The following is a 115,343-nucleotide window of genomic DNA, read 5'->3' as shown; positions in this document are numbered from 1 at the left end:
CAAAAAAATTGACCTGTTTGATGATAATGAAGTATATAAAAATCACAACATACAAGAATTTTATGTTGAATCTTTAAGGTCAAGACAACTTATAGAAAGTGAAGCTACAAGATTGGCAATTTTAAATGCTACTACTAAAGAACTTCAAAAAATAAGACATGCCTATTTGAAGTCAGTAGAAGAACTAGATAAGGTTTCTCAAGGTTTTATAGAAGAATGTTATGATGCTGACTTACAATTTCATAAGGAAATAATATTGGCCTCTCATAATCCAATTTTTATAAAATATTATGAGTTAATACCTAAAACAGTGTCTTCTAACCAATACTTTGGGTTTAAATATAGAAACTCTTTACAGGATATGATTAGCCATCATAATAATATAATAATAGGCTTCGACAATAAAGATTCTGACTTAGGTTACACATCAATGTACAATCATTTGGAAGATGTTATTCAGTTATTTCAACATGATTAAGCTTATACTTTATTTTAAATCTATTTTATAGAAAATCTCAATTTTAAATAAATTGGGATTTTCTTATAAAATACATAAAAAGGCGTCGCCCTATTTTTAGTGCGACACCCACGATTAATTTAAGTCTATTAAAATTTCACTTACTATAGATTTTGCATCTTCTATTATATATTTTGGATCAACTTCATAAAATTCTCTATCTACGAATCTGTCAATCTTATCTATACTTTCTATAGAATCGCTTGTAACAAATAATACAATAGATGCATCTTCTATATCATAAATTGAAAGTTCATTTTTTATATTATCATTCTCTTGAATTTCATAAACTAAATCAAATCCTAAATCATTTGCAGCTTCCTTAAGAGAATTTAAACTTCTTTCACTTTCACAAACTGCTACTATCTTTTTATTCATATTTCAAATACCTCACTAATTCTACTCCGGTACAATCATTACTATGCACTTTGCTTGTTTAACTACACTCGCTGTTACTGAACCTATAATTCTTGTAAGACCTTTTTTAGTAGATTTTGTCATAACTATAAAATCTACATTATCTTCTTTTGCTTTTCTAATTATTTCATCTCCTGGATATCCAAAAGTAAAGTGTACTTTAACATCATACTCACCCATTATCTCTGCTGCTTTATCCAGGATTCTTCTTCCTAAGTTCTCAGAATTCTTTATTTCTTCAGCCAGGGATATGCCATCAATAAATACTAGTTCTTTTACATTCATTATTTCTACTTCGACTTCATCTTTTTTGAATATTCCTTGTATAAATTCCAAAGAATGCATACTTCTCTCTGTCCCATCAATTGGTACTAATATTTTCTTTTTATTCATGTCACATCTTCCTTTCTTACTTTAGAATAATTAAGTAAAATATATATTCTAAGTTATAAAAATATATAATAAATCTTTACTTTAGGAATTAATATTAATAATATGTATAATAATTTTAATATTTGTTATTGTGTTAATTTTATAATATATAACTGACAGTGTCAATGAACAAAATTGTAATTAAAAAAATAAAGGATATTAGTCTACAAGTGCGTTTCCTCTCAATAGATTTTTCAAAATATCTTCTGGAACTGGCTTAGAAAAATAATAACCTTGTAAATATTCACACTCCATAGTTGCCAAGTCTTCAGCACATTCAGCAGTCTCAACACCCTCTGCTACAGCTTTCATGTTCAATTTATTTATAAGAGCTATAATAGTTTCAACTGTAAGTTTGTGCCTGTCATCTTCATTCATAGACCAAATCAAACTCTTATCTAACTTAATTATTGAGAATGGCAAAGAAAGCATATTAGTAACTCCAGAATAAGCAATTCCAAAGTCATCAAGTGAAAACTTAGCTCCTAAATCAATCAATCTTTCCATCGTTTCTTTAATTATATTAAAAGAACCTAATGCCACAGTTTCTGTAATTTCAAGTTTAAACTTAGTTGGTGATACATTGTATTTATCCATAAGATAAAGTAAATCATCAGCCAAGTTTTTTTGCATGCACTGCACTACAGAAAGATTAACAGCTATATTATCTAATTTCAAATCTTTAAAATCATCACTAGCTACAAATTTACATACTTTCTCAAAAACTACTAACCCAATTGAGTTAATCAACCCTGTTTGTTCTGCAATTGTTATAAATTCATCAGGAGGTATAAATCCCAAGTCTTTATGTTCCATCCTAAGTAATGCTTCAGCTGAAGTAAACCTACCTTTACTATTAGAGAATATTGGTTGATAGTACACTTCAAATCCATCATTTTCTAATGCCTCTTTTAAACAATTTTTAATCACATGTTTCTTCTTTATCTTCTCACTTATAGATGCATCTGCATAAATAACATGCTTTGACTCAGAACGCTTTGCCTCATGTATAGAAAAATCTATAGCAACTATGACATCTTCTGTTGTTTCAGCATTTTCGGGATAATAAACAACAGCAATACTAGTTGCCAAATTAAAATTTATCTCTTCTACTAACCAAGGTTTTTTGAATCTTTCTTCTATTTTTTTAATAATCTCCTCTGGTTGTATACCTAGTTGACTATTTACAACAATAGAAAATATATCTCCACCTATTCGGTATACATGATTTACATCATGTATGTGAATCAAATATTTTCCGACTTCTTTTAATGCAATATCTCCATTTTTAGTCCCAAAAGTTTCATTCATAAATTTAAAGTCATCAAGTGCAATTGTAATAATAAATCCTGATTGTTCAGTATTGATATTTAAATCTAACTCTTGAATAAAAGATTGTCTATTGAGTACACCAGTAAGGTCATCAATAATAAGACCTCGATTCTGCATAGAAAGATATGTCAAAAGTAAACTACATGCACATGCAGCTCCTGTAAGAAGATACTGTAAAAATATTGCCTGTAATATAATTGCTACAACTGAAACTATAAGAAAACCTCTAATAGCCCATATTTTTGATTCATGCATCGCTTTTCTATATTTAAAAGACAAAAATGCTGAATATATTGCATAAAAGAAAAACGATGCAAAAGTTGCAACATATCCATAACCTCGTATATAACCTGTTTCTTTTGACAATCCAAATAGAATATGTGTAAAAGGATTTGTGATAGATAAGATTATACAAATTATGAGTGGTATAGATAAAAATAATAATCTTTTTTTCATATACCTTATATCTTGATAAATAATAGCCATAACATAAAACGATACAAGTGCTGCTGGTATTGGCAATAATAATAAATATACTTGATTCAATAAAACAGTAATAAAAATTGGAATTTCATCTACATTATTTAGACAAAATGAGCCTAAAATATTTGAAACTATAAATAAAAATGAGAATACTAAAAGTGCACAATATATTTTGTTTTGTAACGTAGGTATAAATTTACTTCTAAAAAAATATACCATTAAAAAAATAACTATAATTGCAGAAAAAATTTCATATTCTATATGCCATACCATAAACTTCCCTCACTATTAATGTTTAATTTTAATTATTTTAATAATATAATTGATTTATAATTATATCATAATTTATCTTGAGTAATTTTATGGAAAAATTTTTATTTTATAACTTTTACACCAAATCCCCACTAAAAATTTAAATTTATTATAATTCTTACTATGCATATAGAAATTAAGCAAATAGTTCTTTTGCTTTAGTAGCAATTCTTTCGCCAAATATTATGGCCTTCTCATTTTGTACTTCTGGTCCTTCAACTGAATGTACATGTCCCAAATGTATGAATGGTTTCCCTAAAGAGCCTCCTCCAGAGTACACAAGCATACCTTTTACCATCAAGTGACCTACTATAGTAAGTATCGCAACATCTGGACCTCCACATACATAGTCACATGTAGCAAAAACTGCCCCCAATTTTCCAGCTAAGTTGACTTTTCTTGAATCTTCATCAAACCATTTTTTTACTTCCCAAGTTGTATTTGCTAAATAAGTTGGTGTTCCAAATATCACTGCCTTACTTTCACTTAAATAATCTGAGTCAATATTGTCAAATCTCATGAGTTTAACTTCTACACCATCTACTTTTTTAGCTCCATCTTCTATCATCTTAGCTACCTTTTCTGTGTTTCCACTTCTTGTTTGATATAATATGGTAATCTTCAACTTTAATTCCCCCTTATTCAATAAAAATAATTTATTATATGTCAAATTATAGCACTAATTTTACTATACTACAAAGAACTAGTTGATTATTTTTTTATTAACTATTCAATTAAAAAAATACCTAAATTTATTGCTTTAAAAGATACCTAAACTCACTTTTAATTTGCTTATTTCAATCTCTACAATGTCTGATATATCTTGAAATGACATTCCTCTATCGTAAAGTTTTCCTGCAATTTTGATTTTTGCATTTTCTTCTCCCTTTTTAATCAATGCTCTGTTTTCTTTTTCTATTACATTTCTAACATAGCGTTTTGCAAATGGCTCATTATTATCACATAAAGCTTTATATTTTTCTTTATTTTCTTTTACAAAACTAAGTGCTCTTTTATCTTGTTTTATAGCTTCTGTACAAATTTCTTCTGTTTGCTCTTTTACAAATTTTAATGCCATTCCGTATTGTCTCACTGCCTTTAAACATATACCAATAGTTTGTTCCTTTACAAATTCTAGCGCCATTCCATTTTGTCTTACTGCTCTTAAACAGATTGTTTCTGTTTGCTCTTTTACAAATTTCAAGTCAAGCCCATTCTGTCTCACTGCTTCCATACATATTTCTTCTGTTTGATTTTCTACCCATTTTAGATTGTAACTGCAATGCTTAACTGCTTCCATACATATTTTTTCTGTTTGTTTTTTTACCCTAGCTAACCCAAATTCACTATTTCTTACTGCTTCTATACATATTTCTTCTGTTTGTTCTTTTACATATTCCAATGCAGCACCATTTTTTTCAACAGCCCTTAAGCACAATTCCTCTGTTTGGTTTTCTATGTATTTTAATGCTGTTCCATCTTGATTAATGGCTAACATACAAATTTCTTCTGTTGGTTCTTCCACAAATTCTAACATTCTCCAATCTTGTTTAACTGCTTCTAAACATATTTTTTCTGTTTGATTCTGAACACATTTTATTGCATTACAATTTTGTCTAACAGCCTCTAAACATATCTCTTCTGTTTGATTTTTTATGTATATTAAATTCAATCCATTTTTTCTTACTATTTCTAAATATTCATCTTCTGTCTTATTATCAAAATCATCATTATCTATTGATTCAAATATATCATTTTTATTTTCTTGCATATCCCAAACTCACCCCTTATAAATTTTATAAAATTCAATAAATTTACTCTTATTTTTATTCTATCAAAGAATATAAAAATTTTTGAGTCTTGTTTTTTTTTACACAATCATTTGTATGTTAAAAAATAAATTAATTACCTTAATTCCAGTATACAATACCCAAAATATGTGGTATATTTTAACTATAATATATTTTTATATATTATTGTCAGAATATTTAAAGTTAAATTTATATAGAATATTTTTATTTATATATCACTTATGTTTGGATATATTTTTCTTTTTTCTTTTTTAGTTTTCGGGTTAGTAAGGGGTTAGTAATTTAGGTTTTCATAGGATATTATTTTTACAATTAGTTTTATTTTATCTAATTTATATATCTTATCATTAATAAAACTAAATATGATTTAAATAATTCCTTGAGATAAATTTAATAAAACTTAGAATCCTTGTCTAAGCTTAAAACACTAAAATTATTGGGAGGATATAAATGATGGACCAAATTAAACGCTTACAGGAATTGCAACAAAAATCATACTTGACTAAAGAAGAATTTGAGGAATTAAAAAACAGCACATATATTGAAAAATTTGAATTAAGAGATGAATGTGATAACTCTTACATTTATACATTTTATACTAATGACAAATGTAATGATATAAAATTTATAAAGTCACAATTTATTGTTACACTTATAAAAATCGGTTTCTTATGTGAGTGTGGCGGTGTATTTAGACAAAAGAAAATAGTTGATGAATATGATTACGGATATAATGCTATATATAAATGTGATTCTTGTGGAAAAGAACTTGATAAAGAAGTAGAAAATTATGATTAAATAACAACCTATTCAAAACAGCTTTTGTAAAGACTAGATAAAATTCACTTTGAATTTGGACTATAACCCTCTTAGAAGACAGTTAAAATATGTAAATCTGTCTAAAACTAGGAGGGTTTTGTTATGCCCAAAACAATTAAATCATATTTAAATGCTGAAATTACTTTAATTCAATTTCGTACTTTTTTATTTTCTTATATAAAAGACTTTTATGTATTCCCATAACTTCTGCTGCCTTGGAACATTTCCAATTATACTTCGTTAACACATCAATAATTAAACTCTTTTCATAATTTTCCACCATTTCATGAATTGAGCAATTACTGTCCACATTACATTGAGCCACTCTACTGATATTATCCATTTTAGATGGAAGGTCACACATCATAATGACCATATCATCACTTACAGCATAAGCACTTTTTATTACATTCTGTAGTTCTCTTATATTTCCTGGCCAAATATAGTTAATAAAACAATTTTTAACCTTATCACTTAAAACCTTCAATTCCTTATATTCAGAATTTAATTTGTTTAATATATAATTTGCTAACAACAAAATATCATCTTGTCTGTCCTTTAATTCCAGCATATGAATATTTATTACATTTAACCTATAGTATAAATCTTCTCTAAATAATCCCTCTTCAACCATTTTACTTAAATTCTTTCTTGTAGCGGAGATTACTCTTACATCTATCTTTATCGTTTTAAGACCTCCAACTGGTTCTATCTCATTTTCCTGAAGAACTCTTAAAAGTTTTGCTTGCATCGTCAAAGGCATATCACCTATTTCATCTAAGAAGATGGTGCCATTGTTTGCAACTAAAAACTTCCCTTTTTTGCCTCCCTTTTTTGCTCCTGTAAAAGCTCCTTCGTCATATCCAAATAGCTCCGATTCTAATAGTTCTTCTGGTATTGCAGCACAGTTTATACTAACCATAGGTTTGTCTGCTCTACTGCTATTATTATGAATTGCTCTAGCAAATACTTCTTTACCTGTACCTGTTTCCCCTGTCAAAAGTACTGAGAAGTTCGTTTTAGAAGCTTTCATACCTGTTTTCTTAAGCTCTATGAAATCTTTATTTTCACCTATGAGCTTATCAAAACTACATTTATCCTTAAACTGTTCTTTATAATATTGGAGTTCCATATATTCTGACATTAACTTTTTAGCTACATCAAATGATTGTAATCTAAATTTAACTTGAGCTACACCTGCAACCACTTCTCCACTGTCATTTTCCACATAAGATCTACTTACTATTACACTTTTTTCTTTTGTTTCTCCACCTGAGTAATGGTGTATAGCTCCTTCTTCACAATATTTATCTCTCATAACATCTAACATTTTTGTATTTGGTATAATAATTTGTATATTATGTCCTATTATATCTTCTTTTGCTTTCCCTAAGAAATCACAATATTTATCATTAATATCTATGATTACTCCATCTTTATCTACAACAATAAAACCATCATCAGTCATGGATAATACTCTTGCAAATATATCCTTATACCAGTGCTCTTTCATTGTTTCATCCCTCCACTATAACCTTCAGCAAAAATAATAAGTCTTACAATACAATATTATAAGACTTACCATTCTATATATTCAATGTTTTCTAAAAGTTACCTGTTTAATGACTCTATCATTTCAGGTAGGATTTCATATAAATCCCCTACAATTCCATAGTCACATATGTTGAAAATGGGTGCTTTTGAATCTTTATTTATAGCAACTATATACTTAGAATCACTCATACCTGCTAAATGTTGTATTGCCCCAGATATACCACATGCAATATATAACTCTGGTCTAACAGTAGTTCCTGTTTGTCCAACTTGATGGGAATGCTCTATCCATCCTGAATCTACTGCGGCTCTTGAAGCACCAATCTCTGCCCCTAATTTATCAGCCAATTCCTTTATTAATTCAAATCCTTCTGCCCTCTTTAATCCTCTTCCTGCAGAAACTATTATTCTAGCATCAGTTAGATTTATAGATTTCTTTTCTTGTGGAAGCATTTCTACTAATCTAGTTCTAATCATTTTCTCAGTAAGTCCTGGATTAACAACCTCTAAAACTCCATTCTCTGATTCAGTTCTTATAGCTTTTGCCATAACTCCTGGACGAACAGTTGACATCTGTGGTCTATTTTTAGGACAAACGATAGTAGCCATTAAATTTCCACCAAAGGCTGGTCTCGTTTGTAATAATTTATTGTCTGTTAAATCTATTTCAAGTTTTGTACAGTCAGCAGTTAGACCTGTTCCAATTTTACCTGCAATTCTAGGTGCAATATCTCTTCCTATAGAAGTAGCTCCAACTAGTACCACCTCTGGCTTTTTCACTTCAATTAAATCTGCAATTGAAATTGCATATCCATCAGTTGTGAAATCTTTAAGAAGAGGGTCATTGATATAATATGCTTTATCGACACTATAGTGAAGTAATTCCTTCACTTCTTTATCTACTTCATATCCAGCTATTACAACTGAAAGCTCTTTTCCTAATTGGTCAGCAAGCTTTCTTCCCTCACCAATAAGTTCTATAGTAACTGGATTAATTTTTCCTTCCCTTTGCTCTCCTATTACCCAAACTCCATTATAGTCATTTAAATTTATACTTTGATTAACTTTTGCTCTCATCATCTTAACACTCCTATACTAGTTTCAAATCGAATAGTATTTCTATTAACTTTTCAGCTTTTTCTTTCTTATTTATACCTTCGATTATTTCATTATGTTTGTCTTTAACTGGTACAAACGACTTGTAAACATTTGTAGGTGAACCCTTTAATCCAATTTGAGTTGTATCAACATCTAAGTCTGAAAGTGTTAACACAGTAATTTTTGCATCTCCATTATTGTAAGCTTCTAAGATTCCTTTAACACTTGGATATCTTGGATTATTTAACTCTTTTATAGCAGTTAATAAAACTGGCATCTTTGCTTCTATTAAGTAATCTCCAGTTTCTGTATAACGAGTTACTAGTAGTTTATCACCTTGAACCTTTACTTCTTTTGCATAGGTAACCTGTGGAACTCCCAAAAATTCTGCAACCTCTGGTCCAACCTGAGCTGTATCTCCATCTATAGCTTGTCTTCCACAGAATATTACATCATACTTTCCGACCTTCTCTATAGCAGCAGCAATAATTGTAGATGTAGCCCAAGTATCTGAGCCACCAAAAGCTCTATCTGAAATTAAATATGCCTCATCAGCACCCATCGCCAAAGCTTCTTTTAAAGCGTTTTTAGCTTGAGGAGGTCCCATGCTTATAACCTTAATCACTGCTCCCAGTTCATCTTTTATTTTTAAAGCTTCTTCTAAAGCATTTCTATCATCTGGATTGATTATACTTGGTACACCATCTCTTATTAGGGTACCTGTCTCTTTATTTATTTTAACTTCGTTAGTGTCTGGAACTTGCTTTAAGCAAACAACTATATTCATAATCTTCCTCCTATCCTAGTACTGCTCTTGAAATAACAACCTTGTGTATTTCTGAAGTACCTTCATAAATTTCTGTTATCTTAGCATCTCTGTACATTCTCTCTAATGGATAATCTTTCATATATCCATATCCTCCATGGATTTGGAGAGCTAGATTTGTAACTTCTCTTGCAGTACGTGATGCATTGTATTTTGCCATGGCAGCTTCTTTAGTGTGTTTTTCGCCTCTAGCTTTCAAGTCCGCAGCATAATATACTAACAATTTTGCTGATTCCACCATAGTAGCCATATCTGCAATATACCATTGAATACCTTGCAAAGCTGAAATTGGCTTGCCAAATTGAACTCTTTCTTTAGAATATTTGATACTTTCTTCTAAGGCCCCTTCAGCAATTCCTACAGCTTGAGCTCCAACTCCAATTCTTGCACCATCTAGACAAGTCATAGCTATGTTGAAGCCTTTTCCTTCTTTTCCTAATAGGTTACACTTTGGAACTCTACAGTTATCAAATATTAATTCTGCAGTTTCTGAACCATGTATACCCATTTTTTCTTCAATTTTTCCTATTGAGAAACCTGGAGTACCTTTGTCAACTATAATAGCAGACATCCCCTTTATTCCCTTTGATGGTTCTGTCAATGCAAATATTATTAATGATTCTGCTTGACCTCCACCAGAAATAAAACACTTAGTTCCATTTAAAACATATTCATCAGTTGTTTCATCAATAATTGCAGTTGTTGCAGCTCTTGCAGCATCTGAACCAGCATTAGGTTCAGTTAAAGCAAAAGCTCCTACACACCCACCTTCAGCCATCATCGGAAGGTATTTCTTCTTTTGTTCGTCAGTACCAAATTTCAAAATAGCTTGAGCATATATTGTGTGTATTGATAGTATTGCTGCAGATGCTGCACATTTCTTGGCAACCTCATTAACAACAATTACCTTTTCTATATCTGCTCCACCAGAGCCTCCATATTCAACAGGTGTCCCAATACCATTAAATCCTATCTTAGCCATTTTGCTAAAAAGTTCTCTTGGGAAAATACCAGTTTTATCTGTTTCTGCAGCTATTGGTGCTATTTCATTCTCTGCAAATTCTCTTGCTACTCTTTGAAGCATTACTTGGGCTTCTGTTAATCTAAAATCCATAAAATTTCCTCCTATTTATTAACATAGTTCACATGTTTCTTTATTCATTGATACAATTCCAGATTCAATTAGAGCTTCTATATCAGAATCACTGTATCCAAGTTCTCTCAATATCTCATCTGAATGTTCTCCTATAAGTGGGGCATCACAAGTCATATTAACTTCAATATTTCCAAACTTAACTGGAGTGGATGCAAGCATTGTCTTATTTCCATTTTTGCTTGTATGTTCATATATATAGTTATTAGCAATAGCCTGTTCATCAGTTACTACATCATTAACATGCTGAATTCTTTCATGGGCTATATCCGCAGTAGTAAGCTTTTCAACCATCTCATTTTGAGTAAATTTTGCAAACTCACCATCTAAAATATTAATAAGCTCTGTAGCATTTTTCTTACTTTCTACTGAAGATGCAAATTTCTCTTCTTTTATCAAATCTTCTCTTCCAAATAGTCTGCAAAGTGCCTCAAAATATCTTTCATGCTCTAGGATACTTAAGAATATCCACTTTCCATCCTTACAACGATAAGAATTTATTACTGGAGAAATGGCATTCTTTCTAGTTTTTGGATACTCATCACTAAACTGTGTAGATGCCAATAAAGATGATGCATTCCATATTGCTTGTCCAAACAAAGATGCCATTACCTTTTGACCTTTTCCAGTCTTAGCTTGTTGGTATAAAGCTGCACATATACCTCCAGATAAGCTACAAGAAGTTGTCGCATCTCCAAAGGCTATAGGTGGGTTTATTGGACTTGTATCCTTCTCTGCTATATCAAGCATAGCTCCACTTCTTGCCCAAAAGGCAACTGTATCAAATCCTGCATTGTCCTTAGCAGGTCCAAAATCACCAAAACCATTTATTTGTCCCCAGATAAGATGTGGGTGTTTTTTACTTAATGATTCATAGTCAAGACCTAGCCTTTTTAATGCTCCTGTTCTATAGCTTGAAACAAACACGTTTGCTTCACTTAAAAGCTTATCCATAATTTCAATTCCAGCTTCACTCTTAAGATTTATAGACAAGCCTCTTTTATTTGAATTATATGTACTGTAAAAAGGATTATTATAATCATCTATTGGCATTGTCATTGTTGCCCCTGTCTTTCTTCCGGGGTCTCCAAAGCTTGGCTCTACTTTAATTACATCAGCACCCCAGTCAGCTAATATTTTAGAAGTTCCTGGACCTGCTACAAAATATGTTAAGTCAATTACCTTAACACCTTCTAATGGTTTATTTAACACTTTTAATTCCTCCTTATACTGTCGATTTGGTATTTTAAATATTTTATTTATAGTATTAAATCATAAAATTTATTGTACATATTTTGAAAATTAGTTTTACAATATCAAAATATAATGTATATTTTTCATCTTTTCTTTTATGGTAATCCTGGGAACATCGTAAACATAAGAACTGCTACTACGGTTCCAATAATTGGGGTCAAAACAGTCACCCAAAATATTGGCATATAAGCATCTTTATGTGATTCTTTACATAGACCATTTGTTACAGTAACTATATATCCGTTATGAGGAAGTGAATCTAATGCTGCTGATGAAATTGCCATAGTTCTAGTTAATGCCGCTGCAGAGACACCCTTAGCTAAAAATACTGGTCCAAGAAGTGGAGCTGCGATTCCAAGTCCACCTGAAGCTGACCCACATATACCTGCAATAACTGTAGTTCCAACGGCAGCTCCTGCAATAGGAGGTCCAGGAATATTAGTCATAGCATTAACTATAAAGTCAAAACCAACTGCTGATTTTACAACTGAGCCAAATGCAACTACAGCACAAGTATTACATATTGCTACTACTGTAGTTTTACATGCATCACCAACATGTCCAACTATTTTGGAATTATCTTGATATTTATTTAACAATAAATACACTAATAACGCTCCAATAAACACTCCTACCTCAATTGGTACTATTGCTTGTCCATTAATTTTTACATTAATTATTAATATTGATACTATTAATGGAATTAACGCAATTAGACCATTAGGACCATTTCCTCTCTTAGAATTAGTTGCTGCTACTTCATCAAATATATCTGATTCATGTGCTATAAAATGCCCACCATTGGCTTTTTCTTTTGAAACCATTCTATATAAAATGATGCTTCCAACAACAAACATTACTGCACATGATATAAATCCATTTACTGCACCAGCCATAATGTCTGTCCCTAATGTTGAAGCTGGAACAATATTATGAATCTGTGGTGCTCCTGGTGCAACCATTGCAAAAGTTGAACATCCAAAAGTCAAGGCTGCTGGTATAAATCGACGTGGCAAATCAGCTTCTTTAAAGATTTCCAAAGCTATCGGAAACACTGCAAAACTTACAACGAAAACACTTACTCCTCCATAGGCTAATATTCCACATGCTATTGGAATAGAAAGTAATGCTTTATCCTTACCAATCCATCTTACAATCATCTTAGCAATAGATTTCGCTCCACCAGTAATCTCCATTATTTTTCCCATTAAAGTACCTGTTAGGAAAATAAAGAAATTCGCCTGGAGAAATCCAACAAAACCTGCCATATAATCCACCTTGAGTGCATTATATACATTTAGATTTCCTGTTATAGCAACTAGTAGTGAACATACAATTGCTATTATAAAAATATTTACTCCCTTCATAACCATTACAACTAGAAGGGATAGGGCTATAATAATCCCTACTAAACTTATAATTACTCCCGCATTCATAAATTAACTCCTTTTAAAATTAAACTCTGTGTGTTTCTTCACGAAATTTAGATTTTGAATATTTTCTATATTTATTCCAATTTGGTTATAATAGCTACTTATTCTCAAAAACTGGCTTTCTCTTCTCTATAAATGCATCCATACCCTCTTGTTTATCTCTTGTAGCAAAAGTTAAACCTGCAATATCTTTCTCTAGTTCAAGAGCATTTTTTAAATCCATATCTATTCCTTTATTAATAACTACTTTTGCATATCTTATTGCTATTGGCGCTTTTTCAACTATTTGATTCATCATCTTCATTGCCTCTTCTAAAAGCACATCATTTGGAACTACTTTATTAATAAGACCAATAGATTTAGCTTCTTCTGCATTTACTTGCCTTCCTGTAAAAATTAATTCTTTGGCTATCCCAGTTCCAACAAGTCTTGATAATCTTTGAGTTCCACCAAAACACGGAATTACTCCTAAATTAACTTCAGGCTGTCCAAATATAGCCTTTTCTGATGCAATTCTAATGTCACAACTCATAGCAAGTTCACATCCACCACCTAGTGCATATCCATTAACTGCTGCTATTACTGTTTTCTCAAGAGCTTCAATTTTGTCAAAAATCCCTTGTGCATAACCTGCATATCTTCTGCCTTCTTCACTTTTATAGTTTTGCATCTGACGTATGTCAGCTCCAGCTACAAAAACTTTACCTTCTCCAGTAATAATAACTCCTAATATTTCCTCGTTTTCTGATATTACATCAATAACTTGAGATAACTCTCTAAGAGTGTCATTATTAAGAGCATTTAAAGCCTTAGGTCTATTTATAGTAATAACACAGACTTTATCCTTAAGTTCTACCTTAAGATTTTTCAAATTTTCCATTTCAAATCCCATCATATTCCCCCCATTATACATTGTTATTTTTTCTACATTTCTTGTTGATATATATTAGCAAGTTCTACGCCAACTTCTATTAAATTCCATTATTTTTGTTAAAAAATTGTTTTTTTTAATGAAATAAACAAAATATACATAAATTTCACTAAATTTTTAATAGGTTTTACCTTTAAAACTGATTAAATCATAATTTATTAAAGAATTTTTCTGCAATAAAATCCATAAAATCATATTTTTGTCTCATTTTCGAGAAAATACTAAAAAAATCCAGTCTCATTTTTGAGAATATAGTCTCATTTTTGATACTTTACTACGTATTTGTCCAAATAGTATAGATTTCTTAACGCTGTTATAATATTATTGTTTTATAAAATATATTTTTATAGAGCAATTTTTATAAATATAAAAACACCTCTGAACCATATTTACATATTATTATGCAAACATGGTTTAGAGGTGTATACATTTCTAAGATATTAGAACATTTATTCTTCTATTTCCCAGTTATGATATATATCTTGAACATCATCATCTTCTTCAAGCATATCAACTAATTTATTCATCATTTTTAAATGAGCTTCTTCAGTTAATACAGTTGTAGTTTGAGGTATCATCTTTACATCAGCAGATATAAACTCATACCCTTTAGCTTTTAACTCATCGCGTACAGCAGAAAAATCTTCTGGTGTAGTTATTATTTCATAACCGTCTTCTTCTGTTATAAAATCCTCAGCTCCTGCTTCTAATGCAATATCCATCAATTCTTCTTCTGAAATTCCATCTCCTGAACCAACTAATATCTGTCCTTTTTTATCAAACATAAAAGACACACATCCACTAGTTCCTAAGTTTCCTCCATTTTTATCGAAGTAATATCTAACATTACCAGCAGTTCTGTTTTTGTTGTCAGTTAAAGTTTCTACTATAACTGCAACTCCACCAGGACCATAACCTTCATAAACTATAGTTTCATAGTCATCACCAGCACCTGCTCCGGCACCTTTAGCGATAGCTCTATCTATATTATCATTTGGCATATTATCTGCCTTAGCTTTTTCTATAGCTGTCTTTAAAGCTGCATTATACTCTGGGTCTGCTCCACCTTCTTTAGCAGCAACTGCTATTGCTCTAGCATGTTTAGTAAATATTTTTGCTCTTTGAGCATCTTGTTTACCTTTTCTATTAATTATATTACCTATACGTCCCATATTTCCACTCCTTAATACGTACAATTAGTTATTCTAATTTTTATCACCTGTAAATTTTATCACAAATCTTTAAAATAGTAAATTAGAACTTAGGAGGTTGTGCAGGCGTTTTTCTCTTATGTTCACTTATTCTATGAAGTCTTTCAATTATCTCTTGGTCTCTTTGAGGAACTTCATCTAATCTACCTTGCAACACAGCATCTATCATATTGTAAGTAGTTCCCATTTCATTTTCATCTGTTTGACCTTCCCAAAGACCTGCAGAAGGAGCTTTATTTATTAAATCTTCATGAACACCAAGTTCTTTTGCCCATTCATACACTTCGCCTTTAGTTAAATTTGCAATTGGTAAAATATCAACTCCACCATCACCAAATTTAGTAAAATATCCTGTGTGTATTTCTGCAGCATTATCTGTACCAACAACTAGATATCCTAGATTGTTAGCAATTGTATAAATAGTACTCATTCTTACTCTTGCTCTTAAATTTGCATCTGTCATTTTTAAATATTCTTCTCTATATAAATGTTTCTCTTTTAAATTTCCTACTACCATGTCTAATATAGCACTTTGTGGTTCTATAAGGTCTAAATCAAGGTATTCTATATCACAACCTTCTATAACCTTAAGTGCATCTTCTCTATCTTGAGGATTACTTTTTATGCTCATTATAACTCCCATAGAGTTTTCTGGAAATGCCTTTTTAATTAAATTAGCAACTACTGCTGAATCAATTCCCCCAGATACACCGACAATTAATCCTTTTGCATTTGCCTCATTAACCTTATTTATAAGCCATTCTACAGTTTTGTCTATTTGTATTTTTATATTTGACATTGTTATCTCCTCTCAAATTTGCTACTTTGTTTTAATATATTATACCATATATTAATATGTTGTTTTAATATGTTTTTTTTTATGCAAAATTACGTAAATATGAAATATTATATTTAATCTTACTTTTATATAAATATAATTTGCCTATTTTGGTAAAACTATTTCAGAAGGTGATTTTTATGAAAAAAACTGATGATTTAAAGAAAAAATATCTTGATTTTAATTTGAAAAATACGATAATTGGAGTTTTTACAGGGTTTATAAATGGAGTTTTTGGGTCTGGAGGAGGTACTCTTTTAGTTCCAATATTAAATGACATCGTTAAGGTAGAAGAACATAAATCTCATGCAACTGCTCTTTCTATAATAATTTTCTTAACGACAGCAAGTTCTGTTTTATATGTATCTAAGGGTACTTACGACGTTAATTTGACAATAAAGGTTGCTGTTGGAAGTATTCTTGGTGGTATCATAGGAGCAAAACTACTAAATAAAGTTACTGGAAAGTTTCTTAGGATTTCTTTTGGAATAATCATGATAATTGCAGCATTAAGGATGGTGTTCTAATGTTATTTGCTTTAATTGGATTTTTTGCAGGGATTATCGGAGGAATGGGAATGGGCGGAGGAACCATCCTTATACCTGCACTAGTTTTACTTGCTGGTATAGATACTAAAATAGCTCAAAGTGTAAATTTACTTTCATCTATCCCTATGACACTTATAGCATTGGCTATACATATAAAAAATAAAAATGTAGTTTTTAAATTGGTTATACCCATAGCTGTATTTGGGGTCTTAGGTGCTATATTTGGTTCACTATTAGCTAATTATCTATCTTCAGATATACTAAAGAGAATATTTGGTATATTTCTGCTTCTAGTTGGCTTATTTGAAGTAAAAAAAGGATTCTGTGCAAAATCTAATAAAAAGCCATTAAATTGATTTAGATTAAAACAATTTAATGGCTTTTCATTTTAAGATTTCATTTTAAGATAAAAATTGAATGTTTAATATAATTAATTCTTTTAATATTTTTAGATTACATTAATATTTCTCCATTTTGTTCAGATAAATAAAATTCTTCTCCTAAAACTATTTTTCCTGTTCCATTTGTTATATCAACCATTTTTTCTGATAAATTTTCCACATCTTCTAATTTCGAATATACTATTATCTCAACATTATCTTCATATATTGTATCTTTTATAAAATACCCCAAATTCATTAATTCATTTTGTACTTTTCCAAGTTGAGTATAATCTATTTTAATCTTAACTTCTTGATACATTACCTTATAAATTATCTTTCCTGCTTCTAACCCCAACTTAGCACCTTTTGTATAAGCTCTAACTAGACCACCTGCACCTAATTTTGTTCCTCCAAAATACCTAGTAACAACAACTGCTACATCTCTTAAATCTTCTTTCTTTATAACTTCTAATGTAGGTATACCTGCTGTTCCTTGTGGCTCGCCATCATCACTGTATCTTTGTATATTCATATTTTGCCCAACTGTATAAGCCCATACATTATGAGTTGCATCTTTATGCTTTTTCTTTATTTCATTTATAAATTCTAGTGCTTCCTCTTCACTCTTTATAGGCTTAGCATATCCAATAAAAACAGACTTTTCAATTGTTATTTCATCAGTTCCAAATTCATGTAATGTCCTGTAATTGCTCATTATAATTCCTCCTATTTTAATCATTTTCTAAGATATACATCAAATATGTATTTATATATAAAATTATTCTACTAAAAATATATAGATTTTTATCACTTCTTTAATCAATGTTATAAAACAATTATATAATAAAATTGTATACTTTTTAATTTTTATTTCAAATATAGGTCACTAATTTTAGATATAAATTACTAAAAATTTAGATTTCCAAATTATAATCTAAGCAAACTATCTAATTTATGTTTAAAATATTTTCAATTAAAAAAGGAAGGGGCTAACCCTTCCTCAGAATTCTCTAAATTCACTATTAATTTGCTGGAACATCATCGCCCTCTGAAACTAATTTTTTTAATTCTTTAAACTTTTTATAAGATACTTCTACTAAAGCTTGCTCTTTGTGATGTGACAACATTTCTAAAGCATCTTTTACTTTATAAAATCCACCTTCTTGGAATTCAGGAGCAAGTACACAATCAGTGTTACAAGCTTCCATAACATACCACATTATTGCATTACAAACTTCTTGTTGTCTACTTCTTGAGAAAAATTCATACATAGTATCGCCAGCTACATCTATCATTTTAGCATCTATGCCAGTTTCTACTTTAACTCTTTGAACAGCACTCTCATATGGAAGTCCTCCTCCAAGTATCTTTCCTTTTGGAAGTGTCCATTCACCTCTATCATTTTTTACAATAAGTACTTTATTAGCATAAAAAACTACTCCACCTGCACAACGTCTTACTATCATTTGAAACCCCTCCCATTAATTTATTTATTACCTTGTTAAACTCTAGAAATACATCGTTAAGTAAACAAATTGCTTTAATAAAAAATTACTTTTTCAAATTTTTCGCATCTTCCAATGCTTTAATGGCTTCGTCATAAGCTCTAAGCACATACTCTTTTTCAAAATTCTTATTCTTGTCTTTCAACTGCTGTAAAATCTTTAGACTGTTTTCATCTCCTAATTTTGAAAGAGCTTTTGCACAATACTGCCTAGTTTGTGCATTTTTATCATAGAGACCTTTTTGTAATACTTCTCTACTAATTGGTGATTCAATCTTTCTGATGGCTGAATAAGTTATCCTTCTAATATCTGAGTGTCTGTGGTTTGTGAGCTGATGAAGTAATTTTAAGAATCTATCATCTTTTAGCTCACCTGTCGCCCAGATTAAAACAATTAAATCTTCAGCATTTTTTTCCACAAGGATTCTTTTGAAAACCTTTCTCTTAAAGTATACCATTTTTTTGTCATCTAAGCTATCCATAAAATCAAGTCTCTTGATTTTATCTAATTCTAAAAATTTATCCAAAATATCTTTAGATGCCTCAAAATCCTCTTTTTGCAATTCTTTTATTTTCAATTTTGCTTGTATAAGTTGCTCGCTTGCTTCAGTATTTGAAATATTTCTAATCTTACTAATTTGAGATACTGTTTTAGATTCTTTATAAAGAAGATAGGTTATAAAATAATCTTCGAGATTATCTATGTTTTCCCAATTAATATCCATATTCAACCTATTTTTCTAATATGTACTCTCTATAGATATTAAAATCTTCTTCATCCAAGTTTACATCTAATGCTATACCATTTTCCCCATACTCAAAATTCTCCACATTATATTTATCTTTTATTCTACTAAATATATCACCTCTCTCATAAGGTAACATTAAGCTTACTGAATAAGTATTTTCCATTAAAGCACTTTCTATCAGATTTAATAGCTTATCCATATTTATGCCTTGTTTAGCAGAAATATACACAATATCTTCTTGACTTTTAGGATATATATCCAATTCTAGCTTATCGACCTTATTATATACAAGTATATGTTTTTTATCATTTACACCAAGTTCTTTTAATACACCTTCAGTTGTACTTTTTTGCAATTCATAACTAGTATTTGTTGCATCAATTACATGCAGAATTAAATCTGCATACTGTACTTCTTCCAGTGTTGCTTTAAATGCCTCTACTAAATCATGGGGAAGCTTACTCACAAATCCAACAGTATCTACTACTAAAAATTCTTTCTTATTTGGTAAAAGTGCCTTTCTTAAAGTTACATCTAGAGTTGCAAAAAGCATATCTTTTACAAAAACTTCTTTTTCTTGTTCATAATCCTTGTGTGTCTTTATTAATTCGTTTAATAGGGTAGATTTTCCTGCATTTGTATACCCAACAAGCGCTACAATTGGTATATTTGATTTTAAACGTTTAACTCTCTGTGTCTCTCTATTCTTCTTTACTTCTCTAAGTTCACGTCTTATATCTGCTGCTTTATTAAGTATATGTCTTTTATCTATTTCTAGTTTTTGTTCTCCAGGACCTCTAGTTCCAATCCCTGCACCTGTCCTACTCATCTCACCACCCATTCCATAAAGTCGTGGTAATCTGTATTTTAGTTGAGCTAATTCAACCTGCAATTTACCTTCTTTACTAAGCGCCCTTTGAGCAAATATATCCAGAATCAAGGTAGTTCTATCTATTACTTTTCTTCCAACAACATTCTCTATATTTCTGATTTGAGCACCAGATAATTCATCATTGAAAATTACTAAAGTAGCATCTAGTGAATCACTATATGCTCTTATTTCTTCTACCTTACCTTTTCCTATATAATAAGCTGCATCTATGGAGTGCTTGTTTTGAATTAAGCTACCTACAACTTCTGCACCAGCAGCTTTTGTTAATTCCTTTAATTCTTCCATGGATTCACTAGTGTCTATATCATCACTTTTTTTCACTATTGTCGTCAAATTAAGACCTACAAGAAGTGCTCTCTCTTGAATTTCTTTCACTTAATCACCTCATTTTTTGTTATAAAACATATTATAATTGCAAAATATATTTACATTATTTTTCTGTTGACTAATTATACCATTAATACTATGATTAATAGTACTATATTATCAACTATTAATAAAAATATTTAGTATAATTATATTATCACCAAAATCTTATATAGTTATAAAAGATTTAAATTTTATTTAATTTAGGAGGAAAATATGGGCGAAAATTATAAGTTTTTTAATCACAAAGATTGTGAATTTTTCCCTTGTCATAAAACTAATAAACCAGAAGAATTTAATTGTTTATTTTGCTATTGTCCTTTGTATGCTTTAGGAGAAAATTGTGGTGGAAACTTCAAGTATACAGATAAAGGTATCAAAGATTGCAGTAGTTGCATGCTCCCTCATAAAAAAGATAATTATAATTATATTATGGGGAAATTTCAAGATTTAGTTAAAATTACTAGTAAAAAATAATTTCTCATTAGAAATAGCTATGCACAAATATTTATTAACTACTCTTAGTCTAAATATTATTACATAGCTATTTTTATTGTATAACTTTAGTCTATCTCATTTTTAATTTAGTTGATTTGCATAACTTATATATTACAAAAAGTAATATACTTACTAATAAAATCAACATTAAAATCATCACACCAGCATGAAAAAAGAATTCTTCTGGCAATATATTTATAACTGGGTCTAAATCTGGACTAAATATCCAGTAATCATTTCTAAATAATAATTTATGAAAAATAATAAATGATTTTTCAAAATTCAATAAAACTGGAACTGCCAATAATAATGGCATAATTATAAGCGTTATTGATGTAGTTTTTAAAATTTTTATATTTTTATTTTTTGCATTAAATATAATTCCTATTAAAGATACTATCATTAGTACTTTAGCTAGTTTATTGATGTTTTGAAATATATTTCTCACTTCTTCAAAATGCATCTTTCCCTGTGGAGAAGATTTTAATGTGGGTAACTTAAACTCAGACACATTCTTATTTAGATTATAATCAATCAGATAATCGTAGTTTAATTTTATATCATCCTTAGATAGACCAGATAACTCTGATATATTTAGATAATCAACATCAAAATAATATAGTTGTTTAAACCCAACAGTAAAATTAATAACTCCTACTATTATAACTATACTTATACATATTGAAAAAAGTATATTTAGAAATTTTTTCATGAAATCCCCCCAGTAATAAATTAAAGCACTACACTATTTTAGTTGTAAAATCTTCTATATTCCATACATCATCAACAATGTCTGAATAAAATTCTGGTTCATGACATACCAAAAGAACTGTTCCCTTAAATTCTTTTATGGCTTTCTTCAATTCATCTTTCGCTTCAACATCTAAGTGATTCGTAGGCTCATCTAGTACTAAGAAATTTATATTTTTTAGCATTACTTTACAAAGTCTAACCTTTGCAGCTTCTCCTCCACTTAGTACTCTCATCTGACTAGTTATATGCTCATTTGTAAGTCCACATTTTGCAAGAGCTTGTCTAACTTCAAAGTTTGTAAGTCCTGGGAATTCACTCCAAATTTCATCCATAGGTGTATTACTATTTTCTTTTGAACTCTCTTGTTCAAAATATCCAACTTCTAGATAATCACCTAACTTAACACTTCCTTCAAATGGTTTTATTATTCCAAGTAAAGTCTTTAACAAAGTAGATTTTCCAATACCATTCATTCCTTTTAAAGCTATCTTCTTTCCTCTTTCTAAATGGAAATTAAGTGGCTTTGTCAATGCTTCATCATATCCTAAAATTAAACTTTCTGTTTCAAAAATTATCTTACTTGCTGCTCTAGCATCTTTGAAAGAAAAAGTAGGCTTTATCTTTTCTTTTGGTCTTTCCAATATTTCCATCTTATCAAGTTGCTTTTGTCTACTGTTAGCCATTCCTCTAGTTGCTACTCTAGCCTTATTTCTAGCTACAAAGTCCTCTAATCTTTTTCTTTCTTCAACTTGTTTATCATAAGCTTGTTCTTCTTGACGTTTCTTTATGTCATTAAGTCTTACAAATTCATCATAGTTTCCTTTATATCTATTTAGTTCTCCATTTTCCATATGGTATATTACGTTACAAGTATTATTTATAAATTCAATATCATGAGAAACTAGGACAAAACTATTTTCATACTCTTGAAGATATCTAGTAAGCCATGTTATATGTTCTTCATCTAAATAATTTGTAGGCTCATCTAATATAAGAATAGTAGGATTTTCAAGTAGAAGTTTAGTAAGAAGTACTTTCGTTCTCTGTCCTCCACTTAGATCAGTTACATCTTTGTCAAGACCAATCTCTCCAAGACCAAGACCATTTGCAACCTCTTGTATCTTAGCATCTATCATATAAAAACCACTATTTTCAAGTATAGTTTGTATTTCTGCTGTTTCTTCAAGAAGCTTACTCATCTCATCATCATTAGCTTCTCCCATTTTGTCGTACATAGCAATCATTTCTTGCTCTAAATCAAACATATGCTTAAAAGCTTCTCTAAGCACTTCTCTTATTGTTTTACCTTTACTTAGAACTGTATGTTGGTCTAAGTAACCTACTGTAGCTCTTGAAGACCATTTTATATTTCCAGCATCTGGCATAAGCTTTTTTGTTATTATATTTAAAAAACTTGATTTTCCTTCTCCATTAGCGCCAACTAGTGCAATATGTTCACCTTTTCTAAGTCTAAAAGATACATTTTCTAATATTGTTCTAGCACCAAATCCATGACTCACGTTTTCTACTACTAGCATTCTAACACCTCTCAAAAAAATTTTACACATTCTATACTATAATATATTCTTTTTAAACTTAAATCAAGTATTACCAATATTTTTAGTTATATTTACAACAATTTAACCTAGAATAATCTTTATCTTTATATTATGTACAATAAAAAATAGAGATAAAAATTAGGAAAATAATACCAACCCAACTTTTTCTCTATTTATACTCTATTTAAAATACTCATCTAATCCATCTGCAACACATTGCATCATTTTTCTTTGATATTCTGGATTTGACATCATTTGGTCTTCATTGTAGTTACTCATAAATCCCATTTCTACTAATACAGCTGGAACTTTTGACCAGTTGAATCCAGTCAAATCTCCTCTTTGAACGATTCCATTAATTTGTATTCCAGCTTGTTCCATATTTTGTTTAATAAATTCAGCACATTTATTACTATCTTCATATATAGGTGCTGTATATTTTCCATCCTTTTCAGGAATTAATATGGATGCACCAGTTTTTGAAGAATTATTTAAACTATCTGCATGTATTCTTACAACCATATCTGCTTTTTTATCATTAGCAAGTATCGCTCTTTCTGAATTACTTATATTTATATCATGAGTCTCTCTAGTCATTATTACATTATAACCTTTAGATTCTAATATATTTTTTAAAACAAGAGATGCTTCCAAGTTTAAAACATATTCTGGTTTTTTTGTAGCAATACCCTCTGTTCCTGAAGATACTCTCGCTTTTTGAGAGGAAGAACCTGGAGCTACTGGTTCTAAATTGCCATCTCCTTTTCCCTGATGTCCTGGGTCTATACAAATTAAAAACTTTTTATTTTTTTGAGTTTCATTTTTATTATCTGATGATTTATTTTCTGATGACTTTTCCTTATTGCTTTTTGAATTTGATTTGTCTTTATCTTTTGTATTTTCATTTGAGTTTTTATCTTTATCTGCTTTTTCATTTGTAGTAGTTCCTGAACTAATTAAATTTGTAGTCTTGTAAAAATTACTAACAGGATTTGATGTTCCTATAATTATAATTCCCATGGCAATTATACAAGTAACTAACAATCTATATTTTTTCATGTTTTGCTCCTTTCTAATGATAGACAGTTATTATTTATTTTAATTTATATGAATATGTATCTATTTTATCATATACACTCTTTATTTTATTTATTTTTATGAAAACTAAGGTGTTATTGAGTCAGTTTTCCAAGCATTAAAAACTAATTCTTGCACAACATAATACAGAAGCAGCAAGAAAACTTCAATTCTATTATTAAAATAATTTAATAAGAAAGAGGTGTTTTATGCAACTTAAAAATTTTTATTTTAAAGATAAAGCTTTAAATAAAAGAACTAACTTAGCTAAGTCTAAATTTACAATTGTTTTAACTTTTTTATTTTTATTATATTTTTTCTCAAATAATTTAATTTATGCACAAAATTTACAAAAAAGTGAACCTGAATATTTAATACCAATTGGAAATGTACTTCAAATTGATGCAGAACTAAAAAATATTATTGTTAGAAATCCTGGTGAAGCATCTCCACTTAGATTAGGTGATGCAATAGTAAAAGTAAATAATGCTGAGATTGATGGATATAGTGACTTTGTAAATACCCTAAATGCTTTACCAGAAGAAAAACCAGTATCTATTTTATTAAATAGAGGTGGTCAACTTATAACAATGAAAACGACTAAGCACATATTAGAAAAAATTAGTTTTAATAATTTACTTTCTGGGTTTGCCACTTTAACATATATTAATCCAGAAACATCAGAATTTGGTGCTGTAGGTCATCCAATAAGTGTTGGCAGTGCAAGAAAGATACCTATTAAATCTGGTTCAATTTCTACAACTAAACATCTTAATATAGAAAAATCTTATAAAGGTAGTGTTGGATGTATAAATGCAAAAAGAGAAAATATTATTGGTAGTTTTACAGAAAATACTGATTTTGGAATAAGAGGTCAAATTAACAACTTTGATATTGCTAATTTAACAAAATATAAAGTAGCTTCTTTAGATGAAGTTAAAACAGGAAAAGCTCAAATAATTTTACAAGATAATTTTAATGAATGTAAAAAATATAATATTGAAATTATAGATATAGAAAACCAAAAACATCCAGAAAGTAAAAGTTTTAAAATTAAAATCACAGATAAAAAACTTTTATCTCAGACTGGTGGTATTGTACAAGGGATGAGTGGTACTCCAATAATTCAGGGTGATAAAATAATCGGAGCAGTCTCTCATGCAATTGAAAATGACCCAGCTGTAGGTTATGGTGTATTTATTAAGTGGATGTTGTAAATAATATAGATAAATAGTAATTTAAATATTAAATATATGATTAATAATATATTTGGTCTAAATGTAATCTATTTACACCATAGACCAAATATATTAAATATTTTACATAGTATAAAATATAATTTTTTATTGAAATTATATTAATATTATTTACAAAATTTTTATTTATAAACTACTTTTTCAAATTTATTTAAAAATATGGAAATTTATATTACTTATTAGCATTCTTTCCAGTGTTAGGTAAAACATTACCTAGATTTTTTTCTGGTATATTTACATAACTTTCTGGAACATCACCTACTATTATAGTTTCACAAATAGGTATTTGTGCTTTGATTTGTTTTGTTGAAGTTATAAGTGGTATTACTACTTTAACTTGTGTCTGAGCTTCTAAATATATTCTATGTCTTGTTTGATTGATACCTGACGATTCAAATTCCGTTTTAAAGTTTACTGATACCGTTCCTATAGGTTCAATAGAAACTTCAAGCCTAGGACCGTATTTGGCTAATATAGGACTTCCTAATGCTGTTCCTATAGGTATGTAAGAACTTGCTGTCTTAGCTTTTTTTAATTCATCCTGTATTTCTAAAGCTATTGCAGAGGCAATCTCATTCATCATTATAGTATTTGCTTGTATCATAGTTATTTTGCCATTGTTATCAAGCTGTATATCCATTAAATCTTCATAGTTTATTTTTCCTTCTACCATTTCAGCAACAGCTTTATTTATGGACCTATTTGCTAATTCAAGAGCTTTAGTTTCTGCCAACACTGTTATTGTTGGTCTTAAAGTTTTATCTATATATATAAAACTGCCTATAAATACAGACAAGAAAAGAATTAACAAAAAAATAGCTACAATTTTTCTAAATTCATTTTTCTTTTTTCTATCTACTATTCTATTCAAAATTATCCCCTCCTATTTATTTATATGTAGCTTTAGCATAATTTTTATAATATTTGTCAAAAATAAATAAAATAAAAATATAGACTTTTTAATACATTATGTTTATACATATTTACAATGTACAGAATATTATAGCAAATTCATTTTTTCTATTAATTACAAAACTACTCCTATTTGTGTTATAATATTGCATTAAGTAAGGAGGTTAAAATCTTATGAATAACGATAATGATAAAAATGGAAATAAAATTAGAAGAAAAAAAGTTAGCTCCTCTAGTAATACAAACAAACCAATTAATAGAAGTTCAGCTAACAAAACTCGTTCAACAAAAAACAAGAAAAAATCTAAAAAAAGCGATAAATTTAGAAAACTGAGAGTATTTGGTATAGTATTTTTAGTTTTACTAGTTGTTGGTACTGCTGGTACTGCTGGTTTAGTATTTGCATCACTAAGAGATGTCTCTCCAGTTACAGAGGCTGTCTTGGATAAACAGACAAACCAAACAACTACAATTAAATACGCTAATGGAAAAACATTATCTACAGCTCCAAGTGTAAATAAAAAGACACCTGTTCCATTAGATAAGATTTCAAAACATCTTCAACATGCTGTAATTGCAATAGAAGATGAACGTTTTTATGAACATAAAGGTGTCGACATTAAAGGTTTATTTAGGTCAGTATTAAAGACTCTTACAGGTACTAAACAAGGTGGTAGTACTATTCCTATGCAGGTATCCAAAATGTTGTTAACAACTGAACAACAAACTCTACCTCGTAAAATAAAGGATATCTACTATGCATATGAGATGAGTAAAACAGTAAGTAAAGATAAAATACTAGAAACTTATTTAAATAACTTTTTCGTTGGTAGAGGTCTGGCAGGTGCTGAGGCTGGTGCACGTGGTTATTTTGATAAGTCTGCATCTGACCTTACTATAGCTGAGTCAGCACTTCTTGCTGGTTCAACTAAAAATCCATCAAAATTTTCAGCTTATAAAACTTCTAAATTAGATGGAAGTGAAACTAAGGGTGATTTAGAAAATAAATTATTATTTTTTGTTAACACAACTGATGATGATTTAGATGACCCTACAAAAGTAGACTTTGATATGATTGAGAAAATAAATTCTTGGGAACTTATATCTAATGATACTTATAGACAATTAAAAGCAGGTACATTAGTTGTAAGAAAAGCTGTAAGTAATCCAGAAGCTAAGAAAAGACAAGAAGTTGTTCTAAAGAAAATGTTAGAATTAGGATATATAAAGCAAAGCGAATATGATGAAGCAATCAAAGCTAAAATAGAAATAAAATTACCTAAATCATCTGACAAAGTTTCTTCATCTGTAGAAGACCTTATTGAAAGTGAAGTTATAAATGCTCTAATGGAACAAGGACATACAAATGATGAAGCTCAAAACCTATTCTACAATGGAGGTCTAATTGTAAATACAACTATAGACCCTAAAATGCAAGATGCTTTAGAAGAAGAATATGATAAAAATAGCAATTTCCCAGGACATATGGTCGGTCCTGATGGAGTTAGTCAACCGCAATCTGCAATGGTAATCTTAGATTATAAAAATGGTGAAATAAGAGCACTAGCTGGAGGAAGAAATATAAGTGGTAGAAAAACTTTAAACCGTGCTACTAACCCTCATCAACCAGGTTCTGCTATAAAACCTCTGGCAATTTATACACCAGCTATTGATACTTTAAAAATTACACAAGCAACTTCTCTAAGTGATGCTAGAGGAGGATATAAATTTGAAGAGAATACTAAATGGAACCCAAGAACTACTACTGCTGGTCATGGTTCTATGAGTTTACGTAGAGCTCTTGCTAAATCTTCAAATACAATAGCTGTAAAAACTGCTGAGATGCTTGGAGATTCTTATGATGAATGTATAGATATAATGATGGACTACTTAAAGAACTTTGGTATAACAACTGTGAAGAATAGTCAGTCAGGAGCAACTGATAGGCAATTCCCATCATTAACACTAGGTGGTATGGCAAATGGTATTACTCCACTTCAGATGGCTGCTGCTTATGGTACATTAGCAAATCAAGGAGTTTATGTAGAACCATCAATTTTCACTACTATAACTACTTTTGATGGTCAATTATTAGTTAAAAATGCTCCTGAAGAACATAAAGTTGTAGAACCTGAAGTAGCTTATGTTGTTACAGATATGTTAGAAAGCGTAATTACTGAAGGTACTGGTGGTATAGCAGCACTTCCAAATGGAATGCCTGTAGCAGGTAAAACAGGTACTACAAATAGTGCATATGATGCTTGGTTTGTTGGTTATACACCTTATTATGTTGGAGCAACTTATATCGGAGATGACGCTGGAAGAAAAGATGATTCTGGTAACACTATAAAACGTAGAGAAGTTCCTCGTGGAAGTACTAGTACTGCGAAATTATGGGAAAAAATTATGTCAAAGATACATGCTAACTTAACAGTAACTGAATTTGAAGTTCCTAAAAATGTATATTTCACAAAAATTAATTTAGATGATGGAGGAAAGCAGTCTTCTGGCTCTAAAGCAGCATTTATTGAAGGTACTGCTCCTACTAGAGTAAGTTCTCAACCATCATCTGAAGATACAAAGAAACCAGATAACAATCAACAAGAAGAAGATAATAACAATAACAATAATTCAGGTAATAATGGTGGTGGCTCTACTCCTCCTGATAATGGTGGAAACAATAATGGTGGTGGCTCTACTCCTCCTGATAATGGTGGAAATAATAATGGTGGTGGCTCTACTCCTCCTGATAATGGTGGAAATAATAATGGTGGTGGCTCTACCCCTCCTGATAATGGCGGGAATAATAATGGTGGTGGCTCTACCAATACACCTGATGGTGGTGGTACCCCTGCAACTTAAGTTAACAAAAACTAAGATTTAAATAAAAATATAAGGAGTGTCTCATAGATAATTTTTTAAATTATCTATGAGACACTCCTTTTTTATGATTACATCATATAATTTATTCCTAGTTGTTAAAATATTCCATACAGTTTTATCACAAATTTATAGACCTGATTTTAATTACTGTATACCAAATGTCTGAAATCTATTTAATTTACCGTATCTTTTAATAAGCATTTCCCATTCTTCTTTATCATAGAAATCACACTTATTTCTACCAAATAGCTTAGCAACTTCTATTGCAAATCTGCCTGCTGAATCTAAATCACTAAAATTAGTTGCACCTGTAGCACATCCAGCAACAGGCACCTCTGTAGTAATCGCTACTCCTACTACGGGTGCGTCTATAGCTACAGCTGGTTGTAAAATACTATTTAAATGATATAGATTGTTTCCATATGGTGTTATATCTTGAATTGATAGTGGAAATACAAATGGAGCTTTCCCAGTCACAGTCTGCATGATATCCAAAAGATTGTCACTAGTTTTTAATATGTAACCTTCTTTAACAGTTGGTGATATTGCAAATCCTCTATTATTGATTATTCTATTTCCTTTAGTAGTATCTATTGAAAGTATTGCATCGCAACTATTATCAACTTCATTTTCATTCATAGTCATCATATCGATTGGTGAATCCATAAAAGGTGTAGGATGATGTTCTCTAGTTGGTGCATCTGGGCAAATATGAGTTGAGATTATAACATCTCCATCTAACATATCTCCCTTTCGTTGCATATCCAAAAGTCTTGCAGCAACTGCAATCGCTACTAATGCTCCATCACCATCTGATACAAAGCCTGTTACCTCTGGTCTTGCTCCAATCCCACCTAATCTACCTAAAATTCCAAGAGTAGGTGCATCTCCACCATTTGATTTACCATTCTTACCAGGTATTGTAAGTTTGACTAAATCTGTTGAACCTTTACTTGAAGACAATTCTTTAACTGTTACATCTACTTCACCATAAGATTGTAAATAAGACTTAACTTCTTCTCCATTAGCGGTTGCTTTATCTAAAATGTCATAAACCTCTATCACTTGTTTTAATATCATGTCTAATCTAATTTCCTTTCTTATATATATTTTAAAATTATATATTATTTACTTATATAAAACATCTACTCCACACATTGCTAACACCTTAATTGCTTTTATAAGCGCTACTCTGCCTTCTTCACCACCAGCTGCAACAGCAAATTCATCTGTATGAGTTGCAGTATCTTCCTTTAATTTAATATATGCTTGTATTGCAGGTATCTCATGAGTTAAATTTCCAGTATCAGTTGAACCAATACCTTGACTTAAATCTCTTTCAACATAATCCTCACCTAACACTTCGAAATTACTTCTAACTATATTCACTAATTCTGAATCATTTTTAATTTCTTTGTATACTTCATCTAATTGAACTATATCTACATTAGTTCCTGTAGAAATTGCTGCTCCTTTGGCACAATTTTTAAGCATATCACAAATCTCATTTAAGTACTCTATACTTAAAGCTCTTACATTAAATATAGCTGTAGATTTTTCAGGAATTATATTATGTATGCTACCTCCATCAGTTATAATACCATGTACTCTTGCATAATCTTTAAGATGTAATCTCATGCTATTTACACTGTTAAACAATGCGATTACTCCACTTAAAGCACTTTTTCCTTCCCAAGGATAAGCAGCAGCATGAGATGCCTTTCCACTAAAATCAAATTTTAAATTAACTTGAGCAAATGATATATCATCAGGCATTGAAGCATCACTTGGGTGTAAAATTAATGCAGCATCTACGTCTTTGAATACACCTTCTTTAATCATAGTTATTTTTCCACCCACTCTTTCTTCTGCAGGTGTTCCAAACACTTTTACAGTTCCTTCTATATTGTGTTTTTTCATTATTTCTTTTAATATGATGCCAGCACCAACAGAACTTGTACCTATAATATTATGCCCACATGCATGTCCCATCCCTGGAAGTGCATCATACTCAGCTAAAAAAGCTACTGTTTTTCCATTACCATTTGAATAAACAGCCTCAAAAGATGTCTCTAATCCTCCTACACCTTTAGTTACATCAAATCCATTCTCTTCTAATAAATCACATAATGCTTTTTGTGACTTATGTTCTTCAAATGCCAATTCTGGATTTGCAAATAAATAATCAGATACATTTTCAAATGATGTCTTCTTTTCTTCAGATAACACTTTTATTTCTTCTTTGATTTTTAATTTTAATTCATTCATGTTTACCTACCTCCTTAAAGCATTCCATTTAATCTTAAAACTGTTTGAGATATAAAGGCAGAACCAAAGTAAGTAGATGTCATAACTATAAATGATATAACTACTAACTTCCAGCTCAAAGTCTTTAATATATCCAATTGGTTACCTACAGAAATTCCTGCAAAGGCTAACAATGGTGTTACTGTAGACATAAAATTGATTTTACCTACATTAGTTGCTATAATATCTCCCACTGGTGATATTGGAAGTGATAAAACGAATGCAACTAAAGTAGCCCATGCAAAACCTGGTAAATTAGGTTTTTTAACGAAGTTCTTAATTATAATAGCAACTATAACTAACAAAAAACCAAATACACTTCCAATTAATAAATCCTTAGCCTGAGTCTTAAGTGCTATCATTTGTCCAAAGCAAATAATAATATATATAAACAGTACTATTTTTACCTGTTCTATAATAGTCTTAAAAGTCTTTTCCATACATACACCCTCCTTTATAAGTCATTACTTGTTTTTGTTTTTCTTCCTCTGAATCTTTCAATAATTGGAGCTACTTTACTATAATAATAATTGGCTACTGGTAAAGATAAAAATAACTCTATATATATTCCAGTAACAGCTGTAATCAAACCACTAGTTGCTGAATATGCTAAAATCTGTTCTGACATCTGTGGAACCGTATTCATTAATGATGCTGTTGCAGCTCCCATCATCGAACCACTTCCCATTCCTGATGCCATTGCTAAAGCATATGGATGAAATCCTAAAAGTACACCTACTGGTGCCAAAAATGAGAATAATAATGTCCCAAATATACTACCACTTATGTAAGTTCCTAATGTTCCTATACCTTCTGGTGAATTTAACCCATACTTATCTCCAATAATTCCTAGTGCTGTGTCACGACATAATGAAAAAGTACCTCCTAATGCACTTCTCCCAAGACCTAATGCAACTCCAACAGGTAATGCAATCAACATTGTACCCATATGACCAAATTCTTGTAATAAAAGTGCTGGTCCTGCTTGAAGTAATATACCTACTTTAGGACCTGCATTGATTCCAAACATTATTCCTAATGGATATAGTGTTAAAGACAACAAATATGGAGATACATTTATTTCATTATCCCCTATAAATTTTTTTAGAGCTGGTATAACTCGTCCTAATAAGTGAGGCGAAACAGCCATCCCTATAAAGATAGCCCATAGTATACTAAGTAAAGTTATATTAATACCCATAACTTTAAATGAAATAGGACCGATTAATTCCGCCAATATTGTGATTATAAAGGCTGCTATTATGGCATTTCTAATCCCTGCTTTTTCTTTCATTTCTATACCTCCTTGTAATTTTTATAATTTTCTTATAATATAATTGTTAGTGATTTTATTATATAACCTATCATTGATAATGTATAATATATATTATTCATCATTTTTATATACTTTTAGTTATGAATCAAAATAAGACATTGAAGATTCATGATATAAAACACAAATAATTTATTGAACTATATTATCTAAATAGTAAATTATTAACTAATCTAATAAAATTATTTACTGATTTTATGAAAACGTTCTAAATAAATAAAGGAGTACAATGTACTGATATACACTTACTCCTTTTAATTTCAATTCATATTATTTTTTAGATTAATTTATACAAACTATAATAATTCTAGTACATTTATGATATTTAAAAATTTACTATTTTATTCTTTTAACACTGTTTCGTATTATTAACCTTGGATATAGTTTTCTTGGAATATGTTCTGTTCCTTTTTTATTTATTATATTTACTAAACTATCTACTCCATTTTTTATAACTTGTTCTCTTGGGTCATCTATCGTTGATAAATGAGACCTAAAATATGATATTAATTCAATATTATTATATCCTATTATGGAAATATCTTCTGGTACATTTATACCATAAGTATTTTTTAATTCTTGTATTATAGAAATTGCTGGTACATCTTGTTGTACAAATATGGCTGATGCTTTTTTTATTTTATCAATATGCTTTTCTAATAGCTCAACTTGAGATTCAAAGTCCATTTTAGATTCAATAACCTCAGTCTTTAAATTTGCCTCTTCCATAGCATTCAAATATCCCTTTGTTCTATCTTCATGCATTTTTGAGCTTTTATCATCTGAAGTTACTGTTATTATATCCTTATGACCATGGTCAATTAAATGCTTAGTGGCTATATAACCACCATATACATTATCATCCCAAAAGAAATTGTCTACTTCTCCTACAAAAGATGGTTTAAAATATATAAATACATGTGGAAAATTATTATCTTTTAAAAATTCATACTCTTCTTTTTTTATTGATTGAGATACAATTACTAATCCATCTACCATTTGTCCATTAACCATTTTATATACATTACTGTCACCACTAATGTTATTATTAGGTTGTATTATAAAATCGTATTTATTAGTCTCAATAGAATTTATAGAACTGTCCATTATATCACTAAAAAACTTTCTAGTATCTTGGTGATTAAAATTATTTGAAAAGATTACCCCAATTCTGTTTGTTTCTTTTTTTGCCAGATTTCTTGCATTTACATTAAAATGGAACCCTAGTCTATTAGCCTCTTCTACTACCTTCTTTTTTGTTTTTTCAGATACATTAGGATTATTATTTAAGCACCTAGAAACGGTTGAATAACTGATACCTAGATTCCTTGCAATATCTTTAATAGTTACCATCTTTATCCCCTACTTCACTTCATTTTATTTTGATAATATAATACTACACTATGTTGTAAATAATTGTCAACTTCAATTATGTAAACGTTTCTTTATATGAAAAATAGGCAGAATCTGAAAGATATCTACCTATTTTATAAAAAGCTACTATTTTAAATTTTATTATTCTTTTAAGTAATATTTATGGCTTTGCTTTCGGTGTAAATACTACTGACATAATATATCCAAAGAATATAGCCGCTGCTATCCCACCAGCTGTAGCAGTTGTACCACCTAAGAAAATACCTAAAAAGCCATCACTTTGAATTGACTTTATTACTCCTGTAGCAAGTGAATATCCAAATCCTATTATAGGAACTGTTGCACCTGCTGCTGCAAACTTAACTAATGGTTCGTAAAGACCTAGAAAAGTTAAAACCACACCAGTTGTTACATATGTTACCATAACATATGGAGTTTGCATTTTAAAGTAATCCATCATTACTTGGGCTATTAAACATATAATTCCACCTACAATAAACACTCTTACATAGTCCATTAACATATATATCACTTCCTACTCATTTACTATTACTACTGCATGTGCAACACATGGTATTGTCTGCTTTTGTAGTGTACTTGTTGGTGACAGTAATGCTCCAGTTGATACAAGCATTACTTTATTAAATTCTTTTTTTCTCAACTTATCATATATATATCCTGCAAACACTGTAGCTGAGCATCCACATCCACTTCCACCACAGTGGACATCTTGCTCTTTAAGATTAAACATCTCTATACCACAATCAGTATAACATTTTGATATATCTAAACCTTTTTCTTTCAAAAAGTCCTCTGTTATCTGTTTTCCAAGAGTACCCAAATCTCCAGTAGCAATTATATCAAAGCTATTTGGGTCATCATTAGTATCTTCAAAATAAGAATATATTGTATCTATTGCTGCTGGAGCCATGGCTGGTCCCATATTATTACCATCATCAATACCTTCATCTATTACTTTACCAACTGTAACATATTTTATCTTAGGACCATCTCCATTAGGAGCTAATAATACACTTCCTGCTCCTGTAACCGTCCATTGTGCTGTCATTGGTTTTTGATTTCCAAGTTCTAGAGGAAACCTAAACTGTCTTTCTGCTGTACAATAATGGCTTGATGTACCTGATAGTACTAAATCTGCAAAACCACCATCTATAAGCATAGAGCCTATACAAAGACCTTCTGCCATTGTAGAACAGGCTCCATATATACCTAAAAATGGAATTGCCAATTCCCTTGCTGCAAATGATGCTGGTACTATTTGATTTATTAAATCTCCACCTAACATGTAATTTACATCTGTTAGTTTTTTTCCTGCCTTTTGTATAGCTTTTTGAGATGCAGTCTCTACCATCTTACTTTCAGCTAATTCCCAAGTTTTTTCACCATATAAATCATCAGTCATAATCATATCAAAATAGTCCTTTAATGGCCCTTCACCTTCTTTAGAGCCTACTATAGTTCCAGTTGATATTATTGTTGGTTTATTTTCTAACTTTACTGTTCTTTTTCCAATTCTTTTATTTTTCATATTTTCACACCTTTTTAATTTTACATTTTAATATTTAATTTTTTAATATCAATTGAAATCTTCATAACTATTTTCTAACTAACAAGCTTCATAGTTAATTTTCAACTTTTATAGCTATTTTGCAATTAATAGAGTTTAAATTAAATAAAAACCATCTAAAACATCTTAAAAATATAATAAATAATCCCACATAAAATAGAAGAACCTATTCCATAAACTAAAACGGGTCCTGCAATTTTAAATAAGTTTGCACCTACACCTAATACATAACCTTCTCTTTTATACTCCATAGCTGGAGATACTATTGAGTTTGCAAAACCTGTTATTGGAATTATAGAACCAGCTCCAGCTCTTTTTCCGATTAAGTCGTAAACTCCTAGTCCAGTTAAAAATGCCCCTATAAATATTAGTGTTATTGATGTTGCAGAACTAGCACCTAATTTATCAAGACCTCCAACTTTCATGTATAAATCATTTATTGCTTGCCCTATCATACAAATAATTCCACCTACAATAAATGCAAGTGTATAGTTTTTTAAATATGTAGGTTTTGGGCTTATTTGGTCTACATATTTTTTATAATTTTTATCCATACTAAACACCTCTCTAAAGTATTATTTGTTAATTTTAAAAAAATAAACCTATTATTTATTTTGACAGTTTAAAGTTTTATCAAAAAATAAAAAAGATGTCTCATAAAGAAAATAATTTATTTTCTTTTATAGAGACACCTTAATTTTTAATATTTTTTATTCTAATTGAGAAATTTTTAATCATAGTTTAAAAATCTAATATCAAAAGCTATTACAGTTTATTTAAGTAATATTTTTATTATCTTTTGTTATTTTATATATCATAAGTATTCTCACGATATATATTCTTTTAATTTAGATAACACCTTTTTCTCTATCCTAGATACTTGAACCTGTGATATATTGAGCATTTCTCCTATTTCACTTTGAGTCATATCTTCAAAATATCTGAGAACTATTATTTGACGTTCTCTCTTATCTAGTTTTCCAAGTATATCTTTTAATAGTATATTATCTACTACTTTTTCTTCCTCACTTTCTCCTTTCATGCTTATTTTATCAATAAGACATATTGGAGAACCTTCCTCTTCATGAATAACACCTTGTAAATACTCAACGTTGAAATTAGCTTCCATAGCCATTACTAAATCTTCTTTTTCTACATCAATTGCTTTAGCCAATTCTTCTATACTTGGTTCTCTACCTAACTTTTTGGTTAATGACTCACTTTCCATCTTGGCCTTTACAGCTATTTGCTTTAATGACCTTGATACTTTTATCATACCATCATCTCTTAAGTACCTCTTTATTTCACCTAAAATCATAGGTACTGCATAAGTAGAGAATTTTACATTAAATTTTGGGTCAAATTTATATATTGATTTTATTAAGCCTATAGAACCTAACTGAAATAAATCCTCTCTATCATATCCTATATTTAAAAATCTAGATACAACGCTCCTAACTAGACCTAAATTGCTTGATATTAATATTTCTTTTGCCTCTTCATCTCCATTTTGAACTTTGTCAATAAGTTCTAGAGTCTCCTCATGACTAAGAAGAGGTTTTTTTTCTTCTCTGGCAACAGTTACTTCCATAATAAAACCTCACTTTTGGACTTTATTTAGGCACATTTATTTTTTTAGACATTTCAATTCTAGTACCATTATCTTTTACAGAACTTACCTCTACATCGTCCATAAAGCTTTTCATTACTGTGAATCCCATTCCTGATCTATCAAGTTCTGGTTTTGATGTATAAAGTGGTTCCATTGCCTTCTCCACATTTTCTATTCCATACCCTTCATCTTCAACTATAATTTTTATAGTATTTCCCTCTATCTCACATCTTAAAAAAACAAATTTAGAACTATCTTCTTCATATCCATGTATTATAGCATTTGTAACAGCCTCAGAGACAGCAGTTTTTATATCCACTAATTCATCTACTGTTGGGTCTAATTTAGCTGCAAAGGATGCTACTATAACTCTTGCTAAACTTTCATTTTCAGATATTGCCGAAAATTTAACTTCCATAATATTATTCATCACATACTCCTCCCTACAAAGAACTTAGAGCTTCTTCATACGTATCATAAATGCCAATAATTTTATTTAACCCAGATAAATCAAAAATCTTCTTAACTCGTGAACTTATATTAATTACTGAAACTCGTCCCCCTTCATTAGAAATCTTTTTATATCTACCTATGATGACACCTATACCTGAAGAATCCATAAAATTAATATTTTCAAAATTAAATACAACATTTCTAACTTGATTTACACTTAATAAGTTATCTATTTCTTCCCTTATTTCATTGGCTACATGGTGGTCTAGTTCTGAGCACATAAATTCTATGTATAGATTCTTATGTTCTAAGGAATAATTTACCATCAAAATCCCTCCTTCAATAGTTTTGTAAAAATAGTAACTTTTAATCAATTCTATAATTGTATTTTTATTCCTTCAATGAAATTTAACTAGTTTTGTCGTATTATTTCTACCATGCTTTCATTGTATGTTACCTGACCACCAAAGTCTGATATGCCAGAGTCTGTCAAACTGTTTGGATTCCCATGTTTCTTCCACCAACCAACATACATTTTTACTATATAATCACCCACTCCATCGTCTATATTTATTTGTACATCTATTTTTGCTTTTTTTGAGTTTAAAGTCACAATGTCTTTATCCTTAATGCCTAATTGTTTAGCCATACTTTTATTTATATATGCTTGTGATATAGAAGTCTTGTCCATAAAGTGTTGACTAAACAAAGTATCTGCATGATGGTTAGTCAATAATCTAAAATAAGTATTTTCATTTTTCTCTTTTGTATTTTTAGATTTATGATTCTTATACACAGGTATTGGGCTTATTCCTAAGCTTTTTATTCGTTCTGAATAAAGCTCATACTTTCCAGATGGAGTCTCAAATTTCTTATCTTCCCAAGCAACAGGATTATGTATAGTGAAGTAGCTATTTTTAAGTTTTTCTATATTTAGATTTTTATCAAATTTTCTAAGTGGTTCAATTACTTTTTCTAGATATTCACTTTTTCTAACAAATGGATAATCTTTAATCCCCATCTTTTTAGCTAACTCCATAAAGAAATAGTATTCATCCATCAATTTATGTTTTGGTTTTACTGCTATTTCATTATAAGTTATATATGGATTAGTCATTGAACTATAGATTATATCTTCACTTTCTAGTGTATTTGTACAAGGTATAAACAAGTCGCATAGCGTGGCTGTATCAGTCATAAACATATCAAAACACACTTTAAATTCAATCTTTGAAAATACTTTCTCTAGCTTTACTAAATCTGGCAATTGATTCATCAGATTACTTTTGGTTATAACAACCATCTTTATAGGAACATTAGTTTTTATTGATTTATTTGATAAGTTATTTAATTCACTTGATACAAGATTTGTTTTACTATCTTTATCATCAGACCCATTTAATGTATCTTTTAAAGATTTCTCTATAAATTCACTAATATTACTTACATAAAACTCCCTATCTTCTCCATATGACTGGCTATTATAAGGGTCAGAGTTTAGAATATTTGGATAAACCTTATTGGCATAGTTTATACCTCCACCACTAAAACCGATTTGACCTGTTATAGCTCCTAAAGCATCTATAGCTCTTATTGTATTTCCTCCATTTTTATACTTCTGAAGTCCATACCCAAGATTTATAGTTGAATATTTGTTGGTATATAAATCAACTAGTTCTCTTATATCTTTCTCTTTAACTCCACATTCATTAATTAAAAAACTTAATTCCAATGAATGCAAATATTCTTTGTACTCCTCAAAACCAATAACATATGAATTTATATATTCTTCATCATATAATTTATCTTCTACTATAACTTTTGCCATAGCTATAGCTAAAGCTCCATCTGTTCCAGGATTTACTTTTATGTACTTATCTGCTATTTTAGCTGTTTTTGTATATATGGGGTCAATTACTACTATCTGTATTCCTTTATCTTTAGCCTTTTTAATTATTTGCATAGTATGAATTGTAGTATATGCTGGATTTTTTCCCCATACAAATATGCTTTTACTATTTAACATGTCTTCTATGGCATTACTTTTAGCTTCTCCAAAATCATACTTTTGAGCATGCATTCCTGCACTCCAACATGGACCACCCTTGTGCCTACTAACTCCTCCATAAAAGTTAAAAAATATATCTCCTATGTATTTTAATACAGACCCACTTCCATATTGGTCATAATGCATAACAGACTTTGATGTGTACTTTTCTTTATAGTCTATAAGCTTTTCTGCCATTATCTCTATAGCTTCATCAAAAGAGATTTTCTTCCATACTCCATCAACTTTAAGCATTGGAGTCTCTATCCTCTCTCTATGATTTAGTCTATCTAAATGAGCCAATCCTTTTTTACATATAAAGCCTTTTGTGTAAGGATGGTTTTTATCTCCTTCAATTTTTATTATGTTATTTCCTTTAATATAAACATTAAATTTGCAACAATCATGGCAATCTAGTGTACAGCCATGACTCAATTTTTTTATTGTATCCATAAAGTATCCTTCTTTCCTTATTAAGAACTATCATATTTCCTGTAATTTATTAAATTTTATATACTCAAAACTACTTTATATAAAACATAAATATATTTTATCAAATTAAATTTAAAAATACTTCATAAATATAATATTATTGAAAAATTCACTTCTAAAAACTAACTGACTTCTAATTTTGCTTGAATACTATAGTTGTTAATAATAAAAATAACCTTTCAATTAATATATCTCTGATATACATAAATTGAAAGGTTATAAAAATTTTACATAACTTGTCCACCAGTAATATTTATAGATTGACCTGTACAATATTCAGCTTCCTTAGAAGCGTAAAATGTAAGCATATTTGCAACATCTATAAATCTACAACCTCTTTTTAGAGGTACTTTATCTATATAAACTTGCTTAACTTCTGATTCAGGTATCCCCAATTTTACTGCATATTGAGGAATTAAACTTTCAAACATGTCAGAATCAAGTAAATTTCCAAGCATCAACGCATTTACAGTTATCTTATGCTCTGCTAAATCTAATGCCAAACTTTGAGTAAGACCCACTCCAGCAAATTTACCTGCTGAATATCCTGAATTATGCTTGCTACCTACTCTACCTGATTTTGAATTTATCTGTATTATTCTACCTTCAATGCCTTTTGATATCATAACCTTAGATACTTCTCTTGCAAATAGAAAATACCCATTTAAATTTACATCTACAATAAATTTAAAATCTCTATATCCAAAATCAGTTATTTTTTTACTTACAGCCACTCCTGCATTGTATACCAATAAATCAATCCTATCAAAATCACTTTCAATCTTTTCAACAGTACTTATAACCTGTTCTTCATCAGTGGCATTACAGCCATATCCTATGGATTTACAATCAAACTCTTTTTCTATTTCTTCAGCTACTTTTTTTGCATTATCTTCATTTAAGTCCGCAATAGCAACATCATAACCTACTTTAGCTAGATGTTTAGATAAAAATTCACCTAAACTTCTTCCTCCTCCAACTACTAAAGCTACTTTTCTCATTTTCATTTCCCCTTTTATATCACATTAGAAGCTAACTTGATTAGTTAAATTGACTTTTATCTATAATTTACTTATAATATGATTAGATTAGTTTTAAATTTTATTTTCTAATTATTTTTAGTATAGTACCTACGCCAATAGGTGCTATTTCTTTTTTTTCAAGATATAAGGTCCCTCCAATTGCTCCATCTTTTTCACCTGTAAACTTAAATGTTATATGACCTAATTCTGAAAGATTTTGATTTACTAACTCACCAACAGAGGTAATTTTATAATCAACATTATTTATTGATAACACATCATTCGTAAGTATTTCTTTTACTAAATTATTTTCAGAATGTATATAACAGTAATTTTCTAATTCTTGAGGAGCATTATCCTTGAAAGTCACAAACATGTTATGTTCTAAAAATTCATTTGCATTATCTCCTATTTTATTTATTTGGGTACTGTATATTAATTCCATATCAACTGAACCTTTCTCTAATTATTTATAAAGTATTCTTTTATTTATATAATCCAAAGCTTGCTAACCATGCTAGTAGAACAGTTGGTGCACCTGTTAAAAATCTAGAATATAAAACTGATGGAACTCCTACTTGAACTGTATCAGGTTCAGCTTCTGCAAGACCAAGCCCTACTGGTATAAAGTCACATGCTGCTTGTGAATTTATTGCAAACAGTGCTGGCAATGCTAAACTTGGTGGAATATTTCCTTTTCCTATTTCTGTCCCAACTAATACCCCTACTATCTGAGCTATAACGGCTCCTGGTCCAAGAAATGGAGACAACAATGGAAATGAACATATTATTGATAAAACAACCAGCCCTCCAACATTTCCTATTAATGGAGTAAGCAAGTTGGCTACCCAATTTCCTACACCTGATTGATTTATTATACCTATTAGGACTGCAACGAAAGCCATAAAAGGCAATATAGTGTGTATTAATGTATCTATAGTATCTCTACCAGCTTGAAAAAGAGTACTTGTCACATTACCTAGTGCTATACCTATTTTTGCGACAATTCCTTGACTCTGTTCACTTATCTTCTTTTTAGTATCATAAGCCATATTTTTTTCCTCCTACATCCACAATTATAATTGCTCTACATTGTTTGGTTTTACCCCTGAAACATATATATCTTCTTTTATAAACATTGCTAATGGTCCACTTTTACCTGTCTTCATTATATTTATAGTTGGTATTTTCTTTTGAGGATATATACCACATCTTAATGTACCACCACAATTTATTATTACACATGCTATTTCATCATCTTTAACACCTTGCGAAAATCCATCTATTAATTCACATCCTGTAAGTTCAGCTATTCTTACTGCAGTTTCTGGTTTTGCTCCTCCAGTTACATATACTACCTTATTTTTCTTTTCTGTTGGCTCTATTATCAATGGTCCTCCCCATCCTCCAGAACCTTTTACTATTTTAACTTTATTAAATGACATACAAATGCTCCTCCTATATACACTATTTTTTTATTTAAGTTATTCTCTTAATCCTAATTCTATCTATGTCTTTCTTAGTTATCTTATTTTAAATCCTTTAATACTATTATTTATTTTCTTACATCTCATGTTAACTTTCTGCTATCTTATATGTAACTTTCTTATATTAATTTATTTAATTACTATTCAAAACAATCTACTTATTATATAAAACAATTTACTTCCACTTAGAATAAATTTAATTACATCTTAAAATAATTATCCAATATTTATATCTGAATTTAATGATATTCCTTGTTGCTTCTCTACAAATTTTGTCGTATAGTCAGTAACCACACCTTTAATAAAGTTTGCAATTATACCAACTAGTAAATATCTAACTGCTAAATCTGCTGTTGAAAATCCTAAAGTTGTTATACCATTTGCAATTCCTAGATATATAAATAGCTCTCCTGGATTAATGTGTGGAAATAATCCATTCATTGTATGGCATGAAAAACTTGCTGCTGCAAAATAACTAGGTTTAAATTTTTCTGGCAAAAATCTTCCAAGTGATAATGTCATTGGATTTGCAAATACGAATGTACCAAGTACTGGTAATATTAAATATCTAGTAAATATATTTGCAGAACATTTTTTTGCAAGCCTCTCGACTCTATCTGTACCTATAAAATTGATAATTGCATTCATTGTAACCAATAAAGCTACTAAAAGTGGAACTATATCTGTTACAAACCCTACAAATTGTTGACCTCCTGCCCTAAATAAATTCATAAAACTGTCTGCACCACTTGCTAATACTTGAAAAAATTGCGTCATATTAACTCCTCCTTATAAATATATATTTTTAAACTACTTCTGCATTGCATTCTTCATCAGTACTAGTACTATTTGTACTCTCACATCTATTTTTTTCAAATGTTATGTACTGTTTGACTGCATCTAGTATTGCTTTTTTTAGTAGTTTATTATACTCAGCTAAATCTGATTTTGTTATGTCCCCTAAGTCTTTTCCTACTAGCCCTTCAAACACTTTTACTCTTGCTAATACTGTAACACCTTGTATTTTCCTAGTTTCAACAATTGCACCATCCTCATCTATGAGTATTAGCACAATTGTACCTGATGATATTCTTCCTTTTTTTCTGCCTATTGCAACTCTACCTTTTCTTTTTAATTCAATATAATTTTTATTAAAATCTTTAAGTTGTAAGTATCCAAGAAAAATATTTAATAAATAAACTGCAATAAGTGATACTATAATAAAAATTACTGGGTCCATATTATTACCTCCTCTTGGTAATTATTTTATAAAATTCATCAAATGATTTTACTTTAGCAAGTGCTTCTACCATTTTTTTATCTCTTCCTATTTCAAGTACCTCTTCATAGCTTTTTATTATCAAATCTGTACTTTCTACATTCTTATCTGGAATTATCATTAATATTATTATTCTAATTTCTTTTGTATCCCAAATTACTGGATTTTCTAATATACCAAATGCCAGATAAAGATTTTCTCCTTTAGAGCTAACTGAATGGGGTAATGCTATGTAATTATCTAGTGCTGTAGAAGATTTCTGTTCCCTTTTTAATACATTTTCCTTAAACTCCAAATCAATAATTCCTTTATGTACTAGCTTTACTAACATTTCTTCTAAATTTTCCATGAATGTGTCATTATTCAGTATAAAAAACTTATCTTCCTCAACTAATTTACCTATAAAAGGAATATTCTTTTCAATATGCTTTATAGATTTAAGATTTATACTATTTTTCAATAGTATGGCATTTTCTATTTCTTTTTTTATACTTTCTTCATTAAATAAGGCATTTACTCTAAATATTGGAACATCTAAGTCTGTCTTAAAGTCTACTGTTGTAAACACTAGGTCATAGTACTTTAATAACTCCAAATTAGCCTTGGCTTCTATATCAGAAAAAGTATTTACTTCAACACTTTCTCCAAGAATTTTTCCTATTTTTATCCTGATGAGTTGTGCAGTCCCAAGACCAGTTCCACAAACAACTGCCACTCTGTTTACATTTAGAATCTTTCTTGAGCTTTTTTCGAAATAACTTCCAAAATGTAATGCTATATATCCTATTTCATGTTCACATATCTTTAAGTCAAACTTTTCTTCAATTATCATTGCAGCTATCTTTGCTACACTGTATGGAAATGTATATCTCTCCTTTATTTCTTGCAATAATGGATTTTTTACCCTTATGTTAAACCTCATTCTATTAAGTGCAAAATACAAATGATATTCTAGGTTTTCTATGAGCTTCTTATCTTCTTTAAAATCAATCCCAGATGTCTCCAATAGAAAACTAGTTACTTCATCTACAACTTCTTTTACACTATCATTTATCTTTATGCTACTAAGTGCTAACTTTGTACTAGGAGCTTTTCTGCCTATTAATGGCATTGTCAAAAATATGGTTTCTTTTTCATTTAAAACTATATTAAATATCTTTTCCAATAAAGATTTAAGTTTTAATCCTAAAATATATTCATCTGAACATCTTATGACTTCAAATCTCTTATCTATCTTTTCAAATTTATATCCATTTAGATTTCTTAAAACAGATATTATTATATATCTTTCAACATCCATTAAGACCTGCTCTGTTATATAGAGTTCTTCTTGATTAAATAACTTCTTTAATTCGTCTCTAAGACATTCAATATCACCCTTTTTAATAACTCTTATGTGATTAACGTTTTCCAGTATATCAATATAATTTTCATATAACCTATCAAGGACTAATAACCTTATATCCATTTCTTCGCCAACTAAAATCATACCTATATTTGGTTTTCTTTTTAACTCCAAGTCGTAATCTGCTAAAATCTTATCTGCCTTTTTTAAATCTTTTATTAACGTTGTTCTTCCTATACATATCTCTTCAGCCAAATCATCTATAGTAATTGGATTGTTAGTCATAGTTAAAATATCAAGAACATAATTTACCCTTTCATCAGGTGAATTTAAATTTATAAAATTTGATGCTTTTCCTCTATTGAAATTTACAATTTCAATTAATTTACTTTCATCTTCAATTCTTATACTATATGTACCTTTTTCATTCTTAACTATTTTAGCAATACCATCTTCTAATTCTCGATTAATCTGGTTTATATAATTTCTGATAGTCCTAGTACTGACACCTAGAACACTTGAAAACTGTTCTAGAGTGTTTGTATCTTCTTTTAACACCATTTCTAAAATCAAAAAAACCCTAGGGTCCATATAAGTCATTGACATCTTTTTCTCCCCTTTGTTATCTTACATTTTTTATTATAATCCAAACTGTATATATAATTAATATTCTCTTTTTCAAATAAGATTTGAAAAAGAGGAACTAATATACATTTTTTCACAACACACTGGAAAAATGTATATTAACATATTAAATCGTATTCTCAAATGAAAATCATATATTAATTTTTATTTTGTTATAGATTTTAATTTTTTTTACATCTACTAAGTCAAATTATAAATTATTTTTAAAATGCTCCTCATAATAATATTATATAAAACAATAAAAGCCTTATGTTGTTAACTATTACAGACTCTACACATCTGTTTTGAAAACACATTAGGCTTTTTAAATATTCAATATATTATTTTATATATTTTCTAATTATATTTTTACATGCTATAAATTATTTTTTCTTTTTATTCGCTTTTTCTATATTAATCTTATTACCTTTTATCTTAATATCTTTCATTTTTTCAATTACTGTCTTAGCATCTTTTTTAGGTATTTCAACAAAAGTATACTTATCATATATATCTATAGTTCCTACTACTTTACCTGGTATTCCAACCTCTCCAGCTATAGCACCAACTATATCCTTAGCTTGTACTCTTTGATTTCTACCAATATTGATAAATAATCTAATCATACCATCTTTAGCTCCAGTACTACCTTTTCTATCTCCGCGTTCTCCACGCTCTCTTCTAGGTTTTTCTTCTATTATTTCTTCTTTCATTTCTTCACCTAGAGATAACTTCACAAGTGCAGCAGCTATATCAACCATTGCATAGTCTTCATCATTACAGAAGCTTTCTAACCATTGTAATTGTTTAGTTAAGTGTCCTTCTTCAATAGTTTGCTTAACTTGTGCGAAGAAAGTACCTACTTTTTTCTCTTCAACATCAGTTATTGTTGGTATGTTATGTTTTATCAACTTAGATTTAGTATATCTTTCTATATCTTTCATCTTTCTCATTTCTTTTCCAAATACAAAAGTAAATGACATACCTTCTCTACCAGCACGACCAGTTCTACCAATTCTGTGAACATAATACTCTTCATCTTGTGGTAAATCATAATTGAATACACATTCAACATCATCAACATCTATACCTCTAGCTGCAACATCAGTAGCAACAAGTATATCTATTGTACCATTTCTAAACTTATCCATTACTATATCCCTTTGAGTCTGCTTTAAATCACCATGTAAAGCATCTGCAAAGTATCCTCTTGCTTGTAAATCTCCTACTAATTCATCTGCTTTTCTTTTAGTGTTACAGAAAACAACAGATAACTTAGGGTCATATACATCAACTAATCTACATAATACTTCTAATTTATTTGATGACCTAGTTTCTATATAGTATTGCTTTGTATTTGAAACTGTAAGTTCTTTTCTAACAACTTTTATATGTTCTGGGTCTTTTTGATATCTCTTAGTTAATTCCAAAATTCCTTTTGGCATAGTAGCTGAAAAGAAAGTTGTTTGTCTTTCCTCAGGAATCTTGCTTAAAATCATTTCTATATCTTCTCTAAATCCCATATCTAGCATTTCGTCTGCTTCATCTAATATAATCATTTTTACATTATCCATTTTTAATGTTTTACGATTGATATGGTCTATTGTACGTCCTGGTGTACCTATTACAACTTGTACTCCACTCTTTAGAGATTTTATTTGTCTATCTATTGGTTGACCACCATATATAGGTAATGTCTTTATTCCGTGCGAATATTTAGCTAGCTTTCTTATTTCTGTTGATACTTGTATTGCAAGCTCTCTTGTTGGACAAAGTACTACAGCTTGTAAACTTCTATTATTTGGGTCTATTGTTTCTAGTATAGGTATACTAAAAGCTGCTGTTTTCCCCGTACCAGTTTGTGCTTGTCCTATAACGTCTTTACCTGACAAAATCGCAGGTATAGACTGTGCTTGTATAGGAGATGGCTCTTCAAACCCCATTTCAGCTATAGCTTTTTTTATTCCTTCACTTATTGGTAAATCTTCAAACTTTGTTATATTCATATATTATTCCTCTCCGTTATCAATTAATCTTAACCTATCCATTATATACTTTTTTAGGATATTCTGCAATTAATATTTTTAACAGTATAGTTAAATAATATACATGAAATACAAAATTGATATGTATAGAAAATATGTAAATAACATCAATATCCCTTGTATTCTGCTAAGTCTGTTTGATTTAAGCGTTGGTACTATGACTATTAATAATAATAATATCATAAATGGTATATCCAATTGCCTATTTTGGGATAATATTGGTATGTTATTTGGTATTGCTGATACGGCTATTACTGATACTATATTCAATATGTTTGCACCTAAAATATTTCCTACTGATATTTCATGATGATTTTTTCTTATAGCAGTAATCGATGAAACTATCTCTGGCAGAGAAGTTCCAAGTGCTATTATAGTTAAACTTACTATACCTTGAGGTATATTTAAAAAACTAGCTATTCTTACTCCACTCTCTATAAGAATTTGTGAACCAATTATCATCATTATCAAACCTGTAGCAAAAAGTGCTAGTATTTTTAAAATTTCTACTACAGAAAAACCTCTAAAATTCTTACTCTTTTTAGTAGATATATCTTTAATAGTACTATTTTTAATATTTCTATTTTTAGTAGATTTTCCAACTACACTTCTATAATTATTAACCATATAAAAGATTAATATTATTATAAGTAATAACGAATCCCCTCTTGTTATAACTCCATCTAAACCCAATAAAATTAAAACTATAACAGATACTATTAATAGTAAAGACTTAGAAAAAAACATTTTTTTATCTACATTATATGGACTTATAAAAACAACTAATCCTAATGCTAACCCTGTATTACATATTATAGAACCAACTGCATTTCCTAAACTCATTGTAGTATGACCATCAATAGAAGCAAGTAAAGACACTGTAAATTCAGGTAATGTTGTCGCAAAACTAACGATAGTTGCTCCAAGTATGATTTCTGATATGTTTGTTTTTCTACCTATCTCTACAGTACAATTTATAAAGATATCTGCGCCTTTAGTAATTAATAGGAAACCTACTAAAAATAATATCACTGTGATAAACAATATATCACCTCCCCCTATTAAATAAATATTCAATTTATGAAGATGTATGCTTTTCTTTTTTTCATAATAAAATTTATTTATTTCAAGTTTAGGATTTAAAAAATATATTATTGTTAATTAATCATTTATCTGTTTCATTTTATTTATATATGGGTATAATTTCATCACATTAATAACATATAATTTGTTTTATACTTTAAAACGACAATTTTTTATTTTTTTGTGTATACAGGATACTGATAATATGTTATTATTATATTAGAAAATATATTTTTTAAAAAATATATAAAACAAATTAAGTATATAAAAATTAATTTTAATAGTATTATTTATCATTTAAATCTAAGGAGGAAATACTTAATGAATGCATGGCAAGGATTTAAAACAGGAAGATGGACTAAAGAAGTAAATGTTAGAGAGTTTATACAATTAAACTATTCTCCATATGAAGGAAATGACTCTTTCTTAGCTGGTGCTACTGAAAACACTAAAAAGCTATGGGACAAAGCTATGGTCTTATTTAAAGAAGAAAGAGAAAATGGTGGTACTTTAGATGTTGATACAAAAACTGTTTCTGGAATAGCTGCATATGCTCCAGGATATTTAGATAAAGGATTAGAAACAATAGTTGGGTTACAAACGGATGCCCCTTTAAAAAGAGCTGTTATGCCATATGGTGGTATAAAAATGGTTGAAAACTCATGTGATGCTTTTGGATATGAATTAGACTCAGAAATAAAAGATATATTCACTAAATACAGAAAAACACACAACCAAGGAGTTTTTGATGTTTACACTCCAGAAATGAGAGCAGCTAGAAAATCTGGTATAATAACAGGTCTTCCAGATGCTTATGGTAGAGGTAGAATAATTGGTGACTATAGAAGAGTTGCTTTATACGGTGTTGATGCCTTAATAGAAGATAAAAATAAGCAAAAGGAATCATTAGAAGTTTCTTGCATGGATGAGGAAGTTATCAGACTAAGAGAAGAAATAGCTGAGCAAATATCAGCTTTAAATGAACTTAAAAAGATGGCTCAGTCTTATGGGTTTGATATATCAAAACCAGCGACTAACTCAAAAGAAGCTGTACAGTGGTTATACTTTGGTTATTTAGGTGCTGTTAAAGACCAAAATGGTGCTGCGATGTCTTTAGGTAGAACATCTACTTTCTTAGACATATATTTTGAAAGAGACTTAAAAGCAGGAATAGTAACAGAAGAAGAATTACAAGAATATATGGACCATTTTGTTATGAAATTAAGAATGGTTAAATTCCTAAGAACTCCTGATTACAATAACCTATTCTCTGGAGACCCAACTTGGGTAACTGAGTGTATAGGAGGTATGGGAATAGATGGTAGAACATTAGTTACTAAAAACTCATTTAGAATGTTAAATACTCTATATACATTAGGACCTTCTCCAGAACCAAACTTAACAGTTCTATGGTCAACTAAATTACCTCAAGGATTCAAAGATTTCTGTTCTAAAGTATCTATAGATACAAGTTCAGTACAGTATGAAAATGATGATTTAATGAGAGCATACTGGGGAGATGACTATGGTATAGCTTGTTGTGTATCTGCAATGAAAATTGGTAAGCAAATGCAGTTCTTTGGAGCTAGAGTTAACTTAGCAAAAACTTTATTATATGCTATAAATGGTGGTATAGATGAGAAATCTGGCGTTCAAGTTGGGCCAAGATTTGAGCCTATAACTTCTGAGTACTTAGATTATGATGAAGTTATAAGTAAATTTGAACCATTCACTGATTGGTTAGCAACATTATATGTAAATACTTTAAATGTAATACATTACATGCATGATAAATATTCTTATGAAGCATTAGAAATGGCATTACATGATAGAGATATATTCAGAACTATGGCTTGTGGTATGGCTGGATTATCAGTTTGTGCAGACTCATTATCTGCTATAAAACATGCCAAAGTTAAAACTATTAGAAATGAACAAGGAATAGCTGTTGATTTTGAAATAGAAGGAGACTATCCAAAATACGGAAACAATGATGACAGAGTTGATAGTATAGCTGTAGAGTTAGTTGAGAGCTTTATGAATAAAATAAGAAAAAATAAAACTTATAGAAATTCTTATCCAACTCAATCTATACTTACAATAACTTCAAATGTTGTTTATGGTAAGAAAACTGGTAATACACCAGATGGTAGAAGAGCTGGTGCTCCATTTGCTCCTGGTGCTAACCCAATGCATGGTAGAGATACTAATGGTGCCTTAGCTTCATTATCTTCAGTTGCTAAATTACCATATGAGCATGCTCAAGATGGTATATCTAATACTTTCTCTATAGTACCAGCTGCTTTAGGAAAAGATATGAATGAAAGAATAAACAATCTTTCTGCAATGATGGATGGATACTTCTCTCAAAATGCTCATCACTTAAATGTAAATGTATTTGATAGAGCTACTTTAGAAGATGCTATGGAACATCCAGAAGAATATCCACAATTAACTATAAGAGTATCTGGATATGCTGTTAACTTCATAAAATTAACAAAAGAACAACAATTAGATGTTATAAACAGAACATTCCACGGTAAAATGGCTTAGTCTTTAAATTTTTATACTTTAGCTAAGATTACTACTGTGTAGAAAATAAAAATAAAAGGCCATCTTATATTTGAATTATTTCTGGTATAGGATGGCTTTTTTTAGACAAATATTATAACTATTAATAAAGTCATTAAAATATATTGTGAGGTGAACTCTATGATTAAGGGAAAGATACACTCTATAGAAACATTTGGCACTGTAGATGGGCCAGGAATAAGATATATATTATTTTTTCAGGGATGTCCACTTAGATGCAAGTACTGCCATAACAGAGATACATGGGATACTAAGTCAGGGAAAGAATATACAGTTGATGAGATAATAACTGATGCTCTTAAGTATACTTCTTTTATGAAGTTCTCTGGTGGCGGTATAACTGCTTCTGGTGGAGAATCTACTCTTCAGCCAGAATTTTTGAGTGAATTATTTAAAAAAGCAAAAGAAAATGATATACACACTTGTTTGGATACATCTGGATTTGTAGATATAAAAACCATAGACCCAATTCTAGATAATACTGATTTAGTTTTGCTTGATTTAAAACATATGGTTGAAGAGAAATCTATTGATTTGACTGGTGTTGGTATGGATAAAGCTCTAAAACTTGCTAGACACTTAGACTCAAGAAATATCCCTGTGTGGATAAGACATGTTTTAGTTCCTGGCATTACTGATGATACAGATAACCTAGAAAAACTAGGTCAATTTGTAGCTACATTAAAAAATGTAGAAAGATTTGAATTACTACCATACCATTCTATGGGAATACACAAATGGGAGAATCTAGGAATAGATTATGAACTAAAAGATGTTCCTGATGCTAGTAAAGAAGATATTAAAAAAGCTAGTGAAATAATATCTAAATTTGGGGTAAAAGTATATAATAGTTAAGATATATTTGCACAATGAAATAGGGTAAAGTATAAGCTTTTTAAAAACTTGTACTTTACCCTATTTTAATATACTACTACATTATCTTCTATACCTATCATTTTTTATATATTTACTTTGACAATTGAAGTTTATAAAACTCAGATGCGCTCACAGGTCTTCCAAATAAAAATCCTTGAATAATATCTACACCTAGACTTTTTACTATATCATATTCTTCATAAGACTCTATACCTTCAACGCAAACTTTTAAGTTGATGATGTGAGCCAATTTAATGATATATTCAAGGAAAGTATGTTCATAGCTATTATATGTAATATTCTTAACAAAACTTCTTTCAATTTTTATTATATTAACAGACAGTTCTTTAAGGTAATTTAAAGATGAATATCCTGTACCAAAATCATCTATTGCAATATGTACTCCTATACCCTTTAAGCTAATAAACTTATCATTCAGTAAATTTATATCTGGTATCCAACAATTCTCTGTTAACTCCAAAATTAAAAATTCAGGTCTTAATTGGTACTCTATTAAACATTCAACTATAAAATCTCTAAAAAAATCTTCTTTTAATTGAATGTACGATACATTTACAGATATCTTGAAGTCTGGATTTATTTTATGCCATTCTTTACACTGTTTTATAGCTTCTTTTATAATCCACTTCCCCACTGGTATAATCAAATTGCTTTGCTCCAAGATTGGTATAAATTCAATAGGAGATACTTCTCCATAAGTACTTGAATGCCATCTTAGAAGTGCCTCGGCTCCTATTACTTCTCTTGTGGCTGCATCTATTTGTGGCTGAAAAAATAGTTCAAGGTCATTAAAGTTATTTTCAATACTTTCTCTTAGCTTATGTTGCATTGAAATTACCTTTAGTTTGTTTTCGTATAATTCTGGTGAAAAAAACTTAATTCTATTCTTTCCATTTATCTTTGCTATATCTAGTGCAATATCAGCATGTTTGAATAAGTCCAAATAAGTATCTCCATCCTGTGGATACATAGCAACCCCCGCAGTTACTGTGCAATAATACTTATTCGATTCAATCTCATGTTGGGTATTGGTATACATCTGTATCTTTTCATAGATTTTATTTATAGTCTCTTTAGTACACATAGGGTAAAAAAATGCAAATTCATCTCCATCTAATCTATACAATCGAACATCTTTTGGTAAATAGTCTAACACTTCGGTAGCAATTGCACGCAAGACCTTGTCACCATAAGAGTGACCATATTTTTCATTTATATTTTTGAAATTGTCTATATCCATAATAAATATAGCTCCACTTTCATAGGTCTTTTCTTTTATGATATAATTCATCCAGTACTCGAACTGTTCTCTATTCCATGTTCCAGTGATAGAATCAAACTTATTTTTTTCACCAATATTCTTTATTCTTCCAACCAAAACTATAGTTTTTTTATCTTCTGATATGTAAGCCTTCCCTCTACAAGAAATCCATACTACTTCTCCATATTTATTAATTAATCGATATTCTAGATTATGTTCATCTTTTTTTCCATCTATCAACGCTTGTATATCATCTTTCCACACTTGAACATCATCTGGATAAATAATTTTACTCCAACAATTTACTACATCAGAATCTACATCTTTACTTAAGTTAAATTCATCAAAAACTGCTGAAGAAATTTTAAATTTATTCCTGTTTATGTCCCAAAAAAATATATAGTCTTCTGTACTTTGAGACAAAAGTTCAAAGAAAATTTCTATATGATTTAAATTTAAAGAGTTCGATTCTTCTCTCATCTTTTCCCCCTACAATATAATTAATATAGTAATATTATAACCCTACTTATAATAAAAATAATTTTAAAGTAGGGTTATAGTTTACAGTTGGTGTAATTTATCAATAAAATATTATTATCTAAATTATTCTATTTTACTATTTCTTTTATCTTCATTATTTCTAAGCCACTTACTCTTAATTATTATTTGTCCTTATTGATTTGATAGAAATATTTAAATGTATAATTATATAATATACTTAATCCATTAATATTTTTTAATTAAAAAGATATTTTTATTATAATTATCATTATTTTTCACTTCCAATAGTTTCCATTTGTTATAAAAAAGTTACTATTCAAAAAATTGGAACTTTTCTTCAATTTTATACATAATTTTTCAAAGAAAATGCACTTAATTAACAATCAAATTTATAAATATTTTACTGTTTTTAGGTTTAATTTTATTTTATTGATGTGTACTTGTTTATTAGAAATGAAAAATTTTTTAGATTGGTTTTTAAGTGTAATATTTTTAGATTTTTATAGGTATAAAAAAAAGCCCTTTTATAACTAAGGGTTACTTTCATTTTATTTTAACATTCTTTTTTCTTCATTTCAATGTTTTGCTATTTATTTCCAAAATATTATAAAGTGCTTATTTATACTTCTCAACTTTATAATTTTTATTTTATATACTTAGACTAACAAATCTACTTCACTTTTTTTTCATTTATAAATATAAAATAATAAAAAATAAGACTAAAAATAAACAAATTTTTATTTTCAGTCTTATGTTATCTTTTTTAATCATATAAATTTATATAGTCATTTGATTAATCTGATATTCTAAGCTCTAGAAACTTTATAAACAACATCTCTAGCTTTTGGTAGATTTCCATCTGGGACACCTATAGCAATACCAAAAGGTACAGAATACCCTTCTGGTATATTCAACAATTCTCTATATTTTTTATTTGTATCAAACATCATCTTTATTGAATCTGATTCTTTTACATCATTGTCATCTAATACACTCACAAGACCTGCTATATCCCCTTGTTCAACAGGTGTAAATAAGCCCCTAACCATTCCTATTATGCAACTTCCTAATCCTAATGCTTGTGCAGCTGTAGTTACATTTCCTGTAAGTATTCCTACATCATATGGAGCCCATGAATTTTCTTCATCATAAGAAATAAATAAAACAGTTGGTGCACCATAAAATAATTTAAAATTCTTATTTATCTCAACATTACTAACTTCATGAATTCTGGATAAGGTATCATCACTAATCTCTTTTAAAAGTTTCTGGTCTTGCACAACACTTATATGCCAAGGTTGTTTATTACATCCCGAAGGTGCTGCAAATGCACAGTGTAACAATGTATCTAGTTGCTCGTTTGTAATTTGCTCCGTTGTAAATTTTCGTATACTTCTACGACTTTGTATTAAGTTTATTGTTTGATTATCTTGTAAATTATTCATATATCTATTCCCCTTTTATGTATTACTTAGTATAAATACTAAATTTGATAAAAATTTAGTATTTAACTAATATTCTTTATATTCTTATTATAGTTATTTTTAGTTTATATGTGAAGACTTTAAAATAGTAAATATTCAATAATCATACTGCACCAATAAAATATTCAAAATAAAATCTGGTATTAATTAACTATAGAGAATATTATTCTATAGTCTAATCAATACCAGTAATATATATCATATTAATTTAAAGGACCCCAACCAGATTTAGTATGGATTTCTTCTTTTAAAACTTCCCATGTTTTATTTGCTACAGAAATACCACTTTTACCTTTATACCATTTAGCTTCATCGTAATCATAAATTAAAGAAGCATACCAATTACCTTTAGTTGAAGTGTTTGCAAATACAACTACATTAGCTTCATTTGTATTAGGCTTATTTGCATATGGTTGTATATACAATGGCTCTTTTCCTAAATCATACTTTTTCTTAAATTCCTCTGGAATTTTAGGCCAACCATTTTTATACTTATTATCCAACAAATAATTTCTAAAATCATCATTATTTTTTGAATTTCCTGGTATTATAGAAGGGTCTTGTGCAAATGATGCAATTAAATCTGTCATACTTTGATATACATCTCTAGCCATCTCAACACCATCTGGATGTTCTGTACAAGTAACATACACTTTTGCTATACTTTCTTCTCCAGTTATTCCATCATAACCATTATCAAATTCTGCTGAATATGTTCCACCTGATTTACACTTTGGCTCTGTTTCAAAGTATTTTCCATCTTTATTTTTTAATACATCTTTTATAAGTTCCTTCTTGTCTTTACTTGTTTCCTCAGCCATTGCAATAACAATTTGAGTCTTTATATTCTCCCTATTTGAAAGACATGTAACTGCTTTACTTTTTTCTATATTTCTAAATAGTGCTGGAACTGCGACTATAACTAAAATTCCTATTATAGATATAACTACCAATAATTCAATTAGTGTAAAACCCTTTTTATTCATAATAATCATTCCCATTAAATAAAATTATAGTACTTACTTTAAAATACTACATATTAACAAATTGTCTGCATAGAGTTCTTCCAATAAAAACTCCTAAAATACTTAACATTAAATTTAAGAATATATTTAACGCAAATAACATATAATTGCCACTATCAAAAAACTTTACATTCTCAAAACTAAATGTGGAAAATGTAGTAAGACCTCCCATTAGACCAGTTACTAAAAATAATTTCAAATTATCAGAAATATAATTTGTTCTTGTACTCATTTCCATGATAAAACCAATCAAAACTCCACCCATAACATTGACGATTAGAGTTCCAAATGGAAACTTAGCTTCTGCAAATCTTAAAGATATTAAATATCTTAATATAGCACCAGAAAATCCTCCAATACCAACACACAATATATGAATCACATATAACACCTCCCCCGAGAGGCTAAAATCACTTGTATATTAGAATTCTATATCTTCAACCTCTATTCTATCAATTGCATCTTGTACTAATCCATCAATATCAAGTGCTGTTTCAGATTTTTCTATCTTTTCTAACCTAGGTTTAGTAACAGGCTTTCTAGGAGAAAATACGCTACAACAATCTTCTTCAGGAATTATAGATGTTTCAAAAGTTCCTATTTTTTTGGCTATATCAACTATATCTGATTTATCCATTGCTATAAGTGGTCTAAATACTGGTAAATCTACAACAGCATTAGTACAAGTAAGACCTTGTATTGTTTGAGATGCAACCTGGCCGATACTTTCACCTGTAATTAAAGCATCACAATGTCTTTTTTCAGAAAGCTTCTGTGCTATTCTCATCATGAATCTTCTTGAAAGAATAGTAGCTTCTTCTTCATTACAATTCTCGCCAATTGCTTTTTGTATTTCTAATATGTTAACTTTATGAAGTCTTACTCTTCCACAATACTTTGCCAATATCTTAGCTAAGTCTTTAACTTTTTCTTGTGACCTTTCGCTTGTAAACGGATAACTATGGAAGTGTACTGCTTCTACTTCCATACCTCTTTTTGCAACCATCCATGTTGCTACTGGACTATCTATCCCTCCTGATAAAAGAGACATAGCTCTACCATTTGTTCCAAGTGGTAATCCACCATATCCAGGTATAGTATCACTATAGACCATAGTATGGAATTCTCTGTATTCACATTTTATTTTAATTTCTGGATTTCTTACATCAACATCAATCTTATCTCCTACCTTTGATAATAAGTATCCACCTATATCCATACTCATTTCTTGAGAAGTCAATCTAAAAGATTTATCTCCTCTTCTTGACTCTACTTTGAACGTTTTATAACCAGCTTCTATTTTTTCCTCTAACATTTTTAAAGCTATTTCTTTTAATGTATCATAATCTTTTTTAGCTCTTACTCCAGGGCATACACCCACTATTCCAAATACTTTTCTAACTTCTTCAATTACTTCTTCATAATCATAATCTTCTAAATCAACATATATTCTTCCATATTCTTTATATACATTAAATTTACCAATTGGTTTTAACATATTTCTTATATTTCTTATAAGTCTATTTTCAAATATATATCTATTTTTCCCTTTTACTCCAATTTCTCCATACTTTACTATTAATATATTATACACCATTTCACCTCTTAAACTAATTTATTCTCATTATTTATACTGTATTCTTTATTTCCTTCTCATTATTGACCTTAAGTCGCAAATTGATTCTTTCAATACTTCTACAACTTCTGATATTTCTTCTTCTGTATTCATATCAGATAAACTAAATCTTATTGTTCCATTTATTTCTTCATTTGTAAGACCTATAGCATTTAAAACATGGCTACCCTTCTTCTTAGAAGAACATGCAGAGCCAGTTGATACATAAATACCTTTTTGTTCTAAGTAATGAAGTAATACCTCTCCTTTTGTACCTCTAAATGATATATTTAATATATGACATACACCATCTTCTGGAGAATTAACTTTTATATCTTCTATATTATCAATTATTTTATTTTTAAATGTATCTTTTAAATTATTTACTTTTGAAATAACTGCATCTAAATCTTTATTTAGTATTCTGACAGCTTCTCCAAGCCCATATATACCAGGTACATTTTCTGTTCCAGACCTAATCCCAATTTCCTGTCCTCCACCTGTTAACATAGGCTTAAGACGATTATTTTCTTTTATATACATAAATCCAATTCCTTTTGGTCCATGAAATTTATGTGCACTCACGCTCATAAAATCTATATTGTATTTAGATGGTCTAAAATTAATTTTTCCATATGATTGAATAGCATCCACATGAAAATATATCTTTTCTTTTAAAGACTTCAAATACTTTCCGACTTCGTCTATTGGCTGTATGGTTCCTATTTCGTTATTAACATGCATCATACTTACTAAACATGTAGTTGACTTTATTGCATTCTTTAAATCTTCTATATTTATCTTTCCATCTTTTCCGACCTCTAAGTAAGTTACTTCAAAACCATCTTCTTCTAAATCCTTCAATGTATTTAAAACAGAAGGATGTTCTATGTTAGTAGATATTATATGATTTTTTCGCTTTTTATTTAAGTTTGCAACTCCTCTTATTATAGTATTATTACATTCTGTACCACCTGATGTAAAATAAATCTCCTTTTCTTTCGCTCCTAGAGATTTAGCTATAACCTGTCTTACTTCTTTTATTCCTTTTTCAACGTCTACACCTTTTCTGTGAACAGAAGAAGGATTTCCATAATCCGTACTAAGTGCATACACCATTTTATCTATAACTTCTTGATAAGGTTTTGTAGTTGCGCTATTGTCTAAGTATATTTCCAACTTAATTACACCTACCTTTATTTAAAATTTCAGCTCTAACTATTATACCACTAATTATAGTATTTTTTTTGTTAATCTTTATTAAAAAGACAATCTTAAATTTACAAAATATTCTTTCATAAAAAATTAGTTTTTTCACTTTATTATAAAGTTTTATAGTAAAATATAATATGCTTATATTATATCCTACAAAAATACGTTATAAAATACAATATATGATAAAATAATATATTATATAAAATAAATATATTATATTATACATATGCTTATTTTTACTATAAAAGTTATTTTTATAAGCTTACTTGTTATAAAAATAACTTTTATAATTTACATCAAAAAAAATATTGATTTTTGTGTCGCATTTTGTTATAATAAATTAAGGTTATCCCCCTGGTAACCCTAGTTAGTTAATATATCTATTCCCAATACCCTTTCATAAGGATATATTTTATATTTATTAAAAATCGGATTGATAACGGAAATTGATTCGGTGGAAAAAAAGAGCTTACCCCGAGCTCTTTTTTTCTGCAAAAATTTAGCAAAATAAGATTAATATAATTTTAAATTATATTAATCATCATAAAAAAAGGATGTATTGAATTTCTAATATCAATAACATCCTTTTTACATATTATAATACTTTTGCTAAGAATGATTTAGTTCTTTCATGTTTTGGGTTTCCAAAAACTTCTTCTGGAGTATTGTCTTCTAGTACACTTCCTCCATCTATAAAAATAACTCTATCTGCTACTTCTTTCGCAAATCCCATCTCATGAGTTACAATTGCCATTGTCATCCCTTCTTTTGCAAGTTCCTTTATAACATCAAGAACCTCGTTTACCATTTCTGGGTCAAGAGCGGATGTTGGCTCATCGAACAACATCATATCGGGTTCCATAGCAAGTGCTCTAGCTATTGCTATTCTCTGCTTCTGACCTCCAGATAATTGTGATGGATAAGAATCTTTTTTATCTAAAAGACCAACTCTACTTAACAAAACTTCTGCTTTTTTTTCTGCTTCTTCTTTAGTCATCTTTTTTAATTTAATTGGTGCTAATGTTATATTATCTAAAATAGTCTTATGTGGGAATAAATTAAAGTTTTGAAACACCATACCTATATTTTGTCTAATTTCATCAATATTAGTTTTTTTATCAACCAAATTTTTTCCTTCAAATATTATATCTCCACCTGTAGGTATTTCTAGTAAATTCATACATCTAAGAAGTGTACTTTTACCAGAACCACTAGGACCTACTATAACCATTATTTCGCCTTTAGCGATTTCTAAGTCTATATTTTTTAATACATTTAAATCTCCAAAAGATTTACTTAAATTTTTTATTGTAATCATATTATCACTTTCCTTTTTACTATTCTATGTTTTCCCTAAATGCTAAACACGCTCTCATCTAGTTAGACACAGACAGTTTCTTTTCTAATAATCCAACTAATCTTGATAGAGTAAATGTTATAACAAAGTAAATTGCTGCTGCTACTATTAATGGCTCTAATGCTTTGAATGCTGCATTTTTTACTATATCAGCAGTACGCATTATTTCAACAACTCCTATTACAGAGATTATTGAAGATTCTTTTACAAGTGTAATAAACTCATTTGCTAATGAAGGTAGTATATTTTTTATAGCCTGAGGTATTATTATATATCTCATAGTTGACCAGTAATTTAATCCTAGTGATCTACTTGCTTCCATTTGTCCATTATCAACTGATTGTATACCTGATCTAAGTATCTCTGCCACATATGCTCCAGAGTTTACTGATAATGCAAATGCACTAGCTATAAATTCACTTGGTATACCAAATAACATAGGGAATCTTATTCCTAATTGAGGTAATCCAAACCATACTATATATATCTGTACTAATAATGGTGTTCCTCTTAAAATCTCAATATAGATTGATGATATTGCTCTTAATACTTTACTCTTGGATATTCTTGCCATACAGATGATTATACCTATTATAAATCCAAAGCATAATGCCACAAGAGAAATTCCTACTGTCACACCTGTTCCTTCCAGAAAAGAAGTTCCAAATCTACTTAAAAAACTAAAATCTAAACTCATAATTTCATCTCCCACATAACTTTCTTACTAATTTGAAGCAGCTTCAGTAGATGCTTCATTTAAAAATTCTTCTATTTTTTTACCATCTTGTAATTCTTTTATCTTTTTATTCAATAATTCTATAAAGTCTTTGTTGTTATCAGCTTTTTTGATTGCTGCCGCCATACCTTCTGTTACATCTTTACCAACTTCAGTATTTGCCATTTTGATTCCATCATATTTTTTAACATTTATTAAAGAAACTGCTTCATTAGTAACAACAGCATCTATGTTTCCATTTTTTAATTCTGTAATTAAATCAGGTATTGCTTTTAAAGATTTAGTAGTTGTCATTTTTAGAGTATTAACTACATATTCTTCTTGGATACTTCCTGCTTGTACTCCAACTTTAAGTTTCTTTAAATCATCTTCAGTCTTTACTTTATCTATATCTGCATCTTTAACTATAACTGCATTTCTACTTAAATAATATAACTCTGAGAAATCAACACTCTTTTCTCTTTCTGGTGTTGGTGACATACCTGCAAGAACTATGTCAACTTGGTCTGCATTTAAAGCACCTATTAATCCATCAAATGACATATCTTTAATTTCAACTTTTACACCAAGCTCCTTTGCAAATTCTTCAGCTAACATTACATCGAATCCTTTTATTGAATCTTTACCATCTACTACTTTATGGAATTCAAATGGTGGGAATTCTGCACTAGTACCTACAACTAATTTTCCATTTTCTTTTATTTGCTCTAATTTTGTTTTTTCTTCTCCACCACTACATCCTACTAGTGATAAAGTTAATCCTAATACTAATCCTAAACTTAATAATTTTTTAAATACTTTCATTTTTATTACCCCTCTCTTTTAATTATAATTTCCCTCAAATTTTAATACTTTCATGTTTCAAGTTACAAAAAAAGTCTCTCAGTCTTTAATGACTAAGAGACGACTTTACCGCGTTACCACTCTTATTGATAAATACTCTTACAACTTTCAAAATTTGTGAATTTTAGCTTTTAAGCTATGTGGATATTTTAATTTTAAAATCAAAAAAGTCCCTTAGCTTTACAGCTAAGAGACGAATTATATCCGCGTTACCACTCTTTTTGATAAGTAAGTACTTATCCTCTCAATCCCTTAAGGCGGGCAGACCAATTATCATACTAAAAAACTTCTGATAATCTCCTCCAGAGCTCTCTTCACATAGACTTCATTGCTAGGCTTACACCAAACCCTAACTCGCTGTAAATCCATATATGCTACTTTCTCTATCACTGGATTTGTTTCCTTAAATTGTTAATACAATTGTACTTCCTTATAATATTTTTGTCAATAAGTTTTTTATTTTTTTAATAATTTTATTTGTAAATTATTTAAATACTACGATGTATATTTGGCTCTACTCTTTAGATAATCATACATAGCATCTTTTAGATTTATTTATATTCTTTGGATATTAATAAATAACATTTTTCATATTTTGAGCTATTTTTTTAATAATATATTTTATATCTATATCTTTGCCCTAAATATCATACATAAATAATATAATTCTTTCTTACCTATAAAATAATACATTTTCTATCTAAGTTGGGTTTATAAATTAACTAGTATAAATTATATTCTTCAATAAGCAAGTTTTCAGGTCTAAAATTCGCTCCCTATCTTTAAACTTTATTGTAAACATAATTCCATCTTTTTTAATTATTTCTCCTTCATGAAATTTTTTATGGTATACCTTATCACCTACACCAATACTATCAATTTCTTTTTTGGTTGGAGATTTTATGTCATTAATAAACAGTGATTTATCAATTTTTTTACCATATTTATTTAACGTGGAACTTATACACAATTTTTCTTCAGCTCTTGTAATAGCAACATACATAAGTCGTCTTTCTTCTTCTAATTGTTCTTCCTTTTTCTCTTCCTTACAAATATCATATGACTTTTCATGAGGTATTGTTCCTTCATTTACGCCTATAATATAAACATTTCTAAATTCTAATCCTTTTGCACTATGCATAGTTGTAAATATGACACCATCAGTCTGTTTATTCTTATTGTTTTCCATTAACTCAGTCTTTACTCTCTCAATATGCTCTAAAAACTCTGTCACAGTATTAAAGTTTGTCGCTGAACTCTCAAGCTCATTTAATATCTCTACAAGACCATTAGTCTTTATTTTTCTGTTACTACAATAATCTAAGACATATCTATCATAATCAAGACTAGTTCTAATATAAGATATTGCATTTTTAGGGTTTAAAGTGTTTAAATAACTTAAATCTATTTCCAAATCAGTTATTGTTTTGATTTGTTTAGGATGAAGATTACATTTGTTTATTAATGCTGTTATAAAATCATTCTCATCTTTAGCCATACTTACACTATCTTTGGATATATATCTAAACGGCTTATTTATGATTCTTAACCAATCTTTATTTGACTTTGGATTAATACCTATTCTTAAATACGCTAGTATATCTTGACTCGCCCAATGGTCGTATATTGTGATTACTGAATCTTTTACCACAAATGGAATTCTCATATCCATAAATACATCCACCAATGCTCTTGACTGTATATTAGTTCTATAAATCACTGCAAAGTCTGAATACTCTACATAATCTTTTTTTATTTCGTCAATTATTTCCTTGGCAATATGTAAGGCTTCCTCCTCTGAATCATGTGGACAAATATAACTCACACTTCCTCCAGTACCTTGACTACATTTAATGATTTTTTCATATCTATTTTTATTTTTTTCTATAAGCCTGTTTGCAATATGTACTATCTCACTTTTAGACCTATAATTTACATCTAATATTATTTTTTTAGTATTATTGAAATATTTTTCAAATTCAAGCAAAAAGTCTGGTCTTGCTCCTCTAAAACCATATATACTTTGGTCTTCATCTCCAACAGCAAATATGTTATTTAAAGGATTCGAGATTAATTTTAAAACTTCAAATTGTACTTTATTTATATCCTGAAATTCATCTATCAATATATATTTATATACATTTCTAACCATTTCTAATACAGACTTATTGTTCAAAAGTAAATAATAAGTTTTTATAAGCATATCATCAAAGTCAATTTTATTAACTTTAGATTTTTGTTCTTCATATAAATTATATACCTTCAAAAACTCATCTTTTGTCAATACCTCTGAATTAAAGTCGTTCTTATCCATAAGTTCATTTTTTACATAAGAAATTTCATTTATAACTTGTCCTACATTCTCATCATCATCATCAGCATTTTCTATATTTAAGCTCTTTAGTATTGCCTTGATTGTTATTCGCTTTGATTTCTCATCAAATATACTATCTAGATTATACCTTTCAAAGTATCTTAGGATTTTAAAAAATACAGAGTGAAAAGTACCATAAGTTACCTTATTGAGTCTTATATCATCACTTAGACTTAAAGCTCTATTTTTCATTTCTATTGAAGATGCCTTTGTAAAACTTATTGCTAAGATTCTTGCTGGCGCTATATTTTTATTTACGACCATATTAGCTATTCTATATGTAATTACTCTTGTCTTACCTGAACCAGGCCCTGCAAGTATCATGCAAGGCCCATCTATATGTTCAACTGCTTCTAATTGATTTTCATTTAACTTTCTTATATCTATATTTGTTGTGATTATTAGCTCCACCACCCTAATTTATAATTATATTATTTTCTTTTTAATTATAAACCAAAAGTTCATAAAAATACATGTAATTTTTCCTCTATTAAATCACATCATTCCTATTTTCATGACACATCTTGAGCTCTTTCTTAATTTTATCACTTACATCTTCAGGGATAAATGATGGTTTACTAATATAATACCCTTGCATATAATCTATTCCAAGATTAATTAATGTTTCCATCTCACTTTTAGTCTCTACACCTTCTGCTATTACTTTAATATCTCTTTCATTAGAATATGAAATAAGGTTTTTTAATATTTTCTGTCTGTCTTCATCTTTATCAATACCTCTTACAATGGACATATCAATCTTTACGTAATTTGGCATTATATATAAAAGTACAGCATCTCCATTGTAACCTGTTCCAAAATCATCCAAAGCAATCTCTATATTCCAATGGCTTATATAAGATTTCTTTTTCTCAATAAAATCTTCATTAATTTTATCATTTTCTGTTATTTCTAATACAACTCTATTTAAATATCTACCATATAAATCTTCAATTTCCTCAAAATCAACTCTTGATAAGTTATTATTTGGAATAGAATTTAAAAACAATTTACAATCTCCAAACTTATCTCTGTATTTTTTAAATGATTTAAGTGCTTTGAACCACGTAATACGCTCAATTTGATACAGTTTAGATTGTGAACGAGCCAATCTAATAACATCTACTGGAGAACTGAAAGTCTTTATTTTAGGTCTCATAAGCGCCTCATATGCAAAGACTTCTCCTTTACAATCTACAATAGCTTGAAATGCATATTCAACAAGTTGTCCATCAATCAATTTATTTAACTCTTCTCTATTACTCAATAAGAATGAATCTTTATTATATACATTAATATCAAACTCACTCACTTCGCCCTTGATTGTATTTTTAATTTGATACATAGCAAAATCTGCATATCTCATTAATTCATCATAATTACATGAATCATAAGGATACCAAGAAACCCCAGCTGATGCCCTTATTTTAAATTCTGTTCCATCATGAAGTTTTAGTAATGTATTGCTCATCTGTATCTTAACAGAATTGATAATATCTCTTATACTCTCTTTACTCTCATATCCATATATAAATACATAAAACTCATCACCTGAAAGCCTAGAAACTATACCATTCCATGATATAAACTTTTTAAGTATACCTGCTGCACATCTAATGTATTCATCACCAGCATCATGTCCATATGTATCATTGATATATTTTAAATTATCTAAGTCCCACATAATAAAGGCTGCTACCTTAAGTTCATCTTTATTTTTAAATTTCTCTTGAATCTGTGAGTAAAATGCTCTTCTATTCAAAAGATTAGTTAAAATATCAAAATCTCTTTCGTATTCTATCTTCCTTTTCTCAATAAATTCTTTGGTTACATCTACAACAACACCAAGAACCTTTAGCTCATCTTCAACAATATTTAGTCTTACCCACTTAGACCTTTTATCTTCAGATTCAAATTTATATATGTACGTATTTTCTGTTTCATAACTTTCCTGTAAATATTCATCTAGCTCTTTTAGTTTTTTAAGAAACTTATCTTTTCTCACATAACCATATTCTTGAAATTCTTTTTCTGTAATAAATACATTAAAAAATTCTTTTGTACAAAAAACGCTCTCTGTATTTTTATACAATTCAAAAGCCCCAATAGGCATATCTACCATCTCAATAATCTGTGATAATTTTGAAGAAGAGTCTGCAACATTTGCACTAAGTATCTCTATAGCCGAAGATAATTCATCTATTTCAGATATATTTATCTTATCAAGATTTACTGGTTTTGATGGGTTACTATTTCTAACTTTTTTAGCTAGAAGAACAATTGGTTTTGTAAATAATCTTGATGCTATATAAATACCTACAAGTCCTATTGCTAAAGAAATTGCAATAGAAATTATAACTAACCTCTCAACTCTTTTTGAAAAAGACAAAAGACTTTTTTCCTCAATAATACCCAAAAGTGCCCAACGTTCATTTTCAAATGGAGTATTAGAGTTGTATAAATCTATATATTGTACACTAGCATAAATATTACCACAACTATAATCATCCTCTTCATTTTTAATCTTATATACATTCTTATAAGATTCTTTCTGTTCTAAATTAGAATGTAAACCATCCCAAAATTTTTCTTTTAGTGAATATCCATTTGAAACTACATTTTCAAATGCCATATCATCATTCCTGTCTACACCTAAAATGTAATTACCTTTTTTGTTACTATGTATCTCTGTATATGGCAGTAATTCACTTAAATAGTTTATACTTAAATCTATTCCAAGCACTCCATATACAGTTCCATCTTCATAAATAAGAGGAACTGAATATGTCATTACCTTATCTCCTGCATTTGTCAATAGAAACTGGCTTCCCCAGTAACCTAAATTAGAACTTGATACATTTGGGTAATCAATCGCTGCTCTAAATGGCTTGTAAAAAAAATTATCTCCCTTTCGTGTATTTTCACTTTTAAATGAAAATTTTGGAGCCCAATAACTATCCATAGATATTCCAAAGTTTCTTGCTATATCTGATGAGCCTCTCTCAATTAACAAATCAGAATTGTCATTTGGGTTAAATTTAGGGTCTAAATCTCTTATGTACAATCCAGTCTTGCTTACTTCACCTTTATTATTCATAGAATCATTTTCAATATTTTTATTACTTAAGATTATAAAAGAACCTGTCACAGAGTTTTTTCTCAAAAGATATATCAAATCACTTGATATATTTTTTATAATCTCTTTGTTAATTTCTTCATTGTCACCTACATCCTTGATTGAAGCATTATTTTCATCCAAGACCTTCTTTACAGATGAATTAATTGCGGATTCCGTTTCACTTGTTTTTGACCATCTTTGCAACATCTCATTTTGTATATAGTTTTTACGATTAATTACTCTTTCATTTAAAATATCAAATGAGTTGTCATTTAACTTCTGAATAGTTCCTCCCCATAAAATTGTGGCACAAAATAAACTTGTTTGAATTAGCATAACAATAATTAGGGGAAATATCATCTTTTTCATTATTGAATTATTTTTTCTTAGATTGTTTTCCATACTTATTCCACCTATACCTTTGTGCATGTCGACACATTAACCGCCAATTCACCTACTCTTTTGTAGCATTTTCAAGCTCAGCCTTAAAATTTTTGAACCAAGTTTCAAAATTCTTGTCATTATTAAATTGTGTTACTGCATCCTTTTTAGAAGTTCCATTTTTTATTAATTCATTTATTTTATTTAAATCTTCTTTAGCTTTATCAAGCATTGAATATTCAAGAACTTGTCTAGCTTTAGTTCCACCATCAAAGGCTTTATTCGTATATAAATTACAACTATTAATTTGTTCAATAGATGAGACTAATGAGCCCTCAACTTTATCTGATACCTTTAAATCATCTTTTTTCATAACTTCTTTTATAACATCTAAATCATTTGTTTTTTTCTTCACTGGTAAGTATCCAGAAGAAATAGAGAATTTTATATTAGGTTCTTTATCTGTAAACCATTTTAAGAATTCTACTGATGCAAATTCTTCTTCTTTAGTGGATTTTGTTACAGCCATTCCTGCACCTTGTTGTACCGCATATTTTTCTTTTCCTTTAAAACGTGGAGCTTGAAAAACAGATGTTTCAATCTTATAACTCTCATTGTCATTTAACATTACTCTATCTGGGAAGTATGCTGCTCCTGAGCTAGAACCCACAAGAGCTAGTATATCTCCTGTTTTTGCATCATCAGAACGAAACTTACCATAAGATGCGAAATACCCATTTATATATGGGACATAGAAATTATCCCATAATTTTCTCATAACTTTTTCATCAATATTTAATGTAACTTTTCCATCTTTAACAGAAAAAAGTTCTACTCCTAATTGTTTACTTCCTATAATAATATAATTTGCTAAAGCATCTCTTCCAAAAAATGCTTTACCATCGTTAGGTTCTTTTGTTAAACTATCTGTCCATTCATAATATTTTTTTGATATTTCTGTTAATCCCTCTATTGTTTTTATATCATCTATATTTGAATTTGTAGCTTTGGCAAATTTATCCCAATCAGTCTTATTTATCATCAAAACCTCAGTCGATTTTGCAATTGGAAAAAGTTTAAATTCATCATTAGAATTTATTCTACCCTCTTCTACATATTCTTCTATATATTCATTTAGTTCCTCTTTACTTATATACTTGTCCATGTCCACTAGTAATCCTAATTTGTCCATTTCATAGGCAGTATCTGAGTATGCTGCAAATATATTTGGTACATCTTCAGAACCAACTTTTTTATTTGCAGAATCTAAAACCTTTTCTGATAAATCAACTACATTGCCTTGACTAAACGCTTCAACAATAATTCCTTTTTCAGCACCTACAGTATCATTAAATTCCTTAACAAGCTTATCAAAAGCCATTTTTTGCTGTCCATTATAATAATGCCAAATTTCTATCGATGTCGGATTCTCTGGATCTAGCTTATAATTATCTTCCTTTTTCAAACTACACCCTGTAAGTAATAAAACAATCATTGATGTGATAATTAATTTCGCAAACTTACGCCTATTCATAAAATCTACTCCTTCAAATTTATAAAATTTATAATAGCATTAAAACTGCAACGTCACTATTTATATTAATTATAGAACGTTTACTGATATATTTAAACAGGATTAACAACATATTTAAAAGCAATTAAGAAACATATAATTACAAATATTGAAAATAAAGCTTTTACATAATTTTTATTTCTAAATGCCCCAAACGATACTAAACCTTGTTGAATAGCTACTGTAATCACTAAAAGTATCATTATTACATTAAGTTGAACTAACTTAAACAAATAAAGTAAAGAAAATATTACTAAAAGGACACATAACACAATACTAGACTTATTGATAATATCATCAATTTTATCTACCTTTTTAGAATTTTTATTAGTTTCCTTTAACTTTTCTTTATTCAAAGTCTCAACTTTTTTATTATACCTTTGTCTCGTTTTATCTTTATACTTTGTGTTTTTATTCTTATTACTCATTTGTTTCCTCACCCTCTATAAAATTTTTTAAATTGAGTTTTTATTGTTTAAACATTATATATTTAAGATACCATATATTCTTCAAAAAAGGTAACTTACTGTTCATCTATTTTTAATTTTAACACAAAAAAACTATCTCTTTTTAGAAATAATTCTATATTGAGATAGTTTGTTTAACTATTTATTTTCACCAACATTTTCTACATTATCATATTTACTATCAACTAAGACTATATCAACTCTCCTATTTTTTGACCTACCATCTTGAGATGAATTTTCTGCTATTGGTCTAAATTCGCCATATCCTACAGCAGACAACTTATCTGGTGCTATACCTGCACTATCAATAAGAAGTTGAACAACATTAGTTGCTCTCATAACTGATAAATCCCAATTCGACTTAAATTCAGAATTTTTTATAGACATATTGTCCGTGTGACCTTCTACTCTTATGTAACTGTTCATTTCATTTAGCATCTTACCTATTTGGATAATCTTATCTCTAGAATTACTCTTTACAATTGCTTTTCCAGTATCAAATAATATAGTATCTTTAAGACTTATTACCAACCCTCTATCTTGAGCTTTTAATGATACTGAATTTGCCATACCATTTTCGTTTAAATACTTTTGAATTTCCTCTCCTACTTTTTTAAACTCAGCATTTTGTAAACTATCTAAATTACTACTACCTGGTTCAACTACTGGTTCCATTTGGCTTTTACCACCTTCAATAACTCCTGAAGAACCACCAAAAGCAGAATTTAGAGATTCAGATAATTGTTTATATTTCTCTGCATCAACATTACTCATAGAATACATTATGACAAAGAAAATCATAAGTAGTGTTATGAGGTCTGAATAAGTTAAAAGCCATCGCTCATTGTTTTCTTCTTTTTCATCTTCATCATGTAACATAAATATTCCATCCTTATTATATTATTCAGTTCTACCATCAGTTTCTTCAAGTTCAATTAATTCTTTTGAATTTAAAAATATTTTTAATTTTTCTGTCATTAAATTAGAATTATCACCCTCAAGTATAGATAATATTGCTTCTATCACCAAAAGTCTTTCATTTATTTCTTGTTGATTTATAGCCTTAAGTTTTGATGCTACTGGTATCCATATTAAATTGGCAGAACCAACACCATACAATGTAGCTAGAAATGCAACAGATATTTGAGGTCCCAGTGCATCTGGATTACTCGAAAGATTACCTAAAATATGTACTAATCCCATAACTGTACCTATTATCCCCAGTGTAGGTGCAAATCCCCCTGCTGAATCAAATATTGATATACCTTCTTTATGTCGTTTTGATGTTACTTGTATCTGCGATTCCAAGATATTTCTTATAGTAGCTGAATCAACTCCATCTACCATAAGTTCAAGCCCCTTTCTAATAAAAGGGTCTAAGTCATCATTCTCGCTTATTTCTTTATCAATGCTAAGAAGCCCCTCTTTTCTAGCTTTAATTGCAATTTCTTTAAAATAGATTATATTTTCTACATTATTAGGTTTTTTATTTTTAAAAGCTAATAACATTATCTTTACTGACTTTTTAAATACAGGGAATGGTGTTGATGCTCCAACGGCACCTATAGTTCCACCAAAAACAACAAGTGCTGATGAAAATACAAATAGTGCTCCAACATGTCCTCCATCAATAACAAAAGCAACCACTAAAGACGCTATTCCCACTATGAAAAAAATTAAAGTTGTCATCTATTTCCTCCTTTCTTTAGTTTTACTTGATAAATTACTTTTATTAATAGACACTACAAAAAGACTACCTTTAACAAGAATAGCCTTTAATAATTGGCGGAGAAGGAGGGATTCGAACCCTCGCACCGGTTACCCAGCCTAATCCCTTAGCAGGGGATCCTCTTGAGCCACTTGAGTACTTCTCCAGATTGTCTGTACTAGTAAATTATATAATAAAATTATATTTTAGTCAATTATTTTGTAAAATTTAAGTTATTTCGAATTATTAAATATCTATTTTTACTTTTTTGCTTAAATGTAAGTTGCAAATATGGGAGAAATATATCCAGAAGATTGTTACAAATTTTTAGATGTCTTAAAATCAAAACTAGAAATTAAAAAAGCTATGTAAATATTTATAAAATTGACTTATATTACTGTTTAGAATTATTGCAAAATCCTGTTTTATCATAATAGAAAAATTTATTTCAGCATGGAGTAAACATTTAATACCATTTCGTTTTAATGCTCTTTAATCTTTATTGATTAAATTCTATAGGATATCAGTACGAATCAAATAGACTGACTTTTTTAAATTTTCATTTAATAAATTAGATTTTATATTTTCTATAAGGGTGAACTCTAAATATATAAAGTTCACCCTCATATTAAATTTTATATTGATGCAATTTTATATTTTTAATACAATCATTTTTAGATTTAGTTATCTTATGTTTTTAATACAATCGTTTTAGATTTGGTTATCCTATATTTTTGATACAACCTTTTTACATTTAACTATTTTATATTTTAATATAATCGTGTTTACATTTAATGTTATTTTTCAAGCTCATCAAAGTAATTATATACAACAACTTTACCTGTTTCTTTATCTGTTGTCTTTATAATTCCTTTCGCTCCATTTACTTCTTCTTTTGTAAATTCATCATCTAACACAACTTTAAATTTATCTTCCTTCCCATATCCTTGTTGGAATTCGTCTCTTAAAATTGCATTTTTTTCTTCTTTTGGCTTCAATTCAAATTCGATTCCAGATTTCATCTCATCGAAATAGTTTAATACTACTACTTCATTATTCACTTTATTAGTAGTCTTTATAATCCCTTTTGCTCCATTCACTTCTTCTTTTGTAAATTCATCATCTAATGTTATGTTGAATTTGTCTTCTTTTCCATACTCCTCTTGAAAATCTCTTTTCATCTCATTGTATTTAGTCTCAAATTCCTTATTATCATTTAATTCCATAGCTGATACATTTGTCAATGATACTCCTATCATCATAATTGTTAATGCTGAGACTACACCAGTTTTAAATTTTTTTACTTTCATATCTTACCTCCTAAATTAAATATTCTCAATGCAATTATATAAAGAAAGTCATAAGTTTTACAGTTTCATTCTTGTAACTAAAATTACTATTATGTAACCAAACTTTTCATTTCAACTATTCCTTAAAAATCACTTTTTTGAGGAATAGTTGAAATGAAATAATAAGATTTTTGTGTTTATTAATAGCCTTAAAATTAGATTAATCAAATATCTTTTTAATAAAATAAAAAGTTTGTATATACTTCAAGCCAACTTATTTACTTAAAATCTTATAATAATCAACTCTAAAATATCTATCTATTCTAGCAACAGTTCATTTATTTTTACTATACAAAATATATCAAACATACTAAGCATAATTTTCTAAATATTCATAAAATACATACCCCATCTTAGTATATATATTTACATTTTCAAAAAAAGTTTTAAATAACGTTATATTTTTTACAACAGTTTTGTAATTAAAAACATATTGAAGCTAAAATTAAATGTACTATATACTATAAATATGTCGACAAAATAAATTAAAAAAGGAGAGATAGAAGTGAAAAAAAATCTATTAATAGTAATATGCTCAGTTATCTTAGTGTTATCAAGTATAATTACTATATTTGCATACTCCAATATCAAGAATAATAAACTAGTTTATTCTAATATGGTAGATAAGAAAATTCAAAATAATGTAAAAGAAGTTTTAGAAGAAAATAAGGTTAGTAAACAAGACATAGATACATTCATTAAAGCGATTAATAATTATAACAAACATCAAGTTAAAATACTCCAAAATAATATAAACATATCTAAATCAGGATATTCTTCAACTGATGAAAAACAAATTCCATACAACCTTGAAAAACTACAAGATAATTGGATGAAAAAATACACTGATTATATGGACGTAAATTGTAGAATAACAGCTTTTAGACTTTTCAAAGATTTTATAAATTCAAATAAGAAATTTACTGGAGACTCTATTGATTTAAATATAGACTTAGATACTATAACGAACAATAAAGATGCTAAATTTAGTCCCAAAGATGTAGAAAAATTTATTAACTTTTTTTCTGCAATACCAACTAAAGACACAGATGACATAAGCAAAAATGCAGAACAAATAAAAAGTGAATGGAAAAAGAGAAAAATATCTTTTAGAGATAATAAAAATATGTCTATTATAAGTGGATTTATTCGCTATCCAGAAACTAAAAATGTATTTATAGGTCATACAGGTATATGTATTAAGACTAGTAATGATATTTTATTTATAGAAAAGTATGGAGTTACAGCTCCTTATCAAGTTACTAAATTTAAAAGTAAAAAAGATGTAAAGAATTATATGTTCAATAGATTGAAAATGTCAGAAGGAGGAGGAGAATTACTTGACCCAATAATAATGGAAAATGATAAACTTATGAAGTAATTGCTTTAAACACAAAATAACATTTCTAATTACTAAATTAACATAAGAACATACAAATAAAATATATTAGTTTTAATTTCCATTATTATTTTAAATTAGTCAAACTTACAAAAGACTGTAGATAAATTTATTTTATACAAACTTATCTACAGTCTTTTATGTGAATATCGCTAAAAAATATTATAGTTATTTATTTCCTCTGCACAATGAGAATCTGACCCTAGAACTAGCGGAATATCATATTCTTTTACTAATTTTAATAAGTATCCATCTATATAAGGTTCTTTACAGTACTCTTTTCTATTACCAGAAACATTGTAGTCAAGCTCATATCCTTTTTCTTTGACTAACTTTATTAAATCTTCAAGAATCTTATTTCCTTCATAATCATATGGGAATACTTGATTAAACTTTCTAACTAAATTTAAATGCCCTATTCTTCTTGGCTTATATATTCCTAAATCCGAATTTACAGCTTTTATCAACGTCTCATAATACTTATTATAAACATCTTCAATACTTCCTAGTTTGTCAATCAAATTTTGAAACTCTTCCACACTATAATCCACACAATAATAACCATCATCAATCTTAATTATATGTACTGATAAAAGAGAATCCTCTAATTCTTCTCCATATTTATCTAAGTTTTGTTTTATTCCTTCTTCATACCCTTCTATAAAATCTACTTCCGACCCTACATTTATCTTAATTTCATCCTTATATTTTTCCTTCAATTTCTTAACATCATTGAGATACTTTGGTAAGTCTTCAATACTCATACAACTATCATTTTCAGGAGCAGGGTCTTTAAATCCATCTGCATATGGAAAATGCTCTGTAAATGTCATTTCTGTTATGCCAACAGCAATTGCTCTTTGTATATATTTTTCAAAATCATCCTTACTTCCATGAGGACAATAAGGCGAATGTATATGACCGTCTTTCATAAATAACTCATCTCCTTTTTAAATAAAAAATTTCTTATAAATAAATTCTTTAAACTCTAAAATAAAATCTTTTAATCATACTAATCTTTATTATATCTAATATCGAAGTAATTTTAAACAGTCTTAAGAGTATCTTAACATTAATATTCGTTTTAAATAGTAATACACAGTATATTAACATTGAACACCCCAATTTTACAGTAAAATTTACTCATTAAGATATATTACAAATTTAACAGAAATTTCAATAATTAAATATCAAAAACGTAAAAATCGCCTATATCAAATATATAAGCGATTAATCATATTTACATATGTTTTTTGGCCTCTAGCAACATCTTATTAGCTTCTTCCATACACTCTATAGCTTTTTCAATACTCTTTGCTGTCTCTTCTTTTCCAATTGCTCTAGCCTTTTCAACCCACTCTCTAAATCCTTCTTCATGAGTTTCATTGTGATTTATCCAATGTACTAAAAGTATTTTTAAAGTTTTTTCATCCTTAGACTCTGATGATTCCTCATGACTATGTTCGTGGTCGTGGTCATGAGCATGGTCATGTGGATGTTCATGACATATATCTCCATGAATATGTTCGTGGCAGTGGTCATGGTCATGATTGCCATGATGATATCTTACAATCTCTCTATCAAAAATCATTAGTTATTCCCCCTGTTATTTTATATTAAATTCTTTCTTTATAAGACTTACAGAATCTTTTACAAGTAGTGCTAATGGTTTACCTTCTAATCCAACTAACTCTATATTTTCAGGCATAATAGGTAACAGTATCTTTAGTGCCTCACTATCTGCAATAGCTTCACTTATATTACAAGTAACTTCTCCCATCATAGAATTAGGTATTATTACAGAAATAGGTGCAACTACTATATTTGCTTTTTTGGCTGACACTACTATAGCATTTTCCCCTGTAGCTCCTTTATTAGCATGAGCTTTCATCATAGAACTAGTTGCTATAGAATTAGTCCCTAGTGCATAAATTTCTACATATGTAGGTAATTCTTCTCTCAGAGAAGAAACTATCTGGGCTCCAATACCTCCACCCATTCCATCTATCACTGCTATTATCATATGAAATTCCCCTATTAATTAATTTTCTTGTATTATTATCTTATGGTCCATCAATCTTATTTCTTTAATTATCCCATCTATTATCTTTTGCTCTCCTAATAAATCAGTTAAATAAATCTTTCCATCACAAGGGTCTATATTAACCACATTTTCCATAACCTTTTCTAACTCATTATTACTTTTACAAATGAAAGCTGATGATTCACACATATAAATCTCCTCCTAATATGATTTTTATTAAAAATCAAAAAAAGATTTCCTTAGGTATTTCAATACACCAAAGAAATCTTCATGATTTCAATTTTCGTATATTATTATACCTTAAGTATAGCACTTTAATTTATATAAAGTCAATTAAAGTTAACGCTTTTTATTGTACTCTTCATTCTTATATTTTTCATATAATTCTTTAGCTAATTGCTTCTCATAATCAGTCAAATCTTCCTCTACAAATTCAACATTAAATTGGTCAGCTAATCCTTTTACTATGTTTTCTTGCAGAGTATCTATGTCTATTTTTTTGCCAAGTTCATTTTCTATTCCACTAGCCTTCTTAGCTGTAAACTTCATAGCCCTTTCCTTGAGTTCTGGTGTTTTAGTTTTTATTAATTTGAATAATTTTTCTACATCGAAATTCAATATTATTGAGCCATGTTGCAATAAAACTCCATCTTTTCTGCTTTGAGCACTTCCAATAACCTTCTTATTATTAATAGTAACTTCATATGATGCATGTGCATTAAAACATGCAGCTGATATATTTTCCCTACTCATTCTCTCGCCTTTATTTAAATTATCAGTTTCTATACCACTCAAATTCAAGCCTTTAACTAGACCTTCACTTATATATCTATAAGATAGATTAATACTCTTATCTATTAAAGGGTTCTCTTCTCCTATAATTATACTATAAGTTAGCTCATTATCATGTAATACAGCCCTTCCCCCTGTAATTCTTCTGGTGTAATCTATATTCATACATCTACACTTATCCAAATCTATCTCATCTTCCAATTTCTGAAAATATCCTATACTTAAACAAGCTGGCTCCCATGTATAAAATCTAAGTGTCGGCTTATTATGTCCTTTCTTATATGCAGTAAATATAGCTTCATCAATTGCCATATTCATTGCACCATCATATGATTTATTATGTATAACTCTCCACTGATTCATGATTATTACGCCTCCATCTTTAGTACAAATATATCCTAGAAATCATTTATAAATTTATTTCTTTTATAGCTAAATCTATCTCACTTTGATTTAAAGGTCTTGAATAGTTGTATATAGTACTTCCTGGTCTTTCATTATAATATGGTCTATTGCAATCCTTACATCCTCTTATTTCAAAAGGATAACCTTTGTTTATGTCTTTTATAATATCATTATCAAGTTTGATATTATCTAAATATCCATTTTTAAATTCAAAACATTCTTTTGAGTAGCCTTTATTTATCATATAAGACATTAATTGTACTCTTCTATAACTTTCTATATTTGGTTGGCTTATTTTTTCCATTTTAGTTCCTCTAACTGGAGTAAATGCAAATAAGCTAATCGTTATGTTATTTTCATTTAAATAATTATATAGATTATATATATCCTCATGACTTTCACCCATACCAACTATTATATGAGTACTTATTTTATTAGGATATGATTTTGACATCTCAGTTATAAACTTTAACTTCTCATCATAATTATTTCCTTTTATTTTTTCATACAATTCTTTATTTGCTGCATCTATTGCTATTCCTATTTTATCTACTCCTGCTGAAAAAAACTTATTTATTTCTTCATCACTCTCTAACTTTGCAGACAATGAAATCGGCATATCTATTTTTTCATTTATATAATTTATAAAATCTAAAACAGACTTATGAGCTTCTTCACTTGCCATTGATTGAATACATATTCTCTTTATATTTTTCTTTTTATAAATTCTTAAAGCATCCAATATTTCTTCTTTAGAAAACTCTGGCCAAACTACTCTTGATAACTTATCTTTTCTAGTGCTACTTTCTATTGATTGAGAACAAAAACTGCATTTGTTTATACATTTTTCTCCAATCATTATATATGCTGTAGTAGGAGGTATATCGCTTTTTTTGTTTAATATCCCAAGTTCTATCGCTGTCCCAGATGATAGTCTAATCATAAAACGCAACACTCCTTACATTCAGTTATTATCATATTCATTTCTATAGCCTTATTCTTAGCAGATTTTGATGGTAATACTATTCTATTAACTCCACACACTATAGATAACTGGTCTAACTCTTTTCTATATGTTCCTCTTGGTCTCATACAACCTAGATTAATTTCAGTATATGGCAAATTAATTCTAGCTTCACATAAGATATCTGCTACTTCTTCTAGCTCAGGAGGCTCTACATTCTCATACTCAGTCCCTTTTGTTGGAATAAGTACTATAAATGTAAGTTTATTAGGAGGATTTTTTTGTAGGTATTCTATAATTTCATATTCGCCCTTTATTTGCCCTCCTTTTAAACCAATACATATATGTGGTGCTACTTCTGTATTTTCTCTTATTGTATTGTAAGCTTCAATGTAGTCTTCTTTACTCTTTTCAATCTTATAAACTTCTCTTATTGTTTCTCTATCAAATACTAAATCAAAAGAAACTACATCTAAATACTTACACAACTCTATAATTCTATCTTTGTCCATAAGCCCTAAATGAGCATTCAATCTATATCCCTGCTCTTTTAAATCTTTAATAGCCTTGATATGAGTATTTATTGGTACATCTCCTTCATAGCTACAACCACCACTTAATAAAAAACTAGTTATATTTCTTGATTGTACTTTTTCTTTATAATCTTCTATTGGCACCATATTGTTTAAGTAGTGACCATTACAATGAGCACACTTTAAGCTACATTTATTACTTGTAGTACTAAGTGCTAATGTCTGATTAGGATAAGCAAAATCTATTTTATTACCAAAATTATTTAGTCTAATATCAAAAGCGATTTTCATTTTTTCAGATAAATTTTTATTCATAATTTATTCCTTTTAAGTTATGTTTTACTCTTCAAGTAATCTTTTTGCTGTTGGGAACTGCTCTATATTTGTATGTGGTAAGAAGCATGCAGATATAAATTCATCCATATAGCTTGGATATACACTAAGTTCAACATAAGTCATCTGATTACCTATTTCTTCAAGCTTATTTTTTGCATCTTTGCTTATAAGAGCTAAGTAGGAACCAACAAGCGAACTATTTCCAATATAAGTGAATTTTTCTCTGTCAATATCAGGAAGTAATCCTATAATTATTGAGTTTTCTATGTCTAAGTTATTTCCTATACCACCTGCTATATAAACTCTATCTAATATGCTAAAGTCCATACCTAAGCTGTCTACAAGAGTATATGCACCTGAATATATAGCTCCTTTAGCTCTTATAAAGTTATCTATATCAACTTCATTTACTACTATATCATTTTCTAAGTCAAATTCTTCTTTAAATGCTAATACATATTCTCCTATCTCATGCTCATTAAATCTAACTCTCTTATTATCTAAATCTCTGTATATCTTACCTCTTCTATCTATTACACCTTTAGTAATCATTTGGCAAATTAAATCAATTATACCAGAACCACATATACCAACTGGAGCACATTCATCAATAATCTTTAGTGTTGGCTCTAGAGTTTCTTTATCAATAGCTACTTTTTCTATTGCTCCTGCTGATGCTCTCATTCCACAGCTTATACCTCCACCCTCAAAGGCAGGTCCTGCTGAACATGCACAACTCATCATATAGTCTTGATTACCAAATACTATCTCTCCATTAGTCCCTAAATCTATAAATAAAACATTTTCTTCACTTGACCATATACCTGCTGATAATACACCTGCTGTTATATCTCCTCCTACATAACTTGCAACAGATGGAGCTAAGTACACATATGCACTATCATTTACGAAAAGACCCACATTTTCACCCATAAGTTTTGGAGATTTTAAAAATGGAGGTATGTAAGGCTCTTGTCTTAAGAAGTCTGTATACACACCTAAGAATAAACTTGTCATGGTTGTATTTCCAGCAGCTACTAATGTAACTACATCCTCTTTATTTATGCCATTTCTTTCGTATATTGTTTTCAATAGAGGATTTATAGTTTCTTCAACTATAGCCTTATTAAGTGTCTCTAACCCATTTTTCTTAGTTGAATATATAATTCTATTTATAACATCTGCCCCATATTTTATCTGTGCATTTCCAGAAGAAGCTTTATCTACTACTTCTTTTGAATATAAGTCAACTAGGCATACAACTACTGAAGTTGTACCAATATCTATTGCAACTCCATACAATGAATTTTCTTTGTTGCCTTCTTCTATATTTATAATTGTAAGCTTCTTTTGTTTTTGGACATAAGTTATTGTAACTTTAAAATCACTCTTTCTAAATATTGTTGGCATCTTTCTAAGTATATCTAGTCTAAAATCGATTTCATTATATCCTAAATTATTTCTAACATATCTCTCTAATCTATCTACATCACTTATATTATCGTCTAAGTTCGGTTCTTCCATTTCTATGTATTTCTTTTTTATATTTGTTTTAAATTGAAGATTATGCTCTTCAATTATCTTTTTAGCTCTTTCAAAAATTTCTCTATCTTCTTTTTTATTACTACCTTCTATCTTCATACCATGCATAGAAGATGATAGTTTAGAAGGAACTTCAATTTCTATATCTGAGACTACTTTTGTACAACAAGCTAATATATAACCTTGCTCCCACTCGTCATCCGTTATATGTCTTGTTTTTTCTGTATCAACTTTCCCATTCAATAATTTTACCTTACATTTACCACAGGATACATTTCCATTACAAGGAGCATCTATAAATACATCTGCATTTCTTGCAACCTCTAATAACACATCCCCCTCATTGCAATAAACTTCTTTATTGTTTGGTGTAAAAGTTACTTTTATCATACTATCCCTCCCAATTTGTTCTATATATTATAAAAGGAAAGTATAGCTAAATTTGCGTGCACTCAAATTTTACTATACTTTCCCCAATTATAATAATATACTAATCTTTAATTATTCTAATCCAGCCTCGTATTCTTTATCACTTAATAACGTATCAAGTTCAGCAACATCAGCTAGTTTTACTTTTAATATCCAGTTTTCATATGGGTCTTCATTTATACATTCTGGCTCATCTTCTAATTTTTCATTAACTTCTAATACCTCACCATTAACAGGAGATATTAAGTCAGAAGCTACTTTAGAAGATTCAACTACTCCAAAATCTACTCCCTTAGTTACAGTATCTTCTACTTCTGGTGTTTCAACAAATAATATTTCTCCTAATTGATCTTGAGCATAATCTGTTATACCTATATATACAACATCTCCATCAATTACTTTCACCCACTCATGATCTTTAGAGTATTTTAATTCTGGTAATAATTTCATTTCGATAGACCCCCAATATTATATTATTGATTAAATTATTTAAATCATATTAATATTATATCACACTATTTTAAATTTTCCATCAATTACATTACACTTTCCATAGCTAATGCTGGATGACCTTTTTCTTCTAAGAAAGCTAATACGCCTTCAGAATCGTCAGCTATAGTTTCATCACAAACCATATCACAGAAGTTTTCTATTCCAGTCATTTCTTTAACTGTAGCATTTAATTTATCAGCTACATAATCTTTTAATTCTTTTGGCATCCAAACTATTCTTTCTGGTCCACCTTCTGCATAAGCAAACTTTTTAGAAGATATGAAATGTCTTCCATGTCCCATGAATCCTGGAGTTTGAACTCCTCCACCTGTCATAGAAGCAAGTTCTCCGAAAGTCATACCAACTGGAGTAACACTTGGGAACTCTCTATTAACTACAACAAATCCATTTGCTTCTGGCATTATACCACAGATACACTCGAAGCATCCACAAGAAGTCATAGGGTCTTCTAATATAGAGTATAATGTAACAGCTTCAACTGCACCTTGAGATATTTGGTTTACAGTTTCATTTACTGAATTCCATACACCTGTTCTATCGTCTAAGCACTCGCCTTTTTCTATTGGTTGACAAGGACCTGTTGGGTCTAGTTCTTTAGTAGCCTTAGCATCTAACCAGCTAACTGCTCCACAAAGACCAAGTCTTTCAGGAGTAACAACACAAACGTGAGCTGGTGCAAATGATTGACATAAGTTACAAGAATAGAAAGTATCAACACTTTCATCAATTAATGAAGCTAATCTTTCATCTCTAGCATTGTACTTAGCTATTGCTTCACCTTTTAATTCAGAAACTTTTTCAGCATCTGTAATTATAGTTATTTCACACTTATCAACTACTGATTCAAATTCATCTAACATTTTAGCATATAAAACTTCTCCTATATGCTCAAGTCTAAATCCTTTATCAAATGCATCTTTAGATATTCTTACCCAAGCCATATCTCTTTGTCCAACGTGCATTACACCTTCTATATAGTTTAAGAAGTAGTGGAAACGTCTCTCAAGAACTGGCTCGAAATCTTCTTGCATGTTTTTACCAGCTATCTTAACTATTACAGCAAGTGGTAATCTCAATACACCATCTGCCTCAACTTCATCTATATTTGGTCCTATTATTTCTATCTTATGGTCTTCAACTTCTGCTGCTTCTTTCTTAACAACAAGTTCCCAAGCTTCAGTTCTATTTCCACCAAACTCAGCAAACATATCGCTCTTTCTAATTCTCTCACCTTCAAATGCTGCTGCAAATGAAACTGGTATAGGTATTTCAGTAACTTTTATTTTTATTCCTCTAGCTTCTAATGAAGTAGCTACTATCTTATCATAATCTTTTTGAGTTAATAAGTTCATTGGAACTTCAAGAACTGTTTGGTCAGTTACAACTGGGAATCCTAAAGCTATTGCTCCAGCACCAGCAGATACAACTAATTCACTTAATGGTCCAAATGCATTAACAAATGCAGGAACTCTATTAGATGTGTACTCTAATAATCCATTTAAATCACCAGGAGTTAATCCACCGAATATTAATGCTGCTCTTACTGCAACAGATACAACGTGTATAACAGAAGTTACATCGTATCCTAGAGGTATAACTCTTAGTTCAAGACCCATTTTTACTCCAGCTTCTATAGCTTGGTCTATAACTTTACCAACTAAGAAAGTTAATAAACCTTTAGATTGGTAATCTTTTATAACTTTTGCTGCTGATTCAGCATCAGGACATTCACCAAGAACAACTGCAACACCAGGTATATCTCCTGTAACTAGTGGTACACCAAGTGATCTGATTATAGGGTCAGTTATATGACCTGCACATGGCTCACTATATGGAGCATCCATAGTTGAGTATTTTAATGCTTCAATTACTTCTGCGGCTAAAGTTGTAGCTAAACCAGCATTAAAAGCATGTTCTAATAAATGAGTTCTGTTTATTAAAGATTTTACTACTTCTAAAGCAGCTTCTAAATCCCCTAAAGTGTTCATTTTTTGTCCTGTTGCAGCATATATACAAGGTAATGAATATGCTGTATCAGGGAAAGCAACTTTATGTTCTTTTCCGTTTTTTTCTATAGCTTCAGCTAGCATAGCTTGAGCTGCACCTAAAGCTTGTTCTGACCCTGTAAAGATTATATTATATAGATTCATTCTATTTCCCCCTTTAATATTTACACCTATTTTTTATTAACTATACCCTAAAAACCCTAGAAAGCAAATCCACCTTCATTTAACTCTAAGAAAGAGTCTGCATATAAAGATGCCCCATTGATTATGTCACAAGATTTTACAGTTTTCATTAATTCTGGGTCACATGGATTCATTATAGCTGAACTAAATCCATTAGCCATTGCCATTGCTAAGAATGCACTATCTAAAACAGGTCTAACATGTTTAGGACATCCATTAGATACGTTAGATAATCCTCCTGTAGTTAAAAGTCCCATTTCAGTCATCATTTTTATAGCTTCTAAAACTTCTACTTGTTTTTCTTGCATACCTTTTATAACTAAGCATAATGGGTCGAATAATATATCAGTTGGTTCCATTCCTAACATTAAGCCTTTTTCTAATATTTCTTGGCAGTAAGCCATACGCTCATCATTATCTCTTGGGATACCTTCTTTTGCACATAAACCTATAACCATTGATTCATATTCAGCTGCTATATCTATTAAATCAAATCTTGAACCAGCATCAGCAGAGTTTATTATTGGTTTTGCATTAGTTCTATCATAAACTTTAAGTCCAGCTTCGATAGCTTTTTTATTAGCTGTATCTAGTGCTATAGGAACATTGTTGAACTCAGATTGAAGTAATTTGATTCCCCATGTCATTATTTCTTCGCCATCTCTTTCAGCAGGTCCTATGTTGAAATCTATATAATGTGCTCCTGCTTCTAATTGTTCTTTTGCTCTTTTTAATATTGGAGCTGGATCTCTTTCTGCTAATGCCTTTCTTATTGAAGGTGAGATACAGTGTATTCTTTCACCTATAATCATAAATTTTTCCATTTATAATGTCCCCCTTTAAATTTAATATTAATAGTTAGTTAATATTTTATTAGTTTGTTTGGCATGCTTTTTCTTGGTATCCTTTTAAGAACTTAGGTAATTCCATAGATTCTTCTGGTCCTATAACTACACTCCATCCTGGTAAGTTGTCTTCTATATCACCTTTAAGTACTGCAACTTTTCCTGGAATGATAAGGTCTTTACAATTAGTTACTTCTTCTACTTTACTTTCTTTAATGAAAGCAGAGATTGAATTTCCACCAAATTTACCAGCAGCCCAAGATGTAAGAACTGAATATCCACCTGCATCTGGTATTACTAACCATACTGGAACTTTTGATCTTTCTATGTCTCCAGCAACTATGAAGTAAGTTAATGCAAAGTCAACAGTAACTAATACTGGAGAATTTTCATCTGGGTTATTGATTGGGTAAATCTTTGGTTCAACTCTCATTGGTCTTTGTGGGTCAGTGTATATATTTTGTCTTAGTGCAAATAATGGTAACGCCTTAGCGTAACTGATATCATCTATTACTATTATAGAACCGTATTTTATAGTAAATATTGATGATAAGGCAATTTCCATCATAGGGTTAGAATTAGATAATCTATTTGCAAATACTATTGAAGGATATCCAAATGTTCTATCTTGCTCTTTTAAAGCTATTCTTCTAACTTGTATAGCATTAGTGTAAGTATCTTTTATGTTTTCTCCAGTTACATCTAATACTAATTCTTTATATCCAGCAGCTTGAACTAATTCAACTGTTTCATATAATTCTTCTAGGCTACCAGCTTTTACACCTAATGGTAAACTTGCTCCTTTAACTACTTCTATCATATCTTTGTAGTTCTCTTTAGTTGCCCCATATACCATTGGTCTAGCATCTTTTAATACTTCAGCAGCTTCTTTAACTACTTGCGCATCATCACAAGCTAAAATGTAAGCTACTTCTAATCCACTGCCTTTTATCTTATCTATTAATTTTAAGTATGCATCTTTATCTCCACAGTACTCTAAAACAACCATTTCAACTTTCATTTGTTCACCAATTCTTACATAGTCAACTTTTTTCATGTTAGCTATTTTAGAATCTACTGCCTCATCACTCATACAAGTACAGAATGAAACTGCATATCTATTTCTACTTACTAATGTTTTTTCATGTCTAAATAATACTGTTTCTCCACCTAGTTCATATTCAGATGCACCAGTACCAACTTTTAAAGCTTTCATTAAAGGTGCTGTAGCTTCTGATAATTTCGCTATAGCGTCATCAGACATGTGTGGGCATTTACCTACTTCTACAGCTCCTGAAGCAACCTTCATAGAGAAAGCCATACAAGTTGGGAATCCACAATCCTTACAGTTTTTCTTTGGTGTTAATTTAAATATATCTAAAGCTTTTAATGCCATTATTTTTTCCCCCTAACCTTAACAATTTAATTAAGCTAATGCGTTAACCAATTCTTTTATAGTTTCTATTGATTTTGGATGACGAAGTATAACTGCGTTTGAACCACCTACTAAAACACTTGCTGCAGTTGAAACTTCCATTGCTATAGTTCTTTCTTCTGGACAACCCCAATCTGGCTCATCTTCTATTGGAGCTATAGCTTCTTTAACATGACCTACTTCAAAAGCTACTGGTGTTATGATAGGCATTTGTAATGTCTTATCATTTTGACCAAATGCTGCAAGTCTAATTCTATCCATAGTAGATGCAACATACTCATATCCATAACCAACTGCTGAACATCCAACATTCATAACTATATTTTCACCTTTAACGCCTAATTGAGTTAACAGTACGTTTAATTGTTTAGCTAGGTTTATATCAACAGAAGATTCAGCTCCAACTTTGTGTGCATAAGCCATACCAGCTGATGCTCCTACTCCTTTGTAGTTATCTTCTACTGCTGACATAAATAAGCAGTTATGCCCATCTAATGTTTGAGCTAATTTTTCAAACAATTTACCATCTTTTTCATGATTTCCTGAACCTGCTACAACTAAAGGTAATTCTATTGCTTCAATTACTGCTTTAGCTACATCAGCACATTCATCAACTGACTTATCTAATCCATTTGGGTCAGAACCATCAAATTTTAAGCAAATAAAGTCTGCTTGTGTATTAGCTTCAACATATTTAGCCCATTCTACTGGACACTTAGCTACATCTTTGTATAACTCTTTATATGAATCAGTCCAGCTTTCAGGATAAACGTCTGATATTTCTATACCTATTTTTGGAGAATGCCCTACTTCTCCATCAAAACTATAAAAAGGTAATACATTTTCCCCACCTAATTTAATTGCCTTTTCCCCTATTCCTACTTCAACTTCTGATATTTTTCCAGAATATTTTTGAGTAGACATTTTAAATGCCATATTTTTTTCCCCCTTAAACCTATTTTAATTCTAATTTAGCAAAAATCTCTTTCATAGCCACTTTAGATTTTGAATCTTCAGGTAAATTAACTAAAGGAATACCTGTAGAATCATATTCATATATCAATTCATCCATAGGTACAACACCGATTAACTCTAGGTTATGTTTTTCAATTTCTTCTTTAACACCATCATTCATAACCCCATTTGGAACTTTATTTACAATTAGAAGTATTCTTCCAACATTTAACTTTAGTTCCTCAGCTAAATCTCTTATTCTAGCAACAGCTTGTATGCTACGTCTTGAGCAATCACTAACCAATAAAAGTGTATCAACATGTCTAGTGACTTTTCTACTTAGATGTTCCATACCAGCTTCGTTGTCCATGACTAAGTATTTGTAATGACCAGATATTTTATTTACTTGTTCTCTAAGTATTCCATTTACAAAACAGTAACATCCTTCACCTTCTGATCTACCCATTACTAATAAGTCATATCCTTCACCTTCTTCAATTATAGAGTTCAATCTAAATTGTAGATATTGTGCTTTTGTCATACCACCAGGGAATGCATTGCCTAACTTTTCTCTTTGATTTACTTCTTCTCTTATTTCTCCTATCGTTGCTTCAACTTCGATACCTAATACTTCATTTATGTTAGCATTAGCATCAGCATCTACAACTAATACTGGTCCCTTATTGTCCTTAACCAAATAATCAATCAAAAGCCCTGTGAGACTTGTTTTACCAGTTCCACCTTTTCCTGCAACAGCTATATTGTATCCCATTTTAAGACTTCCCCCTTAAATCAGCCACAGAGCCTTATGTACTCTGTTTACGTATTATAATTTAGGTACAGAATGAACACATTCACCATGTACATCATGAAGAGCTTCCATTAGTCCTTCTGATAAACTTGGATGTGGATGTATTGCATCCCCTACTTGTTCTACTGTTAATCCTAGATGAACAGCTAGTGACAACTCAGTTAATAAATCTGTAGCATGAGGCCCTACTACTGCTGCACCTATTATTTTATCTGTTTCTTTATCAGCTATAATCTTTACAAATCCTTGGAAATGTCCTATAGCTTGTGCTTTTCCAAGACCTCTAAAGTCAAATTGACCTACATTGTATTCTACACCTTCAGCTTCAAGTTGCTTTTCAGTTTTACCAACACCAGCAACTTCAGGCTCTGTATAAACACATCTTGGAATTGCTCTATAATCTACTACCTTAGTCTTACCTAAAGCATTTTCAACTGCTACGATACCTTCCTTAGAAGCAACATGTGCTAAGAAAGGAGTATCTATTATATCACCTATTGCGTATATACCTTCTACATTAGTTTCAAGATGCTCATTAACTACTACTTTTCCTCTTTCCATTTCAATTCCTATATCTTCTACTCCAGAATTATCAAGGTTAGGTCTTCTACCAACACATACTAGTGCATATTGTGCTTCTATAACCTTTCCATTAGAAAGAGTTGCAACAGCTTTGCCATCAACTACTTCACAAGTTTGTACTCCAATACCTGTGATAACTTTAATTTTATCTTTCTTAAATTGTCTAAGCAGTTGTTTAGCTACATCTTTATCTTCATTTAATAGTATTTGGTCAACCATCTCAACTATAGTTACTTCTGTTCCTAAGGCTCTAAAGAACTGCCCTATTTCACATCCTATAACTCCACCACCTACTATTAACATAGATTCAGGTATCTCTTCAAGTCCAAGAACTTCATCACTAGTTATTACTATTTTTCCATCATATGGGAACATTCTTGGTACAACTGGAACAGAACCATTTGCTAGTATTATCTTGTCAGCTTTTATAGTCTCTACTGTTCCATCTTCTTTTGTTACCTCTATAGTATTCTTATCAATTAATTTTCCAAAACCATTAACTAGTTTTACTCCTCTTTTTTCAAATAGGAATTCTATACCACTTATTAATTGATTTACAACTTTATTTTTTCTTTCCATTATGGCAGTGAAGTTTGGTGTAACTGTTCCATCTATTTCTATACCAAAATCTTTTGCTTCTCTTACAGTGTTTAATACTCCAGAAGAAGCAAGAAGTGCTTTAGTTGGTATACATCCTGCATTTAAACAAGTTCCTCCAACTCTTCTTTTTTCAATAACTGTTACCTCTGCACCAAGCATAGAAGCTTTTATAGCTGCTACATATCCACCTGGTCCACCACCTACTACTACTATCTTCATCCTTAATTCCCCCAAACCTTATATAATCTATAATATTACAATACTATAAACCTGCGGCATCTAGTATAGCAGGTATATTCTCTTCTGCCCCAATTGCCATTATATGAACACCATCACATAAATCTTCTTCTTTTAATTGTTTGATAAGTTCTCCTGCCATTTTTATTCCTTCACTTACCCAGTTTTCTTTTCCAACTGCTCTTAATCTTTCGATTTGTTCATCTGGAACAAATATTCCTGGTACATTTGCAGTCATAAATTTGGCCATTCCTGGTGATTTTAAAGGTACTATCCCTGCTAATACCTTGCAATCCATATCCCTTGTTAATTCTCTAAACTTTCTCATTGTATTTATGTCATAAAGTGCTTGAGTTTGGAAAAATTTAGCTCCTGCTTTTATTTTCTTTTGCATTTTTAATAATTGAACTTCTATTGGAGAATATTCTGGAGTTACTGATGCTCCTAGATAAAAATCTGGAGAACCCTTTAATTTATTACCAGCCATGTCCGTACCTGCCATTAAAGTCTCAGCAGTTTGAAGTATCCCTACAGAGTCTAAATCAAAGACTCCCTTAGCTTGTGGATGGTCTCCTACGCTAGTATGGTCTCCTGTTAGTGCCAACAGATTGTTTATCCCAAATACACCTGCTGACAACATTTCCCCTTGTATAGCTATTCTATTTCTATCTCTCCCTGTTATTTGAATAACTGGCTCTAATCCAGCATCTTTTAGTAATTTACATGTAGCAAGAGAAGTTGCTCTCATAACTGCTGATTGAAAGTCTGTTACATTTGCTGCATGAACCCTTCCAACTAATGGCTTTGCACATTCTATTAAATGTGAAAGGTCAGTCCCTTTTGGAGGAGCCATTTCAGTAGTAACTGCAAATTTTCCACTTTCTAATGTTTCTCTTAATAAGCTCATCTCTAATCCCCCTTTTAACCTTCTAAAAAAAACTTTTATGAATTTGCTGCTGCTTCTTTCTTTTTCTTTGCACTTAAACTTCTTGGATTATTTTGCTTAGAATAGTCTTTTGGTGGTCTTATTTCTGCTAAGTTGCCTAATTGTCCTATAGCTTCTAATCTTTCATATATCTTTATCCAAGCACAATCATTCTCTGCATTTACTTCACACTTACCATTTTTAGCTCCACCACAAGCTCCATTCATAAGACCTTTAGCACACATAGTTACTGGACATATGCCACCTGTCCAACCAAGTTCGCAGTCTCCACAAGCTTTACAAGCTTCTTCATATTCTCCAACCCTTTGTACTTCCCCTATGAACAAAGTATTGTTCGCTGGATAAACTGGTTTATCTTTTAGGTTCTTAACTATTGTCTGTGTACCATCTCCACATGCTAAAGATAAAACTGCATCAGCTTCTTTAGTCTCTTCTTTTAGAGCCTTTAAATCCTTTTTAGACTTTAAAAGGTTACAAGCAGGGTCAAGCATTACATATCCTAAGATTTTTTTGCCTTCACCTTCAAGAGTTTCTTTCATTTTTAGAACTTCTTCTTCTCCACCACTTTTACAAGTCGCTGCACATTGATTACAACCCACTAAAACTAGCTTGTCAAAATTCTTTAAGTACCCTAGTACTTCTTCTAATGGTTTATTTTCAGAAATTATCATATCTACTTCCCCCCTAAACCTTCCACTTATATATATCTATTTATTATTTTGTAATTTACAAGCTTTAACTACATGTTTTGCAAGTATAGATGTTGTAACTGAACCAACCCCCGCTGGAACTGGAGTTATCATTGATACTTTATCTAAAACTGCATTTGTATCAACATCTCCACATAAATTTCCTTCTTCATCAACATTTATACCAACGTCTATAACTACTGCCCCATCTTTAACAAAAGTTTCATCAACCATCTTAGCTCTACCAATAGCTGCTATTAATACATCCGCGTCTGCTGCTACACCTGATAAATTTTTAGTCTTTGAGTGACATATTGTAACAGTTGCATGTTCACTTAATAAAAGCATTGATACTGGCTTCCCAACAACCATTGATCTTCCAAGAACTGTTACCTTACTTCCTTTTAAATCAACATTATAATGTTTTAATATTTCTACTACTGCTGTAGGAGTACATGGTGGGAATCCACTCTTATCACCTTCCATGACTTTAGCAGAGTTTATTGGACTAAAACAGTCTACATCTTTTTCTGGTGCAATAACATATTTTATAACTTCTTCATTTAAGTGTTTTGGAAGAGGTCTAAAACATAATATACCATTAACATTTTTGTCATCATTAACTCTCTTTAATACATCAATGTATTCTTCTTGAGTTATATCTTCAGCTAATTCTAACACTTCTGTTGTTATACCAATGTTTTGACATCTTTTTAATGCGCCTCTTTCATATGATAAATCGTCACTTCTTGCTCCAACTCTAACTATTGTTAGTTTAGGATTTATACCTTCTTTAACTAATAACTCAACTTCTTTTATTAACTCTTCACTAATCTTATCAGCTACAGGTTTTCCTTTTATAATTTGTCCTTTAGTTGACATTCCTTCCATATATTCACAACTCCCCTACAAGCAAACTTAAATTAATTTATTCTATATACTACATATTAACAACATAGTATTTACTTTCGTCATTTAAAAATTATTTTCCAAGAGCTTTTTCAACCTTAGCATAAACTTCATCACAAGTTTTTACGCCTTCTTCAACTAATTTATCTACTTCTGTTTTTACTTTATCAACATATTCCTTGTCTTGTATAGAATTTATATTTATAACTACATTTAATTGTCCACCAAGTATAGCAGCTCTTAGACATTGAACTCCTACACCAACATCGCTTATAGCAAGTCTTGAACCTTTATCAACTAAATCTTCATGTAACTTAATAGCTTCATAGCAAACTCTTACTATATTTAATGGTACTTCACAAGCAACTTTAAGCGCTTTTTCCATTGTCTCTGCTTTTATTCTTTTTTCTTCTTCTGTTTCTTTAGGAAGCCCATAAGCTTTTGATAATGGTAAGAAACATTCTGCATCATCATCTATCATTTTTAACAAATCTTTTTCTAGTTTTCCAGCTTTACTTAATATCTCTTTTACGCTTTCCTCATACTCAGCATACTTTTTCTTTCCTATTGTAAGATTACATACCATACTGCCTAGAGCCATACCAATTGCACCAACTAGTGCAGCAGCTCCACCGCCACCTGGTACTGCTTCTTTAGAAGATAGTACCTCTACAAAATCAACACAAGTTTTATCTGCTATTTTCATGATAATCCTCCTTAAAAGGATGTAGGAAAATATCTCAAATTATTCGAGATATTTTACGAACTATTTTAAGATATCTCCTACTCTTTATTTATAAATTAATGTGCTTAGAATAATCCAGCTATTACTCCATTTTCATCAACATCTATTTTTTCTGCTGCTGGAACTTTTGGTAATCCTGGCATCTTCATGATTTCTCCAGTAAGTGCAACTATAAATCCAGCTCCTGCTGAGATTGCTGCTTGTCTTACAGTTATTCTAAATCCTGTTGGTCTACCTAATTTAGTTTGGTCATCAGTTAAAGAATACTGAGTCTTAGCCATACATACTGGAACCTTAGTAAATCCAAGTTTTTCTAAGTTAGCTATTTCTTTATCAGCTTCTGGAGTATAATCTACACCATCTGCTCCATAAATCTTAGTAGCTATAGCATTTATCTTGTCTTTTATAGATAAATCATCTTCATAGCAGAATCTAAAGTTATTTTCTTCTTCATCTAATAATCTTAGAACTTCTTTAGCTACTGCAACTCCACCTTCTCCACCTTTTGCCCATACTTCAGAAAGAGCAACATTTACACCTAATTCTTTACACTTGTCTTCAACAAGTTTAAGTTCAGCTTCAGTATCAAGTGGGAATCTGTTTATTGCAACAACTGCTGGTAATCCATATACTTGAGTTATGTTTTCAACATGTTTTAATAAGTTTGGAAGTCCTTTTTCAAGAGCTTCTAGGTTTTCGTTATTTAAGTCTGCTTTAGCAACTCCACCATTGTATTTTAATGCTCTTACAGTAGCAACTATTATAACAGCATCTGGTTTTAAGTTTGCCATTCTACATTTTATATCTAAGAATTTTTCTGCTCCAAGGTCAGCACCGAAACCAGCCTCAGTTATTACATAATCTGCAAAGTGCATAGCCATTCTTGTAGCTATAACAGAGTTACATCCATGAGCGATATTTGCGAATGGTCCACCATGTACAAATGATGGTGTTCCTTCAAGAGTTTGAACTAAGTTTGGTTTTAAAGCATCTTTTAATAATGCAGCCATAGCACCGTTAGCTTTTAATTGTCTAGCTGTTACAGGGTCACCCTCATAGCTATATCCTACTATTATGTTTCCTAATCTTTCTTTTAAGTCAGATATATCACTTGCCAAACAGAATGCTGCCATTATCTCAGAAGCAACAGTTATATCAAATCCGTCTTGTCTAACTGCTCCATCACCTTTTTTACCCATACCATCAACGATATTTCTAAGTTGTCTATCGTTCATGTCTACACATCTTCTCCAAGTTATTTTCTTAGGGTCTATTCTAAGAGCATTTCCTTGGTGAATATGGTTATCAAGCATAGCAGCTAAAAGGTTATTAGCAGCTCCTATAGCATGGAAATCACCTGTAAAGTGTAAGTTTATATCTTCCATAGGAACAACTTGTGCATATCCTCCACCAGCTGCTCCACCTTTAACGCCAAATACTGGTCCTAGAGATGGTTCTCTTAAAGCAACTAATACATTTTTATCTAATTTTGCAAATGCATCAGCTACACCTATAGTAGTAGTAGTTTTTCCTTCACCTGCTGGAGTTGGGTTTATAGCTGTAGTTAATATTAACTTAGCTTTTTTACCAGTGTCTCTTTTTAGTAGATTGTAGTCAACTTTGGCTTTGTATTTACCATAAAGTTCTACATCATCTTCACCTAGTCCTAATTTTTTTGCAACCTCTCTAATATCTTGAGGTTTAGCTTCTTGAGCTATTTCAATATCAGATTTAAATCCCATAACTGAATCTCCTCCCACAACCTAAATAGATTTAAAATATAATTTTTGTAAAAATTGTATTAATATGTAAAAATTATATTTTATAAGATAATTATACATGTAAAATTGCTTAAAAACTAGCTACTAAGCTATTAAAATATTCAAACTTAATAGCTAGTTATTTATCTAATTACTTATTTATTACCTATCTATTACCTATGTCTAACCTTTAACCAACCTAAAATCCCAAATCAAAATTCTATTTATCTTTAAGTGACATTAATTTATCTTTTATTGCTTTAATTTGTGCTTTTGTTGTTTCACTAGAATCATATGGAGATTGATTTGCTCTATCAGAATCTATAACATCTTGATTGTAATAAATAAATCCTAAAGATTCTCCATCTTCTAAGTTTTTGATTATAAATTCTTCATCTTCTTTGTTTCTAATTTTATTTCCTACAACAAATACCTTATTTACTCCTATATCATGTCCAAGTTTTTTTACTTTTCTATAAGTCTGTAAACTTCTTTCTCCTGGTTCTACAACTACTATAAAAGCATCTACACCTTGGGCTGTTCCTCTTCCTAAGTGTTCAATTCCTGCTTCCATATCCATAACAACTACATCTTTATTTTGTAGTATTAAATGTGAACATAATCTTTTTAAAAGAACATGCTCTGGACATACACATCCAGTGCCACCAGAATCTACTGTCCCTAATGTAAGTAACCTTACTCCATTATATTCTTTACAGAAATTTTCAGGGATATCGTCAACTTTAGGATTCATCTTAAACATTTTTCCAAATGAACCTACAGAAGCAGCTGTTCTATCTGAAACTAATTTTTTCATTTCTGATATAGGTACTATTGATTCATATACTTCTTTTGGAAAACCTAGTGCTAAAGCTAAATTAGCATCTGGGTCAGCGTCAACAGCAACAACTCTGTATCCGTCTTCAGCAAACATTCTAGAGAGCATTGAAGAAAAAGTCGTTTTACCTACTCCACCTTTACCTGTTATTGCTATCTTCATAATCCCTACCACCTTTATTACTATTTGCTTTTTATGCAGTTAATTTTATAGTTGTTTATTTTTTGTACACTAAAAATAAACTACAGCTAGTCCTTACAGGAACCAATTACATTTACCTTACTAGCTTTTCAAAGCAGCATGTATAGTTTTATTATTCTTCATTATATTGTTTATATTTTATTTATTCAGTATATTCGTTATATTTCGATGTTCTTTGCCTTAACATTTGACTTTATTCATCCATAAAATTTCTTATAAAATCGTTTTTTCTATGGTTTCTATCTCTCTTAAGCTTCAGCCTTTTCTGCCATTTTTTCTTCAACTAATGCTTCAAAGTGAACACGTTTTTTCTCTATATCCTCTATTATTGTAGCTGCTAATTCTTTTGGATTAGTATTTACAGTAAATGTTGCTCCAACTTTATCTTTTAATTCGCTAGTTAATATGTCTACTGCTCTTGAAGAACCAGTTATTGGAGGCATTATTCCTAAATAAGTGTCTATACCAGAAGCTACAACATAACATCCTATAGCAACCGCTTTTTCTGACATCCACTCTGGAGCTATACCTACAACTGGAAGGTCACACATATCCATATCTAAGTAATTAGCTGCTGCTCCAACTAAATCTAATATACGGCTTATATCAACGCAAGAACCCATATGTAGTACTGGTGGGATTCCTACTAGTTTACAGACAGTTGCAAGACCTTTACCTGCATATTTTTCTGCTGCATCAGTTTCCATTAAACCAAATTTAGCTGCTGCTGAAGCACCACATCCTGTAGTAACTACTATTATGTCATTTTTAATTAATTCTTTCATTATTGTTACGTGAGCCTCATTTGAAACTCCTTTAGCATTGTTACATCCAACTACACCAGCTGCTCCTCTTAATACTCCAGATTTTAAACAGTCTGTTAATGGCTTAACTGTTCCTGCTGGGTCTATATGAGAGTTTACAACTCTATCTAATTGGTTTACTACTGCTTCTACACTATACCCAACTGTTGCCCCTGATTTTAATTCAGGTATAAGTACTTTTGATTTATCTCTATTTTTAAAGTTTAAAATAGCTTCTTTAACTATTGCTTTAGCATCATCAAGTGCTTGTTCTTCTCTAAATTCAATATAAGTTGAACCTGTTATTTTAGCTTTTGGAGAAGTTGTTACAAATTTAGTATGGTAACAATCTGCAACTCTAGCTAATGCAGGGAATATACATTGAACGTCAACTATTACAGCTTCTACTGCTCCAGTTATTATTGCAAGTTCTTGTTGATGGAAGTCTCCTGCTATTCTTACACCATGTCTCATTGTAATCTCATTACCTGTACAACACATACCAGCTAAGTTTATTCCATCAGCTCCAACTTCTTTAGCTAAAGCTACTAAGTCTGGTTCTTCTGAAGCTAAAACTATCATTTCAGATAATGCTGGCTCATGTCCATGTAATATTATATTAACTTTATTTTCTTCTAATACGGCTAAGTTAGCCTCTGTTCTTCTTGGCACTGGAGTTCCAAATAAGATATCGCTTAGACGAGTACCTATCATAGAACCTCCCCAACCATCAGCCATAGAAGTTCTAAGACTCATGTGTATTAAACTATCTATATCACCAGTACATCCGATATGAGTAGAGTGCATTATTGTTGCAATTTCTCTATCTATAGCTCTTGGTTCTATAGCGTATTCTTTCCATATTTTTTGTCTTGGTTCTGGTGCATTTTTTATAAATCTTAATGTTCCAAAAGGCTTCCCAAACTCCATTAATGCAATTTCTGCCACTTCATGTGCTACATCATAGATATCTCTACCTTCTGTCTCTACATCCCATTCTTTAGCTAAAGTTATTAACTTAGCTTCATCTCTTATTTTATAGTTTCCATTTGGATCAGCTAATGCTAATGTATGTGCAATATCTCTAGCATGGTCTGAATGGGCAGCTGTCCCACCAGCAACCATTCTTGCAAAGTTTCTACCTACTATAGTGTGTTCATCTGCTCCACATAACCCTCTTGGAGTCTTAGGACTTATTCTACATGGTCCCATTCCACATATTCTACAGCAAACACCTTGAAGACCAAAACCACATTGTGCCTTGAAGCCTTCTTTTCTATCATACATTGTTTCTACGCCTTCTTCTCTAGCTTTTGCTATCATCTTCTGGCTGTTTAAATCAATTGTTAACATTTTTTCATCCATATTCCTATCCCCTTTTTTTGATTTTTAAAATCCCCCAGGTGACTGACTTCATGTCATAAAATAATAAAATAAATGCTTTCTAAGTTGATTATATACTAATTTCCAACACTTTGCTTTAGATTTAAATATTTTTTTAACAAAATTAGATAATACATAAAAATTTAATTTTTGGTACCTAATTTAAGTTAATTTTACTTACTGTTTTTGGCTATTTTTTAATACTTAAACCTATTTTTTGATACTTTAGTTTAATTAAATTATGTTTTGATTTTTTTAAAATCAAGTTTGAATTATTTCTAGTCATTTTTTCGTTTTTATATGTTGATTGTGTATTTATTATTTTTCATTACTTTTAGACTTGTTACAGATTTTTACTCCCTAAACTTAATTAGTAAAAACTTCTTAGAATAGCATTTTTTGGACTAATTTTTTTGAATTTTTTTATTTTTCCTACTTTAATATTAATTATAGCTTCAAATTGAACATTTGTATATATTCATTTGAAGCCATAATTATTTTTTATATAAAATTTTTTTAATATTGCATTAATTTAGACATTTTGACTGTTTTTTCTATTTTTATTCATTTATTTCATACTCTTGATTTTATTTCATGCTCTTAGCCACAATAGCACCATATGCAATAGAATATAATTTAGATTCATGTGAATCGGCTCTTGATACTAAAACTATAGGAGCTTTTGCGCCCATAATTATACCTGCTGATTTAGAGTCTGCCATATATGTAAAGGCTTTCCCTATTCCATTACCAACCTCAATTGTTGGAACCAACATAATATCTACATCACCAGATACTTCACTCTTAAATCCTTTTATTTCACTAGCTTCTTTTGAAACAGCTAAATCAAAAGCTAAAGGTCCTTCTACGATTACATTGTCTCCAAACTCTCCTTCTTTACAAGCTTTTGCTAACATATCTGCATCTACAGTTGCTTGCATCTTAGGATTTACTTTTTCTTTAGCTGCTAAGCATGCAACTTTTACAGTTTCCATACCTAAAGCTTTTGCGGCCTTTATTGAATTTTTTAATATTTTTGCCTTTTGCTCATAATCAGGAGCTATGTTCATGCCTCCATCTGTAGTTATAAGTAATTTATGGTATCTTTCTAACTCATATACCATTACATGACTTAATAAACTATCAGTTCTAAGACCATAATCTTTATTTAACACTTCTTTTAAGATAACTGATGTATCTAATAATCCTTTCATTACAAAATCAGCTTCTTTACTTGATACTAGTTTAACTGCTATTTCTGCACAATCTTTGATATCATCCTTATCCACTATTTTGATACCATTTAAATCAAATCCTATTTCTTTTGATATATCTCTTATCTTTTCTTCATTTCCAACTAATATAGGAGTAATTATATTTCTTTCTACAGCATCCTTTATTGCCATCAAAACCTCTTTGTCATGAGCTGCTGCTACAGAAAGTACTATTTTCTCTCCTCCCTTAAGTTGCTCTAAAATATCATCTAATTTTTTTATCAAAAGTAACCCCTCCCTTATATATATTTAACTAAATAATACCATATTTGCTATACCTTTTCTCAATTTATTTTTTATGTTATAAAAAATTTGTATAACTAAATAATAGTTTAATATTTTATTCTGGGATTTAATCAATAGCCCTTAAAAGCTTTGCAGGAACACCACCTACAATAGTATTTTCTGCAACATTTTTGGTTACAACTGCTCCAGCAGCAATAATTGCATTATCGCCAATAGTAACCCCTGAAACAATAGTTACATTAGCACCAATCCATACATTTTTTCCTATTATGATTGGAGAAGGATAGGTTGTACTGCGTTTATCTGGCATAATCCCATGGTTAAGTGTAGCCAATACCACATTATGCCCTATTTGAGTATTATCTCCAATCTCAATACCTCCTTGGTCTTGAAAATGACAACTGCTGTTTATAAAAACATTTTTTCCTATGGTAATATTCTTTCCACAATCTGTATAAAATGGTGGAAACATAAAAAATGATTCATCTACTTTTTTTCCAATCAACTCAGAAAATAAATTACGCACTTCTTCTGGTTCATGATAAGAGGAATTTAGCTTGCTTGTGATTTTCATTGCCTCATTACTTAACTTAACCATAAATTCATGTATTTCTGATTCACTAGAAACAGGTTTTCTTTGATTCACATGCTTTAAAAATTCATTGATATTCATTTTATACATCCTTTCAATATACATTTTAGTTTATTTGTATTTTCTAAATAACATTTTAATAAAAATTAGCTTAATTAATTTTATAAGTAATATGATTACTACTTTTAGTGTAATATACTAATTTTTTTATATCAAATACCTATATTAAATACTTACATATACTTAAAAAGCATAAAAATTGATATAATTATATAATAAATAAGTTAGTAAAGGATGATTAACTATGGAATTAAGAGTATTAAGATATTTTTTAGCAATCGCAAGAGAGGAAAGTATATCTGGTGCGGCAACCTTTTTACATATAACACAACCAACACTTTCTAGACAGATTATAGAACTTGAAGAAGAGTTGGGAGTTAAATTATTGGTTAGAGGAAATAGAAAAGTTTCCTTAACAAATGAAGGTAGACTTTTACATAAAAGAGCAGAGGAAATTATATCATTAGTTGATAAGGTAGAATTGGAATTTGATAATCCCAATGAAATTATTAGTGGTGATATATATATAGGTGGTGGAGAAACTGAGGCTATGCGACTTATAGCTAGAACTGCATATCATTTTCATAAAAAATACCCTAATGTAAGATACCACCTTTTTAGTGGAAATGCTGATGATGTAACTGAAAAATTAGACAAAGGACTTCTTGATTTTGGTATTTTAATTGAACCTGCAAATATACAGAAGTATGATTACATACAAATCCCTGCTACTGATGTTTGGGGCTTACTAATGCGTAAAGACAGTGTCCTTGCCTCACAAAATGCGATAAATCCAAAAGATTTATGTAATATACCACTTATTATTTCAAGACAAACACTAGTTGATAAGGCAATCTCTAAATGGCTTGAAGATAGTACTGAAAAACTAAATATTGTTGCAACATATAATTTAGTTTATAATGCTTCTCTTATGGTAGAAGAAGGGCTGGGTTATGCTTTATGTTTAGATAGACTTGTTAATACTACAGAAAATAGTAATCTTTGTTTTAGACCTCTATATCCCCCTTTAGAAGCTAAATTAAATATTATATGGAAAAAACATCAAATATTTTCAAAAGCATCAGAAAAATTTTTACTTCAAATACAAAAAGATTTTTCTTCTATCACGTTGAATACATCTGAAGAAAAATAAGTAAAAAATAAAAAAAACGGTATAACATGATAAATGTTATACCGCCTAACCAATAAAATCAAATACAACTTAACAATATTCTTACTTATTTATTCCAAGCTCTTTTAAACAAGCAATTGTAATCTCATCTTGTGGATTCAATTCATAAGCTCTTTCTATATAATAAGTTGCATCATCAATATCACCATTATTTAAATAAGCCATCCCTAAATTACAAAGTATCTCTGGGTCTTCCTTTATCTTAGCAGCTTGTTCAAAATATTCTATTGCTTTATCTAAATTATTTTTATAAGCCTCACAAAGCCCTAATTCCACTATAGCATCCACTTGCTCAGGCTTTATTATCAATATCTTCTCCAAATACATCTCAGCCTGTTCTATCTCGCCCATACCCTTATATCCAAGTGCTATCATGAACAACAAGTTCCACCAATCCATATGTTCTTCTTCTAATGGCAGTAGTTTCTCTAATCCTTCTTTAAATTTACCTTGGAATACAAGCGTATATCCTTCTTCATACTGGACTTTAAAGTCCATCTTTCCTAAGTTATCTTGTATCTCAGCTACCAAATCAGCATCTAGCCCAAGTCTTAATGCATCTTCCCAAGTTAGCTTAGTCTTTAGATATTGACCTTGATTATAGTAATGGTAACCTAAATGGTAATAACCTAATGCAAAACTCTCATCAACATCAATTATCTTTTCAAGCTTGGCCATTGCTTCAAGTAAAAAGGCATTCATTGCCTTCTCATCCATATCTTTTTGATACTGTTTTGCTATCTCTTGGCAAACTATTGCATAATTATACATGGCATCTAAATCATCTGGATACATTGTTATAAATGCTTTTATATATATTAAAGCATCTGTATGTTCCCCAATCTCAAAGTATTTTCTTGACATATATCCCATGTATGCCTTTAAATCCAGATTAATATCTTCAGATAAAGCATTTAAGAACTTTTCATATTCTCCATTGTTTTTAAATTTACTATCTATACCAATTATATATATCATAGCATCTGCTATAGACATTGAATTTAACTTATCCTGAGCAGTCTTTTCTTTTATTCCTTTTACCAATACCTCATTTTTTATAGGTACATCTAATCCACCTTTTGGCACATCATAGCTCTTTAATTTAAACTCGCCACCATGCTTTATAGTAATAAAAGCTAGTTCCTCTGCCTTTTTCAGCAAATATTTTTCTATTTTAAAATCCATTTTTCCCTCCTAAATATTTAAATCTCTACTTTATGAGTTTTAGATTTCTCAAATACTTTTTTATCATCATATTCAAATAAGACTACATTTTTTTCTTCTCTTATTTCTATATTTATATCACTTTTTAAATCAACAACATTGAATTTAAATGGCTCGAAATGAACATATTTTATTATATGTTTAGCTGGCTTATCAACAAAACTAGGTAAATATGTTGATAAATTACCATTATCCTGTAAAAATACATGGCATCTATTCTTAAAATCATCCACATCTAACTTATTAAAAAATTGTGGTATATTCGATGTTTTACCAAGTGATATATAGTCATACTTTAATATATCATTGAATACATCATTATCCATATTTATATTTTTATTATAAAAATCCATCAATATTTTATATAGCTGATTCTTTCCTTGTGCCAAATCAAAATATCCATTTTCATCAAAATACTTAGCAAAAGCCTCAAAGAATTTAAAAGGACTTTGTTTATAAAATCTGCCTATAATATATCTCATGGACAACACAAAGTTTTTAGAATTATAGTACCTCTCCAATATATCTTCTATATCCTTTAGCTTCAATGTTTCCTCATAACTTATATAATTATTATATAAAAATTCATATGGAGCATAATCTTTATATTTAAAACCATGTTCATCTGCAACTTTTCTCATGCCTGTACCTTTAATCATCTTTAAAAAACCTAATTGTAGATGCTCTATACCTAGATTAAATACATCATTAAAGGAATTCTCAAAACTCTTATAATCTTCATAAGGAAGCCCTGCAATTAAGTCTAAGTGCTGATGTATATTTCTATACGATGCTACAGTCTGAACAACATGAGACAATTTTTTAAAATCATCCCTTCTACCTACTGCATCAAGTGTTTTTTCATTTGTAGATTGCACTCCTATTTCAAACTGAAAAAGACCTTCTTTACAATCAGCTAAAAATTCAAGCATCTTATCATCTATCAAATACGCTGTAACTTCAAAATGATAAGTAGTATATCCATTATCATTTTTCATAAGAAAATCCATAATTTCCATAGCCACTTTTTTATTTGCATTAAAAGTTCTATCAATAAACTTTATCTGTGATACTCTTGCATCTATTAAAGCTTTTAAATCACTCTTTATTCTATCTAAGCTAAAATATCTTAGACCTGGAATAGTAGATGATAAGCAGTACTGGCAGTTAAAAGGACAACCTCTTGATGATTCATAATACACTATTCTATTTTCATATTCTTTTGGATTTAAATTTTCATAAGGACTAGGAATCTCGTCCAGGTTTTGAAGTAATTCCATTGGCTTATTCACGATTATCTCATTGCCTTGTCTATATACAAGTCCATTTACATCATTTATGTCTTTTTTACCTTGTAAATGAAGTACCAAGTCTTTAAAAATTAATTCTCCTTCTCCATAAAGTATATAATCCACAAAATCGTACTTTTTCATTGCCTCATAACTATCATAACTAACTTCTGGTCCGCCCAAAGCTATTTTAGTATTAGGTCTAATTTTCTTTAGATTATCACAAAGCTTAACTATATCCCCCACATTCCAAATATATGTGGAGAATAATATTATATCATACTCGTTTTTGTATATATCCTTCAAAATATAGTCCAAATCATTATTTATCGTATATTCTTTCATATCAACTTCTATCAAATCTCTTACAAATTCTTTTAGGTATCTTATAGCTAAATTTGTATGAATAAACTTAGAATTTAATGTTGTTAATAAAATTTTCAAATATTTCTCACCTCTTTTTAATATTATACTGTCTTTTTGTACCCCTTATAGGTTAGAATAGTATATGTAAAGTTTTAATAATATCTATATAATTAATTTATTAATTTCAAGTAATGTGAGGAAAGGAAGTTTTTTATGGAATTAATTGAAAAAGTATCTATCAACTCTTTATCAAAAAGAGATCTACTACTTATTATAAAGTCTCTTGAATACACTAATGAAAATACTCAAATTAGTGATTTCATCGACCTTAGAAATAATATTGTAAAGGAATTATGTTTTTTAACTGACACTAAGGAAAAAGATTTTTTGGATTATCTAGAGAAAAATAGCACACTCTGATAGCCTAAACTTTTTTAAATTTCAATATATGAATACCTGATTTAGAATTTATTTTTATGCTTAATATGTTATCATTAAAAGTTTTTGATATAACTGTTATTTGATTAAATATGGGGTCTATTAAAGTATTCCCTTCTTCAAGTCTTATAAAACTTCTTGGGTCTATTTTTTTATTGTATGCCTTGACTCCAATTTTATATTTTCTCAATTTAACAACATATTCTGACATAGAAAAAATAAAATCTATATTATCTTCATTTAATTCACTATCTTCACCCAAAATGGATAATATAGATTTTTTTATGCTCTTAATTCCTTCATTTTCTACAATCCTATCTTCCATATATACATCGTATAAGACGTTTAACACGTTTAATAGAACACTTTCTTCATCATACTCTTCAAACTTTGAATCAATATATTTATCAATTAATTGTATTGCTTTAATCCTTGCCATCTGAAACTTTACAATATCTGATTTGTCTAATTCTATAGAAAATCCTATTATCTTGTCTTTGATACTCTGTAGTAATTCGACATATTCTATTTTGCTATTATTTATAAGATTGTGCATAACAGAATTATACGCTACAGAACCTAATAAATAATCAAATAAAGATTCTTCTTTTTTAAAATAACTCACATATCTTTTTATTAGTCTAACAACCTCGTCTTCACTTTTTTGGATATTAGTATTTGATAAAATTAATGGTAATAAAATATTTAAAAAATTAATATTCCCTATTTTCTCTCCATAAAATCTATAGTAAATAAGTTCATCTCTCAGTCTATTTTCGTCTATATATACACATCGTTGTGTTTTATCATCTATTAAGGATTTCGTATTTATTATAATTAAATCTTTAAGAGCCCTACTTGCACTACTAAAAGAAGATGTATAGACTTTTTTTAGTAATTCATCATTCATAAATATATCCTTTCTAAAAAATTGAATCTAAATATCTTGCTATTAAAAAAAAAGAGACAGCCCGTTTAAGAAGCTGTCATATATAGGGGGATAGTAGTGTACAAAAATCATTGTAATCTACTATCTATATATTATTATACGATACTACTTTTTTATATGTAAAGCATCAGTTTTCGACATCCCTATATTTTACAGTTATACAAATTGCGTACTAAGTTCAATTTTATTCTTTTTATTTCAACATTTTATCGTATTACATTCTTTCCGGAGCGTGCATTCCCAACAGTTTCAGAGAATTTTCCAAAGTTTGTTTTGTAGCTAGAACTAATGCAAGTCTAGCTTTTCTAATTTCCAAATTTTCTACTAAAATTGGATTGTCATGATAAAATTTATTAAACGCTTGAGCCAAATCTAACATAAATCTAGTCACTATATGTGGTTCATTTTTCTTTAGAGCAAGTAAAATATTTTTATTAAATGATTCTATAACTCTAAGAACTTCTGCACTATCTTCATCAGCTAACAGACTATAATCTATATCAGAAGTTATTTCTTCTTCTGCTTTTCTTAAAACTGAACAACATCTAGCATGCGTATATTGAACATATGGTCCAGTCTCACCATCAAAGCTCAATGTTCTTTCCCATGAGAATGTGTAATCTTTAATTCTACTATTAGACAATTCTTGGAATACTACTGCACCAACACCTACTTGTTTAGATATTTCATCTACATTTTTGGCATTTGGATTTTTAGCTAATATAATATCCTTAGTCTTATCTATAGCTTGATTTAAAGCATCTTCTAAAAATACTACTCTTCCTTTTCTAGTTGACATAGTCCCTTCTTCAAGAGCCACCATACCAAACCCAACATGAACTAAATCTTTTGCCCAATCGTATCCCATAAGCTCAATTACTTTAAACCATTGTTGGAAATGTAAGTTTTGTTGAGAACCAACTACATATATACACTTGTCAAAATTATAAGTTTCTTTTCTATATATTGCAGCAGCTAAATCTCTTGTCATATATAATGTTGAACCATCATTCTTAGTAATAAGTGCTGGTGGCATTTTATATTCTTCTAAATCAACAATCTTTGCACCTTTAGACTCTATTAGAAGATTTTTCTCTTCTAACAACTCAATAACTTTACCCATCTTATCAGAATAGAAACTTTCCCCTGCCAAAGAATCAAATTCTATATCTAAAAGTTTATACACTCTGTTAAATTCTTTTAAACTCTCATCTCTAAACCATTGCCATAATTCTTTTGCTTCTTCATCGCCATTTTCTAATTTAGTAAACCACGCTCTTGCTTCATCTTCCATTTCTGGATATTGTTCAGCTTCATCGTGGAATCTTACATATAATTTTAGTAATTCTGGAATTGGATTAGATTCTACTACTTCCTTTTCTCCCCACTTTTTAAAGGCCACTATTAACTTACCAAATTGAGTTCCATAGTCACCTAAATGATTTATTCTTATAGTCTTGTATCCTTGTGAGTCATATATCTTATATAAGGCATTACCTATCACTGTAGTTCTTATATGTCCTATATGGAAAGGTTTTGCTATATTTGGAGAAGAATACTCAACTATTACAGTTTTATCTTTACCAAAATCACTATGACCATAATTTTCTTTTTCCTCTAATACTTTTTTGATTACAGTTTCTGCCAATTGAGACTTATTTACAAAAAAGTTTACATATCCGCCTAATTGTATCACCTTTGTTATCTCTCCACTTGGCTCTATACTTTCTGCCAATTCATTTGCTATCATGTTTGGAGCTTTTCTAAACACTTTAGCTAATTTAAAGCATGGAAAAGCATAGTCACCCATGTCCTTGTTTGGTGGAACTTCTATAAGTGCCTCTATCTCTTCTTTCGATAAATCTTCTATTTTTTCTTTAAGGCAATTTGATATTGCTACCTTGAAATCTTGCATCTTGTTGCTCCTCTCTACATTGTACCTGGTTTATATTGTGCTTATCTCTTTATGTTAAATCAAATTTCGTGTTTTTTCAAGTATTTCATTATGTGATAAAGTACTTTAAAAATTGTACCTTTTATACAAATTCTGCATACATTAAAAATACTATTTTTACATGCAATTTTTTATTCCTGTATTGGTTTTCTACAAATCTTTTTCACTTTTAACTTTTATGCCTTCTTCCTCAAGTAGTTTTGCTGTGACGCCTTTTCCTGAAATTTTTTTACCAGAAAAACTTCCATCATAAATTAAATTACATCCACAAGATGGACTACCTTCTTTTAATATTGCTTCGCTACATACATATAAATGTGCTATTTTTAGAGTCTCTTTAGCACCCTTTACGAAGTTTTCTGTCACATCCTTATTATCTTTGGTAATTACCTTATTATCAACTATTTCAGCAGGTGGTCTTGGTGTAGATAGACCACCTAACTGTTCTGGGCATACAAGTGTAAATTCTTTGTCTTTTAAATATTCTTTAACTTTTTCATTTTCATTATTATCGCCACTATATTTACAATTTATTCCTATTAAACATGCAGATACTAATATCATAAAAATGTGCTCCCATACAAATTATTTTAGTTTAACAATTGTTACTCCTGCTCCACCTTCTCCATATTGACCACCTCTTTGTGATTTTACATGTCTATTCCTTCTTAATACATCTTGTAGTCCTGCTTTTAGTACTCCTGTACCAATTCCATGTATTACTGTTACAGATTCCAATCCTGCCACATATGCATCGTCAAGATATTTTTCAACTTCCATTATAGCTTCTTCTAGATTTAACCCTCTAAGGTCAACTTCATTTTTTATATTACCAGATTTTGACCTTATTATATTTCTTGTTGATTTAGTTACATTTGTTGAAACATCCTTGCGAGTTTTTTGTAAAGATTTAAAAGGTAGGGTCATCTTCATTATACCAATTTGCACTACTGCTTCTTTTCTCTTTTTATCCACTGACACTACACTACCATTTTGGTTTAGAGTTATTACCTTAACTTCTTCGCCTGGCTTTAGGTCTTTTATCTCTTTATTTGAAACCTTTGGAACTATCATGCTTTTTACTGTTGGTTGAAGACTTCCCATAGAACTAGTCAATTCTTTTCTAAGTTCTTCTATCTTACGATTCTTTTCTTTTGAAGCTCTTTCCTGTTCAAGATTTCTAAGTTCCTTTATTATAATGTCTACTTCTTCTTTAGCTTGTCTTATAATTGAAAACGCTTCTGACTTAGCTTTTTCAACCATCTTATCTCTTTGGCTAATCAATTTTTCAAGCTTTTCATCATATTCTACCTTTAGTCTTTCAATCTCTTCTTTTAATCTTTCCGCTTCTTCTCTGTCTTCTACTGCTTTGATTCTATTCTTTTCAACATTCTGTAATACATCTTCTAAAGCTATGTTATCTGTATTTATATATTCTTTAGCACGTGAAATTACATAGTCACTTAGTCCAAGTTTTCTAGAAATCTCAAAAGCATTCGATTTTCCTGGAACACCTATAAGTAGTTTATATGTTGGACTTAATGTTTCTATATCAAATTCAACTGCTGCATTTTCTACACCAGATTTAGTAAGAGCATAGTTTTTAAGCTCACTATAGTGAGTAGTTGCTATACATTTAGCTCCTACAGAATTTATATCTTCTAATACTGCTATTGCAAGGGCAGCTCCTTCAACAGGGTCTGTCCCTGCTCCTAATTCGTCAAATATAACTAAAGAGTCTGCTGTTACGTTTTGTAGTATTGATACTATATTCGTCATATGAGATGAAAATGTCGATAGACTCTGCTCAATACTTTGTTCATCTCCTATATCTGCAAATACATTATCATATACACACATACTACTTCCATAATCAGCAGGTATATGAAGTCCACTTTGTGTCATAAGTGCAAATAGACCCACAGTTTTTATTGTAACAGTCTTACCACCTGTGTTTGGACCTGTTATTACTAATGTATGGAAGTCTCTTCCTAAATAAATTGTATTTGCTACTACTTTTTTCTTATCTAACAAAGGATGTCTTCCATTTTTTATATTTAAATATTTATCCTCATTTAAAGTTGGTTCTATACCTCTCATTTGTATCGAAAATTTTCCTTTTGAAAATGCAAAATCCAATCTTCCTAATATCTCCTGATTAGAAATTAAGTGTTCACTCACTTCTCCAACCATAGCAGAAAGCTCTGATAAAATTCTTTCTATCTCTTCTTGTTCTCCTAATTTCAACTGTCTCAATTCATTGTTCATTTCTACTATAGTCATTGGCTCTATAAAAAGTGTCGCACCAGAAGATGACTGGTCATGTACTATACCAGCAACTTGCGACCTATATTCAGCTTTTACAGGCACTACAAATCTATCACCTCTTAGAGAAATTATGGCATCTTGTAAGTATTTTTGATAAGTAGTTGAACTTATTATTGAATTTAGTTTCGACCTAATGGATTGATTTTTCTGAGATATTCTTCTTCTGATATCTCTAAGTGTACTTGAGGCATTGTCAGATATCTCTACTTCACTAATTATCGCATTGTATATCTGGTCTTCTATGTCTTTATACACATATAGAGAATTTGATAGAGATTGTATTATTGGATAATTGAAATCTTCTTCATCACTGCTAGATAGACTATTTTTCAATCTCCTAGCTACTCTTAAAGTATCTGCTATCATAATTAGACTTCCTGGGTCAAGAGATGCTCCTATATACGCTCTCTTTACTTTGTCTTCTATATCATGGATACCTTCCAAACCTACTGAACCTCTCTTTATAATAATTGATTGAGCTTCACTAGTTTCTTCTAGCATAGATTTTACTTCTATAAAATCAGTATTTGGGACTAAACTTTCTATATATTTTAGACCTAAAGAAGATGAGGCTTTCTTCTTTAATAAGTCTATTATTTTATTGTATTCTAGAACTCTTAACGATTTCTCATTCATTTTCTATATTCACCATCCTCGATATTTTAACTTTTTTATTTAATTTTAAAAATGTATGTTTTCAAGCATTTCCAATAAAAACTGCAAGTTTTATTTCTTTTTCATTTCTAAAATTATTATATTTTTTCTCTTTTAGATATATTTTACACATATTTTGTATTATACTATGTATGTAGCTATCTATATATTATACATAAACATGCTTTATTTGTAATATAATCTGTTAAAAAATCTTCTTTAATATTTTTAAAGTAGTTTGTTTTAGCATGTTTTTAAAGAATAGCTACTTATATAGATAAACTAAGGAGGAACATAAGTCATGGGAAACGTATTAGAAGGATTAAAACCAGAAAATGTTTTTAAAAACTTTGAGAAAATATCTCAAATTCCTAGAGGTTCTGGAAATGAAAAAAGTATAAGTGATTATTTACTTAACTTTGGTAAAGATTTAGGTCTTGAAACTATTCAAGATGAAAGCTTAAACATAATAATAAGAAAGCCTGCTACAAAAGGATATGAGAATTGTCCAGGCGTAGTTCTTCAAGGACACATGGACATGGTTTGTGAAAAAGAAAAGAATGTTGAACATGATTTTCTTAAAGACCCTATAAAATTAAGAATCGATGGTGACATGATATATGCTACTGGAACTACTTTAGGAGCTGACAATGGTATAGCTGTTGCTATGGGTATGGCTATATTAGAAGACAACACTTTAGAACATCCAGCATTAGAAGTTTTAGTTACTGTTAATGAAGAAGATGGTATGAATGGTGCTGATGCATTAGACCCTAGCTTAATTAAAGGTCAATATATCCTAAATATGGACTCCGAGGAGGAAGGATACTTATTAGTTAGTTGTGCTGGTGGTAAAACTTGTGTTGTTAGTTTACCTGTTGAATACAAAGAAGTTGAAGCTGACAAGCAAGGTTTATTAGTTGAAGTTACTGGACTATTGGGTGGACACTCTGGTATGGAAATTGTTTTACAAAGAGCAAATGCTAATAAAGCAATAGCTAGAGTATTAAGCGTATTAGATGTTGACTATGATTTAGCTTCTGTTGATGGTGGAACTAAGCACAATGCTATACCTCGTGAAGCTAAGTGTGTAATAGCTATTAATAAAGCTGATGTTGAAGTTGCTAAAAAACAAATAAATGAAATTTTAACTGCATTTAAACATGAGTTCACTACTTCTGACCCTGGTATGACTTATTCAGTAGCTGAAACTTCTGTAGAAAAAGTTCTTGCTAAAGATTGTAAAGAAAAAGTTGTTCAAATGTCAAGCTTAACTCCTCATGGTGTTCAATCTGTAAGCCTTGATATAGAAGGATTAGTTGAAAGTTCTACTAACTTCGCTATAATTGAAACTAAAGAATCTACTATTGAATTCTTAACTTCTGTTAGAAGTTCTGTTATGTCTATTAGAGATGAGATAGCTGATAGAATAAGACTTTTAGCTCAAGCTTTAGGTGCTGATTATGGTCTTACTTCTCAATATCCAGCTTGGGAGTTCAAAAAAGGTTCTAAATTAGAAAAAATATGTAGTGAAACTTATGAAAAATTAACTGGTAAAGTTCCTACTGTTATGGCTCTACACGCTGGTCTTGAGTGTGGATTATTACTTGATAAACTTCCTCATGCTGAAGCTATATCTATAGGACCAGATATGTTTGATGTTCATACTCCAAATGAACATGTTAGTATCCCTTCTATAGCTAATGTTTGGGATTATGTTATAGAAATATTAAAATCTATGAACCAATATTAAATCTAAATTTTATTTAGATTGAGTCTTGGATACAATTATAGATTATAAATAAATCTATATTACACTTAGTCTATAAATTAACATTATAAAAGTTTATAGGAATAAAGCCTAATGATGCATTTTTATATTTGTCATTAGGCTTTATTATTTTACTATATATTTTTATTTGATAGATTTTTTATTCTTTAAACTTATGTAATTCTCTACAATCAAGATATTAAATTATACTACTTAATATCTTGTACATATGTAGATTAACTCCATTCATTTTCTGGTAAACACATACTTATATGTTCTTTCATTATATAGATTATATAAAATGTATATAAAAAATTTTCCTATTCAGTAATTTTAAATCGATTTCTACCCTGCTTCTTCGAATTATAAAGTGCATCATCTGCCATTTTGTATATCTCATCATATGTCTGTCCTTGCTTTGATATTACACCGCCCATACTTACAGATATACTATTTCCATTTGGTAATTTAATGCCATGGATTTTATCATATAAAATATTACACTTTTCTATAAGACTTTCTGTATCCTTTACATTTTTAACATATATGCTAAATTCGTCACCCCCTAGGCGACCTACTATATCACATTCATCAAAACATTTAACAAGAATATTTGCAACTGCAATCAGCATCTTATCTCCAACAAGATGACCATAAGTATCATTTATATCTTTAAAATAGTCAATATCTAAGATAAGTAAAGCTCCCATTTCATTACGAGATAAATCATCTAAACTTTTTGTAGCCATATCCCTTATAGAAGCAGCATTAAAAATATTTGTTAAACTATCTCTTTGCGCTTTATCTAATAGCCTCATTTTTTCCTCTTTTTCACAATCGATATTATGTAATTTGCCTATTGAATACACAGGAACATTCTTTTCATTATAAATTATCTTTGATGTAATTCTAACCCAATGAAACTCTCCATCAGGACAAACACAATACATTTCTGTTGAACCATTTTCTTGTTCCCTAATCAACTTAAAAAATTGTTCCCTATACTCTTTTTCAATTTCATTTTCATGTTCATCTTTACTATGACTTAAACCATTAAAGACATTAACTCCATTTTCTTGCATAGCAATCGTAATTTTATCTGCTTGATAATCATATTCAAAGAAATACTCACTTGCCATCTCATATACTTCAGTATGTTTTTTAAGTTCTAAAGAAATTCTCTGATTCATACTTGTACGAGTACGAAGACTCCAAGCCATAATTATAATAATACATAATGATATACTAGAGACTATAAGAATAGTTTGAATTGGATTTTCCTGCATAATATGAATTAGAGAAAAATTTGATATATATGTAGTATTCTTATAAATAATTGATTGCATGTTTTCAGTAGGCATACTATTAATAGCCTTATTTAATATACTATATAATTCCTGTTTATTCTGTTTAGCCACACCAAAACAAAAACGATGTGGTTCATAGTTTTGTTGAATTAGACGAACATACTTATACTTGGGTTGATTGACATAATACTGTATAGCATATCCTTCACCATATGTATAATCGGCTCTTCCACTATTTACAGCTTCAATACACTCCTCTAATGTATCATACCAAATAATATTATTAGATGAATATTCTTTATAAGAAGTATCTTTTGTAAGAGCTAAACGTTTATTTTCTAGACTATCTTCATTAATCTTATTATTAATCATCATAATATACTGTGTAGAAATAAATGGGCGAGTCATGGCTACATGACGTTCACGT

102 protein-coding genes, 1 tRNA gene, 1 pseudogene and 1 other annotated feature (2 of these 105 cut by a window edge) are annotated in these 115,343 nt (G+C 29.7%); of the genes and pseudogenes, 13 read left to right on the top strand and 91 right to left on the bottom strand.

The features are described 5' to 3' along the window. A protein-coding gene (locus tag Q3304_RS10900) for a FadR/GntR family transcriptional regulator (protein WP_407814506.1) crosses the window boundary here: on the top strand, window positions 1-478 show its 3' portion. The gene continues 215 nt to the left of window position 1, outside the view; 478 of the gene's 693 nt are visible here — the last part of the coding sequence; its start codon lies off the left edge, out of view; the stop codon is at window positions 476-478. A gap of 114 nt (window positions 479-592) precedes the next feature. Here the strand turns inward: Q3304_RS10900 and Q3304_RS10895 are convergent, their stop codons facing one another. The 5 genes from Q3304_RS10895 to Q3304_RS10875 all read right to left on the bottom strand — a co-directional run bounded on the left by Q3304_RS10895 (window position 593) and on the right by Q3304_RS10875 (window position 5,264). After that, entirely contained in the window at window positions 593-895 is a 303-nt protein-coding gene (locus Q3304_RS10895) for a PTS sugar transporter subunit IIBC (protein ID WP_407814505.1), read from the bottom strand. A gap of 21 nt (window positions 896-916) precedes the next feature. Then, entirely contained in the window at window positions 917-1,327 is a 411-nt protein-coding gene (locus tag Q3304_RS10890; RefSeq protein ID WP_054269444.1) for a universal stress protein, read from the bottom strand. Window positions 1,328-1,525: 198 nt separating this feature from the next. Continuing rightward, the gene (locus Q3304_RS10885) at window positions 1,526-3,454 is read right to left on the bottom strand and encodes an EAL domain-containing protein (protein WP_407814504.1); all 1,929 of its coding nucleotides are present in this window, start codon (window positions 3,452-3,454) and stop codon (window positions 1,526-1,528) included. 175 nt (window positions 3,455-3,629) lie between these two features. Next, window positions 3,630-4,118, bottom strand: a complete 489-nt coding sequence (locus tag Q3304_RS10880; RefSeq protein ID WP_054276085.1) for a flavodoxin family protein — start codon at window positions 4,116-4,118, stop codon at window positions 3,630-3,632. Between the two features lie 135 nt (window positions 4,119-4,253). Continuing rightward, a complete protein-coding gene (locus Q3304_RS10875; protein ID WP_407814503.1) occupies window positions 4,254-5,264 on the bottom strand; it encodes a DUF4116 domain-containing protein in 1,011 nt (336 codons plus the stop codon). A 490-nt stretch (window positions 5,265-5,754) separates the two neighbouring features. Between Q3304_RS10875 and Q3304_RS10870 the strand changes: the two genes are divergently transcribed. Next, entirely contained in the window at window positions 5,755-6,102 is a 348-nt protein-coding gene (locus tag Q3304_RS10870) for a hypothetical protein (protein WP_223153301.1), read from the top strand. Between the two features lie 160 nt (window positions 6,103-6,262). Here the strand turns inward: Q3304_RS10870 and Q3304_RS10865 are convergent, their stop codons facing one another. The 9 genes from Q3304_RS10865 to nadE form a co-directional block, all read right to left on the bottom strand. Beyond that, entirely contained in the window at window positions 6,263-7,636 is a 1,374-nt protein-coding gene (locus tag Q3304_RS10865) for a sigma-54-dependent Fis family transcriptional regulator (RefSeq protein WP_054269440.1), read from the bottom strand. 98 nt (window positions 7,637-7,734) lie between these two features. Beyond that, window positions 7,735-8,754, bottom strand: coding sequence for an electron transfer flavoprotein subunit alpha/FixB family protein (locus Q3304_RS10860; RefSeq protein WP_407814548.1), 1,020 nt, complete (start codon window positions 8,752-8,754; stop codon window positions 7,735-7,737). A gap of 13 nt (window positions 8,755-8,767) precedes the next feature. Continuing rightward, window positions 8,768-9,562 carry an electron transfer flavoprotein subunit beta/FixA family protein gene (locus Q3304_RS10855; protein ID WP_054269438.1) on the bottom strand — a complete coding sequence of 265 codons (795 nt, stop codon included), beginning with the start codon at window positions 9,560-9,562 and terminating at the stop codon, window positions 8,768-8,770. A gap of 10 nt (window positions 9,563-9,572) precedes the next feature. Further along, a complete protein-coding gene (acrC, locus tag Q3304_RS10850; protein WP_407814502.1) occupies window positions 9,573-10,715 on the bottom strand; it encodes an acryloyl-CoA reductase in 1,143 nt (380 codons plus the stop codon). Between the two features lie 18 nt (window positions 10,716-10,733). Further along, window positions 10,734-11,966, bottom strand: a complete 1,233-nt coding sequence (locus Q3304_RS10845) for a CaiB/BaiF CoA transferase family protein (RefSeq protein ID WP_407814500.1) — start codon at window positions 11,964-11,966, stop codon at window positions 10,734-10,736. Between the two features lie 137 nt (window positions 11,967-12,103). Beyond that, on the bottom strand, window positions 12,104-13,444 hold the full coding sequence (locus tag Q3304_RS10840; RefSeq protein ID WP_054269435.1) for a GntP family permease: 1,341 nt from the start codon (window positions 13,442-13,444) through the stop codon (window positions 12,104-12,106). A 94-nt stretch (window positions 13,445-13,538) separates the two neighbouring features. Further along, window positions 13,539-14,336 (bottom strand): enoyl-CoA hydratase-related protein, encoded by a 798-nt coding sequence (locus Q3304_RS10835; protein ID WP_407814499.1) that lies wholly within the window; start codon window positions 14,334-14,336, stop codon window positions 13,539-13,541. A 485-nt stretch (window positions 14,337-14,821) separates the two neighbouring features. Continuing rightward, window positions 14,822-15,544, bottom strand: coding sequence for a YebC/PmpR family DNA-binding transcriptional regulator (locus tag Q3304_RS10830; protein ID WP_074179199.1), 723 nt, complete (start codon window positions 15,542-15,544; stop codon window positions 14,822-14,824). Window positions 15,545-15,626: 82 nt separating this feature from the next. Beyond that, on the bottom strand, window positions 15,627-16,382 hold the full coding sequence (gene nadE / locus Q3304_RS10825; RefSeq protein ID WP_054269432.1) for an NAD(+) synthase: 756 nt from the start codon (window positions 16,380-16,382) through the stop codon (window positions 15,627-15,629). A gap of 170 nt (window positions 16,383-16,552) precedes the next feature. On the opposite strand from nadE, the gene Q3304_RS10820 reads away from it, so the two are divergent. Together Q3304_RS10820 and Q3304_RS10815 are read left to right on the top strand one after the other, a co-directional pair. Next, complete coding sequence (locus tag Q3304_RS10820) at window positions 16,553-16,948, top strand: sulfite exporter TauE/SafE family protein (RefSeq protein ID WP_407811897.1); 396 nt, start codon at window positions 16,553-16,555, stop codon at window positions 16,946-16,948. Then, window positions 16,948-17,325: a sulfite exporter TauE/SafE family protein gene (locus Q3304_RS10815; RefSeq protein ID WP_054269430.1), complete on the top strand. Its 378-nt coding sequence runs from the start codon at window positions 16,948-16,950 to the stop codon at window positions 17,323-17,325. Before Q3304_RS10820 ends, Q3304_RS10815 begins: the two co-directional genes overlap by 1 nt. A 97-nt stretch (window positions 17,326-17,422) precedes the next feature. Here Q3304_RS10815 and Q3304_RS10810 read toward each other — a convergent pair whose 3' ends face one another. The 4 genes from Q3304_RS10810 to hflX form a co-directional block, all read right to left on the bottom strand. Continuing rightward, the gene (locus tag Q3304_RS10810; protein ID WP_407814498.1) at window positions 17,423-18,067 is read right to left on the bottom strand and encodes a YigZ family protein; all 645 of its coding nucleotides are present in this window, start codon (window positions 18,065-18,067) and stop codon (window positions 17,423-17,425) included. Window positions 18,068-18,374: 307 nt separating this feature from the next. Continuing rightward, the gene (locus Q3304_RS10805) at window positions 18,375-18,818 is read right to left on the bottom strand and encodes an NUDIX domain-containing protein (RefSeq protein WP_003437525.1); all 444 of its coding nucleotides are present in this window, start codon (window positions 18,816-18,818) and stop codon (window positions 18,375-18,377) included. 85 nt (window positions 18,819-18,903) lie between these two features. Then, window positions 18,904-19,581 carry a HEAT repeat domain-containing protein gene (locus tag Q3304_RS10800; protein ID WP_407814497.1) on the bottom strand — a complete coding sequence of 226 codons (678 nt, stop codon included), beginning with the start codon at window positions 19,579-19,581 and terminating at the stop codon, window positions 18,904-18,906. A 7-nt stretch (window positions 19,582-19,588) separates the two neighbouring features. Then, entirely contained in the window at window positions 19,589-20,872 is a 1,284-nt protein-coding gene (hflX, locus tag Q3304_RS10795; RefSeq protein WP_054276078.1) for a GTPase HflX, read from the bottom strand. Window positions 20,873-21,079: 207 nt separating this feature from the next. Between hflX and Q3304_RS10790 the strand changes: the two genes are divergently transcribed. Continuing rightward, window positions 21,080-21,340, top strand: coding sequence for a cysteine-rich small domain-containing protein (locus tag Q3304_RS10790; RefSeq protein WP_003418451.1), 261 nt, complete (start codon window positions 21,080-21,082; stop codon window positions 21,338-21,340). 91 nt (window positions 21,341-21,431) lie between these two features. Here Q3304_RS10790 and Q3304_RS10785 read toward each other — a convergent pair whose 3' ends face one another. The 3 genes from Q3304_RS10785 to Q3304_RS10775 form a co-directional block, all read right to left on the bottom strand. After that, entirely contained in the window at window positions 21,432-22,073 is a 642-nt protein-coding gene (locus Q3304_RS10785; protein WP_407814496.1) for a TIGR01906 family membrane protein, read from the bottom strand. 28 nt (window positions 22,074-22,101) lie between these two features. Then, window positions 22,102-23,652, bottom strand: a complete 1,551-nt coding sequence (locus tag Q3304_RS10780; protein WP_054269425.1) for an ABC-F family ATP-binding cassette domain-containing protein — start codon at window positions 23,650-23,652, stop codon at window positions 22,102-22,104. A gap of 201 nt (window positions 23,653-23,853) precedes the next feature. Beyond that, window positions 23,854-24,732: an N-acetylmuramoyl-L-alanine amidase gene (locus Q3304_RS10775; protein WP_054269424.1), complete on the bottom strand. Its 879-nt coding sequence runs from the start codon at window positions 24,730-24,732 to the stop codon at window positions 23,854-23,856. Between the two features lie 227 nt (window positions 24,733-24,959). Between Q3304_RS10775 and Q3304_RS10770 the strand changes: the two genes are divergently transcribed. Next, complete coding sequence (locus tag Q3304_RS10770) at window positions 24,960-25,967, top strand: SpoIVB peptidase S55 domain-containing protein (protein ID WP_054276077.1); 1,008 nt, start codon at window positions 24,960-24,962, stop codon at window positions 25,965-25,967. Window positions 25,968-26,178: 211 nt separating this feature from the next. Here the strand turns inward: Q3304_RS10770 and yunB are convergent, their stop codons facing one another. Continuing rightward, window positions 26,179-26,877 carry a sporulation protein YunB gene (yunB, locus tag Q3304_RS10765; protein ID WP_054269422.1) on the bottom strand — a complete coding sequence of 233 codons (699 nt, stop codon included), beginning with the start codon at window positions 26,875-26,877 and terminating at the stop codon, window positions 26,179-26,181. 215 nt (window positions 26,878-27,092) lie between these two features. Here yunB and Q3304_RS10760 point away from each other — a divergent pair, with 215 nt between their 5' ends. Beyond that, complete coding sequence (locus Q3304_RS10760) at window positions 27,093-29,780, top strand: transglycosylase domain-containing protein (protein WP_054276076.1); 2,688 nt, start codon at window positions 27,093-27,095, stop codon at window positions 29,778-29,780. Between the two features lie 165 nt (window positions 29,781-29,945). Here the strand turns inward: Q3304_RS10760 and Q3304_RS10755 are convergent, their stop codons facing one another. The 21 genes and pseudogenes from Q3304_RS10755 to Q3304_RS10655 form a co-directional block, all read right to left on the bottom strand. Continuing rightward, entirely contained in the window at window positions 29,946-30,881 is a 936-nt protein-coding gene (locus Q3304_RS10755) for a DUF1177 domain-containing protein (protein ID WP_054269420.1), read from the bottom strand. 48 nt (window positions 30,882-30,929) lie between these two features. Beyond that, window positions 30,930-32,069, bottom strand: a complete 1,140-nt coding sequence (locus Q3304_RS10750) for a M20 family metallopeptidase (protein ID WP_054269419.1) — start codon at window positions 32,067-32,069, stop codon at window positions 30,930-30,932. Window positions 32,070-32,083: 14 nt separating this feature from the next. Continuing rightward, on the bottom strand, window positions 32,084-32,548 hold the full coding sequence (locus Q3304_RS10745) for a hypothetical protein (protein WP_054269418.1): 465 nt from the start codon (window positions 32,546-32,548) through the stop codon (window positions 32,084-32,086). Between the two features lie 14 nt (window positions 32,549-32,562). Continuing rightward, window positions 32,563-33,402: a DUF3100 domain-containing protein gene (locus Q3304_RS10740; RefSeq protein ID WP_021383560.1), complete on the bottom strand. Its 840-nt coding sequence runs from the start codon at window positions 33,400-33,402 to the stop codon at window positions 32,563-32,565. A 375-nt stretch (window positions 33,403-33,777) separates the two neighbouring features. Next, a complete protein-coding gene (locus tag Q3304_RS10735) occupies window positions 33,778-34,794 on the bottom strand; it encodes a LacI family DNA-binding transcriptional regulator (RefSeq protein WP_054269416.1) in 1,017 nt (338 codons plus the stop codon). A 181-nt stretch (window positions 34,795-34,975) separates the two neighbouring features. Beyond that, window positions 34,976-35,338 (bottom strand): stage V sporulation protein AE, encoded by a 363-nt coding sequence (gene spoVAE / locus Q3304_RS10730; protein ID WP_003418423.1) that lies wholly within the window; start codon window positions 35,336-35,338, stop codon window positions 34,976-34,978. 12 nt (window positions 35,339-35,350) lie between these two features. Next, a complete protein-coding gene (gene spoVAD, locus Q3304_RS10725; RefSeq protein ID WP_054269415.1) occupies window positions 35,351-36,364 on the bottom strand; it encodes a stage V sporulation protein AD in 1,014 nt (337 codons plus the stop codon). 155 nt (window positions 36,365-36,519) lie between these two features. Further along, window positions 36,520-36,957 (bottom strand): stage V sporulation protein AC, encoded by a 438-nt coding sequence (spoVAC, locus tag Q3304_RS10720; protein WP_003418420.1) that lies wholly within the window; start codon window positions 36,955-36,957, stop codon window positions 36,520-36,522. 272 nt (window positions 36,958-37,229) lie between these two features. Beyond that, the gene (gene sigF, locus Q3304_RS10715) at window positions 37,230-37,994 is read right to left on the bottom strand and encodes an RNA polymerase sporulation sigma factor SigF (RefSeq protein ID WP_054269414.1); all 765 of its coding nucleotides are present in this window, start codon (window positions 37,992-37,994) and stop codon (window positions 37,230-37,232) included. Between the two features lie 22 nt (window positions 37,995-38,016). Then, window positions 38,017-38,445, bottom strand: a complete 429-nt coding sequence (gene spoIIAB / locus Q3304_RS10710; RefSeq protein ID WP_054269413.1) for an anti-sigma F factor — start codon at window positions 38,443-38,445, stop codon at window positions 38,017-38,019. A gap of 13 nt (window positions 38,446-38,458) precedes the next feature. Next, a complete protein-coding gene (spoIIAA, locus tag Q3304_RS10705; RefSeq protein WP_054269412.1) occupies window positions 38,459-38,794 on the bottom strand; it encodes an anti-sigma F factor antagonist in 336 nt (111 codons plus the stop codon). 86 nt (window positions 38,795-38,880) lie between these two features. Then, on the bottom strand, window positions 38,881-40,968 hold the full coding sequence (locus Q3304_RS10700) for a molybdopterin-dependent oxidoreductase (RefSeq protein WP_407813852.1): 2,088 nt from the start codon (window positions 40,966-40,968) through the stop codon (window positions 38,881-38,883). 266 nt (window positions 40,969-41,234) lie between these two features. Then, window positions 41,235-42,008, bottom strand: coding sequence for a sorbitol-6-phosphate dehydrogenase (gene srlD, locus Q3304_RS10695; protein WP_054269411.1), 774 nt, complete (start codon window positions 42,006-42,008; stop codon window positions 41,235-41,237). 100 nt (window positions 42,009-42,108) lie between these two features. Further along, complete coding sequence (locus Q3304_RS10690; RefSeq protein ID WP_054269410.1) at window positions 42,109-42,474, bottom strand: PTS glucitol/sorbitol transporter subunit IIA; 366 nt, start codon at window positions 42,472-42,474, stop codon at window positions 42,109-42,111. Between the two features lie 40 nt (window positions 42,475-42,514). Beyond that, window positions 42,515-42,934, bottom strand: coding sequence for a PTS sorbitol transporter subunit IIB (locus tag Q3304_RS10685; RefSeq protein ID WP_407813854.1), 420 nt, complete (start codon window positions 42,932-42,934; stop codon window positions 42,515-42,517). Window positions 42,935-42,973: 39 nt separating this feature from the next. Next, a pseudogene (locus tag Q3304_RS10680) lies at window positions 42,974-43,474 on the bottom strand (PTS sorbitol transporter subunit IIB); the annotation flags it as partial. Between the two features lie 258 nt (window positions 43,475-43,732). After that, window positions 43,733-44,293, bottom strand: a complete 561-nt coding sequence (locus Q3304_RS10675) for a PTS glucitol/sorbitol transporter subunit IIC (RefSeq protein WP_054269409.1) — start codon at window positions 44,291-44,293, stop codon at window positions 43,733-43,735. A 28-nt stretch (window positions 44,294-44,321) separates the two neighbouring features. After that, entirely contained in the window at window positions 44,322-44,756 is a 435-nt protein-coding gene (locus Q3304_RS10670; RefSeq protein ID WP_407813851.1) for a transcriptional regulator GutM, read from the bottom strand. A gap of 4 nt (window positions 44,757-44,760) precedes the next feature. Next, complete coding sequence (locus Q3304_RS10665; RefSeq protein WP_407813850.1) at window positions 44,761-46,746, bottom strand: BglG family transcription antiterminator; 1,986 nt, start codon at window positions 46,744-46,746, stop codon at window positions 44,761-44,763. Window positions 46,747-47,147: 401 nt separating this feature from the next. Continuing rightward, window positions 47,148-48,770, bottom strand: coding sequence for a DEAD/DEAH box helicase (locus Q3304_RS10660; RefSeq protein WP_054269406.1), 1,623 nt, complete (start codon window positions 48,768-48,770; stop codon window positions 47,148-47,150). 90 nt (window positions 48,771-48,860) lie between these two features. After that, window positions 48,861-49,853, bottom strand: coding sequence for a calcium/sodium antiporter (locus tag Q3304_RS10655; protein ID WP_407813849.1), 993 nt, complete (start codon window positions 49,851-49,853; stop codon window positions 48,861-48,863). A gap of 360 nt (window positions 49,854-50,213) precedes the next feature. Between Q3304_RS10655 and pflB the strand changes: the two genes are divergently transcribed. Both pflB and pflA read left to right on the top strand, forming a co-directional pair. Next, window positions 50,214-52,445, top strand: coding sequence for a formate C-acetyltransferase (gene pflB, locus Q3304_RS10650; RefSeq protein ID WP_074179189.1), 2,232 nt, complete (start codon window positions 50,214-50,216; stop codon window positions 52,443-52,445). Window positions 52,446-52,604: 159 nt separating this feature from the next. Beyond that, window positions 52,605-53,339: a pyruvate formate-lyase-activating protein gene (pflA, locus tag Q3304_RS10645; protein ID WP_167640377.1), complete on the top strand. Its 735-nt coding sequence runs from the start codon at window positions 52,605-52,607 to the stop codon at window positions 53,337-53,339. A gap of 112 nt (window positions 53,340-53,451) precedes the next feature. Here the strand turns inward: pflA and Q3304_RS10640 are convergent, their stop codons facing one another. The 17 genes from Q3304_RS10640 to Q3304_RS10560 form a co-directional block, all read right to left on the bottom strand. Continuing rightward, on the bottom strand, window positions 53,452-55,122 hold the full coding sequence (locus tag Q3304_RS10640; protein ID WP_407813848.1) for an EAL domain-containing protein: 1,671 nt from the start codon (window positions 55,120-55,122) through the stop codon (window positions 53,452-53,454). 827 nt (window positions 55,123-55,949) lie between these two features. Then, window positions 55,950-56,588, bottom strand: coding sequence for a nitroreductase (locus tag Q3304_RS10635; RefSeq protein ID WP_407813847.1), 639 nt, complete (start codon window positions 56,586-56,588; stop codon window positions 55,950-55,952). A 242-nt stretch (window positions 56,589-56,830) separates the two neighbouring features. Then, window positions 56,831-57,613, bottom strand: a complete 783-nt coding sequence (locus Q3304_RS10630) for a prepilin-type N-terminal cleavage/methylation domain-containing protein (RefSeq protein ID WP_054276068.1) — start codon at window positions 57,611-57,613, stop codon at window positions 56,831-56,833. Window positions 57,614-57,659: 46 nt separating this feature from the next. After that, complete coding sequence (gene crcB / locus Q3304_RS10625) at window positions 57,660-58,034, bottom strand: fluoride efflux transporter CrcB (RefSeq protein WP_407813846.1); 375 nt, start codon at window positions 58,032-58,034, stop codon at window positions 57,660-57,662. A gap of 39 nt (window positions 58,035-58,073) precedes the next feature. Next, entirely contained in the window at window positions 58,074-59,249 is a 1,176-nt protein-coding gene (thiI, locus tag Q3304_RS10620; RefSeq protein WP_074179186.1) for a tRNA uracil 4-sulfurtransferase ThiI, read from the bottom strand. Between the two features lie 45 nt (window positions 59,250-59,294). After that, window positions 59,295-60,446 carry a cysteine desulfurase family protein gene (locus Q3304_RS10615; protein ID WP_167640374.1) on the bottom strand — a complete coding sequence of 384 codons (1,152 nt, stop codon included), beginning with the start codon at window positions 60,444-60,446 and terminating at the stop codon, window positions 59,295-59,297. 631 nt (window positions 60,447-61,077) lie between these two features. Then, window positions 61,078-61,800 carry an amino acid ABC transporter ATP-binding protein gene (locus Q3304_RS10610; RefSeq protein ID WP_054269277.1) on the bottom strand — a complete coding sequence of 241 codons (723 nt, stop codon included), beginning with the start codon at window positions 61,798-61,800 and terminating at the stop codon, window positions 61,078-61,080. 58 nt (window positions 61,801-61,858) lie between these two features. Beyond that, the gene (locus Q3304_RS10605; protein WP_054269276.1) at window positions 61,859-62,536 is read right to left on the bottom strand and encodes an amino acid ABC transporter permease; all 678 of its coding nucleotides are present in this window, start codon (window positions 62,534-62,536) and stop codon (window positions 61,859-61,861) included. A 27-nt stretch (window positions 62,537-62,563) separates the two neighbouring features. Beyond that, window positions 62,564-63,379, bottom strand: a complete 816-nt coding sequence (locus Q3304_RS10600) for a transporter substrate-binding domain-containing protein (RefSeq protein WP_054269275.1) — start codon at window positions 63,377-63,379, stop codon at window positions 62,564-62,566. A gap of 225 nt (window positions 63,380-63,604) precedes the next feature. Next, window positions 63,605-63,817 (bottom strand) — a binding site (T-box leader). A 319-nt stretch (window positions 63,818-64,136) separates the two neighbouring features. Next, window positions 64,137-66,206, bottom strand: a complete 2,070-nt coding sequence (locus tag Q3304_RS10595; protein ID WP_407813845.1) for an ATP-dependent helicase — start codon at window positions 66,204-66,206, stop codon at window positions 64,137-64,139. A 76-nt stretch (window positions 66,207-66,282) separates the two neighbouring features. Continuing rightward, on the bottom strand, window positions 66,283-69,312 hold the full coding sequence (locus Q3304_RS10590; RefSeq protein WP_407813844.1) for an EAL domain-containing protein: 3,030 nt from the start codon (window positions 69,310-69,312) through the stop codon (window positions 66,283-66,285). Window positions 69,313-69,364: 52 nt separating this feature from the next. Further along, entirely contained in the window at window positions 69,365-70,825 is a 1,461-nt protein-coding gene (locus tag Q3304_RS10585) for an extracellular solute-binding protein (protein WP_243193903.1), read from the bottom strand. Between the two features lie 92 nt (window positions 70,826-70,917). Beyond that, entirely contained in the window at window positions 70,918-71,292 is a 375-nt protein-coding gene (locus Q3304_RS10580; protein ID WP_054276063.1) for a hypothetical protein, read from the bottom strand. Window positions 71,293-71,469: 177 nt separating this feature from the next. Next, window positions 71,470-72,210, bottom strand: coding sequence for a flagellar motor protein MotB (locus Q3304_RS10575; protein WP_054269271.1), 741 nt, complete (start codon window positions 72,208-72,210; stop codon window positions 71,470-71,472). Window positions 72,211-72,231: 21 nt separating this feature from the next. Beyond that, a complete protein-coding gene (locus tag Q3304_RS10570) occupies window positions 72,232-73,020 on the bottom strand; it encodes a motility protein A (RefSeq protein WP_074179183.1) in 789 nt (262 codons plus the stop codon). Window positions 73,021-73,114: 94 nt separating this feature from the next. Next, a tRNA-Ser gene (locus tag Q3304_RS10565) sits at window positions 73,115-73,205 on the bottom strand. Between the two features lie 631 nt (window positions 73,206-73,836). After that, complete coding sequence (locus tag Q3304_RS10560; protein ID WP_054269265.1) at window positions 73,837-74,349, bottom strand: hypothetical protein; 513 nt, start codon at window positions 74,347-74,349, stop codon at window positions 73,837-73,839. Window positions 74,350-74,893: 544 nt separating this feature from the next. On the opposite strand from Q3304_RS10560, the gene Q3304_RS10555 reads away from it, so the two are divergent. After that, the gene (locus Q3304_RS10555; protein ID WP_407813843.1) at window positions 74,894-75,769 is read left to right on the top strand and encodes a DUF4300 family protein; all 876 of its coding nucleotides are present in this window, start codon (window positions 74,894-74,896) and stop codon (window positions 75,767-75,769) included. A 170-nt stretch (window positions 75,770-75,939) separates the two neighbouring features. Here Q3304_RS10555 and hisJ read toward each other — a convergent pair whose 3' ends face one another. The 24 genes from hisJ to Q3304_RS10435 form a co-directional block, all read right to left on the bottom strand. Next, on the bottom strand, window positions 75,940-76,719 hold the full coding sequence (gene hisJ, locus Q3304_RS10550) for a histidinol-phosphatase HisJ (RefSeq protein ID WP_219673877.1): 780 nt from the start codon (window positions 76,717-76,719) through the stop codon (window positions 75,940-75,942). Window positions 76,720-77,027: 308 nt separating this feature from the next. Beyond that, the gene (locus Q3304_RS10545; protein ID WP_054269262.1) at window positions 77,028-77,378 is read right to left on the bottom strand and encodes a hypothetical protein; all 351 of its coding nucleotides are present in this window, start codon (window positions 77,376-77,378) and stop codon (window positions 77,028-77,030) included. 15 nt (window positions 77,379-77,393) lie between these two features. After that, entirely contained in the window at window positions 77,394-77,810 is a 417-nt protein-coding gene (locus tag Q3304_RS10540) for a DUF3842 family protein (RefSeq protein ID WP_054269261.1), read from the bottom strand. A gap of 18 nt (window positions 77,811-77,828) precedes the next feature. After that, on the bottom strand, window positions 77,829-78,020 hold the full coding sequence (locus tag Q3304_RS10535; protein ID WP_003418375.1) for a CooT family nickel-binding protein: 192 nt from the start codon (window positions 78,018-78,020) through the stop codon (window positions 77,829-77,831). A gap of 150 nt (window positions 78,021-78,170) precedes the next feature. Further along, window positions 78,171-78,986: a biotin/lipoate A/B protein ligase family protein gene (locus Q3304_RS10530; protein WP_407813842.1), complete on the bottom strand. Its 816-nt coding sequence runs from the start codon at window positions 78,984-78,986 to the stop codon at window positions 78,171-78,173. Window positions 78,987-79,032: 46 nt separating this feature from the next. After that, window positions 79,033-79,971 carry a radical SAM protein gene (locus tag Q3304_RS10525; RefSeq protein WP_054276057.1) on the bottom strand — a complete coding sequence of 313 codons (939 nt, stop codon included), beginning with the start codon at window positions 79,969-79,971 and terminating at the stop codon, window positions 79,033-79,035. Next, on the bottom strand, window positions 79,968-80,840 hold the full coding sequence (locus Q3304_RS10520) for a radical SAM protein (RefSeq protein WP_407813841.1): 873 nt from the start codon (window positions 80,838-80,840) through the stop codon (window positions 79,968-79,970). The genes Q3304_RS10525 and Q3304_RS10520 overlap by 4 nt, the downstream gene beginning before the upstream one ends. A gap of 24 nt (window positions 80,841-80,864) precedes the next feature. Next, complete coding sequence (gene acsV, locus Q3304_RS10515; protein ID WP_054269257.1) at window positions 80,865-82,793, bottom strand: corrinoid activation/regeneration protein AcsV; 1,929 nt, start codon at window positions 82,791-82,793, stop codon at window positions 80,865-80,867. Window positions 82,794-82,904: 111 nt separating this feature from the next. Beyond that, on the bottom strand, window positions 82,905-83,282 hold the full coding sequence (gcvH, locus tag Q3304_RS10510) for a glycine cleavage system protein GcvH (protein WP_003418363.1): 378 nt from the start codon (window positions 83,280-83,282) through the stop codon (window positions 82,905-82,907). A gap of 86 nt (window positions 83,283-83,368) precedes the next feature. Beyond that, entirely contained in the window at window positions 83,369-85,495 is a 2,127-nt protein-coding gene (gene acsB, locus Q3304_RS10505) for an acetyl-CoA decarbonylase/synthase complex subunit alpha/beta (RefSeq protein WP_407813840.1), read from the bottom strand. Window positions 85,496-85,551: 56 nt separating this feature from the next. Continuing rightward, window positions 85,552-86,358, bottom strand: a complete 807-nt coding sequence (gene acsE / locus Q3304_RS10500) for a carbon monoxide dehydrogenase/acetyl-CoA synthase methytransferase subunit (RefSeq protein WP_021383485.1) — start codon at window positions 86,356-86,358, stop codon at window positions 85,552-85,554. Between the two features lie 49 nt (window positions 86,359-86,407). Further along, window positions 86,408-87,775 (bottom strand): acetyl-CoA decarbonylase/synthase complex subunit gamma, encoded by a 1,368-nt coding sequence (gene acsC, locus Q3304_RS10495; protein ID WP_054269255.1) that lies wholly within the window; start codon window positions 87,773-87,775, stop codon window positions 86,408-86,410. Between the two features lie 30 nt (window positions 87,776-87,805). After that, window positions 87,806-88,750 carry an acetyl-CoA decarbonylase/synthase complex subunit delta gene (gene acsD, locus Q3304_RS10490; protein WP_054269254.1) on the bottom strand — a complete coding sequence of 315 codons (945 nt, stop codon included), beginning with the start codon at window positions 88,748-88,750 and terminating at the stop codon, window positions 87,806-87,808. 19 nt (window positions 88,751-88,769) lie between these two features. Continuing rightward, the gene (locus Q3304_RS10485) at window positions 88,770-89,540 is read right to left on the bottom strand and encodes a carbon monoxide dehydrogenase accessory protein CooC (protein WP_021383511.1); all 771 of its coding nucleotides are present in this window, start codon (window positions 89,538-89,540) and stop codon (window positions 88,770-88,772) included. 54 nt (window positions 89,541-89,594) lie between these two features. After that, a complete protein-coding gene (gene lpdA / locus Q3304_RS10480; protein WP_021383534.1) occupies window positions 89,595-90,980 on the bottom strand; it encodes a dihydrolipoyl dehydrogenase in 1,386 nt (461 codons plus the stop codon). Between the two features lie 43 nt (window positions 90,981-91,023). Continuing rightward, window positions 91,024-91,905 carry a methylenetetrahydrofolate reductase gene (locus Q3304_RS10475; protein WP_021383473.1) on the bottom strand — a complete coding sequence of 294 codons (882 nt, stop codon included), beginning with the start codon at window positions 91,903-91,905 and terminating at the stop codon, window positions 91,024-91,026. A 35-nt stretch (window positions 91,906-91,940) separates the two neighbouring features. Then, window positions 91,941-92,615 (bottom strand): methylenetetrahydrofolate reductase C-terminal domain-containing protein, encoded by a 675-nt coding sequence (locus Q3304_RS10470; protein ID WP_021383443.1) that lies wholly within the window; start codon window positions 92,613-92,615, stop codon window positions 91,941-91,943. Between the two features lie 36 nt (window positions 92,616-92,651). Continuing rightward, window positions 92,652-93,524, bottom strand: a complete 873-nt coding sequence (locus Q3304_RS10465) for a bifunctional 5,10-methylenetetrahydrofolate dehydrogenase/5,10-methenyltetrahydrofolate cyclohydrolase (RefSeq protein ID WP_054276053.1) — start codon at window positions 93,522-93,524, stop codon at window positions 92,652-92,654. Window positions 93,525-93,615: 91 nt separating this feature from the next. Continuing rightward, the gene (locus Q3304_RS10460; protein WP_054269252.1) at window positions 93,616-94,248 is read right to left on the bottom strand and encodes a cyclodeaminase/cyclohydrolase family protein; all 633 of its coding nucleotides are present in this window, start codon (window positions 94,246-94,248) and stop codon (window positions 93,616-93,618) included. Between the two features lie 104 nt (window positions 94,249-94,352). Then, window positions 94,353-96,029, bottom strand: coding sequence for a formate--tetrahydrofolate ligase (locus tag Q3304_RS10455; protein WP_021383446.1), 1,677 nt, complete (start codon window positions 96,027-96,029; stop codon window positions 94,353-94,355). Between the two features lie 238 nt (window positions 96,030-96,267). Further along, window positions 96,268-97,047: an AAA family ATPase gene (locus Q3304_RS10450; protein ID WP_054269251.1), complete on the bottom strand. Its 780-nt coding sequence runs from the start codon at window positions 97,045-97,047 to the stop codon at window positions 96,268-96,270. Window positions 97,048-97,334: 287 nt separating this feature from the next. Next, window positions 97,335-99,254, bottom strand: coding sequence for an anaerobic carbon-monoxide dehydrogenase catalytic subunit (gene cooS, locus Q3304_RS10445; protein WP_021383498.1), 1,920 nt, complete (start codon window positions 99,252-99,254; stop codon window positions 97,335-97,337). Window positions 99,255-99,859: 605 nt separating this feature from the next. Continuing rightward, on the bottom strand, window positions 99,860-100,771 hold the full coding sequence (locus Q3304_RS10440; protein ID WP_054269249.1) for a bifunctional enoyl-CoA hydratase/phosphate acetyltransferase: 912 nt from the start codon (window positions 100,769-100,771) through the stop codon (window positions 99,860-99,862). Between the two features lie 127 nt (window positions 100,772-100,898). After that, window positions 100,899-101,465: a DapH/DapD/GlmU-related protein gene (locus tag Q3304_RS10435; RefSeq protein ID WP_407813853.1), complete on the bottom strand. Its 567-nt coding sequence runs from the start codon at window positions 101,463-101,465 to the stop codon at window positions 100,899-100,901. A gap of 223 nt (window positions 101,466-101,688) precedes the next feature. Between Q3304_RS10435 and Q3304_RS10430 the strand changes: the two genes are divergently transcribed. Further along, window positions 101,689-102,597 carry a LysR family transcriptional regulator gene (locus tag Q3304_RS10430; protein ID WP_219673873.1) on the top strand — a complete coding sequence of 303 codons (909 nt, stop codon included), beginning with the start codon at window positions 101,689-101,691 and terminating at the stop codon, window positions 102,595-102,597. Between the two features lie 81 nt (window positions 102,598-102,678). On the opposite strand, the gene Q3304_RS10425 is transcribed toward Q3304_RS10430, so the two are convergent. Beyond that, a complete protein-coding gene (locus tag Q3304_RS10425; RefSeq protein ID WP_074179175.1) occupies window positions 102,679-103,821 on the bottom strand; it encodes a tetratricopeptide repeat protein in 1,143 nt (380 codons plus the stop codon). Window positions 103,822-103,838: 17 nt separating this feature from the next. After that, complete coding sequence (locus tag Q3304_RS10420) at window positions 103,839-105,593, bottom strand: B12-binding domain-containing radical SAM protein (RefSeq protein WP_054269245.1); 1,755 nt, start codon at window positions 105,591-105,593, stop codon at window positions 103,839-103,841. 135 nt (window positions 105,594-105,728) lie between these two features. Here Q3304_RS10420 and Q3304_RS10415 point away from each other — a divergent pair, with 135 nt between their 5' ends. Continuing rightward, window positions 105,729-105,935 (top strand): hypothetical protein, encoded by a 207-nt coding sequence (locus Q3304_RS10415; RefSeq protein WP_003418305.1) that lies wholly within the window; start codon window positions 105,729-105,731, stop codon window positions 105,933-105,935. 4 nt (window positions 105,936-105,939) lie between these two features. Here the strand turns inward: Q3304_RS10415 and Q3304_RS10410 are convergent, their stop codons facing one another. From Q3304_RS10410 to Q3304_RS10395, 4 genes are all read right to left on the bottom strand, one after another. Then, complete coding sequence (locus tag Q3304_RS10410; RefSeq protein ID WP_054269244.1) at window positions 105,940-106,863, bottom strand: hypothetical protein; 924 nt, start codon at window positions 106,861-106,863, stop codon at window positions 105,940-105,942. A 253-nt stretch (window positions 106,864-107,116) separates the two neighbouring features. Further along, window positions 107,117-108,817, bottom strand: a complete 1,701-nt coding sequence (gene argS / locus Q3304_RS10405) for an arginine--tRNA ligase (RefSeq protein WP_054269243.1) — start codon at window positions 108,815-108,817, stop codon at window positions 107,117-107,119. 189 nt (window positions 108,818-109,006) lie between these two features. Next, window positions 109,007-109,420, bottom strand: coding sequence for a DUF523 domain-containing protein (locus Q3304_RS10400; protein WP_407813839.1), 414 nt, complete (start codon window positions 109,418-109,420; stop codon window positions 109,007-109,009). Between the two features lie 21 nt (window positions 109,421-109,441). Further along, window positions 109,442-111,820 carry an endonuclease MutS2 gene (locus tag Q3304_RS10395; protein WP_407813838.1) on the bottom strand — a complete coding sequence of 793 codons (2,379 nt, stop codon included), beginning with the start codon at window positions 111,818-111,820 and terminating at the stop codon, window positions 109,442-109,444. Window positions 111,821-112,139: 319 nt separating this feature from the next. Between Q3304_RS10395 and Q3304_RS10390 the strand changes: the two genes are divergently transcribed. Beyond that, window positions 112,140-113,591, top strand: a complete 1,452-nt coding sequence (locus tag Q3304_RS10390) for an aminoacyl-histidine dipeptidase (protein WP_407813837.1) — start codon at window positions 112,140-112,142, stop codon at window positions 113,589-113,591. Between the two features lie 338 nt (window positions 113,592-113,929). On the opposite strand, the gene Q3304_RS10385 is transcribed toward Q3304_RS10390, so the two are convergent. Continuing rightward, window positions 113,930-115,343: the 3' portion of a diguanylate cyclase domain-containing protein gene (locus tag Q3304_RS10385; RefSeq protein ID WP_407813836.1), read on the bottom strand. Its footprint extends 1,061 nt past the window's final position; 1,414 of the gene's 2,475 nt are visible here — the last part of the coding sequence; its start codon lies off the right edge, out of view; the stop codon is at window positions 113,930-113,932.

Source organism: Clostridioides sp. GD02377, assembly GCF_045899875.1.
GTDB classification, from domain to species: Bacteria; Bacillota; Clostridia; order Peptostreptococcales; family Peptostreptococcaceae; genus Clostridioides; species Clostridioides difficile_A.
This window is presented reverse-complemented; position numbering and strand designations above follow the sequence as displayed.

Excerpts from the sequence above, each read along its gene's own strand:
- Q3304_RS10665 (WP_407813850.1), bottom strand. The coding sequence starts at position 46,746 with ATGTCAATGACTTATATGGACCCTAGGGTTTTTTTGATTTTAGAAATG.
- Q3304_RS10750 (WP_054269419.1), bottom strand. The coding sequence starts at position 32,069 with ATGAATGAATTAAAATTAAAAATCAAAGAAGAAATAAAAGTGTTATCT.
- Q3304_RS10815 (WP_054269430.1), top strand. The coding sequence starts at position 16,948 with ATGTTATTTGCTTTAATTGGATTTTTTGCAGGGATTATCGGAGGAATG.
- pflB (WP_074179189.1), top strand. The coding sequence starts at position 50,214 with ATGAATGCATGGCAAGGATTTAAAACAGGAAGATGGACTAAAGAAGTA.
- Q3304_RS10455 (WP_021383446.1), bottom strand. The coding sequence starts at position 96,029 with ATGGGATTTAAATCTGATATTGAAATAGCTCAAGAAGCTAAACCTCAA.
- Q3304_RS10640 (WP_407813848.1), bottom strand. The coding sequence starts at position 55,122 with ATGAGAGAAGAATCGAACTCTTTAAATTTAAATCATATAGAAATTTTC.
- Q3304_RS10770 (WP_054276077.1), top strand. The coding sequence starts at position 24,960 with ATGCAACTTAAAAATTTTTATTTTAAAGATAAAGCTTTAAATAAAAGA.
- Q3304_RS10470 (WP_021383443.1), bottom strand. The coding sequence starts at position 92,615 with ATGATAATTTCTGAAAATAAACCATTAGAAGAAGTACTAGGGTACTTA.
- Q3304_RS10475 (WP_021383473.1), bottom strand. The coding sequence starts at position 91,905 with ATGAGCTTATTAAGAGAAACATTAGAAAGTGGAAAATTTGCAGTTACT.
- Q3304_RS10460 (WP_054269252.1), bottom strand. The coding sequence starts at position 94,248 with ATGAAAATAGCAGATAAAACTTGTGTTGATTTTGTAGAGGTACTATCT.
- Q3304_RS10830 (WP_074179199.1), bottom strand. The coding sequence starts at position 15,544 with ATGGGACGTATAGGTAATATAATTAATAGAAAAGGTAAACAAGATGCT.
- Q3304_RS10835 (WP_407814499.1), bottom strand. The coding sequence starts at position 14,336 with ATGATGGGATTTGAAATGGAAAATTTGAAAAATCTTAAGGTAGAACTT.
- pflA (WP_167640377.1), top strand. The coding sequence starts at position 52,605 with ATGATTAAGGGAAAGATACACTCTATAGAAACATTTGGCACTGTAGAT.
- Q3304_RS10450 (WP_054269251.1), bottom strand. The coding sequence starts at position 97,047 with ATGAAGATAGCAATAACAGGTAAAGGTGGAGTAGGTAAAACGACTTTT.
- Q3304_RS10800 (WP_407814497.1), bottom strand. The coding sequence starts at position 19,581 with ATGGATATTAATTGGGAAAACATAGATAATCTCGAAGATTATTTTATA.
- Q3304_RS10840 (WP_054269435.1), bottom strand. The coding sequence starts at position 13,444 with ATGAATGCGGGAGTAATTATAAGTTTAGTAGGGATTATTATAGCCCTA.
- Q3304_RS10685 (WP_407813854.1), bottom strand. The coding sequence starts at position 42,934 with ATGGCTTTCGTTGCAGTCCTAATAGGTATAATAAATCAATCAGGTGTA.
- Q3304_RS10635 (WP_407813847.1), bottom strand. The coding sequence starts at position 56,588 with ATGAATAATTTACAAGATAATCAAACAATAAACTTAATACAAAGTCGT.
- Q3304_RS10465 (WP_054276053.1), bottom strand. The coding sequence starts at position 93,524 with ATGGAAGGAATGTCAACTAAAGGACAAATTATAAAAGGAAAACCTGTA.
- Q3304_RS10895 (WP_407814505.1), bottom strand. The coding sequence starts at position 895 with ATGAATAAAAAGATAGTAGCAGTTTGTGAAAGTGAAAGAAGTTTAAAT.
- acsB (WP_407813840.1), bottom strand. The coding sequence starts at position 85,495 with ATGAATCTATATAATATAATCTTTACAGGGTCAGAACAAGCTTTAGGT.
- spoVAC (WP_003418420.1), bottom strand. The coding sequence starts at position 36,957 with ATGGATAAAAATTATAAAAAATATGTAGACCAAATAAGCCCAAAACCT.
- spoVAD (WP_054269415.1), bottom strand. The coding sequence starts at position 36,364 with ATGAAAAATAAAAGAATTGGAAAAAGAACAGTAAAGTTAGAAAATAAA.
- Q3304_RS10865 (WP_054269440.1), bottom strand. The coding sequence starts at position 7,636 with ATGAAAGAGCACTGGTATAAGGATATATTTGCAAGAGTATTATCCATG.
- Q3304_RS10740 (WP_021383560.1), bottom strand. The coding sequence starts at position 33,402 with ATGAAAGAAAAAGCAGGGATTAGAAATGCCATAATAGCAGCCTTTATA.
- Q3304_RS10780 (WP_054269425.1), bottom strand. The coding sequence starts at position 23,652 with ATGCTAGTAGTAGAAAACGTGAGTCATGGATTTGGTGCTAGAACAATA.
- spoIIAA (WP_054269412.1), bottom strand. The coding sequence starts at position 38,794 with ATGGTAAATTATTCCTTAGAACATAAGAATCTATACATAGAATTTATG.
- Q3304_RS10540 (WP_054269261.1), bottom strand. The coding sequence starts at position 77,810 with ATGATAATAGCAGTGATAGATGGAATGGGTGGAGGTATTGGAGCCCAG.
- Q3304_RS10415 (WP_003418305.1), top strand. The coding sequence starts at position 105,729 with ATGGAATTAATTGAAAAAGTATCTATCAACTCTTTATCAAAAAGAGAT.
- Q3304_RS10690 (WP_054269410.1), bottom strand. The coding sequence starts at position 42,474 with ATGGAATTAATATACAGTACCCAAATAAATAAAATAGGAGATAATGCA.
- Q3304_RS10890 (WP_054269444.1), bottom strand. The coding sequence starts at position 1,327 with ATGAATAAAAAGAAAATATTAGTACCAATTGATGGGACAGAGAGAAGT.
- Q3304_RS10760 (WP_054276076.1), top strand. The coding sequence starts at position 27,093 with ATGAATAACGATAATGATAAAAATGGAAATAAAATTAGAAGAAAAAAA.
- acsD (WP_054269254.1), bottom strand. The coding sequence starts at position 88,750 with ATGGCATTTAAAATGTCTACTCAAAAATATTCTGGAAAAATATCAGAA.
- Q3304_RS10525 (WP_054276057.1), bottom strand. The coding sequence starts at position 79,971 with ATGATTAGACTATCATCTGGGACAGCGATAGAACTTGGGATATTAAAC.
- thiI (WP_074179186.1), bottom strand. The coding sequence starts at position 59,249 with ATGGTGTATAATATATTAATAGTAAAGTATGGAGAAATTGGAGTAAAA.
- Q3304_RS10390 (WP_407813837.1), top strand. The coding sequence starts at position 112,140 with ATGGGAAACGTATTAGAAGGATTAAAACCAGAAAATGTTTTTAAAAAC.
- Q3304_RS10885 (WP_407814504.1), bottom strand. The coding sequence starts at position 3,454 with ATGGTATGGCATATAGAATATGAAATTTTTTCTGCAATTATAGTTATT.
- gcvH (WP_003418363.1), bottom strand. The coding sequence starts at position 83,282 with ATGAAATTATTACCAGAATTAAAATACTCTAAAGATCATGAGTGGGTG.
- Q3304_RS10855 (WP_054269438.1), bottom strand. The coding sequence starts at position 9,562 with ATGAATATAGTTGTTTGCTTAAAGCAAGTTCCAGACACTAACGAAGTT.
- cooS (WP_021383498.1), bottom strand. The coding sequence starts at position 99,254 with ATGGATGAAAAAATGTTAACAATTGATTTAAACAGCCAGAAGATGATA.
- Q3304_RS10545 (WP_054269262.1), bottom strand. The coding sequence starts at position 77,378 with ATGATTTTTGATAGAGAGATTGTAAGATATCATCATGGCAATCATGAC.
- argS (WP_054269243.1), bottom strand. The coding sequence starts at position 108,817 with ATGCAAGATTTCAAGGTAGCAATATCAAATTGCCTTAAAGAAAAAATA.
- spoVAE (WP_003418423.1), bottom strand. The coding sequence starts at position 35,338 with ATGTTAATGGACTATGTAAGAGTGTTTATTGTAGGTGGAATTATATGT.
- spoIIAB (WP_054269413.1), bottom strand. The coding sequence starts at position 38,445 with ATGAATAATATTATGGAAGTTAAATTTTCGGCAATATCTGAAAATGAA.
- acsV (WP_054269257.1), bottom strand. The coding sequence starts at position 82,793 with ATGATAAAAGTAACTTTTACACCAAACAATAAAGAAGTTTATTGCAAT.
- Q3304_RS10670 (WP_407813851.1), bottom strand. The coding sequence starts at position 44,756 with ATGGACCCAGTAATTTTTATTATAGTATCACTTATTGCAGTTTATTTA.
- Q3304_RS10535 (WP_003418375.1), bottom strand. The coding sequence starts at position 78,020 with ATGTGTGAATCATCAGCTTTCATTTGTAAAAGTAATAATGAGTTAGAA.
- acsC (WP_054269255.1), bottom strand. The coding sequence starts at position 87,775 with ATGGCATTAAAAGCTTTAGATATATTTAAATTAACACCAAAGAAAAAC.
- Q3304_RS10660 (WP_054269406.1), bottom strand. The coding sequence starts at position 48,770 with ATGAATATAACAAAGTTTGAAGATTTACCAATAAGTGAAGGAATAAAA.
- Q3304_RS10395 (WP_407813838.1), bottom strand. The coding sequence starts at position 111,820 with ATGAATGAGAAATCGTTAAGAGTTCTAGAATACAATAAAATAATAGAC.
- Q3304_RS10580 (WP_054276063.1), bottom strand. The coding sequence starts at position 71,292 with ATGAGTAATAAGAATAAAAACACAAAGTATAAAGATAAAACGAGACAA.
- acsE (WP_021383485.1), bottom strand. The coding sequence starts at position 86,358 with ATGGAAAAATTTATGATTATAGGTGAAAGAATACACTGTATCTCACCT.
- Q3304_RS10435 (WP_407813853.1), bottom strand. The coding sequence starts at position 101,465 with ATGAATATCAATGAATTTTTAAAGCATGTGAATCAAAGAAAACCTGTT.
- Q3304_RS10585 (WP_243193903.1), bottom strand. The coding sequence starts at position 70,825 with ATGAATAGGCGTAAGTTTGCGAAATTAATTATCACATCAATGATTGTT.
- Q3304_RS10605 (WP_054269276.1), bottom strand. The coding sequence starts at position 62,536 with ATGAGTTTAGATTTTAGTTTTTTAAGTAGATTTGGAACTTCTTTTCTG.
- Q3304_RS10870 (WP_223153301.1), top strand. The coding sequence starts at position 5,755 with ATGATGGACCAAATTAAACGCTTACAGGAATTGCAACAAAAATCATAC.
- Q3304_RS10400 (WP_407813839.1), bottom strand. The coding sequence starts at position 109,420 with ATGATATTAGTATCTGCATGTTTAATAGGAATAAATTGTAAATATAGT.
- Q3304_RS10630 (WP_054276068.1), bottom strand. The coding sequence starts at position 57,613 with ATGAATAAAAAGGGTTTTACACTAATTGAATTATTGGTAGTTATATCT.
- Q3304_RS10410 (WP_054269244.1), bottom strand. The coding sequence starts at position 106,863 with ATGAATGATGAATTACTAAAAAAAGTCTATACATCTTCTTTTAGTAGT.
- hisJ (WP_219673877.1), bottom strand. The coding sequence starts at position 76,719 with ATGAAAGACGGTCATATACATTCGCCTTATTGTCCTCATGGAAGTAAG.
- Q3304_RS10785 (WP_407814496.1), bottom strand. The coding sequence starts at position 22,073 with ATGAAAAAATTTCTAAATATACTTTTTTCAATATGTATAAGTATAGTT.
- Q3304_RS10790 (WP_003418451.1), top strand. The coding sequence starts at position 21,080 with ATGGGCGAAAATTATAAGTTTTTTAATCACAAAGATTGTGAATTTTTC.
- Q3304_RS10810 (WP_407814498.1), bottom strand. The coding sequence starts at position 18,067 with ATGAGCAATTACAGGACATTACATGAATTTGGAACTGATGAAATAACA.
- Q3304_RS10805 (WP_003437525.1), bottom strand. The coding sequence starts at position 18,818 with ATGATAGTAAGACGTTGTGCAGGTGGAGTAGTTTTTTATGCTAATAAA.
- Q3304_RS10430 (WP_219673873.1), top strand. The coding sequence starts at position 101,689 with ATGGAATTAAGAGTATTAAGATATTTTTTAGCAATCGCAAGAGAGGAA.
- acrC (WP_407814502.1), bottom strand. The coding sequence starts at position 10,715 with ATGGATTTTAGATTAACAGAAGCCCAAGTAATGCTTCAAAGAGTAGCA.
- Q3304_RS10735 (WP_054269416.1), bottom strand. The coding sequence starts at position 34,794 with ATGGTAACTATTAAAGATATTGCAAGGAATCTAGGTATCAGTTATTCA.
- Q3304_RS10560 (WP_054269265.1), bottom strand. The coding sequence starts at position 74,349 with ATGAAAGTAAAAAAATTTAAAACTGGTGTAGTCTCAGCATTAACAATT.
- Q3304_RS10570 (WP_074179183.1), bottom strand. The coding sequence starts at position 73,020 with ATGACAACTTTAATTTTTTTCATAGTGGGAATAGCGTCTTTAGTGGTT.
- Q3304_RS10425 (WP_074179175.1), bottom strand. The coding sequence starts at position 103,821 with ATGGATTTTAAAATAGAAAAATATTTGCTGAAAAAGGCAGAGGAACTA.
- Q3304_RS10775 (WP_054269424.1), bottom strand. The coding sequence starts at position 24,732 with ATGAAAAAATATAGATTGTTAGTTACTTGTATAATTGCCATGGGAATT.
- Q3304_RS10485 (WP_021383511.1), bottom strand. The coding sequence starts at position 89,540 with ATGGGATACAATATAGCTGTTGCAGGAAAAGGTGGAACTGGTAAAACA.
- Q3304_RS10755 (WP_054269420.1), bottom strand. The coding sequence starts at position 30,881 with ATGATATTAAAACAAGTGATAGAGGTTTATGACATTTTAGATAAAGCA.
- Q3304_RS10610 (WP_054269277.1), bottom strand. The coding sequence starts at position 61,800 with ATGATTACAATAAAAAATTTAAGTAAATCTTTTGGAGATTTAAATGTA.
- Q3304_RS10600 (WP_054269275.1), bottom strand. The coding sequence starts at position 63,379 with ATGAAAGTATTTAAAAAATTATTAAGTTTAGGATTAGTATTAGGATTA.
- srlD (WP_054269411.1), bottom strand. The coding sequence starts at position 42,008 with ATGAGAAAAGTAGCTTTAGTAGTTGGAGGAGGAAGAAGTTTAGGTGAA.
- Q3304_RS10860 (WP_407814548.1), bottom strand. The coding sequence starts at position 8,754 with ATGAGAGCAAAAGTTAATCAAAGTATAAATTTAAATGACTATAATGGA.
- Q3304_RS10590 (WP_407813844.1), bottom strand. The coding sequence starts at position 69,312 with ATGGAAAACAATCTAAGAAAAAATAATTCAATAATGAAAAAGATGATA.
- Q3304_RS10700 (WP_407813852.1), bottom strand. The coding sequence starts at position 40,968 with ATGGATACAATAAAAAAATTGAGTCATGGCTGTACACTAGATTGCCAT.
- Q3304_RS10675 (WP_054269409.1), bottom strand. The coding sequence starts at position 44,293 with ATGACGCAATTTTTTCAAGTATTAGCAAGTGGTGCAGACAGTTTTATG.
- lpdA (WP_021383534.1), bottom strand. The coding sequence starts at position 90,980 with ATGAAGATAGTAGTAGTAGGTGGTGGACCAGGTGGATATGTAGCAGCT.
- Q3304_RS10875 (WP_407814503.1), bottom strand. The coding sequence starts at position 5,264 with ATGCAAGAAAATAAAAATGATATATTTGAATCAATAGATAATGATGAT.
- Q3304_RS10530 (WP_407813842.1), bottom strand. The coding sequence starts at position 78,986 with ATGAATCAGTGGAGAGTTATACATAATAAATCATATGATGGTGCAATG.
- sigF (WP_054269414.1), bottom strand. The coding sequence starts at position 37,994 with ATGGAAGTAACTGTTGCCAGAGAAGAAAAAAAACCTCTTCTTAGTCAT.
- nadE (WP_054269432.1), bottom strand. The coding sequence starts at position 16,382 with ATGTCAAATATAAAAATACAAATAGACAAAACTGTAGAATGGCTTATA.
- Q3304_RS10745 (WP_054269418.1), bottom strand. The coding sequence starts at position 32,548 with ATGGAAAAGACTTTTAAGACTATTATAGAACAGGTAAAAATAGTACTG.
- Q3304_RS10575 (WP_054269271.1), bottom strand. The coding sequence starts at position 72,210 with ATGTTACATGATGAAGATGAAAAAGAAGAAAACAATGAGCGATGGCTT.
- Q3304_RS10520 (WP_407813841.1), bottom strand. The coding sequence starts at position 80,840 with ATGAATAAAAATTTATCTGAAAAAATGAAAATCGCTTTTGATATTAGA.